We start from the raw sequence: 107,363 nt of genomic DNA, 5'->3' as shown, positions 1-107,363 counted from the left end.
AGTGGGTAAGGCTCCCTATAGACGATGGGGTTGATAGGCCGGAAGTGGAAGCGTAGTAATGCGTGGAGCTGACCGGTACTAATAGGCCGAGGACTTGACCATATTATACTCGCGTTCACTATGTGATCTCAGAGACAGCAACCGGCACACGCCCTTGTGGTGTGGTGTGGTTGTGTGTTTCATGGGGTTACGGCGGTTATAGCGGTGGGGAAACACCCGGTTACATTCCGAACCCGGAAGTTAAGCCTACCAGCGCCGATGGTACTGCACCGGGGACGGTGTGGGAGAGTAGGACGCCGCCGGACAATTTTTTGAGGGGGGTCATCCCGTATGGGATGACCCCCCTTTTTTTTGTGCCCGAGTTTCGCTGCGCCAGGGTGGCCGTGCCGCGTCCCCCTCCTGTGCCTGGCTCGTGCAGCGCTGTCGCGCGGCCGGCCAACCTCACTGGTGCCCGCCGGTGCTCTGAGGGCCTTGCGGTGACGGGCCGGCGGGTGAGGGCCGGACGGGGCTAAGACGGGAAGTTCGGGCCCTCCGGGAACCTGTGGGCGTCTATGTGCCTCTAACTCTTCGTGTGGCAACGTACATCGGCTCCGGGACCGACTCCAGGATCTCCAGCGGCCTTCCGACCGGCCCTGGGCTGCGCGTCCGGCGGTGCGGAGGCCGCGACCACTATCGCAAATATTTTCGAATTTCGAATTCCCGGCCTCCGGGCGGGGCGTCCGCAACGCAATTCGATCATCTTGACCGGCGGTTCGATTCGCGCCTCCGGCACCCGCCCGCGGCGGCTCTACCAGCAAGATCTTATTTCCGGAACCCTTCATCGGCGGCGTACGTTGTGATCTACTGAGGGAACGATGTCCTTCCTGATGTCCGGGAAAAATGTTTGCGAAGTGTTCCGTGGGGTAGGCGGGTTCGAGAGTTACCCTGGAAGGGCTGAAACAGAATTGACGATGAAGACATACGCACTCGGCCTCTACATTATCCAACCAACAACCCTTAAACGGCCGGGCGTGTCGGTGGGGATTCGCTGAATCGTCGATTACGGTCCCGTGTGTCGGGACAAGCCCGGAAAAGGACAAGCCGGAAAAGGACGAGCCGATGGGGGCTGTGCGCAAGGTGGCAAGCTACCTTGGCCTGGGTGGGGCAGAGCAGTACGACGAGGCCTACACCGACGAGGACGAGTACGAGGACGACTGGATGCCGGCGGCCGAGCGCGCCGCCAAGCGTTGGCAGCCCAATGCCGACCCTGCCCACATCGTCATGGTCCGCCCGCACAAGTACGACGACGCCCTGACGATCGGCCGGCACTTCCGCGAGGGCCACACGGTGGTGATGGACGTGGCGGGCATGTCGACCGCGGAGGCCACCCGCATGGTCGACTTCGCCGCAGGCCTCGCCTACGGCTGTGAGGGCCGCATCGAGCGGATCGCGGACAAGGTGTTCCTGATCACCCCCGCGAACGTGGAGGTCTCCAGCGCCTGAACCGGCGCCCCGCACGCGCCTAACAGACTGACGGGCCCTCTCCCATACACCGGGAGAGGGCCCGTGGTTTTTACGGCGGAGCGGCGTCAGGCGGCCCGTGGGCCCCGGCGCAGGAGAGTGGTGATCTCGCTGAGGTCGCGGGCGGCGGCGGAGGCCCGCTCCTCGGACTCCCTGGCGTACTCGTGCAGGGCCCAGACGGCCTTGTCGGCGAGATCACCGAGCTTTCCGGCCCGCGACTGGACGTACCGCACGTCCGAGTGCTCCTGGATGCGGTGCCGCCACAGCAGATGACCGCCCACCGCGGCGATCACCAGGCCGCCGAGGGCCAGCGGCGGGTTGACCACGAAACCCCAGGCGAAGACGGCGGCGGCGAGGACCAGGAGCAGGTACGCCGGCCAGGGCCGGGCACGCTTGGGCACGCACTCCGTGACGAGGCGTTGCTCGGCTGCCGCCATCGACTCCTGGTCCGGGCCCTCGGGCCGGAGCCGTACCGCATAGCCGAGGATCGGCACGTCCAGGGCGTCCGGCGGAGGCTCGCGCACCACGTCGACGAGCGCCTCGGCGGCGGCCCGGACGGCGGGCGCCGCGACATGCAGGGCGAGCGCGGCCAGATGCGGATCGGCGTCGGGGCGCAGGTCCTGCAGCAGATGGCCGGTGAGCGAGCTCAGCGGCCCCTCCGGGCCGCCCTGCCCGATCAGCGTGCGGAGCACGGCCAGCGGCTCGTCGTCGGCCCACACGGTGCCGCGTACGACCTTGGTGACCTCGCCCGGCTGCCGGGTGGAGGTGATCGCGTCGCAGCGCTCACGGAGGCGCTGCAGCGTCACCGACGCCTGCAGGGACCGCTCGATCTCGGCGACCTTCGCCAGTTCGGGGAACGGCTCCAGGGAGGGAGGCACCGACGTCTCCGGCGAACCGGGCACGATGGCCCTCAGCCAGCGGTCGTCGGTGGCCGGCACGTCGACCGCGTCCAGCTTGCGCAGCACGAAGATCTTGCCGACCGGCCCGTACGCCCCCCGCGCCGCGGCCAGCCACAGGGCGCGCTGGCCGGGGGCCACCGGGTGGTCCTCGGCGAGGTCGCCGAAGGCGGTCCCCAGCCAGGACGCGTGGATGCGATCGCCCTGGCCGCAGACGGCGAGGGCGAGGCACAGGAACAGGGCGGTGCGCCGTTCGTCCAGCTGGGAGGCGAGGGCCAGCGGCTCCAGCGCGTCCGCGCCCGACAGGATCAGCACGAGCGTCTCGACCGCCGGCGCGAGCCAGTATCCCGGCACGTCCGTGACGCCCGGCGGCAGCTCGGGCGTGGTCCCGTCGGCCGCCAGGCTGACGAGCAGCGCTTCGGCGTAGCGGTGCAACTCCGTGGCGTCGGCCACGTTTCCGGGGTCCGGACTCGTGGTCAGGTCCATGCTCACGCGGATCGCTCCCCGAGGGATCGGCTGGCACTCCCTTGCCCGCGCCAGACTAGACGCTCGGCGCGCTGACGAGGGGTTAGGCACGCCGGAGCGGGTTCGGGCACGCCGCTCACATCCGCTCGGGCACTTCGATGCCGAGCAGGTCGAGGCCCCGCAGCAGCACGCGCAGCGTGAGCGCCGACAGGGCCAGGCGCGACTGCCGTACGGACTCCTCCTCGGCCTTGAGGACCGGGCAGCCCTCGTAGAACGAGGTGAACGCCTGCGCGAGGTCGAACAGGTAGTTGCAGAGCCGGTGCGGCTCGGACAGCTCGGCGACGGCGGCGACGACCGTGCCGAAGCCGAGCAGTTGCAGTGCCAGCGCCCGCTCGGCCGGGTGGCCCAGCACGATCGGGCCGGTGACCGACTCCGGGTCGATCCCGCCGTTGCGGAAGATCGACCGGATGCGGGCCGTGGCGTACTGGAGGTACGGCCCCGTGTTGCCGGTCAGCGCGAGCATGCGGTCGAAGTCGAAGACGTACTCGCTGTCGTGGCTGACCGACAGGTCGGCGTACTTGACGGCGCCCATGCCGACCTGGCGGGCGATCTGCCGCCGGGCCTCCGGCTCGTACCCGCGTTCGGCGATGACCGCTTCGGCCCGGACGACCGCCTCCTCGAGCAGGTCGGTGAGCTTGACCGACTCGCCGCTGCGGGTCTTGAACATCTTGCCGTCGCTGCCGAGCACACTGCCGATCTGGACGTGCTCCGCCTTCACCTCGTCGTGCAGCCAGCCGGCCATCCGGGCCGCCGCGAAGACCATCTGGAAGTGCAGCGACTGGGTCGCGCCCACGACGTAGAGGACCCGGTCGGCCTTGAGGTCGCGGACCCGGTAGCGGATCGCGGCGAGGTCGGTCGTGGCGTAGCCGTACCCGCCGTCGCTCTTGCGGACGATGAGCGGCAGCGGCTGGTCGTCGCGGCCGGTGAAGCCGGGCGGGAAGACGCACAGCGCGCCCTCGCTCATCTCGGCCACGCCCATGCGCTCAAGCTCGTCGCAGACGTCGGCGAGCATGGGGTTGTACTTGCTCTCGCCCGCGATGTCGTCGTCGGTGAGCGTGACGCCGAGCGCGCGGTACACCTTGTTGAAGTAGCGCTTGGTGTACTCGATGAACTCGTGCCACAGGCGCAGGGTCGGCGGGTCGCCGCCCTGCAGCAGCGGCACCCTGCGGCGGGAGCGCTCCTCGAACGCCTTGTCGGTGTCGAACTTGTGCCGTGCCTCCTGGTAGAAGGCGTTGCCGTCGCCGGCGGCCAGGCGGCCGAGCGCCTGCTCCTCGCCGATGTCGAGGAGGTGCTCGATGAGCATGCCGAACGGCGTGCCCCAGTCGCCGAGGTGGTTCTGCCGGATCACCTGGTTGCCGACGTGCTCGTGGGTACGCGCGAGCGTGTCGCCGACGATCGTGGTGCGCAGGTGACCGACGTGCATCTCCTTGGCGGCGTTCGGCGCCGAGTAGTCGACGACCACGGTCTGCGGAGCCGGCTGCGGCACGCCGAGGCGGTCGTCCAGCAGCCGCTGCCCGGCCTGCTCGGCGATCCAGCCGTCGCGCAGCGTCAGGTTGAGGAACCCGGGCCCGCTGACCTCGACGCTCACGTCGGAGGTGTCGAGGTGGCCCGCGATGGCCTGGGCGACCTCCCGAGGCGCACGTCGGAGCCGCTTGGCCAGGCTGAGCGCGACGTTCGCCTGGTAGTCGGCGAACTGTGAGGGCCTGATCAGCGGATCTTCGGTGGCGTACTCCGGACCGAAGGCGGAGCCCAGCGCCTGCTGGACCCGCTCGGTGAGCACGAGCTGCGGGTCGGTCATGCGTCAAGCTTATCGGCGCGCGACTTCGGCCCGCCTGCCGAAATCGGCGGTCATCCCGCCGTCCGTCCGCCGGTCATCCCGCCGTCCGTCCGGCGGTCGTCCGCATGGTCAGCGGCGGCGGTGCGACCGGTTGCCCGCGGCGATCCGCTCGCCGATCCTGGCGACGACGCCCTGGGCCGACAGGCGGGCCGCGAGCTCGCAGGCGGCGGCGACCCCGCGGGCCCGCGACGAGCCGTGGGCGATCACCACCGTGCCGTTCAGCCCGAGCAGCACGGCCCCGCCGTGCGCCTCGGGGTCGAGCCGGCCGGCCAGCTCGCGTAGCCGGGCCCGCTGCAGCATCCCGCCGAGCCGGGCCAGGCGGCTGTCCGCGATCGCCTCCCTGAACTGGTCGAAGGTGTACCGCACGGTGCCCTCCACCGTCTTCAGCGCGACGTTGCCGGTGAACCCGTCGGTGACGACGACGTCGGCCTTCCCGGTGAGCAGGTCGTGTCCCTCCACGTTGCCGACGAAGTCGATGCCGGGGGTGGCGACGAGCAGTTCGTGCGCGCGTTTGGCGAGCTTGTTGCCCTTCTCGGCCTCGGCTCCGATCGTGAGCAGGCCGACGCGCGGACGCCGCGTGGCGAGCACGGCCTCCGCGTACGCCACCCCGAGGTGGGCGAACTGCACCAGCATCTCGGGCTTGGCGTCCGCCGTGGCCCCCGCGTCGAGCAGCACGGTGGGCTGGGGAAGCGTCGGCAGGCCGACCGCGATGGCGGGCCGTACGACGCCCTGCTGGGCCCGCAGGCGCAGCCGTCCAGTGGCGACGACGCCGGCGGTCGACCCGGCGGACACCACCGCGCAGGCGTCGCCGCGCCGGACGAGATGGCACGCGACGGCGATGCTGGACCGCGGGCGCCGCAGGCTCGCCAGCGCGCCCTCGTTCATCGCCAGGGCCTCCTCGGCGCGGACGATGGGGATCTCGGTGACCGCGTCGTGCCCGGCCAGCTCCTGGTGGAGCACCCGGGGATGGCCGACGAGCACGACGGGCACGCCGCGTTCGCGCACCGCCCGCACGGCTCCCGCGACGATCTCGCCGGGCGCGTGGTCGCCGCCCATGGCGTCCAGGGCCACGGGCAGCGTACGGCCGGTGGGTTGCATGGCCGAATCGTAGGCCGTCAGCGGCGCGTCCCCCGGTACACCACGATCTTGCCGAAGCGCGCGTTGCCGGTGAGCCGGATCAGCGGGCCGTTCTCGGCGCCGTCCCCGCCGCTGATCGCGCGCTTGGAGAACACGGTGCCGCCCTGGTCGATCACCCTGGCGTCCGGGGGGACGGTGATGATGATCTTCCCGCAGAACGAGTTCACCTCAAGCGTCACCTCCCGGCCGGGCAGGACCGCCTCGTCGAGGTCGACGATCAGCGCTCCGAAGACGGCGCTGAGCTCGGTGTGCCGCCCGGCGATCCAGCGTCCGCGCCGTATGATCTTGCTGAACACCGCCGAGATCCGGAGCCGGTCCGTGGGGAGCGCGGACGCCTGGCCGGACACGTCCGGCAGATCCCTGATCAGTGGCACGAGTTCGCCCAGCGTCACGGCGTGGTAGACGGCGTCGAGCCTGTCGGCGTGTTCGAGGCTCGTCAGGCGGCCGGTGGCCAGCGCCTCGCCGAGCACGGCCGCGATCCTGTCGCGGTCGGCGTCGGAGGCGCGCTGCGCGGGATCGTCGCCCGCGTACGGGGTGAGGTAGGTCACCCCGACAGCCTAACTCCTAACGCGATATGTCGCGAAGCGCCGACCGGCAACAGGCGGTCCCAGGGGCCGCGGGCCGGCGCCCGCCGGCTGCGCGTCACGGGCGCCACGCGCGCGTCGCCAAAAGCGAGCGGAAAAATTCACCGCCGCGACCGGGCTCGGTGTTTACCGTAGCTTTCTGCTGCGCGGGGATTGGGGCGACCGTGAAGTGGTCGTCCGATGCTCGATATCCCGATTTTTCCGGCGCGTCGTCCTGCCTGGACCCCCCGCCTCGGTGAGCCTTCCGGCGTGAACCGCGGTGATAGAAATGCCGACGTCTTTGTCGGCGTGCCCGCCGACGCACGGGGGTTCTTGGGTTCGTCATTCCCACTCTCGTGAAAAGGAATATGAACCGGGGGCAAGTCAAATGAAACGACTGGTTAGGACAGCCGTCGTCGCCGTCGCAATCGGCGTCGCCGGCATGCTCGCCGCGCCCGCGCAGGCCGAGGGGTGCGCGGTCAAGTGCACGAACACCCGGGTCGCGGCGGTGGCGAGCCTGCTGGCCGACCTGCGGGCCGGCGTGGTCGCCGACGCGGTGGCCGGCACGACGAGCGGGGCGGCGAGCGGCACGAGCACCGCGGCGAGCGGTGCCGTCGCGCAGGCCGACGCCGCCGCCCAGGTGGCGGTGAACGTGACCGCCGCGCTCCGGGCCGACCTCGTCGCCGTCGCGGACCTCGCAGGCACGACCACGGCCGCTCTCACCGCGACCGCGAACGCGCAGATCAACGCCGCGGCCGTCATCGCGGCCGACATCGCCGCCGACATCACGGCGGACGCCACTGTCGACGCCGCGGCCGCCGCTGCCGCGGACGCGACGATCACCGTCGACGCCGCCGTCATCGCCACCCTGGAGGCGCATCTGCGCGCCGCCCTGCAGGCGGTCGTCGACGCCAGGGCCACCGTGGACGCGGCCGTGCGCGCCAAGGCGAAGGCCGTCGCGGCTCTCACCGCCCAGGTCGGCCGGCCGGTCGTCACGACGTCCGGCCGGGCCGCCGACGCCGTGGACGCCTCGGCGGCGGCCGTCGCCGCCGCGGGCGCCGACGTCAGCGCCGCGCTCGACGTCACCGCCAGGCTCAAGGCGCTGCTCAACCTGAACGGCGCCGCCGCGGCGACCGCCGGCAGCGCGGGCGGCCTGCTGACGCTGGTTCCGTGCGCCGACACGAGCAGCACCCGTACGGTGACCGCCGACGTCGCGGCCCGCGTGAACGCGGACGTCCGCGCGGTCGCCGGTGTCGCCGCGACCACCACGAGCGTGCCGGCGCGGGGAGCCGGTGCGGCCACCGCCGCGACGTCCCGGTTGGCCTCCTCCGCGGCCGTCACCGCCGACGCGGCCCTGTCGGGCGCGGTGTCGTCGGCCCCGGGCCTGGTGTCCGGCGCCGTCCCGACGGGGCGGGTGCGCGGGTACGGCAACTGACCGAGGAATCGAACATTCCGGCTTCGGCCACGACGAACGGCCGGCACCTCGTGAGGGTGCCGGCCGTTCGCGTCCCGGCGAGGGGCGCTAGTTGGGCGACTCGGAGGAGGCGCGCAGGTAGGTGCGCCTGGCGATCTGGGCCTGCAGGCGGGCCATCTGCCAGTGCAGATCGATGAGCTGCTCGGCGATCAGCCCGACGGGCAGCTCCGCGGGGTCTTCGGCGGCGAGACTGTCGATCGCCGACGCGAGGTCGCTCATCCCGGCCCTCCGCTATGTCGAATCTCCGTTCGAATCATAGTGGAACGCCGGGCCCTGTGGCATCAGGTTTCGTACACCGGTGCGATGAAGCCGCGGGCGAGCGTGTTGGCCGTGACGTTGAAGCCGACCACGGCGGGCGGCGCGTCGGTGTCCAGGCCGAGGGACTCCACGCCCAGCGCGTGCACGGCGAAGAGGTAGCGGTGCGGGTGTCCGGGCGGGGGCGCCGCGCCGCCGTACTCCTTCGTGCTGAAGTCGTTGCGGGCGTGCCTGGCCCCCTCGGGCAGTCCCTTGAAGTCGGGGCCGTTGCCCGCGCCCGCCGGCAGCTCGGTGACGGAGGCCGGGATGTCGAACAGCACCCAGTGCCAGAAGCCGCTGCCCGTGGGGGCGTCCGGGTCGTAGCAGGTGACGGCGTAGCTCCGGGTGCCCTCGGGGGCGCCCGACCAGCGCAGGTGCGGGGAGACGTTCTGCCCGCCCATGCCCCAGTCGTCGAACACATGGGCCTCGGGGAGCCTCTCGCCGTCCCGCACGTCGTCGCTCTCGACGGTCAGCGCGGGCACCTCGGGCAGGTGGTCGTACGGGATCGGTGGCGGCGTCGGCACGTTCACCCCTCCGTTTCTCTCAGGCTTTGTTGTACGCCTCCAGGACTTCCTGGGGGTCGCCCTGCATTCTGATCTTCCCCTTGTGCAGCCATATCACGCGGTTGCACGTCTCCTCGATCACGTCGAGGTTGTGGGCGACCAGGAAGACGGTGCCGGCGGACTGGCGCATCTGCTTGATGCGGTCCTGGCTCTTGCGCTTGAACTCGCGGTCGCCGGTCGCGAGCGCCTCGTCGATCAGCAGCACGTCGTGCGTCTTGGCCGACGAGATGGCGAAGCGCAGCCGGGCGCCCATGCCGGACGAGTAGGTCGACATGGGGAACTGGACGAACTCCCCGATGCCGGAGAAGTCCACGATCTCGTCGTACTTCTCGCGCACCTCGGCGGGCGTCATCCCCATGGCGTAACAGCCGAGGATGATGTTGCGCTCGCCGGTCAGCTCCTTCATGAGGGCCGCGTTGACGCCGAGGAGGGAGGGCTGGCCGTTCGTGTAGACGGCGCCCTTGTGCGGCGGCAGGAGACCGGCGATCGCGCGCAGCAGGGTCGACTTGCCCGAGCCGTTGCGGCCGATGATGCCGATGGCGTCGCCGTGGTGGGCCACGAAGCTCACGCCCTTGACGGCGTGGACCTCCTTCATCTGCGGCCGTCCCTGGCGCCGGAGAAGGCGCATGAGCGCGTTGGCCGCGTTGCCCTTCTCGGCGTCGCCGGCCGAGCCGTACACCTTGTAGACGATGTGGAGGTCGTCGACGATGACGGTCGGCGTCCCGGTCGTGGAGTCGGGCGACTCGGGGTCCCGGGTCTCGGAGGGGGTCTGCGTCTTGGGGTCTTGGGGCGCCACCTGGGACAGCTCCTGCTCCTTGGTCAGCTCAGCCACGGCCGTACCTCTCCTCGGCCCGCCAGAAGTACCAGAAGCCGACGATCACCGCGAACACTGCCCAGAATACGCAAGTCACCCACGCCCAGCGCTCCGGGAAACGCTGGTAGATCAGCAGGTCGCGCATGAACTCGATGTAGGCGGCCGCCGGGTTGAACTCCAGCGCCCAGCGGAGGAAGTCGGGGAGCTCCCGGGTCTTGTCGTCGATCGCGTAGAAGACGCCGGAGGCGTACAGCCAGGTGCGGGTGATGAACGGCAGGAGCTGGTTCATGTCCCGCATGAACGCGCCGACGCGGGCCATGAACAGGCCGATGCCGATGTTGAACACGGTCTGCATCGCCAGCGTGACCGGGACCAGCAGCCAGAGCCAGGTGATCGGCTCCCCCGTGACGAGCACCAGCAGGAGCAGCACGCCCATCGAGTAGCCGAGCTGCTGCAGCTCCTGCATCGTGTACGCGAGCGGGAGCGAGGCGCGGGGGAAGTGCAGCGCGCGGATCAGGGACAGGTTCGACGAGATCGACTTGGCCCCGCTGATCACCGTGCGCTGGGTGAAGGTGAACACCATGACCCCGGTGATGAGGAACGCGGGGTAGTTGACGATCGACTTGCTCTGCCCGAGGATCACGCCGAACATCAGCCAGTAGACCGCTGCGTTGAGCAGCGGCGTCAGCACCTGCCAGAGCTGGCCGAGCATCGACTCCGAGTACTTCGAGACGTTGCGCGACGTGGCGTACGTGAGGATGAAGTGCCGCCGGTCCCACAGTTGGCGCAGGTAGGCGGGCATGCTGGGGCGTGCGATGGCGCGTCGCAGTCCGTGACGCTCGGCGAGCGCGGCCAGCGACTCCGGGGCTCGGCCGCCACCCTGGGCCTCCGCGACCGCGGATTCCGGCTGGCTCATGGCAGTGACTCTATTGGATGGAGGTCGGTGGGACGGCTGTCGCACCGGACGTGGCTGCGACTGGTCAACGGTAGCCCAGGACATCGTGATAAGGGGACCGGGGAGGGGGTGCCGCCGACTCCGCCGGTCAAGGGCTCGCACTCTCACGGTGAATGTACGCTAAAGGGGGTTTTAGTGCCTATCTGGGCGTTTAGGGTTGGCACGCGGGACTGCGTGTGTGACGCCCGACTCGCGCACGTGTGACCGAACTGCAACGTGCCGGAGATACCTCTGGTGCGAGAGGTGAGGGATGCTCCGGACGACTGGCAGGACGTCAGCTGGTTTGACGGTGCCCGCAAACCCGGGGTCGCACCAGCGTGAACGCCCATCCTAGAGGGAGGACCAAGATCCACTATGCGTGTGACTAGGGGCGTAAGGATTACCGCCGGAGCAGCGCTGCTGGCGCTCGCCGTGGCCGCCTGTGGCGGTGGTGGAGGGTCCGACAACTCAGGCTCCGGCTCCGGTTCCGCCGCGCAGCCGGTCCGCATCGAGATCGCCGAGCCGCAGAACGACCTGATTCCGGGCAACACCGGCGAGACCAGCGGCGCCGAGGTGCTGAACGCGCTGTTCATCGGTCTCGTCGACTACGACGACCAGAAGAAGCCGGTCAACCGGATCGCGGAGTCCATCGACTCGACCGACCAGACCACCTGGACGATCAAGCTCAAGGACGGCTACACCTGGCACGACGGCACGCCGGTCACCGCCCAGAACTTCGTGGACTCCTGGAACTACACGGCCTACGGGCCGAACCAGCAGCAGTCCAACTACTTCTTCTCGGTGTTCAAGGGCTACGACGCCATGAACCCGCAGGACCCGGACGGCGAGGAGGGCCCGAAGAAGGCCGCCGAGCCCACCGCGACGACGCTGTCGGGCCTCAAGGCGGTCGACGACAAGACCATCTCGGTCGAGCTCACCCACCCCTACTCGGGCTTCCCGACCATGCTGGGCTACACCGCCTTCTACCCCCTGCCGAAGGCCGCCTTCGAGTCCGAGGGCAAGCTGAAGGCCGACTACGGCTCGAACCCGATCGGTGACGGCCCCTTCAAGATGAGCAAGCCGTACAAGCGCGGGACCGACCAGACGGTCGAGATGGTCCGCTTCGACGGCTTCAAGGAGGGCAAGGCCAAGGTCGACGCGCTCCAGTACAAGATCTACACCGACCTGAACACCGCGTACAACGACCTGCGGGCCGGCAACCTGGACATCATGGACCAGCTGCCGCCGGAGCAGATCGGCGGCGCCAAGGCCGAGTTCGGCGACCGCTACATCGAGCAGCCCTCCTCCGGCATCGGCTGGCTCGGGTTCAACATCAAGAGCGGTGACGCGTACGCCAAGAGCCGCGAGCTGCGCACCGCGATCTCGATGTCGATCGACCGGGCGACCATCACCGACAAGGTCTTCTCCGGCACCCGCGTCCCCGCCGACGACAACATCAGCCCGGTCGTCGCCGGTTACCGCAAGGGCGCCTGCGGCGAGGCGTGCACCTTCGACCCCGCGAAGGCCAAGTCGCTCTGGGACTCCAACGGCGGCAAGGACGTCAAGTCCATCGACCTGAGCTACAACGCCGACGGCGCCCACAAGGAGTGGATGGAGGCGGTCGCCAACAACATCCGCACCAACCTCCAGGTCGAGGTCAGCGTCAAGCCGTACGAGAAGTTCGCCGACATCCTCAACGACCTGGGCGACGGCAAGGTCAAGGGCGCCTTCCGGATGGCGTGGATCATGGACTACCCGTCCCCGGAGAACTACCTCCGCCCGATCTTCGGGACCGGCGGCAGCTCCAACTACGTCCAGTACTCCAACAAGGAGTTCGACGAGCTGCTCAACAAGGGTGACTCCGCCGCGTCCCTCGACGAGGGCGTGAAGTTCTACCAGCAGGCCGACGACCTGGCGCTGAAGGAGATGGCGTACGTGCCGATCTACTTCTACACCACGAACGGCGCGTTCTCCTCGAACGTGAAGAACGTCAAGATCGACCCGTTCGAGCGCATCGACGTCTTCAACGTCGAGCGGGCCTGACCGAAGAGCTATTCGGGGGGCGGTCCTTGATCTGCCCCCCGGTAGTCGACCATCCTCAGGGGCAGTCCATGACAGACAGAATGGGCTGCCCCTGTTCATGACCGGGAGACCTCATGGGTCGCTACGTGATCAGACGCCTACTGCAGGCGATCCCTGTACTGGTGGGGACCACGTTCCTGCTCTTCGCCACCGTCTACGCGCTGCCGGGTGATCCCATCGCGGCCCTGGGCGGGGACCGGCGTCTCGACCCCCAGCTTGTGGCGCGCATGCGTGAGCAGTTCCACCTGAACGATCCGCTGCTCGTCCAGTATTGGTACTACATCCGCGACATCGTGTCCGGTGATTTTGGCACCACCTTCCGCGGGGTGCCGGTGTCCTCGCTCTTCCAGGGCAAGTTCCAGGTGACCTTCCAGCTCTCGATCACCGCCCTCGTGTTCGAGGCGGTCATCGGCGTGGGGCTGGGCCTGTGGGCGGCGCTCCGCCGGGGCAGGTGGCAGGACCAGGCGGTGCTCGCCTTCACCCTGCTGCTGGTCTCGATCCCGACGCTGGTGAGCGGGTTCGTCCTGCAGCTCGTGCTCGGCGTGAAGCTGAAGCAGAACACCGGGATCGACTTCTTCCCCGTCGCCGGGATCCAGGACGGCATGCGGAGCTACATCGTGCCCGGCCTGGTGCTGGCCGGGCTCTCGATCGCCTATCTCACCCGGCTCACCCGGACGAGCCTCATGGAGACGCTCCGCGCCGACTACATCCGCACCGCCGTCGCCAAGGGCCTGCCACGACGACGGGTGCTCGGCCGGCACGCGCTGCGCAACTCGCTCATCCCGCTGATCACCTATCTGGGCGCCGACCTGGGCACGCTGATGGGCGGGGCGATCATCACCGAAACGATCTTCAATCTGCCCGGCATCGGCCAGCAGCTCTTCCAGTCCGTCTACCTGCGTGAGAACGCGGTGGTGGTCGGTATCGTGACCGTACTGGTCCTGGTCTACGTCCTGGCCAACCTGATCGTCGACCTGCTGTACGCCGTCCTCGACCCCCGGATCCGCTATGAGTAACGCGACTGTGGCCGAATCGGCCAAGGACAAGGACGCCAAGCCGGAGAAGGCCCGCAGGCCGGCCAGTCTGTGGTCGGACGCCTGGCACGACCTCCGCCGGAACAAGGTCTTCATCCTGGGATCGATCCTCGTGTTGATCCTGATCCTGATGGCGGCCTTCCCGTCGCTGTTCTCGTCCGTCAACGCCTACGACCCCTCCACCTGCGACCTGAGCAACGCGCGGGAGGGCATCACCTCCAAGCACTGGTTCGGCACCGACAACCTCGGCTGCGACACCTACTCCAGGGTCATCTACGGCGCCCGGGTCTCGGTCATCGTCGGCATCGCCACCTCGCTGATCAGCGCCATCGTCGGTGGCGGGCTCGGCCTGCTGGCGGGCTACTACAGCCGCTGGGTCGACGTGCTGCTGTCGCGGATCGCCGAGATCTTCTTCGCGATCCCCTCGGTGCTCGGCGCGCTGCTGTTCCTGTCGGTGGCCGGCCGGGAGAACGCCGGAGCCTGGATCGTGGTCCTCTCGCTCGCCGTGCTGGCCTGGCCGCTGATCCTGCGCATCATGCGGGCCGCGGTCATCTCGGCCAAGAACCAGGACTACGTCACCGCGGCCCGGGCGCTGGGCGCGGGGCCCGGCCGGATCATGGTGCGGCACATCCTGCCCAACGCGATCGCCCCGGTGATCGTGACGGCCACCCTCAACCTGGGTGTCTTCATCGCCGCCGAGGCCGGCCTGTCCTTCCTGGGAGTGGGAGTCCAGCCGCCGGCGATCTCGTGGGGCCTGATGATCGGCGACGCCCGGCGCCGGTTCCTGGAGGCGCCGGAACCGCTCATCTTCCCCGCGCTCTTCCTGAGCATCACCGTGCTGGCGTTCGTCATGCTGGGCGACGCCGTCCGCGACGCGCTCGACCCGAAGCTTCGATAAGAGGGGCGGCAAGTGAAGAACCCATCTGTCGACACGCATCTGCTCCCGGCGGATCGCGCGGGCTACGAACCCCTGCTCGCCGTGGACAACCTGCACGTCGAGTTCCAGACCCGCCAGGGCGTCGTACGGGCCGTGAACGGCGTCTCCTACTCGGTCAACGCCGGAGAGACGCTCGCGGTGCTCGGGGAGTCGGGCTCCGGCAAGTCGGTCACCGCGCAGGCGATCATGGGCATCCTCGACATGCCGCCGGCGCGCATCCCCAAGGGGGAGGTCCGGTTCCACGGCACCGACCTGCTCACGATGCGGGACGAGGACCGCGGCCAGATCCGCGGCCGCCGGATCGCGATGATCTTCCAGGACGCGCTGTCCGCGCTCAACCCGGTGTTCACCGTGGGCTGGCAGATCGGGGAGATGTTCCGCGTCCACCAGGGCATGTCCAAGCGGGACGCCCGCAGGAAGGCCGTGGAGCTCATGGACCGGGTCAGGATCCCGGGCGCCAAGTCCAGGGTCGACGACTTCCCGCACCAGTTCTCCGGCGGCATGCGGCAGCGCATCATGATCGCGATGGCGATCGCGCTGGACCCGGAGATCCTGATCGCCGACGAGCCCACCACCGCCCTGGACGTGACCGTGCAGGCGCAGATCATGGGACTGCTGGCGGAGTTGCAGCAGGAAAGCGACATGGGCCTGATCCTGATCACCCATGACCTCGGCGTCGTCGCCGACGTGGCCGACAAGATCGCGGTCATGTACGGCGGGCGCATCGTCGAGCACGCCTCGGTCTTCGACGGGTACCGCGCTCCCGCCCACCCCTACACCAAGGGCCTGCTGGAGTCGATCCCCCGCGTGGACCTCAAGGGCCAGGAGTTGTACGCGATCAAGGGCATGCCGCCGAACCTGCTCGACATGCCCACCGGCTGCGCCTTCCACCCGCGGTGCCCGTACCGCAAGGAGAACTGCGTGACCGACGTCCCACCGCTGTACACGGTCAGCGACACCCGCGGCAGCGCCTGCCACTACTGGAGGGAGGTTCTCGATGACGGCTCCCGCTGAGCCCATCCTCGAAGTCCGCGACCTGGTGAAGCACTTCCCGCTGAACTACGGCGTGGTCTTCAAGCGGCAGGTCGGCGCGATCAAGGCGGTGGACGGGGTCTCCTTCGACCTGCGCAAGGGCGAGACGCTCGGCGTCGTGGGCGAGTCGGGCTGCGGCAAGTCCACGCTGGCCAAGCTGCTGATGGCGCTGGAGCGGCCCACGTCGGGCTCGGTGCGGATCAACGGCAGGGACATCACCACCGCCAGGGGCGCCGAGCTCAAGCGGATGCGCCGCAACATCCAGATGGTGATGCAGGACCCGTACACCTCGCTGAACCCCCGGATGACGGTCGGCGACATCGTCGGCGAGCCGTTCGAGATCCACTCGGACGTCGCGCCGAAGGGCGGCCGGCGGCAGCGGGTGCAGGAGCTGCTGGAGGTCGTGGGCCTCAACCCCGACCACATCAACCGCTACCCGCACCAGTTCTCCGGCGGCCAGCGTCAGCGCATCGGCATCGCCCGCGGCCTCGCGCTCCAGCCGGAGATCATCATCTGCGACGAGCCGGTCTCCGCCCTCGACGTGTCGATCCAGGCCCAGGTGATGAACCTGCTGGAGCGGCTGCAGAACGAGTTCAACCTCGCCTACATCTTCATCGCGCACGACCTGTCGGTGGTCCGCCACATCTCCGACCGGATCGCGGTGATGTACCTCGGCAAGATCGTCGAGCTCGGGAACGACGCCGAGATCTACGACAGCCCGACCCATCCGTACACGCAGGCGCTGCTTTCGGCGGTGCCGGTGCCCGACCCGGAGGGCCGGGAGACCCGCCAGCGGATCATCCTGCAGGGCGACCCGCCCTCGCCGGCCAACCCGCCGTCGGGCTGCCACTTCCGCACCCGCTGCTGGAAGGCGCAGGACATCTGCGCCGAGCAGGAGCCCGCGCTGGAGGCCCGCCCGGGCAGCGCGCATCCCAGCGCCTGCCACTTCGCGGAGGCCCGCGACGTGGTCAACGCCGAGTAGGAGACCCGCCGCCGGGTCAGCGCCCGGGCGACAGCCGTACGTGCGCGCCCGGGGGCAGGCCCAGGCGGTCGGCGGCGTCCCCGGCGTTGATCGCCATCGCGACCAGGCCGGCGGAGTCGGCGAACGCCACGAGGTCGCCCGGCGGCACGGCGGTGAAGGTCTCCCGGTACGGCACCGCGACCTGGCGGCGCCCCAGCCACACGGCCAGGGTGTCGCCGAGCCGTACGCCGATCTCGGCCAGGTCGTTCGCGGTGATCGAGAACTGGACGTTGCCGTGCCGGTCCACCGACAGCACCTCGCCCTCCGCCGCGCCGTCCCGCAGGCGGCAGGTCGGGGCGGGCAGGGTCACCAGGCGGTCCACCGGCATCGGCGGTCCCACGTCGGCCACCGCCCGGCCGGCGCACAGGTGCGCCGCCACCGGGGCGAACAGGTCGCGGCCCTGGAAGGTCGGCGAGACGTTGGCCAGGAACAGCTCCCTGTTGGTGATCTCGTAGGCCGCGTCGGCGCCGCCGGCGGCCCGGACGGCCCACGACAGGACGCCGTTGTCCGGGCCGACGAACACCCGCCCGCCCGCCTCGACCGCGACCGGGCGGCGGTTGCCGCCGACGGAGGGATCGACGACGGCGAGGTGGACGCCGGCCGGGAGATAGGGCAGGGTCTGCGCCAGGATGGCCGCGCCGCGCCGCACGTCCCCTGCGGGAACGAGATGGCCCACGTCGATGATCCGAGCCTGCGGTGCGATGCCCGCGATCACGCCGTGGCACGCGGCGACGAACCCGTCCTCCAGCCCGTAGTCGGTCAGAAGCGTGATTACAGAGCTCACACCACGTGACACTACGTCGGCCTCTCTCCTCTGCACACCCCGGGTCGTCCAACGTCGTGCGTCCCTTTACCATGAGGGACGGGCTCGCGGCCGATCGAGGAGGAGCGGATGGACACCGAACCGACCGGCGGCGACGGGCTCGACCTCTCCGACCGCGACCGCGAGATGCTCGCGTTCGAGCGTCAGTGGTGGCGGTACGCGGGCGCCAAGGAGCAGGCGATCAGGGAGGCCTTCGGCGTCTCCGCCACCCGGTACTACCAGTTACTCGGGGAGCTGATCGACCGGCCGGAGGCGCTGGAGCACGACCCCATGCTGGTCAAGCGACTGCGCCGGATGAGGGCCGGCCGGCGGCGTGACCGCTCCGCCCGCAGGTTCGGCATGCACCCCTGAGACACCCGCTCACCGTCCCCGCACGGCGCGCCGAAGCGTCCCGACCACTTCTCCGGAACGAGGCCATGACACTGCCCGCGCACCCAGGACTCGACGCGATCGTCGCCGACCCGGCAGGCGCCGTGATCGGGCTCGACTACGACGGCACGCTCTCCCCGATCGTCCCCGACCCCGCCGCCGCCCGCGTGCACCCCGCGGTGCCGGGCGTGCTGGCCGCGCTCGCCCCGCACGTACGCGCCGTGGTCGTCGTCACCGGCCGGCCGCCCCTGACGGCCATCGGCCTGGGGGAGGTCCCCGGCGGGCCGTCGCTCGGAGACGTGCCCGGCCTGGTGATCCTCGGTCACTACGGCCTCGAACGCTGGGAGGACGGCCGCGTGACCGCCCCGCCACCGCCGCCGGGGCTCGACCTCGTACGGACCCGGCTGCCCGTTCTCGTGGCCGGGCTGGAGGGCGCGTGGATCGAGGACAAGGGCCACGCCGTCGCCGTGCACACCCGGCGGTGCGCCGACCCCGCCGCGGCCCTGGAGGAGTTGCGCGGACCGGTCGCGGCGCTGGCCGCGGAGGCCGGGCTCGCGGTCGAGCCGGGCCGCATGGTGCTGGAACTGCGGCCCGGCGGCATGGACAAGGGCCGGGCGCTGTCGGCCTTCCTCGCCGAGCGCGGCGCCCGCTCGGTCATGTTCGCCGGTGACGACCTCGGCGACCTCGCGGCCTTCGCCGCGGTCGAGGAGGCCGGCCTGCCCGGCGTACGGGTGTGCAGCGGGTCCGCCGAGGTGACCGAGCTGGCGGAACGCGCCGACCTCGTGGTGGACGGCCCCGACGGCGTGGTGGCCCTCCTCGGCGACCTGGTGGAATCGCTTGGCAAGCGGTCTGCAAGCGGGCAGGTCTAACGTTTCCGGTCATGAACCGGAAGACCATCCCGGCCGGGCTCGCCGTGCTGACCGCCGCCCTCGCGGCCGCCACCCTGGTGGCTCCCGCGGCGGCGTCCGCGAGCGACCTCGGCGGCACCAGGCAGGTCCACCTGCGCAAGGGCCTCACGCTCACCATCCCCGCCTCGTGGCGGGTCGACGCCGTCAGCAAGGACTGGACCCGCGTCATCACCGGCTCGTGCCCCACGCGCGGCACCGCGGACTACGGCTTCCGCGACTCGGGGTGCCACAGCTTCTGGGTCCTGGGTCCCAAGGCCATCAAGATCGGCCATGAGCTGTTCAACGCGTACACGCCGGACGGGCCGTTCTATCCGGCCACCGACGTCGGGCCCTGCCCGGTGCGGAAGAACCTCTACATCGGCCAGACCAAGCTCGTCGCGAAGGGGCTGCGCCAGGTCGGGCCGGGGCACAAGGCCTACTACCGCGACTGGGCGGGGCCGTGCGTGACGATGACGAAGTTCAAGGTGAAGGCCCACTTCCACCAGCGGGAGTGGTTCCTGCCCACGTCGAAGATCCTGATCGTCGACCAGTGGAACACCCCCGGCCTGGACGGGATCCTCAAGAAGGCCGCCTGGCATTGACCTCTCGCCGACATCGCCCCGCAAGTCGTCTCCAAGTGGCCGGGCCTACCGTAGGAGACATGATCGGAAAGACCATTGCGACCGCGGCCGCCGGGCTGGCCGTGCTGACGGCCACCCTGGCGGCTCCTTCCGCGGCGTCCGCGAGCGGCACCAAGCAGGTCCACCTGCGCAAGGGCCTGACCCTCACCATCCCCGCGTCGTGGAAGGCGGTCCAGGCCGGCACGGACTGGACCCGCGTCGTCACCGGCTCGTGCCCCAGTCTCGGCACCATGGACTTCGGTTTCCGCGACGCGGGGTGCCACGGCTTCTGGGTGCTGGGCCCGAAGGCCCTCAAGATCGGCAATCACACGTTCCAGTCCTACAACCCCAGGTACGGGTTCGATCCCGCGACCGACGTCTCGGTCTGCCCGAGGACCGTCCGCCTGTACAAGGGCACCATGAAGCTCGCCGGCAAGGGGCTGCGGAAGGTCGGGGCGGGTCACCGGGCGGACTACCACGCGTGGGCGGGGACCTGCGTCGACAAGAAGTTCAGGGTGAAGATGCGCTACAGCCAGCGCGAGTGGTATCTGCCCACGTCGAAGATCCTGGTCGTCGACCAGTGGAACACCCCGGGCCTGGACGGGATCCTCAAGAAGGCCACCTGGAACTGAGCGCCGCCGCCGCCGTCACCGGTGCGTCTCAGCGCAGCGCGGCGATCTGGTCGTCGAACCAGCGCCGCGGCGGCAGCGCGGTGGCCGCCTCCCGCAGCCGCAGGCCGCGATCGAGGCGCTCCTCCTCCGGCAGCGTCAGCGCCTCGTGCAGCGCCGCCGCCGTGGCGGTGACGTCGAACGGGTTGACCAGCAGGGAGTCGGCGCCGAGCTCGGCCGCCGCGCCCGCCTCGCGGGACAGCACGAGCGCGCACCGGGGCGACAGGATCGGGCCCTCCTTGGCCACCAGGTTCATGCCGTCCCTGACGGGGTTGACGAGCAGCACGTCGGCCAGCCGGTACGCCGCGAGCGAGCGCGGGTAGTCGTCGTTGACGTTGAGGATCAACGGGTCCCAGTCCTCGGTGGCGTACTCGTCCTCGATCTCCTGGGCGCACCGCTGCACGGCCGCCGTGTACTCGCGGTACTCCGGCAGGTCGTGCCGGGAGGGGTAGGCGAACGCCAGATGGACCACCCGTCCGTGCCACTCGGGATGGCCCTCCAGGAACTCCTGGTAGGCCCGCAGGCCGCGGACGATGTTCTTGGACAGCTCCGTGCGGTCGATCCGCACGATCAGCCTGCGGTCGCCGACATGGTCCCTGATCGCCGCCATGTGCGACTCGACGTCCGGTTCGGCCGCCCGCGCCCGCAGCGCGTCGCCGTCCACCCCGAGCGGGTGCACGCCGATCCGGGTGGTCCTGCCGCCCCAGGTCACCGTACGGGCCGCGTGGTCCACCCGCGCCCCGAGCAGGGCGGCGCAGCAGTCCATGAAGGCGCGCGCCCAGCGGGCGGTGAGGAAGCCGGCGTGGTCGGCGCCGAGGATGCCCGACAGCACCTCCGCCGCGACGTCCTCGGGCAGCAGCGCGAAGTACTCCGGCGGGGCCCAGGGCGTGTGCGAGAAGTGGCCGATGCGCAGGTCGGGCCGCTCGACCCGGAGCATCGCGGGGGTGAGCGTCAGGTGGTAGTCCTGCACCATCACGCGGGCCCGGTGCGTGGCCTCCTCCGCCAGCGCGAGCGCGAACGCGCCATTGTAGGTGCGGTACGACTCCCACTCACGTGCGAACCGGGTGCCGAACTCGGGGGAGAAGGGCGTGTTGTAGAGCAGGTGGTTGACGAACCACAGGGTCGAGTTCGCCACCGCGTTGTAGGCCCGGTGGAAGACCGCGGGCGGGATGTCCAGCATGCGGATGGGCCCCGTCTCGAACGCCCGGTCGAGCCGGCCCCCCGGCGCCTGCCGCACCGCCCCGCGGTCGCCGTCCGACAGCGCCGCGCAGACCCACAGCACGTCGGTGTCCCTGACCACGTCCGACAGCCCGGACACGAGCCCGCCGCCGCCCCTGCGCATGGTCAGGCCGCCGTCCTCCGACAGGGTGAAGGACACCGGGCCCCGGTTGGACGCGATCAGGACGGAGCTGCTCATTGGGGTTTCCCCTCGATCAGAGCGGGCGCGCATGCCGGAAGATTAATAAAAGCGGACCTCCATCAATAGGATGTCAACCGATCGCGGGAGGGCTGGAACGGGATGGCACTGGACGACGTCACCGAGGAGCTGGCCGGATCGGCCGCCCGGGGAGATCACCGCGCCCTCGGTGAGCTGCTGCGGCGCATCGAGCCCGACGTGCTGCGGCACTGCGAGCGGCTACTACCGTACCGGCAGGACGCGGAGGAGGCGGCGCAGGACACGCTGCTCGCCGTGGCCCGCAACATCGCCCGGTTCGAGGGCCGGGCCAAGTTCAGCACCTGGCTGCACATCGTGACCGTGAACTGCGCCAGGACGACCTACCGGTCGCTCAAGCGGCGCTCGTCCGAGCAGGCGGAGGAGCTGCCCGAGCAGCGGCCGGACCCGCGGCGGGTGAGCGTCATCGCGGGGTCGCGGCTCGACCTGCTCGACGCGATGGAGGCGCTGGAGGCCGAGCGGCCAGACCTCGCCCAGGCGCTCGTGCTGCGCGACATCTGCCAGCTCGACTACTCCCAGGTCGCCGACCAGCTCGGCATTCCCCTCGGCACCGTCAAGTCCCGGATACACCAGGCGCGCAAGTACGTGCAGAGCGCGCTCGGCGAGGCCTACGGCTGATACAAACCGTCTCGCCATCCGAGACAGCGGAACGGACACAGGGGACGCCGGGGTACAGTGCTGGAGGACCTTTTTCGAAGGTTCTACAACTGAAGATGCTCATCCAGAGGGGTGGAGGGACCGGCCCTGCGAAGCCCCGGCAACCTCCCCGGTGTCGAACTCGTGCCCACGAGGCCCGGCCGGGACAGGTGCCAATTCCGGCTCGCGGCCAGGGCGGTCGCGAGCGAAGATGAGGGAAAGGCCTCGCTTCATGGCGCACATCAGCACCGCGACCCCCACCACCGCCACCGACTTCGGCCCCGCCACCGGTCTGTCCTGCCGCGAGTGCGGCGCCCACTACGACCTCGGCCCGGTCTTCGCCTGTACGGAGTGTTTCGGCCCCCTTGAGGTGGCGTACGACTTCGGAGAGGTCCGCCGGGAGGACATCGCGGCGGGCCCGGCGAACATCTGGCGGTACCGCTCCCTGCTTCCCGTCCCCGCCGGGGTGGCGGACAAGCCCAACCTGCAGCCCGGCTGGACCAAGCTCGTGCGGGCCGACCGGCTGGCGGCAGAGCTGGGGCTGCGGTCGCTGCACGTCAAGGACGACTCCGGCAACCCGACCCACTCCTTCAAGGACCGGGTCGTCGCGATCGCGGTCGAGGCCGCGCGCGCCTTCGGCTTCCACACCCTGTCGTGCTCGTCCACCGGCAACCTCGCCGGCGCGGTGGGCGCCGCGGCGGCCAGGGCCGGGCTGGACTCCTGCGTGTTCATTCCCGCCGACCTCGAGGCGGCCAAGGTCACCATGGCCGCGGTGTACGGCGGCCGGCTGGTCGGCATCGACGGCACCTACGACGAGGTGAACCGCTTCTGCTCCGAGCTCATCGGCGACGAGCTGGGCGAGAAGTGGGGATTCGTCAACGTCAACCTCCGGCCCTACTACGCCGAGGGTTCCAAGACGCTGGCGTACGAGATCGCCGAGCAGCTCGGCTGGCGGCTGCCCGAGCAGATCGTCGTCCCGGTGGCCTCCGGCTCGCAGCTCACGAAGATCGACAAGGGCTTCCGCGAGCTGATCAAGCTCGGCCTGGTCGAGGAGCGGCCGTACCGGATCTTCGGCGCGCAGGCCGAGGGCTGCTCGCCGGTCTCCCGCGCGTTCAAGGCCGGGCAGGACGTGGTGCAGCCGGTCAAGCCGGACACCATCGCCAAGTCGCTGGCCATCGGCAACCCGGCGGACGGGCCGTACGTGCTCGACATCGCCCGTCGTACGGGCGGCGCGGTGGAGGACGTGAACGACGGCGAGGTGGTCGAGGCGATCCGCCTGCTGGCCCGGACCGAGGGCATCTTCGCCGAGACCGCGGGCGGCGTCACGGTCGGCGTGCTGCGCAAGCTCGTGCACGAGGGCCGCCTCGACCCCGAGGCCGAAACCGTGGTGCTGAACACCGGCGACGGTCTCAAGACACTTGACGCGGTGGCCGAGCAGGCCCGTCCGTCCGCGGTCATCCGCCCCTCCCTCGACGCCTTCCGTGCGGCATTCGCCAACTGAAAGCGTTATCACAGGCCCATCGGCAGCAACGAAAGCGAGTGAACAATGAGCGTTTCCGTGCGGATTCCGACGATTCTGCGGACGTACACCAACGGCGTCGCGGAGGTAAGCGGGGAGGGGGGAACGCTCCGCGAGGTCCTGCAGAAGCTGGATGCGGACTATCCGGGCATCGGAGGTCGAATCCTGGATGAGACGGGCAAGATCCGGCGTTTTGTCAACGTCTATGTCGGAGAAGAGGACGTCCGTTTCGCCGATGGGCTGGACACCGCCACACCGGACGGGGTACAGATTTCGGTCATCCCCGCCGTCGCCGGGGGCTGAGCCGCGACACCGCCGCCGGGCACCTGACATGCACTTCTCTCGCCGGGGAAGTGAGATGTCGCCACAGCGAATGGTGAAGCTCTCAACCTTTCGGTAGAAAAGTGAATAATCGTCTGTACCGCTTTGAGCGAACGCGCCGTAGTAGTTTGCGGATTGACTCTGTTGTTCTACGCCTTGACACGGGTATGGTCGAAGACGATCGACAAAACCGGGGGCTTCTTGGGTGTGGTCCCCAGCCCAGCAAGAGGAGTCGGAAGTGGCGCAGGGCACCGTCAAATGGTTTAACGCGGACAAGGGCTACGGCTTCATCGCGGTAGACGGTGGGAAGGACGTGTTCGTCCATTACTCGGCAATCATGATGGACGGCTACAAGGCCCTCGAGCAGGGTCAGCGGGTTGAGTTCGACATCACGCAGGGGCAGAAGGGCCCGCAGGCGGAGGCCGTACGGGCCGTCTGATCCCGTCAAGCGACCATTGGAGGCCCGGTCCGCGTTCCGCGGGCCGGGCCTTCGGCTCGTCCGGGCTCGTCCGGGTGTTCGGGAACCTCGTCCAAGCTGGTCAGAGTGGCTTCCGCTTGCACTCTCGGGGGTAGAGTGCTAAATACTTGTTTGGCACTCTGAGGTCGAGAGTGACAACAACCGGGATCGGGGCGATGGGGCTCGCGCAGGGATAGCGGGTCCACGCCGTCGCGGGCGTCGGCTCGGTCCGTTGAAGACACCCTGCTACTGGGAGGTCTAGCCTAATGGCAGCCAAGATGATCGCGTTTGACGAGGACGCCCGGCGCGGTCTCGAGCGCGGTATGAACCAGCTCGCCGACGCCGTGAAGGTGACCCTCGGCCCCAAGGGCCGCAACGTCGTGCTGGAGAAGAAGTGGGGCGCCCCCACGATCACCAACGACGGTGTCTCCATCGCCAAGGAGATCGAGCTCGAGGACCCGTGGGAGAAGATCGGCGCCGAGCTGGTCAAGGAAGTCGCGAAGAAGACCGACGACGTCGCCGGTGATGGCACGACGACGGCCACCGTGCTCGCCCAGGCGCTGGTCCGCGAGGGTCTGCGTAACGTCGCCGCCGGCGCCAACCCGATGTCGCTGAAGAAGGGCATCGAGGCCGCCGTCGAGCGCGTCAGCGAGGAGCTGTCGAAGCTCGCCAAGGACGTGGAGACCAAGGAGCAGATCGCCTCCACGGCCTCCATCTCCGCCGCCGACCCGGAGATCGGCGCGCTCATCGCCGAGGCGATGGACAAGGTGGGCAAGGAAGGCGTCATCACCGTCGAGGAGAGCAACACCTTCGGTCTGGAACTGGAGCTCACCGAGGGCATGCGCTTCGACAAGGGCTACGTGTCCGGCTACTTCGTGACCGACCCCGAGCGCATGGAGGCGGTCTTCGAGGACGCCTACATCCTCATCGCCAACCAGAAGATCTCGGCGAACAAGGACCTGCTCCCGCTGCTCGACAAGGTCGTGCAGTCCGGCAAGCCGCTGGTCCTCCTCGCCGAGGACGTCGAGGGCGAGGCCCTGGCGACCCTGGTCGTCAACAAGATCCGTGGCCTGTTCAAGTCCGTGGCCGTCAAGGCCCCCGGCTTCGGCGACCGCCGCAAGGCCATGCTGCAGGACATCGCGATCCTGACCGGCGGCCAGGTCATCTCCGAGGAGGTCGGTCTCAAGCTGGAGAACGCCACCCTCGACCTGCTCGGCCGCGCCCGCAAGATCGTCGTCACCAAGGACGAGACCACGATCGTCGACGGCGCCGGTGACGCCGAGCAGATCTCCGGCCGTGTGAACGAGATCCGCGCCGAGATCGACCGCACCGACTCCGACTACGACCGCGAGAAGCTCCAGGAGCGTCTCGCCAAGCTGGCGGGCGGCGTCGCCGTCATCAAGGCCGGCGCGGCGACCGAGGTCGAGCTCAAGGAGCGCAAGCACCGCATCGAGGACGCCGTCCGCAACGCCAAGGCCGCGGTCGAGGAGGGCATCGTCCCCGGCGGTGGCGTAGCCCTGCTGCAGGCCGGCGCCAACGCGTTCGACAAGCTGGAGGTCAACGGCGACGAGGCGACCGGCGCGGCGATCGTCCGCAAGGCGCTCGAGGAGCCGCTGAAGCAGATCGCCGTCAACGCCGGCCTCGAGGGCGGCGTCGTGGTGGAGAAGGTCCGCAACCTGCCCGCGGGCGAGGGCCTCAACGCCGCGTCCGGCGAGTACGTCAACATGTTCGAGTCGGGCATCATCGACCCGGCCAAGGTCACCCGCTCGGCGCTGCAGAACGCGGCGTCCATCGCGGCCCTGTTCCTCACGACCGAGGCCGTCATCGCCGAGAAGCCCGAGAAGGAGAAGGCCCCCGCCATGCCCGGCGGCGGCGACATGGACTTCTGAGTCCTGCTCTCCCGCTTCACCAGGAAGGGCGGTTCCCCCTCGGGGGAGCCGCCCTTTTCCCTTGCGCCCGGTCTCCCCAAGTGCATGGGCGCCGGGCGGTCAGCCCTGCCGCCACTGTTTCAGGACCTGCCGGAAGGCCTCGCTCACGAGGGCGAGAAGTTCGGCGGAGGACCCGAAGCGGGCGCCCGCCGGGGTCGTGGCCCCGAGAATCTCGGCTCCGCGCTGTGACGCGGCCGCCAGGGCCTCGTTCATCCGCAGAGAGGCGAGGATGGACCGCACCCAGATCTCGTCGTCGATGACATAGCGTTCACGCCGCGCGCCGGGAACCCGCTCCCGCCTGAGCATTCCCTGCTGTTCGAGGAAGGCGACGGCGTGCGAGACCGACGCCGGGCTGACGCGAAGCCGCTCAACCAGGTCGGCGGCGGTGAGAGCGCCGGAATCGGTGACGTACAGGCAGGTCAGCACCCTGGCCTCCATCCGGGGCAGCCCCTGCTCCACGAGGAGGGCGGTGAAGGACTCCGTGAAGTCCCGCACCGCCTGGGGATCACGCCCATGGCCGCCGTCGGGGACCGGCGGCGTCGGAGGCTGTGCCTGCCTGTGGCGGCGCGCACGGTGCCGCGTGGCCTCGTGCGCCCGGTCCGCCCCGTAGTCGCCCGGTCCGCCGTTCCGGGTGACCTCCCGCATGATGGTCGAGGCGGGACGTCCCAGCCGCCGGCCGATCTCCGCGTATCCGAGTCCCTCGGCCAGCCCCGCGGCGATGTGCTGACGGTCCTCGTTGGTGAGTCTGCCTCCGGGCACGGCAATCGTCTCCTGTCTGCCGGCATGCGCGGCTCCGCGCCCGCACACCCGCCGCACAGTATGCATTCACTCTGAGCCCATTGCAAAGCGCGGCTGTCCACCTATTGCATTCAGTGCCACGGTCATTGCAAGAAGGAATAGTAAGCCCATGTCTGGCTGGGCGTACTGCCGAAAAGTTTGTTGACTGATCCGTGAATGCAATGTAGCTTTGCGACCGTTCAGAGATTCGCGAACAATGCTGGATAGGGCGGTTCATGATGCATAACGGCAACGGCGGCTTCTCCGCGGCGGGGCTGCGCAGACTGCACGAGGTGCTGGCACGGCACGTCGACTCGGGACGGATTCCCGGGCTCGTCGCCCTGGTCGGCCGGGGCGAGGAGACGCACGTCGAGGCGATCGGGACGATGTGCCACGACGGCGGTGCGCCGATGCGCCGCGACACGATCTTCCGGATGGCCTCGACGTCCAAGCCGGTCTCCGTCGCGGCGGCGATGGTCCTGCTCGACGAGTGCCGGCTGCGGCTGGACGACCTGGTGGAGCAGTGGCTGCCGGAACTGGCCGACCGGCGGGTGCTGAAGCGGATCGACGGCCCGCTGGACGACACCGTGCCGGCGCGGCGGCCGATCACCGTACGAGACCTGCTCACCTCCACGTTCGGGCTCGGCATGGACATGACGTCGCTCGGCACCCCGATCATGGGCGCGGTCTTCGAGCAGGGGCTCACACCCGACCTGCCGGTGCCGATGCCCGAGCCGGACGAGTGGATCCGCCGTCTCGGCACGCTTCCGCTGATGCACCAGCCCGGAGAGCGCTGGCAGTACCACATCAGCAGCGATCTACTCGGCGTGCTCGTCGCCAGGGTCACGGGCCGGTCGTTCGAGACGTTCCTGCGGGAACGCGTCTTCGAGCCGCTGGGGATGAAGGACACCGGTTTCCACGTGCCCGCCGACAAGATCGACCGGCTGCCGACCCTCTACGCCCCCGACCCCGGGACCGGAGAGTTCACCGTGTGGGACGAGGCCGAGGGGGGCCGATGGAGTCGGCCTCCGGCGTTCCAGGGCGGCGGTGGCGGGCTGGTCTCCACCGTCGACGACTACCACGCCTATTTCCGGATGCTGCTGAACGGCGGGAGGCACCGGGGCGAACGGATCCTGTCCCGGCCCGCCGTCGAGCTGATGACCACCAACCGCCTCACTCCCGAGCAGAACGCCGCCCGCACCGCCATGGCCGCCGACAACGTCCATGTGTCCTTCGGCCAGGGGCAGCACGGCGGCTGGGGCATGGGGATGGCAGTGCGCACCTACCGCGGCGACTACGCGTCCGTCGGCCAGTTCGGCTGGGACGGCGGAAGCGGCACCTCGACCTACGCCGACCCGGACAAGCAGCTCACCGGAATCCTGCTCACCCAGGTCGGGATGTCGACCCCGGACTCGGCGCGGCTCATCCACGACTTCTGGACCACGCTCTACCAGGCGATCGACGACTGACCTCCACGGCTCAGGTGAGGCGCCTGACCCAGCGGGCGCAGTCGGTCTGCATCGTGTATCCCGCCGCCGTCCAGGCGTGGTGCGCCAGGGCGTTGTCGTTGAGGACCATCGCGTCGACCCGGAACGCGCCGTACTTCCGGAACCGCTCCTCGGCGGCCCGGATCAGCTGCGATCCGATGCCCTTGCGCCGCTCGGAGGGGTCGACGGCGAGCCGGTAGAGGCTCGCCCGCCAGCCGTCCCAGCCCGCGATGAGCGTGCCGACCACGCGGCCGCCGATCTCGGCGATCAGCAGCGCCTCGGGATCACGCTCGACCAGCGCCGCGACCTTGGCGGCGTCGTCGTGCCGGTCGGTGTTCTCCGCGGCCTCCAGCCAGAACCGCAGCACGGCGTCGACGTCGCCGGGACCGCCGTACCGCAGGGTGACCTCGCTCATGCCGGCTCCTCACTCATGTCAGCTCCGGGGGTAGATCGTGGGCGTGCAGGATGGTCAGGGACGTCACGGCCCGGGTGAGGACGACGTAGAGGCGGGCGAGCCCCCGGTCCTCGGCGGCCACGATGCCGGCGGGCTCGGTCACGATCACGTGGTCGTACTCCAGGCCCTTCGCGAGCGTGGCCGGCACCAGCAGTACCCGGTCGTCGCCCGTCGCGTCGGGGCCGAGCACCGTGTGCGGCACGCGGGCGGTGTCCAGTGCGGCCGAGAGAGCCGGTACGGCCGCGTCCGCCGCGATCACGCCGATCGAGCCCTCGCGGTCCAGCGTCTCCCGCACGGTCTCCGGAAGGGCCGCGGCGACGTCGGGCACGCGCCGTACGGACAGCGACCCGGCGCCGGGACGCAGGGAGCGTGGCGGGGCGAGATCGGGCGCGACGGAGGGCAGCAGCCGCGCGGCGAAGTCGAGGATCTCGCGGGGCACGCGGAAGCCCAGCGTGAGCTCGGTGACCTCCCCCGAGGGCTGGCCGAGGTGGTCGAGCACGGTCTTCCACGACCGCGCCGACCAGGGCGTGGTGCCCTGCGCGAGGTCGCCGAGCACGGTCGCCGAACCGGTGCGGCAGCGCCGCCCGAGCGCGCGCAACTGCATGGCCGACAGGTCCTGCGCCTCGTCCACCACGAGGTGGCCCTGGGAGGGGGTGCGCTCGATGAGGTCGCCGAGTTCGTCCAGGAGGGCGGCGTCGGCGGCCGTCCACTTCGCCGAGCGGTGCGACTTGTACGGCTTGCGCCACAGCAGCAGTTCCCGCTCCTCCGCGGAGAGGTCCGACCGGGCGGCCTTCGCGAGGAACTCGGCGTCCGACAGCAGGCGGTGCAGCACCTGCTGAGGGGTCAGCCTGGGCCACACGGCGTCGAGGACGGCCCTGACCGGCTTCGAGCGGGCCACCGCGTCCTGCGTACGGTCGTCGGGAGACTCGCCGCGGCGCTCCATCTGGACGAGCACGGCGTGCGCGAGCCGCTGGGCCAGCATCGCGCGGCCCGGGCCGTACCTCGTCGTGCCGCGCAGCGAGGCGACGATCTCCCGGACCTCGTGGTCGGGCACGCGGTAGCGGTTCACGCCCTTGGTGACGAGCACACCCTCGACCGGCTTGACGACGTGCAGCCACAGGGCGCGGCGCAGGACCTCCGCCATCCGGGCGTCGCCCTTCACGGCCGCCACCGCCGCGTCCTCGGGATGCGCGTGCTCTCCGAGGACGCCCGCCACGGTCGTCTGGTCGACCTTCACCTCGCCGAGAGCCGGGAGGACCGAGGAGATGTACGCCAGGAAGGCGCGGTTGGGGCCGACGATCGTCACACCCGACCTCGCCAGCTTCTCGCGGTGCGTGAACAGGAGGTAGGCCGCGCGGTGCAGGCCGACGGCGGTCTTGCCGGTGCCGGGGGCGCCCTGCACGCAGACGGTCACGCCGAGGTCCGCGCGGACGATCTCGTCCTGGTCGGGCTGGATGGTGGCGACGATGTCCCGCATGGGGCCGGTGCGGGGCCGCTCGATCTCCTCGGTGAGGAGCCTGCTCTGCCCGAGCGTCCGGCCGTCCAGCGGTTCGTCCTCGTACGCCGTGAGGTCGCCGCCCTGGTAGCCGAACCGGCGGCGCAACGCGACGCCCATCGGGTCGGACGGGCTCGCCTGGTAGAAGGCGCGGGAGATCGGCGCGCGCCAGTCGATGACGAGGGGCCGGCTGCTGTCGTCGTGGACGTGCCGGCGGCCGACGTGGATGGTGTCCGGCAGGTCGTCGCCGGCCGACCGGTCGAGGCGGCCGAAGAACAGAGGTGTGTCCGGGTGGTCCGCCAGGGCGGCCACGCGCTGGTCGAGCAGGCCCTGGAGCACCTGCTGCGACACCCAGTCGCCGGCGGCGTCCGCGGACAGCGACTGCGCGTGTTCACGCATCGCCCGCAACGCGGCGCGGGAGGCCGCGAGATGGGCGCGCTCGGCTTCGAGCACATTCTCAGGCATGCGAAAACTCCTCCGTACACGACGAGGGCAGGACCGAGGACAGGACTGAAGACGGGCAGCGGACAGGACGGAGGCGGGAAGGACGAGAGGCGGAAGGACAAGAGCTTAGCGACGGGCGCCCTCATGCCGAAACGGTATTTCTCTAGCGTGTCGCCGTCGGCCTGCCTGGGTATCTCTACGCGGGTGACGCGCACCTCGGTTCCTCCCGCGATCCTGGCGGCGGTGAGCCTGTTGCTCGCCACGCTGTGGGGCTTCGCGGTCTTCGGCGGCTGGAGCCGGCCGGCCTTCTGCGCCGGTCTGGAGCCATCGCCGGACTGCGCGGATCGGCTGGCGCCGGTGGCCTCGCTGTCCGAACTGGTCGCGCTCGTCGCGGCGGGGACGATGGGATTCGCCTGGTTCGCCCGTCGCGAGACCCTGTACGGCGTGGCCGTGGCGGCGTGGATCGCGGCGCTGGCGGTCCTGCTCTTCGGCGGCCTGGCCGTCCGCTGAGCCGCCGCACGCGGGACGCCGGGGGCAGGGGCTTCCGGATTCACGGCGTTCCGGCTTGTCCGGTGCCCGGACCGCCGGAGGCTCCGAGGCGCTGCGCCCCGGACGCCTGCCTGGTGCGTCGACGCGCCGGGGCACCCTGTTGCCGAGGGTGCCGGACGCGGTGCTGCTCAAACGCGGTGCTGCTCAATCGCGGTACTGCTCAATCGCGGTACTGCTCAAACGCAGTGCTGATCAGGCGCGGTGCCGTCGGGGTGCTTTATTGCTGTATGTCGCGTTTATTTAGCGCGTTCTGTAGCGACTTGCTCACACACCGAAGAATTGGTAACACTTCCCGCTTTTTACCGACAAACCAGGGACAAGGTGAAAAATGCGCATATTGCGTGATTCGCCGTACTGAGTGGGTATTGCCGCCATCACGGCACCGTGATGTCGGTACAGGCGCGAGGGGGTGATGTGGTGACACGGCCCGCAGGCATTTCCTGGATCTGACAGGCGTCCGTCGATCTTCACCGTGGACGTGCTCCCGGGGAAGCGTGCCCCGGGACACGGCGTCCACTGGTCACCTCGCCGGGTCCTCCTGGCCCACGTCGTCAGCGTCGATGATGTGATAGGCGTACCCCTGCTCGGCCAGGAAGCGCTGCCGGTGCGCGGCGAACTCCTGGTCGACGGTGTCCCGGCTGACGACGGAGTAGAACAGCGCGCCCCCGCCGTCCGCCTTGGGACGCAGCACGCGGCCGAGCCGCTGGGCCTCCTCCTGGCGTGAGCCGAACGTGCCGGAGACCTGGATCGCCACGGCCGCCTCGGGCAGGTCGATGGAGAAGTTGGCGACCTTGGAGACCACCAGCACCTGGATCTCCTTGTCGCGGAACGCCTGGAACAGCCGCTCGCGCTCCTTGACCTTGGTCTCTCCCTTGATGACCGGCGCCTCCAGGTGCTCGCCCAGCTCGTCGAGCTGGTCGATGTACTGCCCGATGACCAGCACCTGCTCGCCCTCGTGCCGCCGCACCAGCGCCTCGGTGACCCGGATCTTGGCGGGGGTGGTGGAGCAGAACCGGTAGCGCTCGTCGCTCTCGGCCATCGCGTAGGCCAGCCGCTCGTCGTCGCGGAGCGTCACCCGGACCTCGACGCACTCGGCCGGGGCGATGTAGCCCTGGTTCTCCATCTCCTTCCAGGGCGCGTCGTACCGCTTGGGCCCGATGAGCGAGAAGACGTCGCCCTCCCGGCCGTCCTCGCGCACCAGCGTGGCGGTCAGCCCGAGACGGCGGCGCGCCTGCAGGTCGGCGGTCATCCGGAAGATCGGCGCGGGCAGCAGGTGGACCTCGTCGTACACGACGAGCCCCCAGTCGCGGGCGTCGAACAGTTCCAGGTGCCGGTACGTGCCCTGCCTCCGGGTGGTCATGACCTGGTAGGTGGCGATGGTGACCGGGCGGATCTCCTTCTTGGTGCCGGTGTACTCCCCGATCTCGTCCTCGGTCAGCGAGGTGCGCCGCAGCAGCTCCTGCTTCCACTGGTGGGCCGAGACCGTGTTGGTGACCAGGATCAGCGTGGTCGCCCGCGCGTGCGCCATCGCGGCCGCGCCCACGATCGTCTTGCCCGCGCCGCAGGGCAGCACGACGACGCCGGAACCGCCGTGCCAGAAGGCGTCCGCCGCCTCCTTCTGGTACGGCCGGAGCTCCCAGCCGTCCTCGCGCAGGTCGATCGGGTGAGCCTCGCCGTCGACGTATCCGGCCAGGTCCTCGGCCGGCCAGCCGAGCTTGAGCAGCGTCTGCTTGATGTTGCCGCGCTCGGAGGGGTGCACGGTCACCGAGTCGGCGCCGAGGCGCTCCCCGACCAGCGGCTGGATCTTCTTGGAGCGCAGCACCTCCTCCAGCACCGCGCGGTCGCTGGTGGTGAGCACCAGGCCGTGCACCGGGTGCTTCTCCAGCCGCAGGCGGCCGTACCGCGCCATGGTCTCCGCGACGTCCACGAGCAGCGCGTGCGGCACGGGGTAGCGGCTGAACCCGATGAGGGCGTCGACGACCTGCTCGGCGTCGTGCCCGGCGGCGCGGGCGTTCCACAGAGCGAGCGGGGTGACCCGGTAGGTGTGGACGTGCTCGGGCGCGCGTTCGAGCTCGGCGAACGGGGCGATGGCCTTGCGGCACTCGCCGGCCCTCGGGTGATCCACCTCCAGCAGCAGCGTCTTGTCCGACTGAACGATCAGCGGCCCGTCACTCAATGCCTGCTCCCTTGTACGGCTGTCCCTTATCCAACAAGAGACCAGGCCTGATGAGTCCCGTTTCACCGAGGCCGGTCGCCCGCCGTGTTGTGAGACGCCCCTCAGTCGACTCCGGCGGCGTGCTCTCCGGGCGTCTGGGACCGCTCGGCGTCGTAGCCCGCGACACCGGTGATGCGGCTGAGGACGAAGCGGTGGACCGTCGCCCGGGTCTCGTCGTACGCCGTGAGGTAGCCGCCCTCCATGCGGGCCGGTTCGAGGATACGGCTGGTGGCGTGCCCCTGCGAGTCGGTGTAGCCGATCCACACCCGCGACCCCTGCCGGATGGCCTCCTCCAGCGCGCTGATCGTGGCGGTGCTGGGGGAGCGGGGCACCTGCCCCTCGGGCGTCTCGGTGGGCCGGCGGCGGGACCGGTGCGCCGCGTCCCCCGCCCGCATCGCCCGTACGGCCGCCGCGGCCGCGTCGGGGTTCGGGCCGGGGTTCGCGGACACGCGGGCGGCGGGCGGGCCCTCGGTCCGCCGGGCGTCGGCCCGAGCGACGACGACGTCGCCCTCCAGCGACTCGGCGACCGGCGCGTATCCCATCGCCCGCAGCGAGTCGACCAGCGCCGCCCGGGACGTCTTGGACGCGAGCACGGTGGGCGCGAGCCGCCGCAGCCGCAGCAGATGGGCCCGCTTGTCGGCGAGCACCTCGTCGAGAAGGGCCGGGTCGTCGCAGCGGACGTAGGACGACGCCACGCCGACCCGGATGCGGCCGTGGCGGCGGGCGACGTCGGTCACCAGGTACGCCAGCGGCTGGGGGACCGGCGTGGCCGAGTGGCGCTCCAGCATCGCGAGCAGGTCGCCGGCGGAGTGCCCGGCGTCGAGCGCCCGGCGGACCGACTGCTCGGAGAAGCGGTAGACGGTCGCGCCGCCCTTGCTCTCGACGTCGGCCGTGAGCGCGAGCCGCCGGCCGAGGTCGGTGGTCAGCGGTCCGGGCGCCACGGCCGTCAGGTCGGCCTGCAGCAGCACGTGGTCGACCGCCTGCGGCAGCAGCGGCGCGAGCAGGTCCGCCGCCCGGCCGTCGCCGCGGGCCGCCGAGCGGCCGTGCGCGGCCGGCACGCCGAGGCCCGTCACGCCGATGTGCTCGGCCTCGCGCAGGGCGAACCGGACGAGCGGGTCGCGCAGCGCGGACCGGCGCCGGGGCTGCTCCCAGGTGAGCCGGGCGAGCACCGACTCGGGCGTCGGTGCCAGGCCGGGCGGTGCCGCCTCCAGCACGGAGAGCGTGCGCGCCCGCGTCTGGGCCGCGCCGGACCGGCGCAGGTCGGGGTGGAGCGCGTTCAGCGGGCGGTCCCGGTCGTCGCGTTCGCCGATCAGGCCCGGCGCGCGGTCCATCGCGGCCCAGGCGGCGGCGAGCACGGCCCACCGGTCCTCGGTCGCCTTGATCCGCCAGCCGTCGTAACCGCCGGTCGGCAGCCACTCACCCTCGCCCGCCGCGATCAGCCCGGCCGCGAGCGCCACCTCCGCGACCAGCCCGGCCGCCCATTCCGGCAGATCGAGGAGCTGGGCCGCGCGCCGCAGGTCCCGTACGGACAGGCCGCCGGCGCGCAGCACGCCGGGCGGGTCGACGCTCCACAGCTCGCACAGCTCCTCCACCATGCGGACGAACATGAACGCCTGCCCGGCGGCCGTCCGGTCGGCCAGCTCCTGGTCGCGTACGGGTCCGTCCAGGGCGGGCGGCCCGGGGGACAGGTCGCGGTGCACCCGGCCGCCGCGCAGGACCAGGGCGACCTCACGGGGCAGCGCGACCGTCTCCTCCCCGGTCGCCCCCAGCAGCCCGCGAGCCAGCAGTTGCTCGATGGGCGACTGCGCGGTCGCGGTGTCCACCTCACGGCGGGCGCTCGGCAGCCGTCCGCTCGGCGGGCCCCAGACGAGCTCGTCCAGCGCCGCCCTCGCCTGCGGCGACACCTCCTCCAGCAGGCGCGCGACGGTCGCGGGGTCGGACAGCAGCGCCGTGAGCCGTTCCCTGGCCGGTCTACCCGCGTCCGCCTGCCCGCCGCCCTCGTACGCGGGGTCGATGTCGTGCAGGAGGACGTCGAGCCGTTCGGGCGGATGGTGGCGGAAGACCTCGGCGGCCGGCGGGCCGAGCGCGGCCGGGGGCTCCAGGGCCGCGGGCACTCCGGGCGCGGGCAGCAGGGCGTCCGGCGGCCCGTAGACCAGGCCGCGGGTGACCAGCGCGTTGAGCGCCGCGTCGAGAGCGGCCCCGATCTCCTCCTCCGTGGACGTGCCGGATGGGCCCGACGTGCCGGACGCGCCGGGCGGGTCGGGGACCGCGCGTACGATCATGGAGAGCAGAGCCGGTCGGGAGGAGGGGCCGTCGCCCAGCGCCAGCGTCTCCAGCACGGCGAGCTGGAAGCGGTCGAGCCGGTCCAGCGCCCGGCCGAGGGCCGAGGGACTGCAGGCGCGGGCGGCGAGGCCGTCGAGGTGGGCGGGGACGGGCGTGACGAGTTCGGGCCGTGCCGTCACGAGCGCTCGCAGGTGCTCGTCGGAACGGCCGCGCAGCCACTCGCTGAAGTCCGTGCCCGTCATCGTCTCCATGGTAGGGCGACGCCTCCTGGGGATCACGGGACCGCCCGCGCGACAGGGGTTGACGGAAGATCGACGGGAATCCGGAGACGCGACGCTTCAGTGGCCCCTTAGTGGGTCCACGGGGCCTGTCTGTGGGCATAACCTACATCCATCACCTTCACGACAGTCTGAACGAGGTCACCCCTGTGCCGAGTGGCAAGGTCAAGTGGTACGACGCCGACAAGGGTTTCGGCTTCCTCACCCGCGACGACGGCGGTGAGGTCTTCGTCCATTCCTCCGCGCTGCCCAAGGGCGTGGAGGCCCTCAAGCCCGGGCAGAAGGTCGAGTTCGGGGTGGCCGAGAGCCGCCGCGGACAGCAGGCGCTCTCGGTGCGGGTGATCGACCAGCCTCCGACGCTGGCCAAGACCGTGAAGCCCAAGGCGAAGCGGAAGAAGCCGGACGAGATGGTCGTCATCGTCGAGGACCTGATCAAGTTGCTCGACGACATCTCGAACTCCTACCAGCGGGGCAAGCATCCCGACGTGTCGCACGCCAAGAAGGTCGCGACCGTGCTGCGCGCGGTCGCCGACGACCTCGACGCGTAGCGTCCGGCGTCCAGACGCGGCGAGGACCCGGGAGGGTCCGGCGGGGCTCAGGCGGTGGCGGCTCCGGTGGCGAGCCTGCGGCGGCGCAGCGCGAGGAGGCGGCCGAGGGACAGCGCGAGGGCCGCGGAAATCACGCCGAGCCCGGCGGGACCGGCCACGAACAGGGACAGCACCAGGCCGAGCAGGCCGCCGGACACCCAGGCGATCTGCAGCAGCGTCTCGGCGACCCCGAAGGCCGACGAGCGCACCTCCTCGCCGATCTCGCGTTGCACGATCGCGTCGAAGGCGAGCTTGCCGAGGCCCTGGGCGAACGCGCCCACGAGGGCGACGGCGGCGGCGGTCCAGATGGTGAAGACGAACGCCGCCGCGACGGTGGCGACCGTCGCGAGCGCGAGCGTGGCCAGCACGGTCAGCTGCGGCGAGCGGGACCGGGTCCAGGAGCCCGCGGCGGCCCCCGCCAGGCCGCCCACGCCCGCGGCGGCCGCCAGCAGCGCCAGCGCCACCGTGGGGCCGGGGCCGCGCAGGTGGCCGTCCTGGACGAGGAACAGCAGGAAGAACACGAGGAAGCCCGACTGGACCCGGATCGCGGCGTTGGCGCCCATGGCCTCGCCCACCGCCGAGCCCACCAGGGAGCCGACGCCCGGCCGCGCGCCCGGGCCCCTGTTCACGCCCGCGTCCCTGTTCACGTCCGGGCCCAGGCCGAGCAGCGCGCGCCAGCGCGGGCGCGGCTCGTCCTCCTCCGGGTCGGGCGCGTCCACGTGCCGCGGCAGCCGTACGGCGAACACCCCGCACAGCAGGAACAGCGGCACGGCGGCGCGCAGCACCCAGTCGGGCCCGGCCGCGGCGGACAGGCCGGTGGCCAGGCCCGCCCCGGCCCCGGCGGACACCAGCGCGAACAGCGCCACCCGCGCGTTGGCCGTCACCAGAGGGATGTCGGCGGGCAGCAGACTCGGCATGATCGCCGCCCGGGAGACGTTGTAGGCCTTCGACAGCACCAGGACGGCGAGGGCGGACGGGAACAGCGTGACGGCGTCGGAGGTGTGGACGGCGCCGGCCATGCCCCAGCACAGCAGGCCCCGCGCGAGCAGGGTGCCCGCCATGATGTAGCGGCGGCCCGAGCGCAGCCGGTCGAGCACGGGCCCGACGAACGGCGCCACGACCGTGAACGGCAGCATCGTGACCAGCAGGTACACCGCGACCTGCCCGCGGGCCTGGCCGACCGGGAGCCGGAACAGCAGCGCCCCCGCGAGGGCGACCGTGACCAGCGCGTCCCCGGCCGAGTGGGCGGCCGTCAGCTCGATCAGGCGGCCGAGCCCGGTGCGGTCCGCTCCCTGGGCGTGCGTGAGCCGGCGGGTCGCCCGCGCGGGCGCGCCCACAACATGCATAACGTTCGCCCAAATGTTCACCATAGGCCCCGAGGGTCCTTCCATGATTTGCCCATCAAGCCGGTGCGGTCCGCTCCCGGCGTGGGTGAAAATGGAGAGTGTGAGTCGTACCCGAATCCGTAGCACTCCAGTCGACCAGGCCTGTGCGGCGGCGGTCGGCCTCGCCCGCGGCGCGGCGGAGGAGATCGCGCGCCCGGGGGAGGTGGGAGAGCACCTGGGCTTCGACAACGAGGGCGACCGGGTCGTCACCCATTACTTCGAGTGCCTCGACCGGGCGTACCTGGGCTGGCGCTGGGCCGTCACCGTCACCCGGGCCTCCCGCGCCCGCGTGGTGACCGTGAGCGAGACCGTGCTCCTGCCCGGAGCCGGCGCGCTGCTCGCCCCCCGCTGGGTGCCGTGGAACGAACGGCTGCTCCCCGGCGACCTCGGGGTGGGCGACCTGCTGCCGGCCGAGGCCGACGACGACCGGCTCGTGCCCGGGTTCGCCTCCCCAGACGAGGAGATCGACGCGCAGGCCGTCTTCGAGCTCGGCCTGGGCCGGGCCCGCGTCCTGTCGGCCCTCGGCCGCGACCTCGCCGCGCACCGCTGGCGGTCCGGCGAGCCCGGGCCGCATGCCCCGATCGCGCACGCCGCGCCCGCGCAATGCTCCACCTGCGGCTTCTACTGGCCGCTCGCCGGGACGCTGGGGCTGGGCTTCGGCGTCTGCGCCAACGAGTACGCGCCGGACGACGGCCGGGTGGTGTCGGCCGACCACGGCTGCGGCGCCCACTCCGAGGCGACCATCGTGCCCTCCATGGTCACGGACGCGGCGCCGCCGATCCTGGACGACCTGGGATACGACCTGATCGAGTCCGGCTCCGCCGACGAGGCGAGCTCCGAACCCCTGGGCCACGCCTGATCATGTTCGACACCGAGCGCCTGCGTGACACGGTTCTCGCGGCCTGGGCGGCCTCGCCCGCCCGCTTCCGCGAGGACGCCAACGCCGAGGAGGACTTCGCCCTCGGCGGCTACCGCGACCGGCTGGTCGTGGAGCTCGCCCAGAACGCCGCCGACGCGGCGCTGCGGGCGGGCGTGCCCGGCCGCCTGCGGCTGACGCTCGCCGACGGCGTGCTGCTCGCCGCCAACACCGGCGCTCCTCTCGACGAGACCGGCGTCGAGGGCCTCAGCACGCTGCGGGTCTCCGGCAAGAAGGACGAGACGGGGGCGGCCGGGCGGTTCGGCGTCGGCTTCGCCGCCGTGGTGTCGGTGACCGACGAGCCCTCGATCGCCTCCCGGCTGCCGTCCGGCGAGATCCGGGGAGTGCGCTGGTCGCGTGCGGAGACCGCCGCGCTGGTCGCCGCGACGCCGGCGCTCGCCGGGGAGCTGAAGGGCCGCGAGGGCCACGTCCCGCTGCTGCGGCTGCCCTTCGGCGACGACGCTTCGGGCGTCCCCGAGGGCTACGACACGCTCGTCCGGCTGCCGCTGCGCGACCAGGCCGCCGAGGAGGCCGTACGGCGGATGCTGGAGGAGGCCGGGCCGGCGCTGCCGCTGTCGATGCCGGCGCTGGAGACCGTCGAGGTCGAGGTCGACGGGCGGAGCCGCACGATCTCGGCCGAGGGCTGGCACGTGGTCGGCGAGGCGGGCACGTTCACCCCCGCACAGGTGGCGGAGCTGTTCGCCGACCGGCCGACCGAGGAGCGGGCCCGGCCCTACTGGGAGGTCCGCTGGGCCGTCCCCACCGGCAGCCCCGCCGGTAGCCCTGCCGGTGGCCGCGACGGCGTCCCCCGGGTCGTCCACGCGCCGACCCCGAGCGACGAGCCGCTCGACCTGCCCGCGCTGCTGATCGCGTCGTTCCCGATGACCACCGACCGGCGGCACGTCGCGCCGGGGCCGCTCACCGACTTCCTGGTCGCCAGGGCCGCCGAGGCGTACGTGCGGCTGCTGAGGGAGCTTCCGGCCACCCCCGCCCTGCTCGGCCTCGTCCCCGGCCTCATGGGCAGCGGCGCGCTCGACGCGGCGATCAGGCGGGAGATCATCGCGGCGCTGCCGGACACGCCGCTGCTGCCGTCGATCTCCCACGACGCCGACGGCGTCGTCTCGGGCGGTCAGGCGCGGGCGGTCGAGGGCCCGGCCGAGTTCCTGGAGAAGATCGCCGGCATCGTCCCCGGGCTGCTGCCCGCCGGATGGGCCTCCCGGCATCCGGCCCTGGCCACGCTCGGCGTACGCCGGGTCGAACTGGCCGACGTCGTGGACATGCTGTCCGGTGAGGCCGTGGAGGACAAGGACCCGGCGTGGTGGCGGTCGCTGTACGAGACGCTGCCCGCCGACGACCCGGAGGCGATCGGGGCGATCCCCGTGCCGCTCGCCGACGGCCGCCTGGTGCGCGGCCCGCGCGGCACCCTGGTGCTGTCACCGGACGGCGCCGCCGCCTCGTCCGGCGGGCCCGGCGTTCCGGGCTCCCTGGACCCCGCCCTGCTGGCCCCGCTCGGGCTGCGGATCGTCCATCCCGACGCCGTCCACCCGCTGCTGCTGCGGCTGGGCGCGGCCGAGGCGACTCCGCGTACGGTGCTGGAGGACCCGCTCACCCACGCGGCCGTGGCCGAGTCGCTGAACAGCGCCGATCCCGAGCCGGTGGCCCAGGCCGTGCTGGCCCTGGTGGACGCGGCCGGCCTGACGGCGGGAGAGGCGCCCTGGCTGGCCGAGCTGGCCCTGCGCGGCGCGGACGGCGAGCGGTACGCGGCGGGTGAGCTGCTGCTGGCCGAGGGCTCGCTGGCCGGACTGATCGACCCGGAGGTGCCGTTCGGCGTCGCCGCGCCCGACCTGGTGGAGAAGTACGGGCCGCACGTGCTCGCGGCGACCGGGGTGCTCGACGGCTTCGCCGTGGTCAACGACTCCGACGTGCTGCTCGACCCCGCCGAGTGCGACCACGACCTCGATCTCGAGGACGAGTGGCTGGAGGCGGTGCTCGACCTGCTACCCGATCTCGACGTGCCCCCGGTGGTCCGGGAGTTCACCGCCGTACGCGATCTGGAGTACGTCGCGGACTGGCCGAACGCGCTCGCGCTGCTGTCGCGGCCGCCGCTGCGCGCCGCGCTGCGGCCGATGCGGGTGCTCGCGGCGGGGGAGACCGTCGAGGTGCCGTCGTACACGGCCTGGTGGCTGTCGCGGCACCCGGTGCTCGGCGGGCGCCGGCCGGTCGAGCTGCGGCTCCCGACGGGCGACCCGCTGCTGTTCGGCCTGTACGCCGAGGCGCCGGCGGGGATCGACGAGGACGCGCTCACGATGATGGGTGTCCGGTCGACCCTGGCCGGGCTGCTGGACTCGCGCGGCGGCCCCGAGGAGCTGCTCGACCTGCTGGCCGACGCGTCCCTGGAGGTGGACCGCGCCCAGCTGCGCTCCTTGTGGATCGCGCTGGCCGCGGTCGACCCGGACCGCGTCGGCCCGCCGGAGGCCGTACGGGCCGTGCGGAAGGGCATGGTCACGGTCGCGGACGTCGAGGACGGCCCGGTCGTGGTGGAGGCGCCCGACCTGCTCCCCCTGGTGGAGGACCGCCCGCTGGTGCTGGCGCCGTTCGACCTCGCCGAGGCGTTGTCGGACGTGCTCGACCTGCCGCTGGCCGGAGAGGCGGTCACCGGCGCGGTCACCTCGCACGGCGCGGAGAAGCCGGTGCCGCCCGAGGTACGCTCGCTGCTGCCCGGCGCCCCCGCGACCTACGTCGAGCACGACGAGCTTCTCGTGGACGGCACCCCCGTGCCGTGGCGGTTCTTCGACGGCGTGGTCCACGCCACCGGCGTGGAGGGGCTGGCCAGAGGCCTGGCCTGGGCGTCCGGCCAGTGGGGCGACCGCCTCGCCGTCGCGGCCCTGCTGCGCGACCCGGCCCGGGTCCCCCTCCTCCTCGCCGAGGCCGACCTCGACCCCGTCACGTCCCTCTGACCCCTCACCGCACAGCCGGGAGGGGGTAGTCGGGCAGGGCGATGTTCCCGGCCTTGGCGAACTGGGCGGCCAGGATGCCGCGCATCGGCCAGCGGGTCATGGACCGCATCGAGGCGGCCCGCAGCCGGATCGCGAGCGCGGTGGACGGCGCGAAGCCGCCGGCGCCGCCGGGCGGCAGTTTCTGCGCCTCCGTCACGTAGGGCCGCATGACGCGTTCGTAGCCGCGCAGCGCGACCCGGTGGTCGTCGGCCGCGGCCAGTTCGCCGGCCAGGACGTACGCCCCGACCAGCGCGAGGCTGGTGCCGAGGCCGGTCAGCGGCGTGGCGCAGTAACCCGCGTCGCCGAGCAGCGCCACCCGGCCGCGCGACCACCGATCGAGACGCACCTGTCCCATGGGGTCGAAGAAGAAGTCGGGCGCGTCGGCCATCGCCGCCAGCAGGCGAGCGGTCTCCCATCCGGCGCCCGCGAAGCGGTCGGCGATGATCTGCTTCTGCGCGGCGACGTCGCGGCGGTCGTAGGCGATCGGCCCTGACCGGAAGCTCAGGCCGGCCTTGATCTCCCCGGGCAGGCGTCCCGGCCGCGCCGAGACGACCAGGCCGCCCGGGGCGTTGTACATCTGGTACCAGCCGCCGAGGTCCATCGGCAGCGTGGTGGTGAACCACGAGGTGTAGAGCCCGAGCGGGCGGACGAACTCCGCCTCCGGGCCGAAGGCCAGCGCGCGCACGGCCGAATGCGGCCCGTCCGCGCCGACGACCAGCCCGAACCGGCGCGGCGGGGACTTCTCGAAGGTGACGGTCACCCCGTCGTCGTCCTGCCGCAGGGCGGTGACGGTGTCGTCGAACAGATACTCGGTGCCGGGGAGGGACGCCTGGTAGAGGAGGTCGGCCAGGTCGCCGCGGAGGATCTCGATCTCGGAGACGATTCCCTCGCCGCCGAAGGCGTCGACCGGGAGGGTGGCGGTGAAGCGGCCCTTCCCGTCGACCAGGGCGACGCCGCGCTGGTCCACGGCGACCTCCCGCGCCCGGTCGAGCAGGCCCATCCGGGCGGCCACGGTGCGGCCCGCGCCGCGCAGGTCCACGGTCTGGCCACCCGGGCGGGGGGCGGGCGCGCGCTCGACGACCGTGACGGAGAAACCCGCCCGGCCCAGCCAGTACGCCAGTGCGGGCCCGGCGACGCCGCCGCCGGAGACGAGGATGTCGGTGTTCTGCATACGTCGAACTGTACGGCGTACGCATAGTGCACGCAAGGCGTTAAGCTCGGTAAACAACAGTGCCGCACTAGTGCATCAGCGCAGGCCTTGAGCAGCGTGGGGCTGTCCTCACAGCGTGCTGGGCTAGAGTGGTGCACTAGTGCGGAGGTGGGCGTGGACGGTTCGGGCGCGGGGCGCTACCAGGAGATCGCCGCCGAGCTGCGGAGGCGGATCGAGACGGGTGAGCTCAGGCCGGGCGACCGGGTGCCGTCCACCCGGGAGATCATCCGGCGGTGGGGCGTCGCGATGGCGACCGCGACGAAGGTGCTCACCGAGCTCCGCCGGGAGGGACTCGTCCGCGCCGTGCCCGGCGTCGGCACGGTCGTCGACACCGGCGTCCGCACCGGGAGCCGGCCGTCCCCCGCCGTTTCGCCGCAGGGGAAGGCCGCCGGCGGCGGTCCGCTTCCCGCCGGGTCGCAGGGTTCCGCCGGGTCGCCGCGTGCCGCCGGTGGCCGGGGTTCCGCCGTGCCCGCACGTGAGGCCGGTGCCGAACCGGGCGTGCCGCCGCGTGCGGCGGGCGCGGGGGAATTCTCCGCCGGGCGGCCGGGCGCGCCGGTCCGTTCCCGGCGCCGGGGTGCCCCGGACGGTGCGCTCACACCGGCGCGCATCACCTCGGCGGCCATCGCGGTCGCCGACGCGGAGGGGCTCGGGGCGGTCTCGATGCGCCGCGTGGCCGCCGAGCTGGGGGTGGCGACGATGTCGCTCTACCGCCATGTCGCGGACAAGGACGCCCTGGTGCTGCGGATGATGGAGGAGATCTTCGCCCGGATGCGGCTCCCCGGCGAACCGCCCCGCGACTGGAGGGGCCGGATCGAACTGGCCGCGCGCCTGCTGTGGGCGACGTTCCGCCGCCATCCGTGGCTCGCGCCGGCCATGTCGGTGACGCGGCCCCAGCCGATCGCCGCCGCGCTGCCCTTCACCGAGTGGATGCTCACCGCTCTCGACGGTCACGGTCTCGACCTGGAGACGGTGTTCACCGCGTACATCACCGTGTTCAACCACGTCCGGGGTACGGCGATCAACCTGGAGGTGGAGGCGGAGGCCGAGGAGCTCACCGGGATGAGCGTCGACGAGTGGATGGACGCTCAGGAGCCCGCCTTCAAGGCGATCATGGCGGGCCGCAGGCTGCCGATGTTCGAATCCCTCAGCGCGAGCGGTTACGACTTCGACATCGACGCGCTGTTCGAGTTCGGCCTGCAGCGCCTCCTCGACGGCATCTCGATGCTCCTCACCGACACCCCCTGAGCGGAGCCGCCGGGTCAGGGACTGTGCGGCTCCGATCCGGACAGGCCGGAGGCGGGGGTGGTGTCACGTACGCGGGCGTCGCGGCGGCGGACGTACAGGAGGCCGAACAGGCCGAGACCGACGCCGGCCACGCAGGTCCAGACGAGCCGCGTGTCGGCCGGCCGTACGACCAGCAGCACCACGACCAGGGCGACCGCCCACAACACCGTTCCGGTCAGGATCGTCAGGGTGTCCCGGGTTCTGAGGGGCGTGGGGTCCGGCCGGCGTTCGCTCACGTGGGCCAGCTTAGAAGGGCATGACGGCGACCGGGTATTTTTATGACAAACCCGTCACGAAAGGACAACGCTGCTCCCCTGGCTCTTCCCGCCGATGCTAGGGGCCTGCGACTCTGCGCGCGTGAAAACGAACCCCATGAATACCCCTAATTTCCTCGATCGATACTTTTCCATCTCAGCCCGTGGTTCCACCGTCGGCCAGGAGGTCCGCGGCGGCTTCGCCACATTCTTCACGATGGCCTACATCGTGGTGCTCAACCCGCTCATCATCGGCACCGTCGCCGACAAGACGGGCCAGTTCCTCGGTGACGGCGCCAACCCCAACATCCCGTTGGTCGCGGCGGCCACCGCGTTCGCGGCGGGCATCCTCACGATCCTGATGGGCGTCTTCGGCCGGGTGCCGTTCGCCCTGGCCACCGGGCTCGGCCTGAACGCCTTCCTCGCCTTCGGCATCGCCAGTCAGATGTCGTGGGAGGACGCGATGGGCCTGGTGGTGCTCGAAGGCGTCGTCATCGCGATCCTCGTGGTGACGGGCTTCAGAGTGGCGGTGTTCCACGCGATCCCGGCGCAGCTCAAGACCGCGATCAGCGTCGGCATCGGGTTGTTCATCGCGCTGATCGGCTTCGTGGACGCCGGGTTCGTCCGGCGGATGCCCGACGCGGGCGGCACCACCGTCCCGGTCAAGCTCGGCGCCCTGGGCAACGGCTCGCTGACCGGATGGCCGACCCTTGTGTTCGTCGTCGGACTGCTCGTGACGGCCTTCCTCGTCGCCCGCAGGGTCAAGGGCGCCATCCTGATCGGCATCATCGGCACCACCGTGCTGGCCATGATCGTGGAGGCGATCGGCAAGATCGGGCCGCAGGTGGCCCCGGGCCAGCCGGCCAACCCCGACGGCTGGTCGCTCAACGTGCCCGCCTGGCCGGCCACGTTCATCGAGGTGCCCGATCTGTCGCTGCTCGGACAGTTCAGCCTGTTCGGCGGCTTCGCCAAGATCGGCGGACTGGCGGCGGTGATGTTCGTCTTCACGCTCATGCTCGCCGACTTCTTCGACACCATGGGCACCATCGTCGGCGTGGGCCGGCAGGCGAACCTCGTCCGGGAGGACGGGACGGTCGAGCGCACCCGGGAGATCCTGCTGGTCGACTCGCTCGCGGCGGCGGCCGGCGGCGCGGCGAGCGTCTCGTCCAACACCACCTACATCGAGTCGGCGGCCGGCGTCGGCGAGGGCGCGCGCACGGGCCTGGCGAGCATCGTCACCGGCGTGCTCTTCCTGCTGGCCATGTTCTTCGCCCCGCTGACGGAGATCGTGCCGTTCGAGGCGGCGACCCCGGCTCTCGTGGTCGTCGGCTTCCTGATGATGACGCAGGTCAAGGAGATCGACTTCAGCGACTTCGAGACCGCGATCCCCGCGTTCCTGACCATCGTGCTCATGCCGTTCACGTACTCGATCACCGCCGGAATCGGCGCGGGTTTCGTGAGCTACATCGTGATCAAGGTCTTCCGCGGCAGGGCGAAGGAGATCCACCCCCTGCTGTGGCTGGTCGGGGCGTTGTTCGTCGTGTACTTCGCGCTGGAGCCCCTCAAGGACCTGCTCGGTCTGAGCTGACCGCCGGTTCGGTCCCCAGAGGCCGCCGCGGCCCTCCGGCCGCGGCGGCCTCTTCGCGTCTCAGAGCGTACGGGCGGCCGCGAACGTGCAGATCGCGGCCGCGAGCATGAGCGCGTGGAGGATCATGTGCTCCAGGTTGGGGCGCGGGCGGTCGCCCCGGCGCGGCAGCACGATGACGGTCTTCGCGTAGGTCCGGGCGTGCAACGCGGCCCAGCTCTCCCCGGTGCCCGCCGTCGCCCAGGGGACCGTCACGGCGGCCAGGTAGGGAAGCCACCACAGCGCGAGGCCGTTGAGGACGGCGAGCAGTTCCAGCGCCCCGCCGACGTACGCCAGGGCGGGCAGCCCGGCGCCGGCCGCCCAGGCGAAAAGCACGGCCGGGAGCGCCATGACCGGTGCATTGATCGCCACCTCGGCGACCTGCTCCGACCGCCTCGCCTCCCGCACGTTGTTGAACGGGAACAGGTCCACGAGCGTGGTGAGAACGAAGTAGGCGTCGGCCAGGACAAGCAGGACGAGCGCGACGGAGACCATGGGGCTTCCTTTCCGTGCGGCCGGGGGGTCAGGCGCCGTAGCGCGCCTCGACTCCCGCGAGGAAGGTCGAGACGGCGATGTCGAACCAGGCGTCGTAGTACGCGGTGGGCGCGGCCGGCGGCTCGGGGGTGTCGCCGAACTCGGCGAGGGCGTGACCGGTCACGAGGATGTAGAGGGACTGCACGAGATACAGCGCCTCCTCGTCGGTCACCCGCAGGCCCGCGTTCATGGCGGCCAGCACCGTCGGGACGGCCCGCTCGAACACCTGCGGAGACGCGTGCCGTACGGCGACGACGGCGGCCGCGCCGGGGTGGGCCCGCAGTGCCCGGCGAAGCCCCTGGGCCACGTCCGTGAGCAGGTCGCGCCACCCGCCGCCCGGAGTGACCGACGCGATCACCTCCGCGGCCACCCTGTCGGCGACCGACTGGAGCAGCGCGGCCTTGTTGGGCACGTGGTAGTAGAGCGATGCCGCCCTGACCTGGAGGCGGGCGGCGAGCGTGCGCATGGAGAGCGCCGCGACGCCCTCCTCGTCGAGGACCTGCAGCGCGGCGCGCAGGACCGCTTCGGTGTCGATACGGGCGGCCGGGCTCACAAGCAGTCCTTTCTAACATCGTTAGGCTGATTCTAACGCTGTTAGAAAGGCGGTGCAAGACGCCGGGGGCGGTAGTGTCGTGACGTGGCGCGCAGAGGAGGCGGGGCGGTGCCGGCGGACCTGGTGCCTCGGCTGCGCCTGGCCCGCGACCGCATCGACCGCGACTACCGGAGCGATCTCGATCTCGACGGACTCGCCGCGGTCGCCGGGATCTCCAAGTTCTACTTCGTCCGCTGTTTCGAGGCGGTGTACGGCGAGACGCCGATGCGTTATCTCACCCGGCGCAGGCTGGAGCGCGCGCAGGACCTGCTGCGCGGGGCCAACCTGACGGTCACCGAGATCTGCATGGCAGTCGGGTTCACCAGTCTCGGGTCGTTCTCGGCCAAGTTCCGGCGGCTGGTGGGGGAGAGCCCGAGCGAGTACCGCGACAGGTGGGCGGCGCGCGGCGGCCCTCACGTCCCCGGCTGCTACCTGTTCATGTCAGGCGTGCTCGACCTCGGAGCGCACCGCGTCTCCGACTCTGCAATTTTGGAGAAGCCCAGGTCAGCAGGGTGGCAGTAGCGTCTACGCATGATTACGAACGTCTCTCTGGTCACCGTCTACTGCAAGGATCAGGACGAGGCCCGCGACTTCTACGTGGACGTCCTCGGCTTCGTCACGAGGACCGACGTCACGCTGGACGGATATCGCTGGCTGACCGTCGGCCTTCCCGATCGTCCGGAGCTGGAGATCACCCTGATGAAGCCGGGGCCTCCGCTGGACGAGGAGGGCGCCGACTTCTATCGCAGGCAACTCGACAAGGGGCAGGCCGGCGGCCTGGGGCTCGCCGTGGACGACTGCCGGAAGACCTACGAGGAGCTCACCGCCAAGGGGGTGACGTTCCTGCAGGAGCCCGCGGAGCGGCCGTACGGGGTCGAGGCCGTCATGCGGGACAACCAGGGCAACTGGCTCGTCCTCGTGGAGTCGAAGCAGTTCACGCCGGAGGACTTCGCCTGACGGCGGCACGGCTCGCGGAGAGGCCCGGTCCCCGATGCGGGGGCCGGGCCTCTCCGTCAGCTGACAGACTGCGTCCTCCCTGGCCGGCTCCGTGATCAACATCGCTCCCGTGCCGGTACGGTCGGTCCACGAGCATCACCCCAGATGGGGACCGTTTGGAGGAATGACGACATGCGGCATATAGTTAGCAAAGGTAATGACTCATGCTAACGAACGCCCAGAACTTGCGCAGCGACGCCGCTCTCGCGTCCGCCCTGCGCGTGTCCCTCGCGCGGCTGACGCGGAGGATGCGCAAGCAGGCCGCGCACCACTCACTGACACCCACACAGCTCGCGACGCTCGTCGCCGTCGAGCGCCACACCGCGATGACCCCCGGCGAGCTCGCGGAGCACGAGAAGGTGCAGCCGCCCTCGATGACCCGCGTGATCGCCAAGCTGGAGGCCCGGGGCCTGCTGGAACGCACCCCGCATCCGACCGACCGCCGGCAGGTGACGGTCAGCGTGACGCCGCAGGGAGCGGCGCTGCTCAAGGAGGAGCGCCGGACGAAGGAAGCCTGGCTGGCGCAGCGGCTCAAGGACCTGACGCCGGAGGAGAGGGCGGCACTGCGGGCGGCGGCGCCGATCCTGGAGAAGCTGTCGACGATGTAGGCGGCATGTTCCGCTCGCTGCGGAACCACAACTACCGGCTGTTCGCCGCCGGTGGGGTCGTCTCCAACGTCGGCACCTGGATGCAGCGCACCGCCCAGGACTGGCTCGTCCTCGACCTCGCCCACAACAGCGGCTCGGCCCTCGGCGTGACCGTCGCGCTGCAGTTCCTGCCCACGATGCTGTTCGGGATGTTCGGCGGCGTGATCGCCGACCGGTATCCCAAGCGCAGGGTGCTCATGGCCGCCCAGACGCTCATGGGCCTGCTCGCGCTCACCATGGGCGTGCTGGTCCTCACCGGAACGGCCCAGGTCTGGCACGTGTACGCCATGGCGTTCACGCTCGGTCTGGTGTCCTGCGTCGAGGTGCCGACGCGGCAGTCGTTCGTGGTCGAGATGGTGGGCAGGCGCGACCTGCCCAACGCGATCGCGCTGAACAGTTCGACCTTCAACCTCGCGCGGGTCGTCGGCCCGGCGCTGGCCGGGCTGCTGATCTACTGGATGGGCACCGGCCCTATCTTCGTGCTGAACGCCGTGTCGTTCGCCGCCGTGATCACCGGGCTCGCGCTGATGCGGTCCTCCGAGCTGCGCTCGCCGGAGCCGGTGCCGCGGGGCAAGGGACAGTTGCGGGAGGGCCTGCGGTACGTCGGCGGCCGGCCCGACCTGTTGCTGCCGCTGCTGATGGTGGCGTTCATGGCGATCTTCGCGCAGAGCTTCTCGACGAGCATCGCGCTGATGGCCAAGCAGGTGTTCGGCGCGGGGGCGTCCTCGTTCGGCATCGCGTCCAGCGCGTTCGCCGTCGGGGCGTTCGGCGGCGCGCTGCTGGCCGCCCGGCGGGTCAAGCCGAGCCGCCGGTTCCTGATCGCCGGCGCGCTGTGCTTCGGACTGTTCCAGATCGCCTCCGGGCTCGCCCCCGGTTATCCGGCCTTCCTGCTGCTGCTGGTCCCGGCGGGAATGGCGATGATCACCGTGAACACGACCGCGAACACGATCGTGCAGCTCGGCGTGTCGCCCGAGATGCGCGGCCGGGTGATGGGCATCTACGTGCTGGTCTTCACCGGGGGAGCCCCGATCGGAGCGCCGCTGGTGGGCTGGCTCGCCGAGGTGACCGGTCCCCGCCTCGCGGTCGCCGCCGCGGGCGCGCTGAGCATGTGCGGGGTCTGCCTGGCCGTGCTGGTCACCCGCATGGTCGCGGCCCGTGTGCAGCGCGGGGAAGAATCGACGCGTGAGCAGATTGTTCGTGGCGCTGCTGCCGCCGCCTGAGGCGCTGGCGGAGATCGCCACGGCGGTCGAGCCCGTACGGGCCGGGTGGCCGGAGCTGCGCTGGGTCGATCCCGCCCTGTGGCACGTGACCGTGGCCTTCCTCGGCGAGGTGCCCGACGAGGTCCTGCCCGAGCTGCGCGTACGGCTGGCCCGGGCGGCGGCCCGGCATCCCGCGCAGACGGTGTCGTTCGGCGGCGCCGGAGCCTTCCCCTCCCCGGCCCGGGGCCGCATCTTCTGGCTGGGCCTCGACGCCGGCCCGGCGCTGACGAGACTGGCCCAGTCGGTGGCGGCCGGCGCGCGGCGGGCCGGGGCGGAGGAGACGGACCGCAAGCGGTTCCATCCCCATCTCACCCTGGCCCGCTCCAGAGCCCGTTCAGGCCACGGCGACGACCTGCGCCCCCTGGTCGGCGGCGCGCTGGGCGCCTTCGGCGGGCGGCGCTGGGAGGCGACGTCGGTCCACCTCGTGCGCAGCCACACCGGCGCGACCGTGCGGTACGAACAGGTCGAGGCGTACGCATTGGCGGTGCGCGGCTAGGCTCCATGACGTGGATCGTCCTCGTCGCTGGCTGCTGCCCACGGTGCTCGCGCTGCTCGTGCTCATCGTGGTCGTCGGCGCGCTGCTCAACAACGCCTGATCACGGGCCCGATCACCAGGCGTACTCCTCCGGGGCGGTCCGGAAACCGGGGAAGATCTCGTCGAGCCGGGCGAGCGCCTTGTCGTCCAGCTTGATCTCCAGCGCCCGCAGCGTCCCGTCGAGCTGCTCGACCGTACGGGGACCGATGATCGGCGCGGTGACCGCCCGCTGGTGCAGCAACCAGGCCAGCCCCACGTTGGCCGGGTCCTCGCCGAGCTCGTCGCAGAACGCCTCGTACGCCTCGATCTTGTCGCGGTGCCTGTCGAGCTGAGCGACGATGCGGTCGTCCGCGGACCGCCCCTTGTCGATCTTGCGGAGGATGCCGCCGAGCAGGCCGCCCGCCAGCGGGCTCCACGGGATCAGGCCGAGGCCGTAGTCCTCGCAGGCCGGGATGACCTCCAGCTCGGGGGCGCGGACGAGCAGGTTGTAGTGGGACTGCTCGCTGACCAGGCCGAGCGAGCCGCGACGGCGGGCCGACTCCTGCGCCTTGGCGATGTGCCAGCCCGCGAAGTTCGACGAGCCGACGTACAGGATCTTGCCCTGCTGCTTGAGGATGTCCATGGCCTCCCAGAACTCCTCGAACGGGGTGTCCCGGTCGATGTGGTGGGCCTGGTAGACGTCGATGTAGTCGGTCTGCATCCGGCGCAGCGAGGCCTCCGCGGCCCGCCGGATGTTCAGCGCCGACAGCTTCTCCTCGTTCGGCCAGTCGCCCATCGAGCCGTACAGCTTGGTGGCGATGACCGTCTTCTCGCGGCGGCCCCCGCCCTGGGCGAACCAGCGGCCGATGATGTTCTCGGTGATCCCCTCGCCCTTCTTCCAGCCGTAGACGTTGGCCGTGTCGAAGAAGTTGATCCCGAGCTCGTGCGCGCGATCCATGATCGCGAAGGAGTCGTCCTCCGTGGTCTGCGGACCGAAGTTCATGGTCCCCAGGCAGAGCTTGCTGACCAGCAGGCCGGTGCGGCCGAGATGTCCGTATTCCATGTCCTCCACCCTAGGAACCTGGAGTGGACTCCAGTCGAGTGCCGGCATGTCCACGCTCGGCGCGGCGGCGGGAATTGTTGCCGGAGCGGGTGGAGGGCCGGCCCTCCGTTGCAGCGGCGGGCCGGCCCCGGCGTCGCGGCGTCCGGACCAGAGGACCTCCGCTGTGACCGATCCCGGCATGACGGGATCGGTCACCAGTGTCGTCGAGCCGTCGTGGAATGTGGTCCGCGCTTTGTTGCGCGGCAGGGAGTGCAACAATTCGCCTCCTCTCTGACCTGCGACGACTCCGGAAGGCGGGCGGCCGTCGCGGCGAGGTGCCGCGCACGGCGGGGACCAGGGGCCCGCCGCGCGGGGAGGCGCCGGCGGACGGGCCCACTGATATTGCGAACCGCCCGCTACATGTTGCTTTTGACGATTTACTGCTCGTGTGCGGTGGCGGCGTGGCCCACTCTTGAGGCAGCCGCCGGGCCCGGCCGGGAGTTGCAGCTCCCGGCCGTCGTACACGTTCCACGGCCCACCGCAGCGCAGTCCGGACCGGAGGAGTTCGTCGTGAGCAAGGCACAGCACAACGACGTACGGGAGTCTGCCGCCGTATCGCCGAACTGGCGGGCGGGCGTGTTCGTCGTGATCCAGGTCGTGGTGGTCGTCCTGCTGGTGGCGGGTTACGACCTGCCGACCACGCTGGCCGTGGTGGTGGGCACCGGCCTCGCCGCCGGGCACGTCATCCGCCAGGTGTTCGGACCCCTGCTTCCGGGCCGGGACGCGCGATGAGTCCGGGGCAGGCCGGCCGGGGGCGTCCGGCCCCCGACCTCGACCCGCACAGGGGTCCGCTCATGGCGCTCGCGTGGGCCCTGTTCGTGCTGCGTCCCCCGCGGGGGCACGACGGCCACCGGACCCTGGAGGAGATCGGCCGCCTCATCAACTACGACAAGAGCAGGGTCTCCAGGCTGACGAACGGGAAGGAACTACCGTCTCTGGGGCCTATGAGGGCATACCTCGCGATTCACGGCGTCGAGGACACCGGGCCGTGGGAGCGGCTGCGCGACCTCGCGGAGAAGTCCGGCGAGGGGGCGGACGAGCTCCGGCGGTTCGCGGAGGCCTTCGTCGAGCTGGGCACCACGAGCCTGCCGGAGCAGTTCGCCGCACAACAGGTGGGGACCGCGCAGGACCTCCTCGCCTCCTGGACCCCTCCCGCCGCCTCCACCGCGGAGGGCGACGACTCCGGCTCCGTACGGCCGGGCGGACAGGGAGAGGGCGGCGCCTCCACCGGGGAAGGCGGCTCCGGGCCGGGCGGATCGGGAACGGGCGGCTCCGGGTCGGGTGGGTCGGGGACGGGTGGGCCGGGGTCCGGAGGGGGTGGCGGATCGCGCGGCGGCCGGGCGGCGCGGATCCGGTGGACGGCGGGTCTCGCGGCCGGGCTGGTCGTGGTGGTGGCCGCCGTCACCGTCATCAGCCTTCGGGCGGACGGCGGCGGCCCCGTGTCGCGGAGCCCCGCGTCTCAGGACTCCGCGCTCGCGGCCTGCCGGCGGCCCACGGCGCAGCTGCGGATCGCCTCCTCGACCGACAAGTCCGCGATCCTCCGCGACCTCGCGCAGCTCTACGGGCCACGCTCCGGCCACGGCGGCTGCGTGACCGTCGTCGTGGACAGCGTCGACTCGGGCATCGCCATGCGGGCGCTGGCCCGAGGGTGGAATCCCGTGACCGACGGCCCGCGCCCGGACGTGTGGGCGCCCGCAGCGCAGGTATGGCTGCAGATCGCCCGTCAGCGGGCCGCCGGGAAGGACGCGCTGAACCTGCTGCCGGAGCGCGCGGGCCCTTCGATCGTCACCAGCCCGCTGACCATCGCCATGCCCGAGCTGATCGCCCGCCGCCAGGGCTGGCCCGGCGAGAGGATCGGCTGGAAGAAGCTGGCCACGATGGCCGAGGACGGCCGGCTGACGCTCGGCAAGACCAACCCCGAATACTCCACCTCGGGCCTGAACGCCACCGTGGCCGCGTTCTACACGCGGACCGGCACCATCGGGGAGCTGGTCCCGAGCGACCTCACCGACCGCGGGAACCAGGAGAAGGTGCGGGCCATCGAGAAAGCCGTGGTCCACTACGGCGACACGACCCTGACCTTCCTCGCCAACCTGCGCCGCGCCGACGACGCCGGGCACTCGACCGACTACATCTCCGCGGTCACCGTCGAGGAGAACAGCGTCGTCGCCTACAACGAGGGTTATCCCTGCGGCAGCCGGTCGGACGAGCCCGGCTGCGCGAAGAGGACCCGGCCGCGTGTCAAGCTCGTCGCCTTCTATCCCACCGACGGCGGCGGCGTCGGCACGATCTACTCCGATCACCCCTACATCCCGCTGAACGGGCTGCCCGACGAGCGGCGCGCCGTCGCCGCCGACTTCCTCCACTTCCTCACCACGTCGAAGCCCGCCCGGGACCGCTTCGCCGAGCTGGGGTTCCGCGGCCCGTCCCACGAGCTCACCGCGAACATCACCCAGGAGAACGGCGCCCTGCCCGACCCCCTGCCCAAGACGCTCAGCGCGCCCCCCGCCGACTTCGTGGACCGGCTCCTGACGGTCTGGCGGCAGCTCAGAAAGCCGGCCAACGTGCTGGTGCTGATCGACACCTCCGGCTCCATGAACTGGAACGCCAAGGACGATCCCAATCGGGCGCCCGGCGAGCCGAGCAAGCTCGACCTGGTCAAGGAGGCGCACGGTCCCCTGCTGGACGGGTTCACCGGCCGCGACCGGGTCGGGCTGTGGCACTTCTCCAGCAGGCGCGTCGTCGACGACGACGTGGTCGAGATGCGGGCCCGGGCCGCCGACGGCAGGACCCACCGCGAGCACCTCGAAGCCGACATCAGGACCCTTCACCCCGAAGCGGCCACCGCGCTGTACCGCACCGTCGGCGACGCCGTGAAGTCACTGCGCGACCACTACGACCGCGACGCCATCAACGCCGTCGTCGTGCTGACGGACGGCCGCAACGAGACCACCGGCGGTCCCACGCTCAAGGAGCTCAAGCGCGACATCGGCGACCCCCGCCGGCCCGTACGCGTGTTCACCATCGCCTACGGCGGAAAGGCCGACACCGGCGCGCTGCGGCAGATCGCCGAGGCCACCCACGCCCGCGCGTACGAGGCGAGCGACCCCGGCTCGATCGCGGGGGTGCTGACCCACGTCATCTCGAACTTCTGAGGCGGCCACCGGGCGCGACCGGCCTCGGCCTCGTCAGATGCGGTAGTCCCAGTCGAGGCGGCCCTCGCCGAGATCGTCGGCGAGGCCGCGGACGAAGTCGAGCTCGGCCGCGATCTGGGCCCGCTGGTACTCGCCCTCCACGAGGAACAGCGGGGCGATGAAGGTCCGGAGGCCCGCGATCTCGGTGTCGAGCGCGGACAGCCGGGCCTCCAGCGAGGCGATCCGCTGCCGCAGCGCCGCCAGCGCCTCCTGGGGCGGTATCACGGGCAGGAAGGCGAGCGCGGCGGGGAACTCGGGGAACTCCCGGGCCGGGGTGGACAGCATGGCGCGCATCCACTGCCGCAGCGTCTCCCGGCCGGTCTCGGTGGCCTCGTAGACGGTGCGTTCCGGCCTGTTCTCCTCGCGCTCCGTCTCGCGTACGGCCAGGAGCCCGTCGCGGAGCAGGCGCTCGATCGTCTGGTAGACGCTGTTGCGCTGCGCGACGTTGACCACGTCGTCCTTGTGCCGCTCCTTGATCAACTGCTGCATCCGGTACGCGTGCATCGGCGCCTCGCAGACCAGCGACAACAGCGCCATGGCCAGTGGAGAGCGGCGCGTGGGCATGGGCTCCATCGTATTCTTGCCGGGTAATAGTCATAGTATGTATAGTCATAACATGACCAAGAAAGCCATCATCATCGGCGGCGGGATCGCGGGTCCCGTCACGGCCATGGCACTGCGGCGCGCGGGCCTCGACGCCGAGGTCTTCGAGGCGTACGACCGGGGGGCCGACGGGGTCGGCGCCTTCCTCACGCTGGCGGTCAACGGACTGGAGGCGCTGCGGGTGCTCGACCTGCACGACCTCGTCTGCGACCTCGGCATGGACTCGCCGGTGATGGAGATGCGCAACGCCCGTGGCAGGCTGCTCGCGACCACGAGCCAGCCGAGCCGTACGGTCCGGCGTGCCGATCTCTACCAGGCGCTGCGGGACGAGGCCGTACGGCGGGGCGTGCGGATCCACTACGGCAGACGCCTCGTCGACGCGTCGGCCACTTCGAACGGGGTGCGTGCGGTCTTCGCGGACGGCAGTGCGGCCGAGGGCGACCTGCTGGTGGGTGCCGACGGGCTGCGTTCGCGCACCCGCGCCCTCATCGATCCCGGCGCCCCGCGCGCCCGGTACGTCGGACTGCTGAACACGGGCGGCTTCGCCGACGGTGTCGAGGTGCCGGGGCGGCCGGGAGTGTCCTACTTCGTCTTCGGCAGGCGGTGCTTCTTCGGCTACCTGATCCATCCGGAGGGGCAGGTGTGGTGGTTCGCCAACCCGCCGAGCCGCCGGGAGCTCTCCCCTGAGGAGCTCGCGGCGATCTCGCCGGAGCAGTGGCGGGTCAGGCTCATGGACCTGTTCGAGGGCGACGCCGGGCCGATGCGGGAGATCGTCGCAGCGACCCCCCGCATCATGCCGGCCTGGAACACCCACGACTTCCCGACCGTGCCGAAGTGGTTCACCGATCGCATGGTGATCGTCGGAGACGCCGCCCACGCCACCTCGCCGTCCTCGGGGCAGGGTGCGTCGATGGCGATCGAGGACGCGGTGGTGCTCGGGAAGTGCCTGCGCGACGTGCCGGACACGCGGGACGCGTTCGCCGCCTTCGAACGGCTGCGGCGCGAGCGGGTCGAGCGGGTCGTGGCGCACGGCAAGCGCAACGGTGACGGCAAGGCGCCGGGCATCGCCGGGGCCTTCGTCCGCGACCTGTTCCTCCCGGTGGTACTGCGGCAGGTCGAGAAGCGCGACGCCCTGGCCTGGCTGCGCGACCACCGCATCGCCTGGGACGACCGCGTCGCGGTTTAATTGACCGATCGTTCTCGAATGGCCTAGGGTCGGGGTCATGGCCAGGACCAAGGAGTTCGACCCCGACACTGTGCTCGAACGGGCGCTCGACCTGTTCTGGCGGCGCGGATACGAGGCCACGTCGATGGCCGACCTCGTCGAGCATCTCGGCATCGGCCGCGCCAGCCTGTACGCCACCTTCGGCGGCAAGCACGACCTCTACCTGAAGGCCCTGGAGCGGTACGTCCAGACCCGCGACCCGAACCTCGTGGAACTGCTGTCCCAGCCCGGTCCCGCTCTGCCGGCCGTACGCGCCCTGGTCGAGCTGTACACCGAGGACGCGATCGGCGACCGCGACCGGCGCGGCTGCATGATCGTGAACGCCGCGGCCGGGCTGCTGCCGGACGACCAGCCCGTCGCCCGGTTCGTCGAGGCCAGCTGGACCGGCCTGGAGACGGCGCTGACCTCGGCGCTGATCCGCGCCCGGGCCCAGGGGGAGATCTCCGCGGAGGCCGACCCCCGGGCGCTGGCGCGGTTCCTGCTCGTCTTCCTGCAGGGGCTGCGGGTGATGGGGAAGGGCCAGGGAGGACCCGCCCGCCTCCGCGACGCCGCCGCCCAGGCGCTCACGCTGCTGCGCTGACCTCCCGGCCGATCCGTCGGCGGGAGGGCTCGCCATACGCCGATTTTTGACCGTTCGTTCCAGTTGAATCGCGGCCGCGATGATCGCCGCCGCGTCGACCGACCAAGGAGTGCGGATGAGGTTCGCGGACAGGGTGGTGCTGGTCACCGGAGCGGGTTCCGGGGCGGGCAGGGCGGTCGCCCGGGGGTTCGCCCGGGAGGGCGCCGTCGTCGTGGCGGCTTCCCGGGGGCGGGAGGCGCTGGAGCAGACCGTCAAGCTCATCGAGGCCGAGGGCGGCCGGGCCGCCGCGATCACGGCCGACGTGACCGACTCGTCCGACGTGGCCGGGCTCGTCCGGGAGATCGTCACCCGGTTCGGCCGGCTCGACGTCGCGGTCAACAACGCCGGGATCTTCGCGGGAGGGGCCGTCGCGGACATGCCGGAGGAGGACTGGGCGCGGGTCCTCCACGTCAACACGACGGGCGTCTTCCTCGCCATGAAGCACGAGATCGCCGCGATGCGCGCGCAGGGATCCGGAGTGATCGTGAACGTCGCCTCCAACATCGGGGCCCACGTCCGTTTCGCCGGTCTCGGCGCGTACGCCGCGTCCAAGGCCGCCGTCAGCGCGCTCACCCGTACGGCGGCTCTGGAGGAGATCCGGGCGGGCATCAGGATCAACGCGGTCAGCCCGGGACCGCTGGACACGGCGATGTCCCTGCGGCCCGGCGAGTCAGCGGCCGACCGGGCGGCCCGGCTGGCGGACGTGCTGCCGATCGGCCGGGTCGGCGGCCTCGACGAGCTCACCGGGACCGTGCTCTGGCTCGCCTCCGACGACGCCGGCTTCGCCGTGGGGCTCGACCTGGTGATCGACGGCGGCGCCTCGGCGTGACCGTCCCGCGACGGCGCGGGCGTACCGGACGGTCAGGGTGCGCAGGTGGTCGACCAGTTCCGGCGGGCCGGTGACCTCGAAGTCGAGGTCGAGCAGGCCGAGGTGGACGGCGAGGGTGTTCGGGGTGTCCGCGCCCGTGACCAGCACGCAGGTGCGGCCGTCGACGTCCTCCACGACGCCGACGGCGGGGTTGATCCGCTGGGCGACCACCTCGGCGGGGGCGTGGACGAGCACCCGGGCGTGGTGCCGCCAGGCCGCCGCCGACACGCCCCGCGCGACGTACGCCGCCGCGCCGCCCTCGGGCGGGTCCCGGGGCGGGAAGCGGGGGCCGGTGGGCGTGCGCGGCGCGATGCGGTCCACCCGGAACGTGCGCCAGTCGTCCCGGCCGGTGTCCCAGGCCACCAGGTACCAGCGGCGGCCCCAGGAGACGAGCCGGTACGGCTCCACGATCCGGACGCCGGAGGAGCCGTCGTGCGCCCGGTAGTCGAAGCGCAGTCGCTCATGGTCGCGGCAGGCCGCCGCCAGGACGCCCAGCACGGCGGGATCGATCGCCGGGCCCGGCCGGTCCGGAGGCACCGGCTCGCTGTGCGTCTGCAGGGCCCCGACCCGGCGGCGCAGGCGCGAGGGCAGCACCTGTTCGAGCTTGGCGGCGGCGCGCTCGGCCGCCTCCTCGACGCCCGCCACGCCGGCGGCGGCCCGGAGCCCGATCGCCGCGGCCACCGCCTCGTCGTCGTCCAGGAGCAGGGGCGGCATGGCGGTCCCGGCGACCAGCCGGTAGCCGCCGTCCGTCCCCCGGGTGGACTCCACCGGATAGCCGAGCTCGCGCAGCCGGTCGACGTCGCGGCGCACCGTCCGCTCGCTCACGCCGAGCCGGTCGGCCAGGGTCGCGCCGGGCCAGTCGCGTCTGGCCTGGAGCAACGACAACAGGCGCAGCAGCCGCGCCGAGGTTTCCAACATGTTCTCAGTCTGGCGGCACTTCCGGACAGAACCTGTCCGGAAGGGTCCGTAACGTCTTCCTCATGAGCGAGAACACGCAGATCACTCCCTTCCGCATCGACGTCCCGCAGGCCGACCTGGACGACCTGAAGGACCGGCTCGCCCGGACCCGCTGGCCCGACGAGATCCCCGGCACGGGATGGGACTACGGCGTGCCGGTCGAGTACGTGAAGCGGCTGGCCGACTATTGGCGCGACGGGTACGACTGGCGGGCCCACGAGGCCGAGATCAACCGGTATCCCCAGTTCACCACCGAGATCGACGGGCAGAACATCCACTTCCTGCACGTGCGGTCGCCGCACGAGAACGCCCTCCCGCTGATCCTCACGCACGGCTGGCCGGGCTCGATCGCGGAGTATCTGAAGGTCGTCGAGCCGCTGACGAACCCCGAGGACCCGGCGCGGGCGTTCCACCTCGTGATCCCCTCGCTGCCCGGCTTCGGCTTCTCCGGCCCGACGAGGGAGAAGGGCTGGAACCGCTACCGTACGGCGCGGGCCTGGGCGGAGCTCATGCGCCGGCTCGGCTACGACCGGTACGGCGCGGCGGGCAACGACGGCGGGTCGTTCGTCTCGCCCGAGGTCGGCCGGGTGGACCCCGGGCACGTCGTCGGCGTCCACGTCACGCAGATCTACTCCTTCCCCTCCGGCGACCCGGCGGAGATGGCGAACCTCACCGACGAGGAGCGGAAGGGCCTGGAGGTGCTGCAGTGGTTCTACGAGAACAAGATGTCGTTCAACATGGTCCACTCGCAGCAGCCGCAGACGTTGTCGTACGGGCTCTTCGACTCGCCGGCCGGGCTGCTCGGCTGGAACGCCCAGCTGTTCGGTGAGGACGTCGACGACGACTTCATCCTGACCAACACGATGCTCTACTGGGCGACCGGCACCGCCACCTCGGCGACCCGGTTCTACTACGAGGACGCGCACGCCGAGCACCCGAAGGAGCCGACGACTGTCCCGCTAGGCCTGGCGATGTTCGAGGGCGACTTCGTGTCCATGCGCACCTTCGCCGAGCGCGACCACAAGAACATCGTCCACTGGAGGTCCTACGGCGAGGGCGGCCACTACGCCGCCCACCTGCGGCCGGACGTGCTCGCCGCCGACCTGCGCGACTTCTACGACGCCCTGCGATGAAGCGGCGCATATCCGGGTTCTTGACCTGATCCGGGGCGTGCGGGGGAATGCCGGTCGCCGCACGCGGAGCGGGCATCGGGAATGATGACCACATGGGGCGAGCAACGGGGCGGACGCGGACGAGATGGATTCCGCGGGCCGTCCTGGCGCTCCTCGCGGCCGCGGGCGTGGCGCTGCCGGGCACCGTGCTGACGGAAACGGCGCTGCCGGGCACGGCGGCGCGGGCCGACGACGGGGAGCGCCTGCTGTTCCGGTTCCGGGACGAGCGCATCACCGAGTCGAGCGGCCTGGCCGTCTCGCCCACCCACAAGGGCATCGTCTACACCCACAACGACAGCGGCCACCTGGCGCAGGTCTTCGCGGTCGGCCCGGACGGCCGCACCCGCGCCACCTTCACGATCGGGAACGCCGAGGCCAGGGACTGGGAGGCCATCGCGGCCTCCGTCGATCCCGCCACCGGCCGCGGGGTGCTGTGGATCGGCGACATCGGGGACAACCTCGCGGACGGCGGGAAGAACGGCTGGCCGGACGTGTCCGTCTACAAGGTCGTCGAGCCCCGGACGATGGCGGACGCGACGCTGCGGGCCGTCCGGTACCGCTTCCGCTACGCCGACGGCCCCCGCAACGCCGAGGGGCTGATGGTCAACCCCCGCACCGGCCGGCTCTACGTCGTCAGCAAGGAGTTCTCCGGGAGCGTCTACGCCGCCCCCGCGAAACTCCGTACCGACCGGGTGAACGTCCTGCGGCGGGTCGGCGACGCGCCCCTCATGGCCACCGACGCGGCGTACGCCCCCGACGGGTCGAGCTTCGTCGTCCGCACGTACTTCTCGGCGTCCGTCTACCGCGCGCCCGGGAAACCGCTCACGCGCGTCGCGATGCCGCCGCTCGATCAGGCGGAGTCGATCGCTTACACCGGCGACGGCATGGCCCTGCTGACCGGGAGCGAGGGCGAGAGGAGCCCGGTCTACCGGGTGGCTCTGCCCGCCGTCGCACGGCCCAGCCCCTCCCCGAGCCGGGTCCGGGCCTCCGCGAGGCCGCGTGCGGTGGCCGCGCGGGGCGAGGAGGCCGAGGGGAACGGCGGGCTGGGCGTGCCGATGCCGGTGTTATGGGCGGCGGTCGCCCTGGGAGCGATCGGGGCCATCGGGTTCCTCGCCTACCGCACGGGCCGCTGAGGCCGTTCCCGCCGACCGAGGGGCCGGGCGCCGTCGGCGCCCGGCCCCTCGGGGGAGCTCCGGCGGATCACGCCCGGCCGCGCGTGGCCCCGGGCGGAACTCGCCGGACTCCCGGCGCCGCGGGCCTCAGCCGTGCGCGTACAGGCGGTGGACGAACTCGGCGAGTTTGCTGTCGGGCAGTTCCTTGGCGAGGTCGGCCTCGCTGATCATCCCGACGATGCGATGGTTGTCGATCACCGGCATCCGCTTGATCTGGTGCTCCTCCATCTTCGCCAGGGCCTCCTCGACGCTGGCGCCGGCGTCCACCCAGACCAGGCCGCGGGCGAGTTCGCTCGCCGTGGTCTGGTCGAGGTCCTTGCCCTCCGCGACGCACTTGATGACGATGTCGCGGTCGGTGATGATGCCCTTGAGCCGGTCGTCGTCCCCGCAGATGGGGAGCGCGCCGACGTTCATGTCCCGCATCATCTCCGCGGCCGTCCGCAGGCTGTCGTGCTCGCCGATGCACTCGGCGCCCTCGTGCATGACCTGGCCCGCGGTCTTGTTCACTCCCTCTGTGGTCATGGCTAACCCCCGATTCTCTCTTCTAGGGTGTTATGCCCCGTTATGTCCGTGATGCTTCACAGTCGGGGCAGGAAGTGCTCCCCGCGCAGCGCGCGCTCCACGAGCGTGATCGACTCGGCCAGCCGTACGAGGCGGGGTCCCTCCCGCCGGTAGGCGTCCAGGACGGAGGCGACCGCGTGCGGCGGCAGGTGCTCCTTGAGATCGACGGCGGCGCCGCGGTATCCCTCCCTGGCCGCCTGGATCGAGGCGCCCACCTGCTGCCGGGCCATCCGGGCGAGCGCGAGCGGATAGCGGCGCAGCACGCCGTACGCGCGGTAGTCCGGCGGCACGGCGTCGAGCAGCCACGACACGGCCGACGTCTCCCAGTCGGGGCTGCCCGGCGGGCGGACCTCCGGCGGCCAGCCGGGTGGCACGTACACCCCGCAAGCATACCGAACAGAGGTTCGATCACGACGTGGCGGCTCCGGTCGCGAGACAATGACCCACATGCTGTCGACAACCTTGGCGTCATGAGAATCGGGATCGTCGGTGCCGGCATCCTCGGCCTGGCCGTGGCGCGGCGGATGGCGCGCGAGGGCGCCGAGGTGACCGTCCTGGAGAAGGAGTCCCGCGTCGCGGCCCACCAGACCGGGCACAACAGCGGGGTCGTACACGCCGGGATCTACTACCAGCCCGGCTCGCTCAAGGCCACGCTCTGCCGGGAGGGCGTCGCGATGCTGCGCGAGTACTGCGCCGAGCACGGTCTGCCGTACGACGAGGTGGGCAAGCTCGTGGTCGCCTCGACCCGGGCCGAACTGCCGGGGCTGCGCCGCATCGCCGAGCGGGCCAGGGAGAACGGCGTGCCCGGCGTCGCCGAACTCGACGCGATCGGCCTGCGGGAGATCGAGCCGTACGCGGCCGGGGTCGCCGCCGTCCACTCGCCGCACACCGCGATCACCGACTTCGCGGCCGTCGCGCGCCGCCTCGCCGCCGACGTGGCCGAGGCCGGCGGGTCCGTACGGCTCTCGCATCCCGTACGCGCGATCCGGCAGACCACGGACGGCGTGCTCGTGGCGGCGGGGCGGCAGAGGTTCGCCTTCGACCGGCTGATCTCCTGCGCCGGTCTCGGCACCGACCGCGTGGCGGATCTGGCGGGGGCCGGCGGCGACGTGCGCATCGTCCCCTTCCGGGGGGAGTACTACCGGCTCGCCGGACCGGCCGCGGGCCTCGTACGCGGGCTGATCTATCCCGTGCCGGACCCCCGCTACCCCTTCCTCGGCGTCCACCTGACCCGCCGGATCGACGGAGAGGTCCTGGCCGGGCCCAACGCGGTCCCGGCGCTCGCCCTGGAGGGCTACTCGTGGGGCCGCGCCTCGCTGCGCGACCTGCGCGGCATCCTGTCCTGGCCGGGCACCGGGAAGATGGCGGCCGAGCACTGGCGGACCGGCGTGCGCGAGGTGTACGGCTCGCTGGTCAAGCGGGCGTTCACCGCCGCCGTCCGGCGGTACGTGCCCGCGCTGACCTCGGCCGATCTCGTCCGCACCGGATCCGGCGTGCGGGCCCAGGCGGTGACCAGGGACGGCCGGCTCCTGGACGACTTCGCGATCGACGTGCGCGGGCGGATCGTGCTGGTGCGCAACGCGCCGTCGCCGGCCGCCACGAGCAGCCTGGCCATCGCGCGGCACATCGCCTTAACGGTTCCCTTAACCTCCTAGGTCTAGAGTTCTGGCGCCATGGTCGCTGAAACTTCCGAAGCCCGGCTGCTGATCGTCGAGGACGAGCCGAACATCCTCGAACTGCTCGCGGCCAGCCTGCGCTACGCCGGGTTCGAGGTCCACACCGCCTCCGACGGCGGCGCGGCGGTCGCCGCGGCCTACCGGCACCGCCCAGACCTGATCGTGCTCGACGTCATGCTGCCCGACATGGACGGGTTCGACATCGTACGGAGGCTCCGCGGCGGCGGCACCCACACTCCCGTCGTCTTCCTCACGGCGCGGGACGCGACCGAGGACAAGATCCGGGGGCTGACGCTCGGCGGCGACGACTACGTGACCAAGCCGTTCAGCCTGGAGGAGGTCGTCGCCCGCATCCGGGCCGTGCTGCGCCGCGCCGCCGGAGACCCGCTGCCGGTCCCGCCGCGGCTGACCTTCGCCGACATCGAACTGGACGAGGAGTCCCACGAGGTCTGGCGCGGTGGCCACGTCGTGTCGCTGTCGCCCACGGAGTTCAAGCTGCTGCGTTACTTCATGGTCAACGCCGGCCGGGTGCTGTCCAAGGCGCAGATCCTCGACCACGTGTGGGACTACGACTTCCGTGGCGACGCCGGAATCGTCGAGTCGTACGTCTCGGTGCTGCGCCGCAAGCTCGACAACGCCGAGTCCAGGGCTCATCCCCGGCTCATCCACACGCTGCGCGGCGTCGGCTACGTCATGCGCACCCCACCCACCCGCCCCTGAGCCGTAGCGGGGGCAACAATTGCCAACGATCAGGCGTGGACCATCGCGCCTTCCGGGCGGTCGTGCGATTATCGCACTATGAAAGAGCCTGGTGAGTGGGCGGACATAGGCGAGCGCGTACGCGAGTGCCGCCTGGCGGCCGACATGTCGCAGGAGCAACTCGCGGCGGCGCTCCGGCTCGACCGGACGATGATCGCAAAAATCGAGCGGGGGGTACGCCGAGTAGACGCGCTCGAACTCGCCAAGCTGTCCTCGGTGCTCAAGGTGCCTTTGACCTATTTCCTCGCTCCGGCACCGCTGGTCGTGTCTCGTCGTGCGGAACTGGCCGACGACACGCTTACGGACGCGACGCGGCAGTCCTACCGCCTGGAAGTGGCGCTTTCCGCATGGCTGGCCGACATCCGTCAAATGATCGATGTAGGAGGCTTCTCTCCTCCGGGGATAGAGCGATATCCGGTCGCGATCCAGGACGCGTCGGACGCTCGGCGAGCGGCGCTGTGGGTGAGGGATCGGCTCGACCTCGGACGTGGGCCCATCGACTCGCTCATGAGCGTGTGCGAGCGGCTGGGGCAACTGGTCGCGGTGGTCGAAGTGCCGGGCGAGGGGGCCTCACTGGTTGAGGACGATCTGGCTGTTGCGGTCGTCAGCAGGCAGGGCGACCCCGGGCGCCGCCGGGCGACCGCGGCTCATGAGCTGGGGCACCTGATCGTCGGGGACGAGTACTCCACCGACATAGGCGTCCACGTTTCCCGTGACGATCGAGAGGCGGTGATCGACGCCTTCGCCGCGGAGCTGTTGATTCCGGTCGAGGCGTTCGCCGCTGTTCGTCGGAGCGAAGTGGTGAGGCGCGAAGACCTGGTGAGCCTCGCCGCGCGCTTCAGAACCTCCTGGTCGTTGACGATCCGCCAGGCCGTCGCATCCGGGGTCATCGACGGGAACGCGGCGAGAGAGATGCGCAGGAGAAATCCGACCCGGGCGGAATTGATGGAAGCGGTCGGGTGGGCTCCACAACCCGACCTCGAAACGATCCGGGTGCCGCCAAGCTACGCGCATGCGGTGGTGGAATCCTTCAAGAGGTCGCTCATCACGGCTTCTCGTGCCGTCGAGCTGATGCGTGGCCAGATCGTCGCAGCCGATCTTCCGCTGCCTGATGACGCGGAACCCGATCTGTGAGCCAGACCCAGCCCGCCCCCGTCTTCGTGTTCGACGCGATGTGTCTCAACCACTTCGCCCGCGCCGAACGCCTGGACGTGTTACGCGATCTCCTGGCCGGTAGCACCTGTCTAACCACTCATGTGGTGCGGGAGGAGATCCGTGCAGGAGTAAAGGATTACCCGGCCCTTCAGGCCGTGCTGGACACGGATTGGCTCAACATCGCGAGGCTGGACTCCTTGGAGGAGATCAGCTGTTTCGCGAAATGGGTGCAACGCATCGGATCCTCGGACCGCAATCTGGGCGAAGCGAGCGCGTTCTCAGCGGCTGAACTGGCTCGCGGCGTCGCCATAACCGACGATCGGGAAGCCGTAAGGGTGGGAAGGGCACATGGCCTGGAAGTCCATGGCACGATCTGGCTTCTCGCTCGTGCCGAAAGGGACGGGAAGCTCAACGAGGTGGCTGCCGGGAACATCGTGGATGCCTTGATCGCGACCGGGATGCGCCTGCCGTGCTCCGGCTCGACGTACGGATCCTATGTTCGCCGCACCATGAACAGGTGAGTCCAGACCGGGCCGCTTAGTTTCATGAACATGGCGCTGGGTCCCCGATGGTTCAGCGGGGGGCGGGGAAGCCTTCGTCGGGGAAGGCGGTGGTCGTCGTGGGGAGGACGACCCGGTCGCCTTCGGAGAGGCCGGTGACGACCTCCACGTAGGTGTCGCCGCGTACGCCGACTCCGACGGTCCGCCGGACCTGGGCGCCGCCGTCGGCCACCGTGACCACCGCCGTGCCGTCGCTCTGGACGCGTACGGCCTGGGAGGGGACGTAGAGCGCGTCGGCCGCCTCGTCGGTGGTCACCCGGACGGTGGCGCTCTGCCCCAGCAGCAGCCGGGCCGGGCGGCTGTCGAGGTCGATGCGTACGCCGTAGCGGACGAGCCGGTCGGAGGTGGTCGCGGTCGGGTCGATGTGGGCGACCGTCCCGCTGAATTCCCGTCCCGGTTGCGTGGGCAGCGTGACGACGGCGGGCTGACCGGTCTTCAGGAAGCGGATGTCCGACTCGGTGAACAGCGCCTGCACCTGGAGGTTGTCGAGATCGCCCAGGGTGACGAAGGCGCCCGAGGTGTAGCGGGAGCCTGTGGTCCCGGCGATCGACAGCACGGTGCCGTCCGCCGGAGCCTTGATCCGGACGCCCGCGAGGGCCTCCTTGGCCTCGGCCAGTTCGGTCGTCGCCTGGCTGACCTGTGCTTCGGCCTGTGCCTCGGTGAGCCGCGCGCCGCCCTGACCCGCCTGTCCGCCTCGGCCGTCCTGCCCGGCCTGACCCGCCTGTCCGCCTCGACCGCCGGGCTGACCGCCGCCGAGGCCCGTACGTCCCTGAGTGCCGCGGCCTTCCTGTCCCTGCCGGTTCTGTCCCTGACCGCCCTGGCCGGGTGCGCAGGTGCCGGAGGGACGGCCGGGGGAGGGGCTCGCCGCGGCGGACGGCTTTCCCGAAGGCTGCCCGGGTGACTGCTCAGGCGGTGCGGTGGGCGGAATCGAGATGCTCACCTCGGGATCGGGCCCGGTCCTGCCGTCGTGTCCGGGGTTCGGGCCGTGCGTCCGCGTCGGATGCGGATGCGGGTGCCGGCTCGGCGAGGACGTTGGCTTGGGTTCGGGCTTGGGTTCGGAACCGCCCCCCTGGTACGACACGAGCATGCTGCTCGCGGTGCCCGTCGTTCCGTTGCCGGCGTAGATCTCAGTGTCCGGGCTGATCGCGAGGACGGTGCTCGTGCCGCCGGTCGGCGCGTACGCCGCGAGCAGGGCCGTGGCGGGCGTGGGCACCCGGGCCACGTCCCAGGAGGAAACGGCCCGCGCCCCGGTGCCGGACGAGGGCCGGGCGGACGGGCGGGCCGTGGGACGCGGGGACGGCTGGGCTGTCGGGTGCGCCGAAGGGTGGGCGGATGGCGTCGGGCAGGTGGCCTGGCCGACGCCGGAACCTCCCCGCCCGGCTGATCCGGTGCCCGCCCCGGTGGTGCCCGCCCCGGTGGTGCCCGCGCCGGTTGCCCCTGCACCGGTGGTGCCCGCCCCGGTTGCCCCTGCGCCGGTCGTGCCCGGGCCCGAGCGACCGCTGGGGGCGCCGGCGTTCGGTCCGGCCGCGCCGGCTCCCGCTCCGCCTCCCGTCCCGGTGCCGGGGGCGGATCCGGCCGCGGCGGTTCCCGCTCCGGCGCCGCCCGAAGACGTGGCGGTCCCGTTCCTGACGTCGTCGAGGGTCTCGCGGGCGGCGGCGAGGGCGGCCTTGGCGGCCTCGTAGTCCTCCCGGGCGATGGTGTCGTCGATCCGGGCGAGGACCCTGCCCCGGCGGACCTTCTCTCCCACCTTGACGTAGACCTTCTCGACCACGCCCTCCGCCCCGAAGGCGAGATCGCGTACCCCCGTGTCGACGGTGTTGCCCGCGGCCGAGACGTACGCCGTGACCGTGCCCCGCCTGACCGAGGCGAGCGACATCCGGCCGGCGTCGGAGGGATCGCCGCCGGTGGCGGAGATCACGGCGACGCTCGCGATGACGATTCCCGCCAGCGCGAGCCCTCCGACGCGGTATGGAGCGCTCGATCTCATGGCGGTCATCCTGCTGGCGCCACGTCACCGATGGCTTGGCCGTACCTGAAAGTTGTCTGTGTATGCGGACTGCCAGCAAACCCTCAGCATCGGCCGAGGTTGCCCGAAGCGGGGTTTGCCAGGGTTCCACGTCGTGAAGCTGTCGACGAAGCGCCGGACGCTGGTCATCAACGGCGTCCTGGTGGTGCTGCTGCTCGGCGGGATCGCCGCGGCCTGGGCGTCACTGGGAGGCGACTCCTCCGCCGGGGCCGCTCCGCTGACGACCCGGGTGACCCGCGGCACCGTGCTCGCGTCGGTGTCGGCGTCCGGTTCCGTCGAGAGCGCCCGGACCCGGGCGCTCTCGTTCGGCACGAACGGTACGGTTGAGGCCGTGCTGGTCGAGACCGGCGACAAGGTCAGGAAGGGCCAGGTGCTCGCCCGTCTCGACGACACGGCGGCCCGGGAGAGCCTGGAGGCGGCCAAGGCGAGCCTGGACGCCGCCGACGACGCCGACACCTCGACGGCCTCGGGCTACTCGCAGTACATCAGCGCGCGGAACGCCTACCGGTCGGCGAAGCGGGCGCTGGCGGGAACGGTGCTCAAGGCGCCGTTCGCGGGGGTCGTCACGGCGGTCAACGGCGCGGAAGGCGGGTCCTCGGGCGGGTCCGGCGCCTCCTCCTCCCAGACCGGGCAGGGGCAGTCCCAGTCTCAGTCACAGGGCGCGTCCGCCGGTTTCGTCGAGATCGCCGACCCCGCGCGGCTGCGGATCGTGGGCGACTTCACCGAGGCCGACGTCACCAGGATCAGGACCGGCCAGACGGCGACGGTGACCTTCGACGCCCTCACCGGGGTGACGGCCGCCGGCAAGGTGTCCGTGATCGACCCGCAGCCGCAGACGAACAACAACGTCGTCCAGTACGCGGTGACGGTCACGCTGACCGGCGTCCCCTCCTCCGTACGGCTCGGGCAGACGGCCACGGTCCAGGTGACGGTGGGCAAGGCGGACGACGTGCTCACGGTGGCGTCCTCGGCGGTCACCACGGCGGGCGGCCAGTCGCTGGTGACCGTGCTGGAGAACGGCAGGCAGGTGGTGAGGCGGGTGGAGGCGGGCCTGAAGGGCGACACGACCACCGAGATCAAGTCGGGGCTCCAGGAGGGCGACCAGGTGGTCCGGCCCCAGGCCACGACCACCGGCGGAGGCGGCGGCATCCAGTTCCCGGGCGGCGGAGGCGGCTTCGGCCGCGGCTTCGGCGGCGGCGCGGGTGGAGGCGCGGGGGGCGCGAACAGGGGCGGTGGCGGCCGATGAACCCCACCCCGCCGCCCGTGCTCGTCCTCGGCCAGGTCACCAAGGTGTACGGCGAGGGCGAGACCGCGGTGCGCGCGCTGCGCGGGGTGTCGCTCACGGTCGAGCGCGGCGACTACGTGGCGATCATGGGAGCCTCGGGGTCCGGCAAGTCGACGCTGATGAACATCATCGGCTGCCTTGACGTGCCGTCCGGCGGCACCTACCACCTGGACGGCACCGACGTCGGCGCCCTCGACGAGCGGCGGCTGGCGATCGTCCGCAACCGGAAGGTGGGGTTCGTCTTCCAGTCGTTCAACCTGATCCCCCGGATGAGCGCGCTCGCCAACGTCGAGCTTCCCCTGGCGTACGGCGGGGTCCACGCCGCGGAGCGGCGCCGCCGGGCGCTCGCCGCGCTCGACCGGGTGGGGCTCGCCGACCGGGTCCACCACCAGCCCAACGAACTGTCCGGCGGCCAGCAGCAGCGGGTGGCGGTGGCCCGCGCGCTCGTCACCGCGCCGACCCTGCTGCTCGCGGACGAACCCACGGGGGCCCTCGACAGCACGTCCAGCGGAGACATCATGAGCATCTTCGACCGGCTCAGCGCGAGCGGCCGGACCCTCGTCCTCATCACGCACGAGGAGGAGGTCGCCGCCCACGCCAAGCGGGTCGTCCGCCTGATGGACGGCCGGATCGTGGACGACGTGCGCACCACCCCGGTGGGCGGCCTGCCTCCGCGGCTCGCCGGGGTGGTCTCGTGAACGCCGCGGAGGTCCTGCGCTTCGCGCTGCGCGGTCTGGCCGCCAACAGGATGCGCAGCGCGCTCACCATGCTCGGCATCCTGATCGGCGTCGCCGCGGTGATCCTGCTGGTCGCGGTGGGCGAGGGGTCCTCCCGGCAGATCCAGCAGAACATCCAGCGGCTCGGGGCGAACTCGCTGACCATCACGCCCTCGACCTCGGGTGGAGGAGGGGGCCCCGGCGGAGGGTTCGCCCGGCTCCTCGGCGGCGGAGGTGGAGGCGGGGGAGGCGGTGGTCAGGGCACACGGCAGAACACCGGCCCCCGGACCCAGGCCAGGGACCTGACCCTGGACGACGCGCGGGCGCTGGCCGACCCGGCGAACGCCCCGTCCGTCAGGAGCGTCTCGCCGGTCGTGACCGCCCAGTCCCAGACCGCGACGTACGAGGGGGCGAGCCACTCGATCGGGCAGCTCGTCGGCACCTATCCGAGCTATTTCGAGGCGTCCAACAAGCCGGTCGTCAAGGGCGCCTACTTCTACAACGACGACGTGCTCGCCGCCCGGAAGGTCGTGGTCATCGGGCACACGGTGGCCGAGGACCTGTTCGGCGCGGTCGATCCGGTCGGCCGGCAGATCACCGTGTCGGGCGTGCCCTTCACGGTCGTGGGCGTGCTGAAGGAGGCCGGCTCGTCGGGGTTCCAGGACGCCGACGACCTGGCGATCGCCCCGCTGCCCGCCGTACAGCAGAGCCTGACGGGGTTCGGGCCGCTGGGACAGATCCTCGTGCAGGCGAAGAGCGCCGAGACGGTGGACGCGGCGCAGAGCGAGGTCGCCGGGGTGCTCGACCAGCGGCACGGGATCACGAACGCGGCGAGCGCCGACTACCGCATCCTCAACCAGGCGACTCTGCAGGAGACCGTCAGCGCGGCGACCGCGACGTTCACGGTCCTGCTCGGCGCGGTGGCGGCGATCAGCCTGCTCGTCGGCGGCATCGGCATCACCAACATCATGCTCGTCACGGTCACCGAGCGGACCCGGGAGATCGGCATCCGGAAGGCGATCGGCGCGCCCAGGGGGGCGATACTGGGACAGTTCCTCGCCGAGGCGACGATGCTCAGCCTGGTCGGCGGCCTGCTGGGCGTGCTGATCGCGGTCATCGGCGCACAGTTCACGATCGCGGGCGTACGGCCGGTCATCGTCCCGGCCTCGATCGCGCTGGCGCTGGGCGTGTCGGTCGCGATCGGCCTGTTCTTCGGCAGCTATCCCGCCAACCGCGCCGCCGGACTGCGGCCGATCGAGGCCCTGCGCTTCGAATGACCCGGACCCGGCCCCCCAGCCGCAAACCCCAGCCGCAAACCCCAGCCGAAAACCCGAGCCGAGAACCCGAGCCGCGGACCCACAGAAGGGAGACGGATGTGAGCAGACACGACACAGAGGAGCTTCTGGAGAGCTCGCCGTTCGGCGACGACCTCCAGGAGGTGCTGGCGGCGCATCCGGCGCGGGCGGGCGCGTCCAGGGTCACCCTGGCCCTGGCCGGAGGCGTCCTGCTGGTGGCCGGGCTGCTCCTCGGCATCCAGGCGCACAAGCTCTTCGGCGGTTCCGCGGCGGGACCGGGCCGCGCCGCCGGAGCGGGAGCGTACGGCGGCGGCCAGGGCCCCGCCGGTGTTCAGGCCGGCCAGGGTGCCGCCGGGGGCGGGTACGCGCGAGGCGGGTCCTTCGGCGGTGCGGGCGGGGGCACGGGCAGGGGCGCCGGAGCTGGAAACGCAGGCGGAGGCGGAGGTGGCGCGGGTGGCATGACCTTCGGCACCGTCAAACTGGTCGACGGCGACAAGATCTACGTCGAGACCATGAGCGGTGGGGTGGTCACGGTCACCACCTCCCGGGACACCCGCGTCCAGGTGACCCGGGCGGGCAAGGTCGCGGACATCGAGCCGGGCAGCTTCGTCACCGTCGCGGGGACCGCCGACGCGGAGGGGCAGGTGGCGGCCACGTCCGTCACCCAGGGCTCGCCCGCCGGCAGGAGGGCGGGCTCGTGACCACCGAGGGTCGTCTGCTGGTCGTCGACGACGAGCCCGACATCAGGGAGCTTCTGTCCGCGAGCCTGCGGTACGCCGGATTCGAGGTGATCACGGCGGCGACGGGGCGTGAGGCGGTGGAGCTCGCCGGACAGGCGCGCCCGGATCTGGTGGTGCTCGACGTCATGCTGCCCGACCTGGATGGTTTCGCCGTCTCCGACCGGCTCCGCCAGACGGGGCGGCGGATCCCCGTGCTGTTCCTCACCGCGAGGGACGCCGCCGAGGACAAGCTCGCCGGTCTCGGCCGCGGCGACGACTACGTGACCAAGCCGTTCAGCCTGGAGGAGGTGCTCGCCCGGATCCGGGCGGTGCTGCGCCGCACCCGTTCGGGCGAGCCGCTCCCCGCCCGGCTGTGCGTCGCCGACCTGGAGCTCGACGAGGAATCGCACCAGGTGTGGCGCCGTGGCGCGCCGGTGCGGCTCTCGCCGACCGAGTTCAAGCTGCTGCACTACTTCATGGCGAACCAGGGCCGGGTGCTGTCGAAGACGCAGATCCTCGACCACGTCTGGCGCTACGACTTCGGCGGGGACCGCAACGTCGTCGAGTCGTACGTCTCCTATCTGCGGCGCAAGGTGGACGCGGTCGAGCCGAAGCTGATCCACACCCTGCGCGGTGTCGGCTATGTCCTTCGTGCGCCGCGTGGGTGAGCGGCTCCGCGCCATGACCGGGGCGGGCCGCACGCTGCGCCTGCTCGGCGTCCGCGAGCTTCGGCGGCGGGCCGCGCGGACCCCGCTGTGGCTGCGGCTCGTCGCGGGGACGCTGCTGCTCGTGACGCTCGCGATCGCGCTGACCGGCGGTTTCGCCGTACAGCTCCTGCGCGGTTATCTGGTGGACCGGGTCGACGCGCAGCTCTCGGCGTTCGCCCGGCGCCCGTCGGAGCCGCCTTCCGTGTCGCGGCCGAGAGACCCGGACACGGAGACGTTCTCACGGCCGCCGAGGCAGTTCGGCTTCTTCTACATCGTCCTGCTCGACAATGACGGCAGGCTGCTGCACACGGTGCAGGAGCCGCCGAACTCCGATCCGCCCGTGCTGCCCAAGCCCAGGGCGGACCGCGGGCAGTGGCTGTTCACGGTGGAGTCCCCCTCGGGGGACCGGTGGCGGGGGATCGTCGTGCGCGAGGAGCGGCGCGCCCGCTTCCGCGTCGCGGCGGTGAGTCTCGCCGACATCGACGGCACGGTCTCCCGGCTCGCGATGATCGTCACCGGGGTGGGCCTCGCCGTGGTCGTCGCGCTCGGGGTCGCCTGCTACTGGCTCGTACGGCACAGCCTGCGCCCCCTCGGGGAGATCGAGCGGACGGCGGAGGCCATCGCGGCGGGCGATCTGTCGCGGCGTGTCCCGCTCCGCCACCGGCGTACCGAGATGGGCAGGCTCGGCCGGTCCATCAACGGGATGCTCACCCAGATCGAGACGGCGTTCCGGGAGCGGGAGGCGTCGCAGGAGCGGATGCGCCGCTTCATGGCCGACGCCTCCCACGAACTGCGTACGCCGCTGACCTCGATCAGGGGCTACGCCGAGCTGTACCGGCAGCAGCGGTCGCAGGATCCCGAGACGCTGCTGCGCCGCATCGAGGACCAGGCCGTACGGATGGGCCTGCTGGTGGACGACCTGCTGCTGCTCGCGCGGCTCGACCAGCAGCGTCCGCTCGAACGCCGCCCGGTCGACGTGCTCAGCCTCGCGGCGGGGGCGGTGCTGGACGCGCAGACCCTGGCGCCGGACCGGGAGATCGACCTGCTCCGGCTGGACGGGTCGGACGGGCCGGTGCGGGTGCTCGGAGACGAGGCGCGGCTGCGGCAGGTCGTCGGCAACCTGGTGAGCAACGTCCTGCGCCACACGCCCGACGGCACCGCCTTCCGCGTCGGCGTGGGCAACCTGCCGGGCCCGTTCGCGGTGATCGAGGTGGCCGACGACGGGCCCGGACTCGCGCCCGGCGACGCCGGCCGCGTCTTCGAGAGGTTCTACCGCGCCGACCCCGCCCGCAGCCGGTCCGACTCCGGCGGAACGGGACTGGGGCTGTCCATCGCCGCCGCCCTCGTGCAGGCGCACGGCGGCACCATCACGGCGGACAGCGAACCCGGGCGCGGCGCGGTGTTCCGCATCCGCATCCCCGCCTGCCCACCCGTCGAGAAAGGCTGACAGATGCCAGGCACTTCGAGATCCGCCTTACGTCGTCCGTACGCCGCGGTGGTCGCGGTGCTCCTCACCGCCACGGTGGCCGGCTGCGGTGGTGGAGACGCCGGCGCCGGTGGCGCGAGTGGCGGCGGCGCGGGTGGCGGCGGTGGTGCGGGCGGTGCCGCGACCGCCGGCTCCCGGGCGGCGTTCGCCGAGTGCATGCGCCAGAACGGCGTCGCGCTGCCGAGCGGCCGCCCCTCCGCGTGGCCCAGCGGCAGGCCCACCGGTAGGCCCACCGACTGGCCCAGCGGGCGGCCCACTGACTGGCCCAGCGGCAGGCCGGGCGGGGGCTTCGGCGGGTTCCGCTCGATGGACCCGGCGACGCGGAAGGCGTTCGAGGCGTGCCGCTCGCTGATGCCGCAGGGCGGCCAGGGCGGGTTCGGCCGGCGCGGTGGAGATCCCCAGGCCCTCCAGGCGTTCCGCACCTGCATGAAGGACAACGGCGCCGAGATCTCCGGCGCGGTCCGCGTCCGTGACCTCGCGACGGCGGACCCCAAGGCCGCCAAGGCGTACGAGAAGTGCAAGGTGCTGCTGCCCACCGCCACGCCCACCCCCACCCCCAGCGCCTGACAACCCGCGCGCTGCCGCAGCTCCCACCCCCGGCCCGGCGCCTGACAACCCGCGCGCTGCCGCCGCTCCGGCCTCGGGCCGCCGACGACCCGGACGCCGTCCGCCGCTCGCGGCCGGGCGCCGGCGAAACGGGCCGGCCGCCGCCCCATACCGGTGCGGGCGGCGGATTCGAGGGCCTTCCCCGGGGAAGGTCGGGTGGTATGGCGGGGAACGACAGGCTGCGAGCGGCCCTGGAGAGCCTGCGGCGTCACCTCGATCAGGACCTGTTCCCTCTGGAGATCGGGGACGCCGCGGCCGACCGGCGTGTGCTGAAGGAACTGCGCGGACAGCTCGACGACTACCTGCTGCCCCGGCTCGCGGCCATCGACGCGCCGCTGCTCGCCGTCGTCGGCGGTTCGACCGGGGCGGGCAAGTCGACGCTGGTCAACTCCCTCGTCGGCACGACCGTGACCGAGCCGGGGGTGCTGCGGCCCACCACGCTCGCGCCGACCCTCGTGTGCAACCCCGCCGACTCTCCCTGGTTCACCTCCCCGGTGATCCTGCCCGGCCTGGCCAGGGTGACGGGCGGCGCGATCGGGGGAGCGTCCGGCGGGGGACGGGGCGAGCCCGGCACCCTCCGGATCGCCCCCGTGGAGGCGCTGCCCCCCGGGCTGGCGCTGCTCGACGCCCCCGACATCGACTCGGTCGTCACCGCCAACCGGGAACTGGCCGCGCAACTGCTCGCCGCCGCCGACCTGTGGCTGTTCGTCACGACCGCCGCGCGGTACGCCGACGAGGTGCCGTGGAGCTTCCTGCGCCTGGCCCGGGAGCGGAGCACGGCACTCGCGGTGATCCTCCAGCGGGTGCCGGACGAGGCACGTGAGCCCGTGGCCGCCGACCTGGCCCGGCTGCTCGCGGACAACGGCCTGGCCGGCACGCCGCTGTTCGCCGTACCGGAGCTGGCGCTGCCCTCGGAACGGGCCCGGCTGCCCGCGGCCGTCGTGCAGCCGATCGCGACCTGGCTCGCCGATCTGTCGGTGGACGCCAAGGCCCGGGCCGAGGTGGTCCGGCGCACCCTCACCGGGGCGCTCGACAGCCTCGCGACCCGGGTGCCCGATCTCGCCGACCGCGTCGAGCGCCAGCGCGCGGGCATCGCCGAGCTGCGCGCCATCGCCGACAAGGCGTACGACGTGGCGATGTCGGCGTTCGACGAGGGCATGCGGGACGGCAGGCTGCTGCGCGGGGAGGTGCTGGCCCGCTGGCAGGACTTCGTCGGGACCGGCGACCTCATGCGGTCGCTGGAGTCGCGGATCGGCTGGCTGCGCGACCGGATCGCGGCGGCGTTCCGCGGCCGTCCCGCCCCCGACCGGGAGCTGCGCGTGGCGCTGGAGAGCGGGGTCGAGTCACTGATCCGGTCCACGGCCGACGGCGCCGCCGAACGGGCCGTCGAGGCGTGGCTGGCCCTGCCCGCCGGGCGCGACGTGCTGGACAGGTCCGGCGTCGCCGTCTCCGGACGTCTCGGCCGCGCCTCCGCCGACCTGCCCCGCCGGGCGGGCGAGGCCGTACGCGCCTGGCAGGGCCACGTGCTCGACCTGGTCAGGTCGGAGGGCGCCGATCGGCGCACACTCGCCCGGGCGGCGTCCTTCGGGGTGAACAGCCTGGGGGTCCTGATCATGCTGGCGGTCTTCTCCACGACGGGCGGGATCACCGGCATAGAGCTGGGCATCGCCGGAGGCACGGGCGTGCTGAGCCAGAAGCTGCTGGAGGCCGTCTTCGGCGACCAGGCCGTACGCACCCTGACCCAGGAGGCCCGGGAGGACCTGCGCCGCCGGGTCCGGGCACTGCTCGACGAGGAACGCGCCCGCTTCTCCTCGCTGGTCGAGGGGCTCGGCCCGGCCACCGAGACGGCAGCCCGGCTGCGGGAGGCGGCCAAGGCCGTACAGGAGAGGGGCGATCTGTGAAGCTCCTGCGCAGGAAGGCGGAGGTGTCGCTGGACGCCCGCCTGGAGGCGCTCGCGGAGGCCGCCGACCTGGCGGAGGGCCGGCTCGGCCACGACACCGTCGAGCGCGCCCGCGCCGTGGTGACCCGGGCCGGCGTACGGCGGGGCCTGTCGGTGGACCACACGGCCGTGGCTCTCGCGGGAGCGACGGGCAGCGGGAAGTCGTCGCTGTTCAACGCGTTGTCCGGGACGCAGCTCGCGACCGTCGGCGTGACCCGCCCGACCACGTCGAAGGCGCAGGCGGCCCTGTGGGGCCCGGACGGCTCCGGCCCGCTGCTCGACTGGCTCGGCGTCCCGGTGCGGCACACCGTCGAAGGGGAGACGTCGGGGCTGATCCTGCTCGACCTGCCCGACCACGACTCGATCGAGCTGTCCCACCGCGAGGAGGTGGACCGTCTCGTCGCCGTGGTCGACCTGCTGGTCTGGGTGCTCGACCCGCAGAAGTACGCCGACGCGGCCGTGCACGAGCGTTACCTGCGGCCGCTCGCCCGGCACCGGGACGTCATGGTCGTCGTGCTCAACCAGGTGGACCGGCTGCCCGAGCACGCCGTCAAGCGCTGCCTGGACGACCTGCGGGGACTGCTGGAGGCCGACGGTCTTGACGACGTGCCGCTCCTCGCCGTGTCCGCCCGCACCGGTGCGGGCGTCCCCGAGCTGCGGGAGCTGCTCGACCGGAAGGTCTCCCGCCGCCGTGCCTGGTCGTCGCGTCTCGCCGCTGACGTGGCCTCGTCCGCCGCGGCGCTCTGGGCCGACACCCGGCCCGCGGTCACGGGCGACGCGCTGGTGGCCGTACGGGCACTCGCCCCCACCCCGGACGCCCGGGCGCTGACGGCGGCCCGCGTGTCCGCTCCGGCGGAGGCGGAGCCCTCCCGCGCGGACGCCCGGACCCCGGACACGGCGTGGCGGGGCCCCGCGCCGGCCGGGACGGCGCACGCGGGGACGACGCCGGTCGGGCAGGATCGGGCGTCGGCGCCGGGGGATGTGGTCGTGCCGGAGGTCACCGTGAGCCGGGCCCTGACACGGGCGCTCGCGCAGGCGGCCGGGGTGCCGGTCGTGGTGGACGCCGTCGCGAAGTCACACCGGCACCGCTCGACCGCCGCGACGGGATGGCCGGTGACGCGCTGGCTGCGGAAGCTGAGGCCCGACCCGCTGCGCCGCCTGCACCTGGCCCGCGGCAGCCGGTCGTCGCTGCCCCCGGCCACCGCCGTGCAGGCGTCCGCCCTCGACACCGCGCTACGAGACGTGGGAGTCGCCGCCTCGGCGGGGGTGCCCGAGCCGTGGGCGACAGCCGTACGGCACGCCGCCCGCTCGCGGTCCGGTGAACTGACCGACACCCTGGACCGGGTGGTCGCGACCGTCTCCGGCGGCGTGTCCCGGGCTCCGCGCTGGTGGCGGGTGGCCGGGACGGCCCAGTGGCTGACCGTGGCCGCCATGGCGGCCGGGGCGATCTGGCTGCTCGTGGTGTTCGGGCTCGACTATCTGATGCTGCCCCGGCCGTTCACCCCGACCCTGGGCCGGGCGCCCTGGCCGACCGTGCTGCTGATCGGCGGCGCGCTGCTGGGCGTGCTGATCGCCCTGGTGTGCCGTGCGGCGGCCTGGCTGGGCGGGCGACGCCGGGCACGCAGGGCCGCCAGAGCCCTGCGCGCCCGGATCGAGCAGGTCGCCGCGGAGTTGATCGTCACCCCTACACGGGATGAGCTGTCCCGCTACGCCCGGTTCGCCGAGTGCGTGACCGTCGCCGCGTCCTGACCGCCCGCCGGAACGCGCCGGGTCAGGGGCGTTCGGCGGGCGGGATGGTGCCCGACGGGTCGGGCGTGACGGCGTGGGCGGGGTCGGGGTTGGCGCCGGCCAGGGTGTCGAGGTCGGGACGGCCGGCTTCGATCCGGCGCGGGCCCATCTCGCTGTCCTCGGCCGCCGCCTTCGCCTCGGCGGCGGCGCGCTCGGCCTCCGCGACCGCCTCGCTGCCCGCCGCGCTCAGCTCACGCCTGCCGCTTTCCGCCGTGGCGGCGGAGGAGGCGGGCAGCGCCTCGGTGAACGCCTTGGACACCGAGTTGAGCGCCGAGGTGACCTCGCTCGGGATCACCCAGAACGTGTTGCCCTGGCCCTGCGCGAGCTGGGGCAGCACCTGGAGGTACTGGTAGGCGAGCAGCTTGGGGTCCGGGTCGTTGCGGTGGACGGCCTGGAACACCTCGTCGATCGCCTGCGACTGGCCCTGGGCCTTCAGGATCTGCGAGGTCCGCTCGCCCTCGGCCCGCAGGATGGCGCTCTGCTTCTCGCCCTCCGCCGTGAGGATCTGCGACTGACGCTGGCCCTCGGCCGTGAGGATCGCCGCGCGCTTGTCCCGCTCGGCGCGCATCTGCTTCTCCATCGCGTCCTTGATGGTCTTCGGCGGGTCGATCGCCTTGATCTCGACCCGGTTGACCCGGATGCCCCACTTGCCGGTGGCCTCGTCGAGCACGCCGCGCAGCTGGCTGTTGATCACGTCGCGGGAGGTGAGCGTCTTCTCCAGGTCCATGCCGCCGACCACGTTGCGCAGGGTCGTCACGGTGAGCTGCTCGACGCCCTGGATGAAGTTGGCGATCTCGTACTCCGCCGCCCGGGGATCGGTGACCTGGAAGTACAGCACGGTGTCGATGTCCACCACCAGGTTGTCCTCGGTGATGACGGGCTGCGGCTGGAACGACACCACCTGCTCGCGCAGGTCCAGGAGCGGACGGACCCGGTCGATGTACGGGATCACGAAGTTCAGGCCGGGACCGAGCGTGCGGTAGTACCTGCCCAGGCGTTCGACGTTGCCGGCCCGGGCCTGCGGCACGATGCGGACCGACCGTAGGACTGTGAAGACCACGACCAGGGCGATGACGATTCCGGCGATTACTGCTCCGTCCATGCTCACTACTCCCGGGGGTACACGAGGGCGGTGGCGCCCTCGATCTCTATGACGTCGACCGTGGCCCCCGCCGGGATCACGAGCGTCTCGTCGTATGCGCGGGCCGACCACTCCTCGCCGCCGATACGTACCCGGCCGTCCCTGCCGGTGACCTCGGCGGTCACGTACGCGGGCTTGCCGATCAGCGCGGACACCCCGAAGCGGCGCGGCGGAGGCTGCTTGATGTGCCGCAACGCGAGGGGCCGTACTCCGGCGAGGCCGGCCGCGGAGGCGATGACGAACACGGCGAGCTGGAGAGCGGGCGGCAGCCCGACGAGCGCGACCACCGTCGTGAGAAGAGCCGCGATCGACAACAGTCCCAGCGCAGCGGTCAGCGTGAAGATCTCCGCGACGCCCAGCACCGCCGCCAGGATGAGCCATACGATCCAGGAGTCCATTGCCGCCTCCATAGCAATGAACGAATGTCATCACCGTCTGGTTCCTCCCTCAAACCTAACGTGCCGGGGAAACGGCCGTACCGGCGCGTCGCGGGCGGGGGCGTGGCGGTTCAGCTTCTCGTGACGTCCGGCGCGGACGGCGCGGACGGCGCTGATGGAGCGCCCGGCAGCCGTGACCCGGCGGGCAGCAGCGGTGCGCACGCGTCCACCGCCGCTCCGTAGATCCGCGACGAGCCGTCGACCTTTTCACCTCTGATATCCAGGTTGACCAGGCCGTCCGACGAGAAGGTGACGTCGGGGAAGCCGGGCAGGCCGTGCGCGCGCATGCAGGCCGTGAAGGCGGCGCCGCTCCGCGTGCCGCCGACGGTTGTGGGCGTGGTGGCGATCACGGCCACGGCCGCCACGGCACCCAGCACGATCGCCGGGCCTGCGACGGCACGCGACATCCGCCTGATCGTCGGTCGCGTCATCTCGGCTGCTCCTCGGAGAGTAGGGATGTGTCGATGCGTCCGAGCCAAGCGGGGCACCGGTTACGGGGACGGAACCGGAACGGTTACCCCGCTGTAACCGGTGGACGCGGCATGCTGAAGATCGTGAGGGTGCTGCTGGTCGAGGACCACGAGGAGCTGGCCGGGACGGTCGCCACGGGCCTGCGCCGTGAGGGCATGGCGGTCGACGTTGTGCTGGACGGCCACGCCGCGCTCGTCAACGCCGCGGTGAACGGCTACGACGTGATCGTCCTCGACCGGGACCTGCCCGGCCTGCACGGCGACGAGGTGTGCAGGTCGCTGGTCGAATCGGGGCACCCGGCGCGGGTGCTGATGCTGACAGCCGCCGGCACGATCGACGACAGGGTGACCGGCCTCGGCATCGGCGCCGACGACTACCTGCCCAAACCGTTCGCCTATGCCGAACTGGTGGCCCGGATCCGGGCGCTGGCCAGGCGGTCGCAACGGGCCCTGCGGCCGGTGCTCGTCCACGGCGACCTTCGTCTCGATCCGGCCGCGCGGACCGCCACCCGTGCCGGGCGCCGCCTGCTGCTGAGTCCCAAGGAGTTCGCCGTCCTGGAACTGCTGCTGGCGGCCGAGGGCGCCGTGGTCTCCGCCGAGGAACTGCTGGAACACGCCTGGGACGAGTTCGCCGACCCCTTCACCCAGACGGTGAAGGTGACGGTCAGCCGGCTGCGCCGCAAGCTGGGCGATCCGCCGCTGATCGAGACCGTTCCGCAGGCCGGATACCGCGTCTGAGCCGCTCCCGTCGCGGCCGCCCCGGCCCGCGGGGCTCCCATCGCCACACCGATCACAGACGACCGCCGGTCTGGAGGGTTCCGTGAGGACCGTACGGCTGCGCCTGACCCTGCTCTACACGGGCCTGTTCCTGGTGGCCGGGGCGCTGCTGGTCGCCCTCGTCTACGTCCTGGCCCGCTTCTCGCCGTTCCCCGGCCCGGCACCCGCGCCCACGGCTCCCGGAGGTGGCGGACCGCCCGCCGGGACACTCGGACCCGATCACGTCGAGCAGGCCGCGAACCTGCACCGTCTGCTGGTGAACTCCCTGGTCGCGTTCGCGGTGGCGGCCTTCGCGGCGATGGTCCTGGGCTGGTTCGCGGCGGGGCGCGCCCTGCGGCTCCTGGGGGCGATGACCGCGACGGTCCGGCGCATCACCGCCGAGCGGCTCGACCGGCGGCTGCCCGTCTCCGGGCCGGACGACGAGCTCAGGCGGCTGGCCGTCACCTTCAACGACCTGCTCGACCGGCTGGAGGGGGCGTTCACCGCGCAGCGGAGGTTCGTCGCCAACGCCTCCCATGAGCTGCGCACTCCGCTGACACTGCAACGGGCCACGGCCGAGATCGCGCTCGCCGATCCGGAGGCCGACGCCGAGTCGTTGCGGGCCGTGCTGGGACGCATGCTGGCGGCCGGGGAACACCAGGAACGGCTCATCGAGGCGCTGCTCACCCTGGCCCGCAGCCAGGAGGGCCTGCACCGGCGGGAGCGGCTCGACCTCGCGGCCGTCACCGCGCAGGCACTCCGGCACGGGGACGACCCGGGCCCTCGGATCGAGGCGTCGCTTCACCCGGCGCCCGCCTTCGCCGATCCCGCTCTGATCGAACGTCTGGTGGCGAACCTTCTCGACAACGCGCGGAGGTACAACGTGCCGGGCGGGTGGATCACGGCGTGGACCGGCGTGACGGGCGGCCGCCCCACGCTCAGGATCCGCAACAGCGGCCCGCCGATCCCGGCGGAGCGCGTCCCCCTGCTGCTTCAGCCCTTCCAGCGGCTGGAGAGCGGCAGGAAGGCGGGCCGGGACGGGCTCGGGCTCGGACTGTCGATCGTGGCCGCGATCGCCGAGGCCCACCACGGCACGCTCGAGGTCCGCCCCCTCTCTGAGGGAGGGCTCGACGTGACCGTCGCCCTGCCCGGTCCCGTCCTGGAGGAAGGCCAGGCCTGACCGTCGCGCTGCGGAGGTGCGTCAGGGGGGAGCGGCGCGGGCGGGGCGCGGGGCGCCGCCGGCGAGCCATTGGGGCCAGGAGAGCTGCCAGTAGCCCCAGCCGTTGTCCCACTCCAGCCTGCGGGAGGTGCCGGTGACGACGACGGGGTCGCCGCGGAGGGCGTGGTCGTAGAACCATCGGGCCTGGTCGGGGCGGACATTGACGCAGCCGTGGCTGACGTTCACCCTGCCCTGCGCCCACGTGTTGTCCATCGCGTGGACGTACTCGCCGCTGTTGGAGATCCGTACGGCGTAGCCGATGAGCTTGTCGTAGTAGCCGGGGTCGCCCTCGCGGCGGCCCGGCGACACCATGCGGACGGGGTTGCCCTTGTCCATCGTGAGATGGGTGCCGCTCGAAGTGGTGTACTCCCTGGTGGTCGCCATGCCGGCGCTGATCCGCATTTGCCGCGTCACCACCCCGTCCTGCCGTACCACCATCTGGTGGGCCCGGGTGTCGACGGTGCTGACCATCGCCCGGCCCACGGTGAAGGCCACGCTCCGGTCGGCGGAGCCGTACGTGGCGGGGCCGGCGCGGACCCCGGTCAGGTGGGCGGTGAAGCGCACTCTCGTGTTCGCCGGCCACATCCTGCGGGGACGGTAGACGACCTGGGCGGGCCCCGGCCAGCGCCAGGCGCCCTCGACGGGCCCCCGCACCTCCAGCGCGCGCTCGACGGCCGCGCGGTCCTCCACCGGCCGGGTGAACGTCACGACGATCGGCATGCCGATCCCCACCGTCTCCCCGTCGTACGGCGCGACCGAGGCGACGGCCACCTCACGGCGCGGGCGGAGGGTGCGGAAGCTCGCGGCGGCCTGGCCGGTCACGCCCTCGGCTCCGGTGGCGACCGCGTCGACCACGTACTGCGTGCCGGGACGCAGCGTCCAGGAGGACCGCCACACGGTGCGGGACGCATCGAACGCGCCGGGCACCGGATCACGCCCCGCGAACGCCAGCACGGTGGTGAGCCTGCCGCCCTCCGCTCTGACGACGAGGCCCGCGTCGGGCGGCGCCTCCGCCGTGCCCGACGCCGGGGCGATCGTGATGCGCGGCGCGGGCGGCACGCGTACGGCGCAGCCGGCGGAGAGCACCGCGCACCATGTGAGCAGCACCGCGAGCACCAAGCGGCTCACAGGCGGCGCTGCGAACCGGCCGTCGGGCGCGTGCCGGTCCGGCCGGCCGGGCCGGATGCCTCGCTGGGGACGCTTGGGTGACTCCACGGGCCCCAAAGATAGCGAGGGGTGACGACAGAAACACGCTAAGTCGCCGGAAGGATCGTCCCCGACACCTCGCCGAGGCTCATCCCGTGCGAGGTCCAGGCCGTGATCGTCACGGTGTCGCCGTCCTCCAGGAACGTGCGGGTCTCGTCCGGCAGCTTCACCGGCTCGGCGCCGTTCCAGGTCAGCTCGATGAGCGAGCCCGGCTGCCCGGCCGACGAGACGGTCCCGCTCGCGAACAGGTCGCCGGTGCGGAGACCCGCGCCGTTCACGGTCAGGTGGGCGAGCATCTGGTCGGGAGTCCAGTACATGTCGCGGTACGAAGGCGTGGAGACCGTCTCGCCGTTCAGGTCGATCCGCAGGGTGAGGTCGAGGCCCCAGGGCGTCTGCCTGGTCAGGTACGGAAGGGGCTCCGGGTCCTGCGACCGGCCCTCGACCCTGGCCTCCTCCAGCGCCTCCAGCGGGGTGATCCACGCCGACATGGAGGTGGCGAACGACTTGCCCAGGAAGGGACCGAGCGGGACGTACTCCCACGCCTGGATGTCCCGGGCGCTCCAGTCGTTGACGAGCGCGACCCCGAAGACGTGGTCCTCGAACGCGCCGGCGCGCCCGCCGAGCGGCGCCGGCACGCCGACGACGAAGCCGAGTTCCGCCTCGATGTCCAGCCTGGCCGAGGGCCCGAAGGACGGCCGCTGCCCGCACGGCCGCCTGATCGGCGTCCCGGACACCACGACGCTGCCCGCCCGGCCGTGGTAGCCGACGGGCAGGTGCCGCCAGTTCGGCTTCAGCGGCTCCTCGCCCGGCCGCAGGATGCGCCCGAGATTGGACGCGTGCTCCAGTGAGGCGTAGAAATCCACGTAGTCGGCCACCTCGACCGGCAGGTGCAGGGTGACCTCCGTCAGCGGGATCAGGTGGTCGCCCGCGGCCGCGGCCTCGCGCGCCCGTCCCCGCGCCTCCTGCCAGGCCGTGCGGCCGAGGGCGAGGAACGGGTTGAGGCTGGGCGCGGCGAAGACGTCCCTGCCCAGGGCGGCCGCCAGGTCGAGGACGTGGTCCCCGACCCGGACGCCGACCCTGCGCGGCTCCCCGGCCCGGGAGAACACGCCGTACGGCAGGTTGCCGAGGCCGAAGCTCATCGCCGCGCCGCCCACGTCCACGCGTAGCCGGTGTCCTCGCACGCGAGGGCGGCCTGCCCGAGGTCGAGCGGGCGGAACGTGTCGATCATCACGGCCATCTCGGTCGTCTCGGTGTGTCCCTGGCGCACGGCCTCGACGGCGGCCTCCACCGCGCCCGGCTGGGGGCCGTGCGTGAAGCCCGCGGGATGCAGCGAGATCGAGCCGACGTCGATGCCCGATCCCTTCCTGGCCGTGTAGTCGCCGCCCACGTAGAACATGAACTCGTCGGAGTCCACGTTGTGGTGGTTGTACGGGATCGGCACCGCCTCCGGGTGGAAGTCCAGTGGCCGGGGGCAGAACGAGCAGACGACGAAGCCGGGCCCCTCGAACGTCTGGTGGACCGGCGGCGGCGCGTGGGTCCGCTTCACGATCGGTTCGAAGTCGCGGATGTTGAACGCGTACGGATAGAGGCAGCCGTCCCAGCCGACCACGTCGAAGGGGTGGTTGGCGTAGGTCAGCCTGGTCAGCCCGCCCCGCGTCCTGACCAGGACCGGCACCTCCTCGCCGTCCACGAGCAGCGGCTCGGCCGGCGCCCGCAGGTCCCGCTCGCAGTACGGCGCGTGCTCCAGGAACTGGCCGTACTGGGACAGGTAGCGTTTCGGCGGCCTGATGTGCCCGGCCGCCTCGATCACCAGCGCGGTCACCGGTCCCTCGGGCACCCAGCGGTGGACGGTCCCGGTCGGGACGACCACGTAGTCGCCCTCGGTCACGTCCAGCGCGCCGTACGCCGACTCGAACCTGGCCCGGCCGCTCGCGACGTACACGCACTCGTCGCCCATCGAGTCGCGATACAGCTCACTCGGGGCGTCGCACGCGGCGTACGAGATGCGGACGTCGGAGTTGCCCGCGAGCGGCAGGCGCCCGGAGACCAGGTCGCCGCCGGGCTTCAGGTCCTGGGTGCGGAAGTGCCGGGGGGAGAGCGGCAGGTTCGGCGTGAGAGCGGGCGTTCCCGCGTCCACGGCCTCGGCCTTGACGATCGCCGTCGGCGCGTGGCGGTGGTAGAGCAGCGAGGAGTCGGAGGAGAAGCCCTCCTCTCCCATGAGCTCCTCCTTGTACAGTCCGCCGCCGGGCGCGCGGAACTGCACATGGCGCTTGCGCGGGACCTCCCCGACCACCCGGTAGTACGGCATGACGCCTCCATGTGTCCGGCTATCGGACGAGCATGTCCTATATATGTACGACGATTCGCCATGCCCGCCCCGATGTCAAGCGTGCGGCCAGGCGCGACCGGAACACGGCCTTCGCCGGGCCGCGGCCGGTGCGGGGCGACCGTCAGCGTGGAGGTTCGGTCAAGGCGGTCGTGAGCCGGGCCGCCGCGTCCAGGACGAGCGGGCCCACCTTCTCGGCGTCCAGGTCGGCGAAGCTGATCACCCCGACCGACGCCTCCAGCCAGGGAAGACCCCGGATCGGGGCGGCGATGCCCTGCGCCCCCTCCTGGAGCTGCCCCCTGCTCGTGTACAGCGGCGGCTCCGCGAGGCCCTCCCTCAGCGCGAGCAGCGCCCGCCCGCCCGCGCCGCGCGTCAGGGGGTGGCGCGATCCCTCGCGGTAGGCGACGTGGAGATCGGTCCACGAGGGCTCGACCACTGCGACCGCGAGCCCTTCGTCGCCCTCGGCCACGGTCAGGTGGGCGGTCGCCCCCGCGTGCTCGGCGAGCGCGCGCAGCTCCGGCAGGGCCGCCGCCCGCAGCAGCGGATGCACGGCCTGGGCCAGGACCAGCACGCCGAAGCCCAGATGCACCCGGCCGTTCGCGTCCCGCCGGGCGAACCCCTCCGCCTGCAGCGTCGTCAGCAGCCGGTAGACGATCGGCCGGCTGAGGCCCAGCTCCTGGGCCAGCTCGGTGGGCGTCCGCCCCCGGTTGGCGTCGGCGAGCAGCCGCAACAGCCGTAAGCCCCGTTCGAGCGTCTGCGCCGACTCGGCCGCCATCATGACTCGATTATCGCCGCCCCGGCACCCTGGAGCGGCGCGCTTCGCGGCTCTTCAGGGGTGCGCCGCCGCCCGGGTGTCCTCCCGGCGCCGGCTCAGCGTCCGCTGAGCCAGGTGGCGAACTCGTCGAGGTCGATCAGGCCGTCGCCGTCCGCGTCGACCTTGTTGATCGCCCCCTGTGCGCCCTCGGGCGTGAGCGGCTGCCCGAGCACCTCCATCAGGCGGACGAGTTCCGCGGCCGAGATCCGTCCGTCCTGGTCGGTGTCGATCAGGTTGAAAGTCGCCGCGTATTCGCTCATGCCGTCCTCCTCGGGATCGCGATCAGCACCCTAACCGAAAGCACGCACTGCCCACAGGGATCGCGGCCAACACTTTTCGTCGGTGGCGTCTGGCAGCATGACGACCCATGACGGGAAGCCTGGAGGGGAAGGTCGCTCTGGTCGCCGGGGCGACCCGCGGTGCGGGCCGCGGCATCGCGGTGGAGCTGGGCGCGGCGGGTGCGACGGTGTACGTGACCGGCCGCACCACGCGTGAGCGGCGTTCGGAGATGAACCGCCCGGAGACGATCGAGGAGACGGCCGAGCTGGTCACCGCCGCCGGAGGGCGGGGGATCGCGGTGCCGGTCGACCATCTCGACCACGACCAGGTGCAGGCCCTGGTGAAGCGGATCGACGCCGAGCAGGGCGGGCTCGACGTGCTGGTCAACGACATCTGGGGCGGGGAGCTGCTGTTCAGCTGGAGCGACCGGCTCTGGGAGCACTCCCTCGACGACGGCCTGCGCATCCTGCGGCTCGCCGTCGACACGCACATCGTCACCAGTCACTACGCGCTGCCCCTGCTGATCCGCAGGCCGGGCGGGCTGGTCGTGGAGGTGACCGACGGCACGGCGGAGTACAACGCCGCCAACTACCGCGTCTCGTTCTTCTACGACCTCGCGAAGACCTCGGTGCTCCGCATGGCGTTCGTGCAGGCCAAGGAGCTGGCGCCGTACGGCGCGGCGGCGGTGTCGCTCACGCCCGGCTGGCTGCGCTCGGAGATCATGCTGGAGCACTTCGGCGTGACGGAGGCGACCTGGCGGGACGCGCTGGTTCGCGAGCCGCACTTCGCCATCTCCGAGACCCCGGCCTTCGTGGGGCGCGCGGTCGCGGCCCTGGCCGCCGACCCCGAGGTGAGCCGCTGGAACGGGCAGTCGTTGTCCAGCGGAGGGCTAGCCCAGGTGTACGGCTTCACCGACGTGGACGGCAGCCGCCCGGACGCCTGGCGCTACATGGTCGAGGTGCAGGACGCCGGCCGCCCCGCCGACGTCACCGGATATCGGTAGCGGCGGAGCCGCCGAGGGTGGCGGTGACCAGGGTCCAGTCGACGTGGGCGACGGCGGCGTTGCCGCCCGCCGTGCCCGCGACCCAATGCGTGACCTGCGGCGCCTCCCTGCTGTCCGGCACGACCCAGGCCGCCCCGGTGTCGACGCCGTCGCGGGACAGCCGGGCCACTCCCGCGCTGTCCACGGCGACCCTCCAGGTGGCCGGCCGCCCGGCGCCGGTGAGCGAGACGACCTTCTCCCAGGTGCCGGAGCCCTTCTTCATCGTCCACACACCGCTCCGCTGCACCGTCAGCATGAGCCGCCGGGCGCCGTTGGCGACCTTGCAGCCGAGAGCGACCCCCTGTCCGGTGCGGGGATCCAGGGCGCTGTCGTCGATCACCCGGCCGTGGAACTCCAGAGTGAAGTCGCAGGCCGTGGTCACGTCGAGCGGCAGCGTGGCCGCCGCGACCCGGCTCGTGGTGCTGCGCAGGCGCAGGCCGCCGTCCAGGAGCGACGCTCCGCCCGCCGGGTCGAGCCGCCAGCCCTGCCAGGACCCGCCGGCCACATGGTCGGTGACCTCCAGCAGGTCGAGCACGGCCTCTCCGTCGCTCCGGACCGACACGCTCCTCGGGCCGGACGACGCGGGGAGGGCCCACCGGGAGGCCGTGGGGGAGGCGGAGGGGAGGGACTGCGCGACCACGGTGCCCGTGGCGTCGACGATCAACCGCCACCGGTCGTCCGCGCCGGGGACGGGCACCGGCCCCTGCGCGGTCAGCACCTGCGGCCCGCCGGGACGGACAACGGCGGTAAGGAGTCGCGTGCCCGTGTTCACCTCGATCCTCAGGCCCTCGCCCGAGGCGGGGAATCGGGTCACCCTGCCGTGGAAGGTCAGGACGAAACCGCCCGGCGGTCCGTACGGACGGCTGATCCGCCCGGCGGCGAGGCGCAGCGCGCCCGCGGGGTCCGGCACCGTCACGCCGCCGCTCCGGGTCCACCCGATCCACCCGGGGGCGATCCCGGTGAAGACCTCCGGCAGGTCGAGCCGGGCGGCCCTGATCTCGATCTGGTTGTGCTCCCAGACGACGAAGAACCGGCCCGGCTCGTACTCGTCGGCCGAGGCGTAGACGTCCCAGCCGCGGGCCGCCCCCGAGGTCAGTCGCCTGCCGTCGGCGAAGAGCCGTCCCGGGCCCCACGGCGTGCCCGGCAGTTTGACCTTGTAGTGGAGTACCTCGCGGTACTGGTCGGGCTTGCCGGACGCCGGGCCGGTGAACGGCCCGGCCAGCGTGTTGTAGATCGTCAGGTAGCGGCCGTCGGAGTCCCCGGTGAAGAACGTCTTGACGTAGTAGTTCGGCAGTTCCGGGTCCACGGTGAAGGCGGACCAGGTCAGCCCGCCGTCCACGCTCGTCGCGGTCGCGGCGTACGCCGCGTGCGAGCGGTAGTACGCGTCCTTGTCCGCCGCGGTGCCGCCGCGGATCGTGCGGGCGACCATGAGCAGCGTGCCCGGGTCGTCCTGGGCCACCACGACCTGGGGTTCCTCCACCGACAGGCCGGGCGGGTTGGCCGCGAGGGCGCCGGGCGTCCAGGTGACCAGGTCCGCCGAACGCAGCACGCCGGCCCTGGTGGTGCCCCCCGCCGCCTGCCAGTACGGCACCAGCCACAGGCCGTCGTGCCTCAGCGGTTTGCCGGCCACCACGACCCCTCTGGTGTTGGCGGGCACGGCCACCGACACGGGGAAGCCGGTCCACGTGCGGCCGCCGTCGGTGCTCTTCTTCGCGACCATCGTGACGGGGAAGCCGTCGACGTTCCCGGCGGCGTCGCGGTCGGCGCCGATGGTGATCCGGCCGAGGAGCGCGAGCAGCGTCCCGCCGTCCTTGAGGAACATGACGTAGTGGTAGCGGTGCTCGGACGTGTCGGCCGCGAGCGTGCCGATGGTCCAGGTGCGGCCCGCGTCGCCGGAGCGGCCGTACATGATCGCGCCCTGGTCGGTGGGGGAGGGGTCGTGCGCGTCGGCCACTCCGGCACGCCAGGCCACCACGAGACGGCGGGCGTCGAGCGCGGCGATGTCGGGCACCCGGTTGCCCTCGTGCGGAAGCTCGCCCGGCGCCGGGCCCTCGACGCGGCCGTCCACCCGGCCGTCAACGGTGACGGGGTTGCGGACGGCGGCGCCGACCACGTCGATATCGGGCCATGACCGGTCAGACTGCGCCATCGTCCCAGGGAACACGTTTGTCGGCCGGTGGGCAGGGCTGGTCGCGGGGTTTTAAGTTCGTGTGCATCTGCCGGTAACGTCCCCCGCCCGGCTCGCTCCCGGAGGACCGGCCGTCCGCCTGGGGCCGTGCCGCCGCCGTTCGCGCGCGTCCCCCGGGGCCCGCTCGGGGCACCGGGGGACGCCGGGGGACGCGCGCCTGCCGGGCGGGCCGCCGCGCCGTGACCGGCCGGGCCCGGTGGAGGTCAGGGGATGGCCACGCAGCCCGGAGCGGGAGCGGAGTTGACGCCGTTCCAGGAGGCGAGGAAGCCCAGGGTGGTGGTGGCGCCCGCGGCGAGGGAGCCGTTCCAGCTCACGTTCTTCGCCGTCACGTTCGCCCCGCTCTGGGTGACTGTGCCGTTCCACGCCTGGGACACCTGCTGGCCGTTCGCGAAGGTCCAGGTCACGGTCCAGCCGCTGATGGGGGCCGTGCCGGTGTTCTTCACCGTGACTTCGGCCTGGAAGCCGCCGCCCCACTGGTTGGTGACCACATAGGAGGCGGCGCAGCCTGAGGAACTGGGCCGGGCCGACGGCGACTGGGACGGCGACTGCGACGGCGATGCGGACGGTGACGGCGAGGGAGAGGGCGAACGTGAGGGCGACGCGGACGGCGAGGGAGAAGGCGAAGGCGAAGGCGACGCGGAGGGCGACGGCTGTCCGCCGCCGAGCAGCGCCGCCAGGGCCGGGTACCACCTGTCGGCCATCTTCTGGTCGCCGCTCGCGTTGGGGTGGACGCCGTCGTAGGTGTCCGCGCTCGTGCTGAAGCCGGTCCACTGGTCGACCACCTGGATCGGGGACGCCGCGGTGGTCTTGGCGGCGGCCCAGCCGGGGATGGCGTTGTTCAGGTCGACCACCCGCTGCCCGCACTCGGGGCAGGTGCCCGGGTTCATCGGAATGATCTTGGCGACCAGCACCCGCATGTTCGGGTTGCCGGCCCGCATCTGGTCCACGAGCTTGCCGTACGCCGCGAGGACGGTCGCGGTGGGCTTGTTGCTCCACACGTCGTTGGTGCCGAAGTGCATCAGCACGATGTCGGGACGGGTCGCCGAGAGCCATCCGGGCAGCTGGTTCTGGTCGGCCACGTTGGTGACCAGCGCGCCGCCGTGACCCTCGTTGTCGCCGTCGTAGGCGACCGAGCAGCCCTGGGGAGGCAGCGTTCCCACCATGTCAATGTTGGTGAAGCCGTTGCTCTGCAACCTGTTCCAGAGCAGGGCCCGCCAGCAGCCGGGCGATCCGGTGATCGAGTCGCCCAGCGTCATGATCCGCACCGGGGCCGCCTGCGCGGGCCGGGTGACGAGCAGCCCGAGCACCACGAGCAGGGCCGCCAGGGCCGCGCTTCTCTTCGACATACCGCTCTCCCTCGTGCCGTCCGGCGCGATGGTAGGGAGCGGTGACCCGTCCGGCCCAGGGACGGCCCCGGGAGAACGGGCCTACCTGGGACGTTTCATGTACGTTTCAGTTTTGATCTTGCATCCGGATCCTGCGCGGGACCTTGAACGGGGCCCGGCCGGGACGGGTGCCGCGACCGGCCCGCACCCGCCGTCGCCTGGGGCGATGCGGGTTCCGCCGGGGCGGCGGGACCGAATATGCTGCAGGTCCGTTCGCTTTTTCGCACGTCACCGAGAGGATTCGGTCCCCATGTACAAGGAGTTCCTCGGCGAGGTCGTGGTGTGGCTGATCCCCATCGTCATCCTCGTGGGCATCGCGCTGCTGGTGACCAGCCACGGCTGACGCCGAGCCGTGAGGGCCGGACCGCTATGGTCCGGCCCTTTTTCGTTGTGCCTGGTTGCGGTGGTTTCGGCGTTCCCGAACCACGCCAAGGGGTCCCCGATGGTCTATCTGGTAATGAATCCCTACAAAAGTATCACTAGGCCAGAATCTTGATCAAAACTTCCTCGGCGTGTGATACTCCGCCAGTGACGATCGGTGTGGTCACTGGACGAGGCCCAGGCGAGGGGCGTCCGGCCACATGCCTACCGCGAGAGGGAGACGGCCGTGACTTCCGAGGCGATCGACATCAGGCCACCGGCGAGATCCTTATCCCTGCCATTGCGCCGTACCGTCCGTCCCCTGCTTCGTGACCCGGTAAACACGCTCGCCGGATTGGCCCGGCAGGCGCGCGGCGAGGTCGTCCGGCTCAACCTGGGTCCGTTCCGCCCCTACCTCGTAAGTCATCCGGACCACGTACAGCACGTCCTGCGCGGCGACTGGGAGAACCACCCGCGGGAGGGCGTCTTCTGGAAGCCGGTGGAGCGGCTGGCCGGCCGGAGCATCCTCACCGAGGGCCCCGACTGGGAGTCCAGCCGGAGAATCCTGCAGCCCCTCTTCACCGCCAGGTACGTCGCGAGCCTGGCCCAGGACATGGCCGAGACGATCGACAAGGAGCTCACGGCCTGGGAGGCGTACGCCCGGGAGGGGCGCTGGATCGACATCTGCGAGGAGCTGGCCCGCCTGGTGAGCCGGATCGTCATCCGGGTCCTGTTCGGCGACAAGATCTCCGTCGCGGACGCCGAGCGGCTGGCCCCGGCGTACGCGATCGCCGCGACCTCGTTCACCTCCCGGTTGCTGGTGCCCTTCGCGCCCGAGTGGTTCCCGATGCCCGGAGACCGGGCTTTCAGGCGAGCGGTCGAGGTGATCGACGACGTGGTGCTGCCGCTGGTCAGGCAGGCCCGCAGGGATCCCGGCGACGGCAACGACATCATCTCGGCGCTCGCCCGCGCCCGTGCCGACGAGGACGGCCCGGCCGCCGAACGGCGGATCCGCGACGACCTCGTCAGCATCTACGGCGCGTCGGGCGAGACCACGGCGGTGGCGCTGACCTGGCTGTGGCCGCTCCTCCACGATCACCCAGAGGTCGCCGCGCGTCTGTACGAAGAGGTGGAGATCGTCGTCGGGCGCGGCCCGGTGGACGCGTCCTGCCTGCCCCGGCTGACCTACCTGAAGTCGGTGTTCCAGGAGATGCTCCGGCTGTATCCGCCGGGCTGGATGATGCCGCGTATGGCGCTGCGGGCCAACCTCCTCGGCGACGTGCCGATCGAGCCCGGTTCCACCCTGCTCATCAGCCCTTACGTGACCCAGCGGCTGGAGGAGTTCTGGGACCGTCCGGACGAGTTCGACCCCGAGCGGTTCGCGGTGGACAGGCGTGAGCGGCGGCACCGGTACGCCTACTTCCCCTTCGGCGGAGGCCCCCATCTCTGCATCGGCCAGCACCTCTTCTACATGGAGGCGCCGCTGATCGTGGCCGGCATCCTGGCGCGGTTCCGGCCGCAGGTGCGCGCCCCCCGGCCGCTCACGCCGTTCCCGGGCGCGTCGATGCGGCCCAGGGAAACGGTCGAGGTGCGCCTTGAGCCCGTCGCCGGAGGCGCCGGGGCATGAGCACGGCACCACGTCCCGACGCCGGGCAGCCGGCGTCGGTGGCGGCAAGTGGCAGGACCTGCGCCCTCGCGGCGCGCTGTCAGCGAGACCTCCAGGAGTGCGCCGCCGCGTTCCCCGAGCTGTTCGCGGCCAGGCCGTTCGACGCGACGCTGTACGCGTCGGTGTCCCTGGCCAACGCGTTCGGGTCTCCGGACGCGACCGCCGAGCGGCTGAGGATCGCCAACCGCACATCCCTGTGGATCTTCGCGGCCGACTGGTTGATCGATCACGAGGCCACCTCGCGGACGGAGATCGACGACATCGTGCGCGGGGCGCTCGCGGTCGCGGACGACCGCGCGCCCGATCCGGACACGCCGCTCACGCGGTTCCTCGCCGTCATCCGCGACGAGCTCGCCGGGTCCCCGCTCTTCCCACCGCTGCGCGCGGCCTGGCGGGACGAGCTCGAACGGATGCTCACGGCAATGGCGCGCGAGTGGGATTGGAAGCACCAGGTCTCCGGCGGGGACTCGATGCCCTCCTTCGAGCAGTATCTCGGGAACGCCGGGAATTTCGGATCGACGTTCGTCAACGTCTCGCACTGGATCCACGCAGGAGACCCCGGCGTCGTTCCCCGCCTGGACGAGCTGACCGAGGCGAGTGACGCGGTGCAGCGCGTGCTGCGTCTGCTGAACGACCTCGCCACCTACGAGCGCGACGTCACCTGGGGTGATCTCAACGCCCTCCTGCTCGGCGTGACCAGGGACGAGGTGGTCGCGCACATCGGGATCCTCACGAAGGAGTGCCGGGAGCGGCTCCGGTCGCTGCGGAGCGGCCGCCCGGACGAGTCGGCCTATCTCGAACGGCAGATCGGTTACAGCACGGGCTTCTACGGGCTCGCGGACTACTGGGGCGAACTTTGAAAGTGAACGACCTTGCCCCGCCGCCGGCGACCGACGTCGTGGGCGCGGCCCAGGACCTGGTGCTCGGGCTGATGTCGATGCCGTGGGGACAGGTATCCCCGTCCGTCTACGAGACCGGCCGCCTGGTGACCCTGGCCCCCTGGCTCACCGGGCACGGCGAGCGCGTGCGCTGGCTGCTGGGCAACCAGCGCCCGGACGGAGGATGGGGAGCCCCGGACGGTTACGGGCTGGTGCCCTCCCTCAGCGCGACCGAGGCTCTCCTTTCGGTGCTGGGCCGGGGCGAGGACACCGGCGTACTGGTGGAGGCGCTGCGGGAGGCCGCCGCGCGGGGCCTGCGGCGGCTGTCCCGTTGCCTCGGCGACCCGCGCCTGTCGCTGCCCGACATGCCGGCCATCGAGCTGATCGTCCCGTCGCTGGTCGCGCGCATCAACGACCATCTCGCCGCGAACGGGATGAGCGCCGCCCTCGCGCTGCCCGCCGGGATGAGCGAGGCCCCGCTGGCGGCGGTCCGCAGGTGGGTGGCGTCGGAGGAGGAGATCCCCCAGAAGCTCCTGCACGCGCTGGAGATCGCCGGGGACGCGGCCCACGGCGCGGCCGCGGTCCACGTGACCGAGATCGGCACGGTCGGGGCGTCGCCCGCCGCGAGTGCGGCATGGCTGGGTGACAGAGGACCCAGTGAGCCCGGGCATCCCGTCCGCTGGCACCTCGAGGCGGTGGTGCGGCGGCACGGCGGCCCGGTGCCGGTGGGCCTGCCGATCACCGTCTTCGAGCGCGGATGGGTGCTGAGCTCGCTGGCGCGGGCCGGCATATCGTTCGAGGTCCCTCCGGAGATGCTGGTGGACCTCAGGACGGCGATCGGTCCGGCGGGCACGCCGGCGGGCGCGGGGCTGCCGCCCGACGCCGACACCACCTCCGTCGCCCTGTACGCGTTGACGCTGCTCGGCCTGCCCCAGGATCCCGGCAGCCTGTGGGCGTTCGAGACGCCGACGCATTTCTGCACCTGGCAGGGAGAAGAGGGCGCGTCCGTCAGTGTCAACGCTCACGTGCTCGACGCCTTCGGGCGGTACGCCGCGGTACGGCCGGAGGCCGCCCCGGCGTACGCGCCGGCCATCCGCAAGCTGTCCGGATGGCTCCGCGAACAGCAGCGGCAGGACGGGAGCTGGGACGACCGGTGGCACGCGTCGCCGTACTACGGCACCGCGTCCTGCGGCCTCGCGCTGCACGAGTTCGGCGGAGTGGAGGCGGCGGACGCGGTGCGGGCCGGTGTCGAGTGGGTGCTGGACACCCAGCGCGACGACGGCGGATGGGGCCGCTGGGCCGGTACGGTGGAGGAGACCGCCTACGCCCTGCAACTCCTCCTGTTCGCCGGCAGCGGGCGGCGGGTGACGGAGGCGGCGGCGCGGGGGTACGCCTACCTGCTGCGGTCGGCCGACGTGTCCGAGGGACCGCCGCTGTGGCACGACAAGGATCTCTATCGGCCGCTGGCGGTCGTGCGGGCGGCCGTTCTGGCGGCGATGCACCTCGCACAGTCTCGATCACTTGTTGTGAGGCTCGCTGGTCAAGTATGATCAACGCTCGGGAAATCCGTCATTTTCGGAAAAGTGGACATTATTGACCACATTGCTCCGGCTTGAGGGGTTTTCTTGGCATTTGCTAAGGTGTCCGAGATGTAGCGCGGGTTTTTGGGTGAGCAGCGCGTGCGACCCCTTGACGTCGGGCGATGTTAATCGCCGCGAAACGCTCGCGTATCGCCGATTTCGCAGGGTGGTCTCATGCGCTTCCGTAATTCCAGCGTGCGGACCAAGGTGACGGCTTTGCTGTTGTCCCTTGTCGCGCTGTGGGCGTTCGCCGCGTGGGTGACGCTACGGGAGGGCCTCAACCTGGTCTGGGTCGCCGTCTACGACAGTGGTGTGGCGCAGCCGAGCGAGACGCTCCTGGTCGAGCTCCAGCGGGAACGGCGGCTCACCGTCGTCGCCATGGGGAACCCCTCGGCCGACCGCGGCAACCTGCGCGCGCAGCGGGCGCGGACGGACGCGGCGGCCGACGAGTTCCGCCGCCTGGCCAAGGGCGGAAACGTGCAGTTCGCCGCCGACGCGGTGCTGAAGCGGCGTATCGACGAAATGATCCGCCAGCTCGACGGGCTGCCGAAGAACCGCAGTCTCGTCGACGGCGGACAGTCCGACCGCAGCAGGGCGTACGACTCCTACACGACTGTCGTCGACTCCGTCTACCGCACCTACGACGCGCTGGCCACCCTGGACGACAAGGACGTCGCGCACGACACGCGTACGCTCATCGACCTGAGCCGGGCACGGGAACTGCTCTCGGAGGAGGACGCGCTGCTCGCCGGAGCCCTCGCCTCCGGGCGGCTGACCGTGTCGGAACGCGCGAGGTTCACGGAGATCGTCGGCGTTCAGCGCTTCCACAAGGCCGAGGCCGTCATCGCGCTGCCCGACTCCGACCGCGCCATCTTCGAACGCCTGGAGCGGGGACAGAGCTTCACCCGCCTGCGTGCGCTCGAAGAGAACGTCATGCAGAGCTCGCGGCCGGGCGGCCTTCCGCCGATCGGCGCGGAGCAGTGGCGGGCCGCGACGGAGCCCGCTCTGGCGGAGCTGCAGAGCGCGATCCTGGAGGCCGGTGACCGCCTGGTCGAGCGGACCACTCCCGTCGCCGCCGCCGTCATCGCCCGGCTCCTGCTGGCCGGTGTGCTCGGCCTGGTGGCGGTCGTCGCGTCGATCGTCCTGTCGGTCACGACGGCCAGGGCGCTGGTCCGCCAGCTGGAGAAGCTGCGGGAGGCCGCGCTCGAGCTGGCCAACGAACGGCTGCCCGGAGTGGTCTCCCGCCTCGCCCAGGGCGAGAAGGTCGACATCCGCGCGGAGGCGCCGCCGCTGGACTTCGGCCCGGACGTCATCGGCCAGGTGGGCGCGGCGTTCAACACCGTGCAGGAGACCGCGATCCGCACCGCGGTCGAGGAGGCGCAGCTCAGGCAGAGCATCCGCGACATCCTGCTGAGCCTCGCCCGGCGTACGCAGTCGCTGGTCCACCGCCAGCTGACCCTGCTCGACGTGATGGAGCGGCGTGAGTCGGACCCCGCGGAGCTGAAGGACCTGTTCCGCATCGACCACCTCGCCACCCGCATGCGGCGCAACGCCGAGAACCTCATCGTCCTGTCCGGGGCGTCCCCCGCCCGTGCCTGGCGGCGCTCGGTGCCCATGGTCGACGTCGTGCGCGGCGCCCTGGCCGAGGTCGAGGACTACACCCGGGTCACCGTGCTGCCCATGGGGCAGACAGCGCTCAACGGACGCGCGGTCGGCGACGTCATCCACCTGCTCGCGGAGCTGATCGAGAACGCGGTGTCGTTCTCCCCGCCGTACACGATGGTGCAGGTGGGCGGTCAGGTGGTGGCCAGCGGGTACGCCCTGGAGATCGAGGACCGGGGTCTCGGGATGAGCCCCGACGACCTGGAGACGGCCAACCAGCGGATCGCCGATCCGCCCGAGTTCAACCTGTCCAGCACCGCGAGGCTGGGCCTGTACGTGGTCAGCCGTCTCGCCGAGCGGCACGGCATCAGGGTGTCGCTCAAGGCGTCGCCGTACGGCGGCACGACCGCGGTCGTCCTGCTGCCGCGCGAGCTCGTCATGGAGAGCGGCGACGAACACCCCGAGCAGGAGACCCGTCCTCGTCTCGACCGACGGGAACGCGGGGCGCGCGAGATCGCGCTGGTGGGCGCGCCCGACGCGGACCCGCTACCAGTCCAGGAGGTGGTTCCCGTGCCGAGGGCAGCAGAGACGCCCAGGCCCGCGCCGATCGCCGCCGAGCCGGCCGGGCCCGAGCCCCCGGCCGCGTTCACCCCGTCCGGGCTGCCGTTCCGGGTGCCCCAGGCGAGCCTCGCTCCGGCGCTCGCCGAGGAGCCGAAGGGCGGCGCGGAACCGGAGGACGAGGAGGACCGCTCGCCGGAGGACGTCCGCAAGATCATGGGCTCGTTCCAGTCGGGGACCAGGCGCGGCAGATCCGAGGCCGCCAAGCTGCTAGGTGAAGGGGAGGACAACCTGTGACACAGAAGACCGGCGCGTCCGCGGACCTCGCGTGGCTGCTCGACGACCTCGTCGCGCGGGTCCGCGAGGTGGAGCACGGCATCGTGTTGTCCACGGACGGTCTGCTGCTGGCGACCTCCCAGGGCCTGCGCCTGGAGGACGCCGAGCATCTCTCCGCCGTGGCGTCCGGGCTGCAGAGCCTCGCCCGCGGTGTCGGCGAGCGCTTCAAGGGCGGCCAGGTACGGCAGACCATCGTGGAGATGAAGTCCGCGTTCCTGATGGTGACGGTGGCGGGGCAGGGCGCCTGCCTGGCCGTGCTCTGCACCGGCGACGCCGACGTGGGCCTGGTGGCGTACGAGATGGCGATGCTCGTCGCGCGTGTCGGGCAGTACCTGACCTCGCCCGCGCGGACGACGATCGACCGGGCCACGGGCAGGGAGGTCCGCCTGTGAACCTTGACTGGAGCCCGGACGAGGAACGCTTACTCGACGCGCCGACGATCCGCCCGTACGTCATCGCGCGCGGCCGTACGGAGGCGCAGGACCGCTTCGACCTCATCTCGCTCGCGGTGACGATCCGCCCCACCACCGGAGCCGAGATCGGGCTCGACCCCGAGCACCAGGCGATCGTACGGCTGTGCCGCCGGGCGATGTCGGTGGCGGAGATCGCCGCTCACCTGGACCTGCCGGCCGGGATCGTCCGGGTCCTCCTCGGCGACCTGTTCGACCGGGGGTTCGTGGCCGTGCAGCAGCCCCAACCGGAGATGGACGTGCTCGACGAGCGGATGTACAAGGCGGTGCTCGATGGTCTCCGGGCGCTCTGACACCCTGAAGATGCCCAAGGCGATCAAACTGCTGATCGCCGGCGGCTTCGGGGTCGGCAAGACGACGATGGTCGGCGCGGTCTCGGAGATCCGCCCCCTGCGCACCGAGGAGACGCTGACGAACCTCAGCGTCGGTGTGGACGACCTGTCCGGGGTCGAGGCGAAGGCGACCACCACCGTGGCCATGGATTTCGGCCGCATCAGCATCGGGCAGGACTTCGTCCTCTATCTCTTCGGCACCCCGGGCCAGGAGCGGTTCTGGTTCGTGTGGGACGAGCTGGCCCGGGGAGCGCTCGGCGCGGTGGTGCTGGCCGACACCCGCAGGCTGGCCGACTGCTTCCCCTCCGTCGACTACTTCGAGCGGCGCGGCACCCCCTTCGTCGTCGCGGTGAACTGCTTCGACGGCGCACCGGTCTTCGACCTGGACGAGGTCAAGCTCGCGCTGAACCTCGGCCAGGACGTGCCGATCCTGCTGTGCGACGCGCGCAAGCGGGAGTCGGGCAAGGAGGTCCTGATCGCGCTCGTCAAGCACGCGTACGGCCGGCGGCCGACCGCCGCCGCGCACTGACGCGTCCCGCGTCTTCAGGAGGCCGTGTCCCCACACGGCCTCCTTCCGTTTTCAAGTGACTTGAGAGGTTCGTGCACTAAGGACTGATTTATTCCTTTATAACCCTTTTGTGATTAGAGCGGCGAACATGCCTTTCTTTCGCCTCCGGCGGCTCGTAACAGCTGCACAACAGCCGTTGATATGAGCGTGAGCCCGCTGTAGCCTCTGCCCCATCGCAGAAACTATCGGTCTGAATTCCGAAAGTTTCGGTTGGAATCCAGAAGGGAAACCACCGTGAATTTAAGTCGTCGGAGTGCGGCGCTGCTGGCGGCGTCCGCGCTTGTCCTCGGGGGATGCGGTAGTACCGGGAACGATGCCGGCGAGAGCAAGAGCTCAGCCGAGGGCAAGGTGACGGTCGAGTGGTGGAACATCTGGACCACCGAGCCATTGAAGAGCTACGGCGCTCAGGCGATCAAGGATTTCCAGGCCAAGCACCCGAACATCACCATCAAGAGCGTTCCCTATGAGAACGAGGCGTTCAAGGCGAAGCTGACGACGCTCACGCAGTCCGGCAAGGCGCCGGACGTCTTCCAGACCTGGGGCGGTGGCGTGCTCGGCCAGCAGGTCGACGCGGGCCTGGTCAAGGACCTCTCCGGCGACGCCGGTTCCTGGCTCGGCACGTTCACCGACGCGGCGCTGTCGGCGTACCAGATCGAGGGCAAGACGTACGCGATACCGGACGACATCGGCATGGTCGGCTTCTGGTACAACAAGGCCCTGTTCAAGAAGGCCGGGATCGCCGAGCCGCCGGGGACCTGGTCGGAGCTCATCGACGACGTCAAGAAGCTCAAGTCGGCCGGCGTCACCCCGATCGCCCTGGGCGGCAAGGACAAGTGGCCGGGCCACTACTACTGGGCCTACCTCGCCATGCGGATCGGCGGCCTCGACGCGCTGAAGCAGGCGGGTGCGAGCAAGGACTTCACGGGCGCGCCTTTCGTGCAGGCGGGGCAGAAGCTCAAGGAGCTCGCGGACCTCCAGCCGTTCCAGAAGGGCTTCCTCGGCGCGACCTACGGCGACCCGGGCGGCCAGGCCGCGACCATGGGCGACGGCAAGGCCGCGATGGAGCTGATGGGCCAGTGGGCGCCCGCGGTCGAGAAGGACGCCGGCAAGGGACTCGGCGACGACCTCGGCTTCTTCCCCTTCCCGGCCGTCGACGGCGGCGCCGGCGCGGTCACCGACGCCTTCGGCGGCGGTGGCGGCTTCGCGATCGGCTCCGAGGCGCCGGCCGAGGCGATCGAGTGGGTGAAGTTCCTCACCGAGAGCAACGAGCACCGCAAGGCCGTCGCGACCGGCGGCGTGCTCCCGGTGCTGAAGGGCGAGGAGGACGCGGTCACCGACCCGAACCTGAGCGTGGTCGCCAAGAACCTCGCCGGGGCGACCGGGTTCCAGCTCTACCTCGACCAGGCGTACCCGCCGGCCGTGGGCCAGGAGGTCAACGACAGCGTGGCCCAGCTGATCGGTGGAACCAAGACGCCGGAGCAGGTGGCTCAGGCCATCACGGAAACGGCGAAGTCGGAGTAACTGCCGCGTGAAGACGACGAGACCCCGGAGCCGCCGGCTCCGGGGGTTCACCACGATCCTCCTGTTCCTGCTGCCCGCGCTCGTGCTCTTCTTCGGGCTTGTGGTGGCGCCGATCCTGCTCGCCTTCTACGCGAGCGTCTTCAAGTGGAACGGCATGCGCGGCCTGCCCACCGACTTCGTCGGGCTGGCGAACTTCACCCGCCTGCTGGCGGACGAGGTCTTCCTGGGCGACCTGTGGCGCGGCCTGTTGCTGATCATCCTGTCGCTGGTGGTGCAGCTTCCCCTCTCGCTGGGCATCGCCATGCTGCTCAACCAGAGGATCCGCGGCCGGGCCTTCTTCCGCCTGCTGTTCTTCGCCCCGTACATGCTGTCAGAGGCGATCACCGCGGTCCTGTTCATGATGATCCTTTCGCCGACGGACGGCCTGGCCAACGTCGTCCTGGGCTGGTTCGGGGTCGACCCCCTCGACTGGTTCGCCGACCCGTCGTCGGTGATGATGTCGGTGTTCATCGTCATGACCTGGAAGTACTTCGGCTTCCACATGATCTTGTACATCGCCGGGCGCCAGGGCATCCCGCGGGAGCTCACCGAGGCCGCCCAGATCGACGGCGCGACCGGCTGGAAGGTCTTCCGCTACGTCACGCTGCCGCTGCTCGGCCCCACCATCCGCATCAGCGTGTTCCTGTCGGTCATCGGTGCGATCCAGCTGTTCGACCTGGTCTGGATCATCACCGGCGGAGGCCCGTCGCACTCCTCCGAGACCATGGCCGTGACGATGTTCCAGTTCGGTTTCAAGCGCTTCCAGGTCGGCTACGCGAGTGCGATCAGCGTGGTGATGTTCTTCATCAGCCTCGTGTTCGCGCTCTTCTACCAGAGATACGTCATGCGGCGTGACCTCCAAGGAGCCTCCACCGTGCTGCGAGAACAGCGATGAGCACCAACCGCCACAAGCAGTCGCCGGCGTCGGGCGGTCTCCTGCGCAGCCTGTCCCTGCACACGATCGTCGTGATCACGGCGTTGTTCGTCGCTGTCCCGCTGGTGTACGCCGTGCTCGGCGGCTTCAAGACCACCCGGCAGCTCTCCAGCAACCCGATCGGCCTGCCCGACCCCTGGATGCCGGAGAACTACGGGGGCATTCTCGCCTCGGGGTCGTTCTGGCACATGCTCTGGAACAGCACCTACATCGCGGTGCTGACCACGCTCGTGGTCGTCGCGGTCTCGGCGCTGGCGGCCTTCGTGTTCGCCCGGTTCGCCTTCCGTGGCCGCGAGGCGCTGTTCACGATGTTCGCCGCCGGGCTCATGTTCCCGTTCGCGGTGGCGATCCTGCCGCTGTTCGTGCTGCTGCGGATGTTCGGGCTGCTCGACAACCCGCTCGGCGTGATCCTTCCGCAGGCCGCCTTCGGCATGCCGATGACGATCATCATCCTGCGCGGCTTCTTCCGGGCCATCCCGGGAGAGATCGAGGAGGCGGCGATCCTCGACGGGTGCACCCCGTTCGGCTTCTTCTGGCGGATCCTGCTCCCGATGGCCCGGCCCGCGATCGCCACGGTGTCCGTGCTGGCGGTCGTCAACAGCTGGAACCAGTTCATGCTGCCGCTGGTGGTGTTCAGCGACGACGGTTTGTTCACGATCCCGCTGGGCGTCCAGCAGTTCCAGGGCCAGTACGCGACGGACGTCGCCCGGGTCATGGCCTACATCGTGGTCGCGATGCTGCCCGCCCTCGGTTTCTACGCAGTGGCCGAGCGGCAGCTCGTCAGCGGCCTCACCGCGGGGGCCGTCAAGGGCTGAGCCGCGTGTACAGCCGTACGGTGTAGCCGAGAACCCGGAAGGCCCGCTCCTTCCGGTAGCCCTCCCGCAGCAGGTCCCGCTTGGCCGTGTCCCGCGCGGACGCCAGGTCGGCGGGCGCGGGATGCGGGCGGCTCACCACCCACACCCGGGGCGCCGCGCCCAGCGCGGCGACGAGGTCGCCCGCGGGCAGTTCCCGGCCGGCCAGCGTGCCCGACTCCGCGCCGCCGGCCCTGATCGCCGCGTCGCGGACCCCGTCGAACGAGGCGGGGTACGCCTCGGCGACCAGGCGGCGGATCGAGGGCAGGAAGAGCACGGCGTCTCCGGGCCGCCGTCCCGACCCGACGACCCGGGCCGCGGCGGCCGGGTCGTCCGGGCGGCTGTCGATCCGCCGGACGGCGGCCTGGTCCGGCAGGGACGCCGCCAGCAGCAACACCGGCAGCGCCACCGCGGCGGCTGCCCGCGGCGCGATCCGCCACCAACCCCGCCACCCACCCGGCGACCGGCCTGGCGACTGTCTTGGCGACTGGCTCGGCGACCGTTCCGGCGCCCGTCCGGGCACGAGCTTTACGGCCCGGGCCAGCCCCGCGCCCGTCAGCAGCGCGAGCCCCGCCATCGAGAACAGGACGTAGCGGTCCTGGTAGAAGGGGTGGATCCGCGAGACGGCGATCAGCAGGGCGGGCGGCAGCACGGCGAGCGGCACGGCAACCGCCACGAGCCCCACGGCGTTGGCGCGTCGGTCGCCCAGCCCCGGTGTCAGTCCCGGTGTCAGTCCCGGTGTCAGCCCCGGTACGAGTCCCAGTGTCAGTCCCAGCAGGACGAGCACGACGGTCGCCGCGAGCGAGAGGCCGGACCCGGCGAACCGCGCCACGAGAGCGCGCACCTCGGGCCAGCCGGGCCGCTCCAGCCATGAGACCTGGTCGCGCTGCCCGAACGCGATCCACGCGAGGGGCAGGACGGCGAGCAGGGCGCACGCGCTCGCTCCGGCCCACTGGAGCGGCACACCCCACCGCCGCGGCCCGTCAGGGACACCGGCGTTCTCGCCCGGCACCTCGTCTCCCGCGGTCCGCCCGCGGGCGCCGATCGAAACCGTGGCCGCGTGCGCCACGAGTGCCAGGGCGGCGAAGAGGTTGAGCAGGCACGCCACCGCCACCGCGACGGCGTACCAGATCCATCTCCTCGTGCGCGCCGGGTCCTCCAGCGCCCGCGTGAGCAGGCGCGTGGCCTCCACCACAGCGGCCCCGACCAGCGCGTACGACCGGCCCTCCTGGCCGTAGGCGACGACGGCGGGGGCCGTGCCGTACACGAGGCCCGCGTAGAGGCCGGCCGGGGCGGAGACCAGCCGCCGTCCGATCGCCGCGACGCCGGACGCCGCGACGGCCGTGGCGAGGACGGAGGGAATCCGGATCGCGACCTCCGCCGGGACGGCGTCGCCCACGAGCCCGAGAAGAGGATGGAGCAGCAGGTAGTAGCAGCCGTGCACCGCGTCGACGTTCCCCAGCGTGCGCCAGAGGTCGGGCAGCGGCCTTCCCGCGACGACGTACGTCGTCGCCTCGTCCTGCCACATCGACCCACGCCGGATGCCCCACAGACAGGCGAGCAGCGCGGCCAGGGCCGGGACGGCCGGCAGGGCCGCGTCGCGAGCGCTCCGCCCGGGGCGGGCGCCGGCGTGGTGCCTGATCCTCACACGTCCTCCGTGTCGTCTGGCTGGTTCGCGTCCCACCCGATGCCCCGAAGGGCAACGGGAAGGGGAACGGGGCCTAAGGTGAACCGAACGTGAGGAAAACTCGTAGGGAGAGACACCGATGACGGAGTCCGTCGTCGTCCGTACCGCGACAGAGGCAGACGTTCCCGGACTGCGCGCCGTCGCGAACCACTTCCGGCTTCTCGGCCGGTGGCCGGTGCGGCCGGACTTCCTGGACGCGGAGCGCGACTTCGGCGCCGTGGTCGTCGGCGAGGTGAACGGCACGATCGCGGGCTTCGGCGCGACCCTGCCCCGGGGGAAGATCACGCACCTCGGAGATCTGTTCGTCCTGCCGGACCGCCAGTCGTCGGGAGCGGGCCGGATGATCCTGGCGCGGCTGCTGCCGTCCGGCGCCCCCATGATGACGTTCGCCTCGGCCGACCTCAGGGCGCTCGCCCTGTACGTCCGGTTCGGCATGCGACCCCGATGCCCCCTGCTCTACCTCAGCCGCCCGGGGAGCGGACGCGGGAGCGCACGCCCGTCACAGAGCCGCCCCTCACAGAACGGACGGGCGGCACGGGCGGGGAGCGAGGCTCCCATGGGGGCCGCCCTCGCGGGCCCGGAGAGCGACCGGTTCGCGCCGGGAGCCCGCGACGTGGACGCGGCGGTGGCTCTGGACGCCCGGATCTCCGGCGGGGAGCGGGCCGCGACCCTCGGCTGGTTCGCGGGCCTGCCCGGCGTGACGGTGCGGGCCGCCGCCTCGGGGTACGCGTTCGTGCGGGTGGCCGGTGACAAGGCCGTCATCGGGCCCGCCGGAGGCGACACCCCCCAGGACTGCGTCGAAGCGGTGCTGGAGGCGGCCGACGCCTGCTCGGGCGCGGACTCCGTCGAGATCGCGGTGCCGGGCACACATCCGCTGCTGCCCCTGCTGCTCGACGCCGGATGGCGCATCGACGACCAGGACACGCTGATGACCAGCGAGGACTTTCTCCGTCTCGACTGCTACGTCCCGCACCCCGACCTCGGCTGACCAGCCTGAGCGGCACCGCGATCGGTTCGGAACGGGCGTGGGCGTCCTGCCCCGGCGGCGAGCCGGGGGCGGGACACCCGGCCTTGGGGCGACGCTTGGGACGGGTGGGGATGCCTCCCGTCCCCGGCCAGGGGGACACCGGGGACGGGACGGCGGAGGCGGCCCCTGCGGGAAGGACGTCCAGCGCGCCGGGCCTGCCGGTACACGGTCGCCGGAACCACCCCGACCACGGAGACCACGGAGACCACGGAGACCACGGAGACCACGGAGACCACGGAGACCACGGAGACCACGGAGACCACGGAGACCACGGAGACCACGGAGACCACGGAGGCGGCGGTGGCGGCGCGGCGACGGACCGTCGCACTCCCTACGGGATCTTCCGCAGATAGCGGGCCGAGGCCCAGCCGGGGATGCCGTCGGCGGTGTCCACGGC

Annotated in this window: 99 protein-coding genes, 2 rRNA genes, 1 pseudogene and 1 riboswitch (1 of these 103 running past the window's edge); of the genes and pseudogenes, 64 read left to right on the top strand and 38 right to left on the bottom strand. The window is 71.6% G+C overall.

Annotated elements, in window-relative coordinates; genetic code table 11:
• The 3 genes from FED44_RS22625 to FED44_RS22615 form a co-directional block, all read left to right on the top strand.
• Positions 1-102, top strand: a 23S ribosomal RNA gene (locus FED44_RS22625); the annotation flags it as partial.
• A gap of 86 nt (positions 103-188) precedes the next feature.
• Positions 189-305 (top strand): 5S ribosomal RNA (rrf, locus tag FED44_RS22620).
• 793 nt (positions 306-1,098) lie between these two features.
• Positions 1,099-1,482, top strand: coding sequence for a cell division protein SepF (locus tag FED44_RS22615; RefSeq protein ID WP_117409990.1), 384 nt, complete (start codon positions 1,099-1,101; stop codon positions 1,480-1,482).
• Positions 1,483-1,568: 86 nt separating this feature from the next.
• Here the strand turns inward: FED44_RS22615 and FED44_RS35940 are convergent, their stop codons facing one another.
• The 4 genes from FED44_RS35940 to FED44_RS22595 form a co-directional block, all read right to left on the bottom strand.
• Positions 1,569-2,882 carry a hypothetical protein gene (locus FED44_RS35940; protein ID WP_117409991.1) on the bottom strand — a complete coding sequence of 438 codons (1,314 nt, stop codon included), beginning with the start codon at positions 2,880-2,882 and terminating at the stop codon, positions 1,569-1,571.
• 115 nt (positions 2,883-2,997) lie between these two features.
• A complete protein-coding gene (argS, locus tag FED44_RS22605; protein ID WP_138461939.1) occupies positions 2,998-4,719 on the bottom strand; it encodes an arginine--tRNA ligase in 1,722 nt (573 codons plus the stop codon).
• A gap of 108 nt (positions 4,720-4,827) precedes the next feature.
• Complete coding sequence (gene plsX, locus FED44_RS22600; RefSeq protein WP_117409993.1) at positions 4,828-5,856, bottom strand: phosphate acyltransferase PlsX; 1,029 nt, start codon at positions 5,854-5,856, stop codon at positions 4,828-4,830.
• A 17-nt stretch (positions 5,857-5,873) separates the two neighbouring features.
• Positions 5,874-6,443 carry a DUF1707 SHOCT-like domain-containing protein gene (locus FED44_RS22595; protein WP_138461938.1) on the bottom strand — a complete coding sequence of 190 codons (570 nt, stop codon included), beginning with the start codon at positions 6,441-6,443 and terminating at the stop codon, positions 5,874-5,876.
• A 403-nt stretch (positions 6,444-6,846) separates the two neighbouring features.
• On the opposite strand from FED44_RS22595, the gene FED44_RS22590 reads away from it, so the two are divergent.
• Positions 6,847-7,893, top strand: a complete 1,047-nt coding sequence (locus tag FED44_RS22590) for a hypothetical protein (protein WP_138461937.1) — start codon at positions 6,847-6,849, stop codon at positions 7,891-7,893.
• Between the two features lie 87 nt (positions 7,894-7,980).
• On the opposite strand, the gene FED44_RS35935 is transcribed toward FED44_RS22590, so the two are convergent.
• From FED44_RS35935 to FED44_RS22575, 4 genes are all read right to left on the bottom strand, one after another.
• Positions 7,981-8,151, bottom strand: a complete 171-nt coding sequence (locus FED44_RS35935; RefSeq protein ID WP_165900891.1) for a hypothetical protein — start codon at positions 8,149-8,151, stop codon at positions 7,981-7,983.
• Positions 8,152-8,213: 62 nt separating this feature from the next.
• On the bottom strand, positions 8,214-8,750 hold the full coding sequence (locus FED44_RS22585) for a YbhB/YbcL family Raf kinase inhibitor-like protein (RefSeq protein WP_117410026.1): 537 nt from the start codon (positions 8,748-8,750) through the stop codon (positions 8,214-8,216).
• Positions 8,751-8,769: 19 nt separating this feature from the next.
• Positions 8,770-9,612, bottom strand: coding sequence for an ABC transporter ATP-binding protein (locus FED44_RS22580; RefSeq protein WP_259403106.1), 843 nt, complete (start codon positions 9,610-9,612; stop codon positions 8,770-8,772).
• Between the two features lies 1 nt (position 9,613).
• Complete coding sequence (locus FED44_RS22575; RefSeq protein WP_117409997.1) at positions 9,614-10,519, bottom strand: ABC transporter permease; 906 nt, start codon at positions 10,517-10,519, stop codon at positions 9,614-9,616.
• A 393-nt stretch (positions 10,520-10,912) separates the two neighbouring features.
• On the opposite strand from FED44_RS22575, the gene FED44_RS22570 reads away from it, so the two are divergent.
• The 5 genes from FED44_RS22570 (at position 10,913) to FED44_RS22550 (ending at position 16,604) form a co-directional block, all read left to right on the top strand.
• Complete coding sequence (locus tag FED44_RS22570) at positions 10,913-12,580, top strand: peptide ABC transporter substrate-binding protein (protein WP_138461936.1); 1,668 nt, start codon at positions 10,913-10,915, stop codon at positions 12,578-12,580.
• A gap of 113 nt (positions 12,581-12,693) precedes the next feature.
• Entirely contained in the window at positions 12,694-13,635 is a 942-nt protein-coding gene (locus FED44_RS22565; protein WP_117409999.1) for an ABC transporter permease, read from the top strand.
• Positions 13,628-14,551, top strand: coding sequence for an ABC transporter permease (locus tag FED44_RS22560; RefSeq protein WP_117410000.1), 924 nt, complete (start codon positions 13,628-13,630; stop codon positions 14,549-14,551). Before FED44_RS22565 ends, FED44_RS22560 begins: the two co-directional genes overlap by 8 nt.
• A gap of 12 nt (positions 14,552-14,563) precedes the next feature.
• Positions 14,564-15,604, top strand: a complete 1,041-nt coding sequence (locus FED44_RS22555) for an ABC transporter ATP-binding protein (protein WP_138461935.1) — start codon at positions 14,564-14,566, stop codon at positions 15,602-15,604.
• Positions 15,588-16,604 (top strand): ABC transporter ATP-binding protein, encoded by a 1,017-nt coding sequence (locus FED44_RS22550; protein WP_117410002.1) that lies wholly within the window; start codon positions 15,588-15,590, stop codon positions 16,602-16,604. The genes FED44_RS22555 and FED44_RS22550 overlap by 17 nt, the downstream gene beginning before the upstream one ends.
• Before the next feature lie 16 nt (positions 16,605-16,620).
• Here FED44_RS22550 and FED44_RS22545 read toward each other — a convergent pair whose 3' ends face one another.
• Positions 16,621-17,427 carry an SAM hydrolase/SAM-dependent halogenase family protein gene (locus FED44_RS22545; RefSeq protein ID WP_117410003.1) on the bottom strand — a complete coding sequence of 269 codons (807 nt, stop codon included), beginning with the start codon at positions 17,425-17,427 and terminating at the stop codon, positions 16,621-16,623.
• A gap of 108 nt (positions 17,428-17,535) precedes the next feature.
• Between FED44_RS22545 and FED44_RS22540 the strand changes: the two genes are divergently transcribed.
• From FED44_RS22540 to FED44_RS22525, 4 genes are all read left to right on the top strand, one after another.
• Entirely contained in the window at positions 17,536-17,817 is a 282-nt protein-coding gene (locus tag FED44_RS22540) for a DUF3263 domain-containing protein (RefSeq protein ID WP_117410004.1), read from the top strand.
• Positions 17,818-17,882: 65 nt separating this feature from the next.
• A complete protein-coding gene (otsB, locus tag FED44_RS22535) occupies positions 17,883-18,704 on the top strand; it encodes a trehalose-phosphatase (protein WP_138461934.1) in 822 nt (273 codons plus the stop codon).
• A gap of 11 nt (positions 18,705-18,715) precedes the next feature.
• Positions 18,716-19,324 carry a hypothetical protein gene (locus FED44_RS22530; RefSeq protein ID WP_138461933.1) on the top strand — a complete coding sequence of 203 codons (609 nt, stop codon included), beginning with the start codon at positions 18,716-18,718 and terminating at the stop codon, positions 19,322-19,324.
• 59 nt (positions 19,325-19,383) lie between these two features.
• Entirely contained in the window at positions 19,384-19,974 is a 591-nt protein-coding gene (locus FED44_RS22525; RefSeq protein WP_138461932.1) for a hypothetical protein, read from the top strand.
• Positions 19,975-20,002: 28 nt separating this feature from the next.
• Here the strand turns inward: FED44_RS22525 and FED44_RS22520 are convergent, their stop codons facing one another.
• Positions 20,003-21,427, bottom strand: coding sequence for an alpha,alpha-trehalose-phosphate synthase (UDP-forming) (locus tag FED44_RS22520; RefSeq protein WP_138461931.1), 1,425 nt, complete (start codon positions 21,425-21,427; stop codon positions 20,003-20,005).
• Positions 21,428-21,529: 102 nt separating this feature from the next.
• Here FED44_RS22520 and FED44_RS22515 point away from each other — a divergent pair, with 102 nt between their 5' ends.
• The 5 genes from FED44_RS22515 (at position 21,530) to groL (ending at position 26,285) form a co-directional block, all read left to right on the top strand.
• Positions 21,530-22,081: an RNA polymerase sigma factor gene (locus FED44_RS22515; RefSeq protein WP_117410009.1), complete on the top strand. Its 552-nt coding sequence runs from the start codon at positions 21,530-21,532 to the stop codon at positions 22,079-22,081.
• Positions 22,082-22,177: 96 nt separating this feature from the next.
• A riboswitch (SAM riboswitch) is annotated at positions 22,178-22,317 on the top strand.
• A gap of 14 nt (positions 22,318-22,331) precedes the next feature.
• A complete protein-coding gene (thrC, locus tag FED44_RS22510; RefSeq protein WP_138461930.1) occupies positions 22,332-23,600 on the top strand; it encodes a threonine synthase in 1,269 nt (422 codons plus the stop codon).
• A gap of 45 nt (positions 23,601-23,645) precedes the next feature.
• A complete protein-coding gene (locus FED44_RS22505; protein WP_138461929.1) occupies positions 23,646-23,921 on the top strand; it encodes a MoaD/ThiS family protein in 276 nt (91 codons plus the stop codon).
• A 256-nt stretch (positions 23,922-24,177) separates the two neighbouring features.
• Positions 24,178-24,378: a cold-shock protein gene (locus tag FED44_RS22500; protein ID WP_030509192.1), complete on the top strand. Its 201-nt coding sequence runs from the start codon at positions 24,178-24,180 to the stop codon at positions 24,376-24,378.
• Positions 24,379-24,662: 284 nt separating this feature from the next.
• The gene (gene groL, locus FED44_RS22495; RefSeq protein ID WP_117410012.1) at positions 24,663-26,285 is read left to right on the top strand and encodes a chaperonin GroEL; all 1,623 of its coding nucleotides are present in this window, start codon (positions 24,663-24,665) and stop codon (positions 26,283-26,285) included.
• A gap of 99 nt (positions 26,286-26,384) precedes the next feature.
• On the opposite strand, the gene FED44_RS22490 is transcribed toward groL, so the two are convergent.
• On the bottom strand, positions 26,385-27,083 hold the full coding sequence (locus tag FED44_RS22490) for a GbsR/MarR family transcriptional regulator (RefSeq protein ID WP_138461928.1): 699 nt from the start codon (positions 27,081-27,083) through the stop codon (positions 26,385-26,387).
• Between the two features lie 257 nt (positions 27,084-27,340).
• Here FED44_RS22490 and FED44_RS22485 point away from each other — a divergent pair, with 257 nt between their 5' ends.
• The gene (locus FED44_RS22485) at positions 27,341-28,570 is read left to right on the top strand and encodes a serine hydrolase domain-containing protein (RefSeq protein ID WP_117410027.1); all 1,230 of its coding nucleotides are present in this window, start codon (positions 27,341-27,343) and stop codon (positions 28,568-28,570) included.
• A gap of 10 nt (positions 28,571-28,580) precedes the next feature.
• Here FED44_RS22485 and FED44_RS22480 read toward each other — a convergent pair whose 3' ends face one another.
• Together FED44_RS22480 and FED44_RS22475 are read right to left on the bottom strand one after the other, a co-directional pair.
• On the bottom strand, positions 28,581-29,003 hold the full coding sequence (locus FED44_RS22480) for a GNAT family N-acetyltransferase (protein WP_117410014.1): 423 nt from the start codon (positions 29,001-29,003) through the stop codon (positions 28,581-28,583).
• A gap of 13 nt (positions 29,004-29,016) precedes the next feature.
• Positions 29,017-31,002 carry a HelD family protein gene (locus FED44_RS22475; RefSeq protein WP_117410015.1) on the bottom strand — a complete coding sequence of 662 codons (1,986 nt, stop codon included), beginning with the start codon at positions 31,000-31,002 and terminating at the stop codon, positions 29,017-29,019.
• Positions 31,003-31,185: 183 nt separating this feature from the next.
• Here FED44_RS22475 and FED44_RS22470 point away from each other — a divergent pair, with 183 nt between their 5' ends.
• The gene (locus FED44_RS22470) at positions 31,186-31,491 is read left to right on the top strand and encodes a hypothetical protein (RefSeq protein ID WP_138461927.1); all 306 of its coding nucleotides are present in this window, start codon (positions 31,186-31,188) and stop codon (positions 31,489-31,491) included.
• Positions 31,492-32,050: 559 nt separating this feature from the next.
• Here the strand turns inward: FED44_RS22470 and FED44_RS22465 are convergent.
• Both FED44_RS22465 and FED44_RS22460 read right to left on the bottom strand, forming a co-directional pair.
• Positions 32,051-33,706: a DNA repair helicase XPB gene (locus tag FED44_RS22465; RefSeq protein WP_117410017.1), complete on the bottom strand. Its 1,656-nt coding sequence runs from the start codon at positions 33,704-33,706 to the stop codon at positions 32,051-32,053.
• A gap of 101 nt (positions 33,707-33,807) precedes the next feature.
• Entirely contained in the window at positions 33,808-36,270 is a 2,463-nt protein-coding gene (locus FED44_RS22460; protein WP_138461926.1) for a helicase-associated domain-containing protein, read from the bottom strand.
• 185 nt (positions 36,271-36,455) lie between these two features.
• On the opposite strand from FED44_RS22460, the gene FED44_RS22455 reads away from it, so the two are divergent.
• Complete coding sequence (locus tag FED44_RS22455) at positions 36,456-36,854, top strand: cold-shock protein (protein WP_117410018.1); 399 nt, start codon at positions 36,456-36,458, stop codon at positions 36,852-36,854.
• Between the two features lie 47 nt (positions 36,855-36,901).
• Here FED44_RS22455 and FED44_RS22450 read toward each other — a convergent pair whose 3' ends face one another.
• Positions 36,902-38,239, bottom strand: coding sequence for an MFS transporter (locus FED44_RS22450; RefSeq protein WP_244302148.1), 1,338 nt, complete (start codon positions 38,237-38,239; stop codon positions 36,902-36,904).
• Positions 38,240-38,339: 100 nt separating this feature from the next.
• On the opposite strand from FED44_RS22450, the gene FED44_RS22445 reads away from it, so the two are divergent.
• Positions 38,340-39,137: a DUF3027 domain-containing protein gene (locus tag FED44_RS22445; protein WP_117410020.1), complete on the top strand. Its 798-nt coding sequence runs from the start codon at positions 38,340-38,342 to the stop codon at positions 39,135-39,137.
• A gap of 2 nt (positions 39,138-39,139) precedes the next feature.
• The gene (locus FED44_RS22440; RefSeq protein WP_138461924.1) at positions 39,140-42,151 is read left to right on the top strand and encodes a sacsin N-terminal ATP-binding-like domain-containing protein; all 3,012 of its coding nucleotides are present in this window, start codon (positions 39,140-39,142) and stop codon (positions 42,149-42,151) included.
• 4 nt (positions 42,152-42,155) lie between these two features.
• On the opposite strand, the gene FED44_RS22435 is transcribed toward FED44_RS22440, so the two are convergent.
• Positions 42,156-43,361, bottom strand: coding sequence for an FAD-dependent monooxygenase (locus FED44_RS22435; protein ID WP_138461923.1), 1,206 nt, complete (start codon positions 43,359-43,361; stop codon positions 42,156-42,158).
• Between the two features lie 153 nt (positions 43,362-43,514).
• On the opposite strand from FED44_RS22435, the gene FED44_RS22430 reads away from it, so the two are divergent.
• Complete coding sequence (locus tag FED44_RS22430; RefSeq protein ID WP_138461922.1) at positions 43,515-44,645, top strand: TetR/AcrR family transcriptional regulator C-terminal domain-containing protein; 1,131 nt, start codon at positions 43,515-43,517, stop codon at positions 44,643-44,645.
• 14 nt (positions 44,646-44,659) lie between these two features.
• Here the strand turns inward: FED44_RS22430 and FED44_RS22425 are convergent, their stop codons facing one another.
• Complete coding sequence (locus FED44_RS22425; protein WP_244302147.1) at positions 44,660-44,920, bottom strand: DUF2530 domain-containing protein; 261 nt, start codon at positions 44,918-44,920, stop codon at positions 44,660-44,662.
• A gap of 94 nt (positions 44,921-45,014) precedes the next feature.
• On the opposite strand from FED44_RS22425, the gene FED44_RS22420 reads away from it, so the two are divergent.
• The gene (locus FED44_RS22420; RefSeq protein ID WP_117410025.1) at positions 45,015-46,526 is read left to right on the top strand and encodes an NCS2 family permease; all 1,512 of its coding nucleotides are present in this window, start codon (positions 45,015-45,017) and stop codon (positions 46,524-46,526) included.
• 60 nt (positions 46,527-46,586) lie between these two features.
• On the opposite strand, the gene FED44_RS22415 is transcribed toward FED44_RS22420, so the two are convergent.
• Entirely contained in the window at positions 46,587-47,057 is a 471-nt protein-coding gene (locus tag FED44_RS22415; protein WP_138461921.1) for a hypothetical protein, read from the bottom strand.
• 28 nt (positions 47,058-47,085) lie between these two features.
• A complete protein-coding gene (locus FED44_RS22410; RefSeq protein WP_111697526.1) occupies positions 47,086-47,649 on the bottom strand; it encodes a TetR family transcriptional regulator in 564 nt (187 codons plus the stop codon).
• A gap of 84 nt (positions 47,650-47,733) precedes the next feature.
• Here FED44_RS22410 and FED44_RS22405 point away from each other — a divergent pair, with 84 nt between their 5' ends.
• The 5 genes from FED44_RS22405 to thpR all read left to right on the top strand — a co-directional run bounded on the left by FED44_RS22405 (position 47,734) and on the right by thpR (position 51,086).
• Positions 47,734-48,210 (top strand): helix-turn-helix transcriptional regulator, encoded by a 477-nt coding sequence (locus FED44_RS22405; protein ID WP_244302145.1) that lies wholly within the window; start codon positions 47,734-47,736, stop codon positions 48,208-48,210.
• A gap of 9 nt (positions 48,211-48,219) precedes the next feature.
• Positions 48,220-48,645, top strand: coding sequence for a VOC family protein (locus tag FED44_RS22400; protein ID WP_111697528.1), 426 nt, complete (start codon positions 48,220-48,222; stop codon positions 48,643-48,645).
• A 203-nt stretch (positions 48,646-48,848) separates the two neighbouring features.
• Positions 48,849-49,292: a MarR family winged helix-turn-helix transcriptional regulator gene (locus tag FED44_RS22395; protein ID WP_111697529.1), complete on the top strand. Its 444-nt coding sequence runs from the start codon at positions 48,849-48,851 to the stop codon at positions 49,290-49,292.
• 5 nt (positions 49,293-49,297) lie between these two features.
• Positions 49,298-50,551 (top strand): MFS transporter, encoded by a 1,254-nt coding sequence (locus FED44_RS22390; RefSeq protein ID WP_138461920.1) that lies wholly within the window; start codon positions 49,298-49,300, stop codon positions 50,549-50,551.
• Positions 50,514-51,086, top strand: coding sequence for an RNA 2',3'-cyclic phosphodiesterase (thpR, locus tag FED44_RS22385; RefSeq protein ID WP_111697531.1), 573 nt, complete (start codon positions 50,514-50,516; stop codon positions 51,084-51,086). Before FED44_RS22390 ends, thpR begins: the two co-directional genes overlap by 38 nt.
• A 112-nt stretch (positions 51,087-51,198) precedes the next feature.
• Here thpR and FED44_RS22380 read toward each other — a convergent pair whose 3' ends face one another.
• Positions 51,199-52,167 (bottom strand): aldo/keto reductase, encoded by a 969-nt coding sequence (locus FED44_RS22380; protein WP_111697532.1) that lies wholly within the window; start codon positions 52,165-52,167, stop codon positions 51,199-51,201.
• 549 nt (positions 52,168-52,716) lie between these two features.
• Between FED44_RS22380 and FED44_RS22375 the strand changes: the two genes are divergently transcribed.
• Entirely contained in the window at positions 52,717-52,938 is a 222-nt protein-coding gene (locus FED44_RS22375; protein ID WP_111697533.1) for a hypothetical protein, read from the top strand.
• The gene (locus FED44_RS22370; RefSeq protein ID WP_138461919.1) at positions 52,935-55,361 is read left to right on the top strand and encodes a vWA domain-containing protein; all 2,427 of its coding nucleotides are present in this window, start codon (positions 52,935-52,937) and stop codon (positions 55,359-55,361) included. Before FED44_RS22375 ends, FED44_RS22370 begins: the two co-directional genes overlap by 4 nt.
• Positions 55,362-55,394: 33 nt before the next feature.
• Here FED44_RS22370 and FED44_RS22365 read toward each other — a convergent pair whose 3' ends face one another.
• Positions 55,395-55,964, bottom strand: coding sequence for a PadR family transcriptional regulator (locus FED44_RS22365; RefSeq protein WP_244302144.1), 570 nt, complete (start codon positions 55,962-55,964; stop codon positions 55,395-55,397).
• Positions 55,965-56,016: 52 nt separating this feature from the next.
• Between FED44_RS22365 and FED44_RS22360 the strand changes: the two genes are divergently transcribed.
• The 3 genes and pseudogenes from FED44_RS22360 to FED44_RS22350 form a co-directional block, all read left to right on the top strand.
• A complete protein-coding gene (locus tag FED44_RS22360; RefSeq protein WP_138461918.1) occupies positions 56,017-57,189 on the top strand; it encodes an FAD-dependent monooxygenase in 1,173 nt (390 codons plus the stop codon).
• Positions 57,190-57,226: 37 nt separating this feature from the next.
• Entirely contained in the window at positions 57,227-57,808 is a 582-nt protein-coding gene (locus tag FED44_RS22355; protein WP_111697537.1) for a TetR/AcrR family transcriptional regulator, read from the top strand.
• A 79-nt stretch (positions 57,809-57,887) separates the two neighbouring features.
• Positions 57,888-58,607, top strand: a pseudogene (locus tag FED44_RS22350) (SDR family NAD(P)-dependent oxidoreductase); the annotation flags it as partial.
• Here the strand turns inward: FED44_RS22350 and FED44_RS22345 are convergent.
• A complete protein-coding gene (locus FED44_RS22345; RefSeq protein WP_463674801.1) occupies positions 58,518-59,633 on the bottom strand; it encodes a helix-turn-helix transcriptional regulator in 1,116 nt (371 codons plus the stop codon). The pseudogene FED44_RS22350 and the gene FED44_RS22345 overlap by 90 nt on opposite strands.
• A gap of 62 nt (positions 59,634-59,695) precedes the next feature.
• Here FED44_RS22345 and FED44_RS22340 point away from each other — a divergent pair, with 62 nt between their 5' ends.
• Together FED44_RS22340 and FED44_RS22335 are read left to right on the top strand one after the other, a co-directional pair.
• Positions 59,696-60,805 (top strand): epoxide hydrolase family protein, encoded by a 1,110-nt coding sequence (locus tag FED44_RS22340; RefSeq protein WP_138461916.1) that lies wholly within the window; start codon positions 59,696-59,698, stop codon positions 60,803-60,805.
• Positions 60,806-60,897: 92 nt separating this feature from the next.
• Positions 60,898-61,977: a hypothetical protein gene (locus FED44_RS22335; RefSeq protein WP_244302142.1), complete on the top strand. Its 1,080-nt coding sequence runs from the start codon at positions 60,898-60,900 to the stop codon at positions 61,975-61,977.
• 126 nt (positions 61,978-62,103) lie between these two features.
• Here the strand turns inward: FED44_RS22335 and FED44_RS22330 are convergent, their stop codons facing one another.
• Positions 62,104-62,538 (bottom strand): CBS domain-containing protein, encoded by a 435-nt coding sequence (locus FED44_RS22330; RefSeq protein WP_138461915.1) that lies wholly within the window; start codon positions 62,536-62,538, stop codon positions 62,104-62,106.
• A 56-nt stretch (positions 62,539-62,594) separates the two neighbouring features.
• On the bottom strand, positions 62,595-62,957 hold the full coding sequence (locus FED44_RS22325) for a hypothetical protein (protein WP_117408357.1): 363 nt from the start codon (positions 62,955-62,957) through the stop codon (positions 62,595-62,597).
• A 90-nt stretch (positions 62,958-63,047) separates the two neighbouring features.
• Between FED44_RS22325 and lhgO the strand changes: the two genes are divergently transcribed.
• The 4 genes from lhgO to FED44_RS22305 all read left to right on the top strand — a co-directional run bounded on the left by lhgO (position 63,048) and on the right by FED44_RS22305 (position 66,688).
• Positions 63,048-64,232, top strand: a complete 1,185-nt coding sequence (lhgO, locus tag FED44_RS22320) for an L-2-hydroxyglutarate oxidase (protein WP_117408356.1) — start codon at positions 63,048-63,050, stop codon at positions 64,230-64,232.
• A gap of 18 nt (positions 64,233-64,250) precedes the next feature.
• Positions 64,251-64,973, top strand: coding sequence for a response regulator transcription factor (locus tag FED44_RS22315; protein WP_117408355.1), 723 nt, complete (start codon positions 64,251-64,253; stop codon positions 64,971-64,973).
• Between the two features lie 78 nt (positions 64,974-65,051).
• On the top strand, positions 65,052-66,146 hold the full coding sequence (locus tag FED44_RS22310) for a helix-turn-helix domain-containing protein (protein WP_138461914.1): 1,095 nt from the start codon (positions 65,052-65,054) through the stop codon (positions 66,144-66,146).
• Complete coding sequence (locus FED44_RS22305) at positions 66,143-66,688, top strand: PIN domain-containing protein (RefSeq protein WP_138461913.1); 546 nt, start codon at positions 66,143-66,145, stop codon at positions 66,686-66,688. The genes FED44_RS22310 and FED44_RS22305 overlap by 4 nt, the downstream gene beginning before the upstream one ends.
• A gap of 52 nt (positions 66,689-66,740) precedes the next feature.
• On the opposite strand, the gene FED44_RS38175 is transcribed toward FED44_RS22305, so the two are convergent.
• Positions 66,741-68,714, bottom strand: coding sequence for an efflux RND transporter periplasmic adaptor subunit (locus tag FED44_RS38175; RefSeq protein ID WP_167521559.1), 1,974 nt, complete (start codon positions 68,712-68,714; stop codon positions 66,741-66,743).
• A 133-nt stretch (positions 68,715-68,847) separates the two neighbouring features.
• Here FED44_RS38175 and FED44_RS22285 point away from each other — a divergent pair, with 133 nt between their 5' ends.
• From FED44_RS22285 to FED44_RS22240, 9 genes are all read left to right on the top strand, one after another.
• A complete protein-coding gene (locus FED44_RS22285; protein WP_138461911.1) occupies positions 68,848-69,999 on the top strand; it encodes an efflux RND transporter periplasmic adaptor subunit in 1,152 nt (383 codons plus the stop codon).
• A complete protein-coding gene (locus FED44_RS22280; RefSeq protein ID WP_117408349.1) occupies positions 69,996-70,736 on the top strand; it encodes an ABC transporter ATP-binding protein in 741 nt (246 codons plus the stop codon). The genes FED44_RS22285 and FED44_RS22280 overlap by 4 nt, the downstream gene beginning before the upstream one ends.
• Positions 70,733-72,031 carry an ABC transporter permease gene (locus FED44_RS22275; RefSeq protein ID WP_138461910.1) on the top strand — a complete coding sequence of 433 codons (1,299 nt, stop codon included), beginning with the start codon at positions 70,733-70,735 and terminating at the stop codon, positions 72,029-72,031. The genes FED44_RS22280 and FED44_RS22275 overlap by 4 nt, the downstream gene beginning before the upstream one ends.
• 98 nt (positions 72,032-72,129) lie before the next feature.
• Positions 72,130-72,750, top strand: a complete 621-nt coding sequence (locus FED44_RS22270; protein ID WP_138461909.1) for a hypothetical protein — start codon at positions 72,130-72,132, stop codon at positions 72,748-72,750.
• Entirely contained in the window at positions 72,747-73,436 is a 690-nt protein-coding gene (locus FED44_RS22265; RefSeq protein ID WP_117408346.1) for a response regulator transcription factor, read from the top strand. Before FED44_RS22270 ends, FED44_RS22265 begins: the two co-directional genes overlap by 4 nt.
• Entirely contained in the window at positions 73,411-74,922 is a 1,512-nt protein-coding gene (locus FED44_RS22260; protein ID WP_244302141.1) for a sensor histidine kinase, read from the top strand. The genes FED44_RS22265 and FED44_RS22260 overlap by 26 nt, the downstream gene beginning before the upstream one ends.
• Positions 74,923-74,925: 3 nt before the next feature.
• Positions 74,926-75,528, top strand: coding sequence for a PT domain-containing protein (locus FED44_RS22250; protein ID WP_167521558.1), 603 nt, complete (start codon positions 74,926-74,928; stop codon positions 75,526-75,528).
• Positions 75,529-75,728: 200 nt separating this feature from the next.
• Positions 75,729-77,468 carry a P-loop NTPase family protein gene (locus FED44_RS22245; RefSeq protein ID WP_138461907.1) on the top strand — a complete coding sequence of 580 codons (1,740 nt, stop codon included), beginning with the start codon at positions 75,729-75,731 and terminating at the stop codon, positions 77,466-77,468.
• Entirely contained in the window at positions 77,465-79,255 is a 1,791-nt protein-coding gene (locus FED44_RS22240; protein WP_138461906.1) for a YfjP family GTPase, read from the top strand. Before FED44_RS22245 ends, FED44_RS22240 begins: the two co-directional genes overlap by 4 nt.
• 22 nt (positions 79,256-79,277) lie before the next feature.
• Here the strand turns inward: FED44_RS22240 and FED44_RS22235 are convergent, their stop codons facing one another.
• The 3 genes from FED44_RS22235 to FED44_RS22225 form a co-directional block, all read right to left on the bottom strand.
• A complete protein-coding gene (locus FED44_RS22235) occupies positions 79,278-80,396 on the bottom strand; it encodes an SPFH domain-containing protein (RefSeq protein WP_165900949.1) in 1,119 nt (372 codons plus the stop codon).
• 5 nt (positions 80,397-80,401) lie between these two features.
• Entirely contained in the window at positions 80,402-80,833 is a 432-nt protein-coding gene (locus tag FED44_RS22230) for an NfeD family protein (protein WP_117410474.1), read from the bottom strand.
• 110 nt (positions 80,834-80,943) lie between these two features.
• Positions 80,944-81,303, bottom strand: a complete 360-nt coding sequence (locus FED44_RS22225) for a hypothetical protein (protein ID WP_117410475.1) — start codon at positions 81,301-81,303, stop codon at positions 80,944-80,946.
• A 123-nt stretch (positions 81,304-81,426) separates the two neighbouring features.
• Here FED44_RS22225 and FED44_RS22220 point away from each other — a divergent pair, with 123 nt between their 5' ends.
• Together FED44_RS22220 and FED44_RS22215 are read left to right on the top strand one after the other, a co-directional pair.
• Positions 81,427-82,080 (top strand): response regulator transcription factor, encoded by a 654-nt coding sequence (locus tag FED44_RS22220; protein WP_117410482.1) that lies wholly within the window; start codon positions 81,427-81,429, stop codon positions 82,078-82,080.
• An 82-nt stretch (positions 82,081-82,162) separates the two neighbouring features.
• The gene (locus tag FED44_RS22215) at positions 82,163-83,278 is read left to right on the top strand and encodes a sensor histidine kinase (RefSeq protein ID WP_208759120.1); all 1,116 of its coding nucleotides are present in this window, start codon (positions 82,163-82,165) and stop codon (positions 83,276-83,278) included.
• Between the two features lie 21 nt (positions 83,279-83,299).
• On the opposite strand, the gene FED44_RS22210 is transcribed toward FED44_RS22215, so the two are convergent.
• From FED44_RS22210 to FED44_RS22190, 5 genes are all read right to left on the bottom strand, one after another.
• Positions 83,300-84,424, bottom strand: coding sequence for a L,D-transpeptidase (locus FED44_RS22210; RefSeq protein ID WP_244302140.1), 1,125 nt, complete (start codon positions 84,422-84,424; stop codon positions 83,300-83,302).
• Between the two features lie 146 nt (positions 84,425-84,570).
• Positions 84,571-85,662 carry a fumarylacetoacetase gene (fahA, locus tag FED44_RS22205; protein WP_138461967.1) on the bottom strand — a complete coding sequence of 364 codons (1,092 nt, stop codon included), beginning with the start codon at positions 85,660-85,662 and terminating at the stop codon, positions 84,571-84,573.
• Complete coding sequence (locus FED44_RS22200) at positions 85,659-86,831, bottom strand: homogentisate 1,2-dioxygenase (RefSeq protein WP_117410477.1); 1,173 nt, start codon at positions 86,829-86,831, stop codon at positions 85,659-85,661. The genes fahA and FED44_RS22200 overlap by 4 nt, the downstream gene beginning before the upstream one ends.
• 142 nt (positions 86,832-86,973) lie before the next feature.
• Entirely contained in the window at positions 86,974-87,627 is a 654-nt protein-coding gene (locus FED44_RS22195) for an IclR family transcriptional regulator (RefSeq protein ID WP_244302139.1), read from the bottom strand.
• 92 nt (positions 87,628-87,719) lie between these two features.
• A complete protein-coding gene (locus tag FED44_RS22190; protein WP_117410479.1) occupies positions 87,720-87,923 on the bottom strand; it encodes an EF-hand domain-containing protein in 204 nt (67 codons plus the stop codon).
• A gap of 107 nt (positions 87,924-88,030) precedes the next feature.
• Between FED44_RS22190 and FED44_RS22185 the strand changes: the two genes are divergently transcribed.
• Entirely contained in the window at positions 88,031-88,945 is a 915-nt protein-coding gene (locus FED44_RS22185; RefSeq protein WP_138461904.1) for an SDR family oxidoreductase, read from the top strand.
• Here the strand turns inward: FED44_RS22185 and FED44_RS22180 are convergent.
• Both FED44_RS22180 and FED44_RS22175 read right to left on the bottom strand, forming a co-directional pair.
• Positions 88,929-91,133, bottom strand: coding sequence for a sialidase family protein (locus FED44_RS22180; RefSeq protein ID WP_138461903.1), 2,205 nt, complete (start codon positions 91,131-91,133; stop codon positions 88,929-88,931). The two genes, FED44_RS22185 and FED44_RS22180, sit on opposite strands and share 17 nt — an antisense overlap.
• Positions 91,134-91,375: 242 nt before the next feature.
• Positions 91,376-92,518: a cellulose binding domain-containing protein gene (locus tag FED44_RS22175; RefSeq protein WP_138461902.1), complete on the bottom strand. Its 1,143-nt coding sequence runs from the start codon at positions 92,516-92,518 to the stop codon at positions 91,376-91,378.
• A 754-nt stretch (positions 92,519-93,272) separates the two neighbouring features.
• On the opposite strand from FED44_RS22175, the gene FED44_RS22170 reads away from it, so the two are divergent.
• The 10 genes from FED44_RS22170 (at position 93,273) to FED44_RS22125 (ending at position 104,216) form a co-directional block, all read left to right on the top strand.
• Positions 93,273-94,544: a cytochrome P450 gene (locus FED44_RS22170; RefSeq protein WP_208759119.1), complete on the top strand. Its 1,272-nt coding sequence runs from the start codon at positions 93,273-93,275 to the stop codon at positions 94,542-94,544.
• Complete coding sequence (locus FED44_RS22165) at positions 94,541-95,443, top strand: terpene synthase family protein (RefSeq protein ID WP_138461901.1); 903 nt, start codon at positions 94,541-94,543, stop codon at positions 95,441-95,443. Before FED44_RS22170 ends, FED44_RS22165 begins: the two co-directional genes overlap by 4 nt.
• A 2-nt stretch (positions 95,444-95,445) precedes the next feature.
• Entirely contained in the window at positions 95,446-97,011 is a 1,566-nt protein-coding gene (locus FED44_RS22160) for a prenyltransferase/squalene oxidase repeat-containing protein (RefSeq protein WP_244302138.1), read from the top strand.
• Between the two features lie 204 nt (positions 97,012-97,215).
• Positions 97,216-99,498: a sensor histidine kinase gene (locus tag FED44_RS22155; RefSeq protein WP_117409734.1), complete on the top strand. Its 2,283-nt coding sequence runs from the start codon at positions 97,216-97,218 to the stop codon at positions 99,496-99,498.
• The gene (locus FED44_RS22150; protein WP_117409735.1) at positions 99,495-99,929 is read left to right on the top strand and encodes a roadblock/LC7 domain-containing protein; all 435 of its coding nucleotides are present in this window, start codon (positions 99,495-99,497) and stop codon (positions 99,927-99,929) included. Before FED44_RS22155 ends, FED44_RS22150 begins: the two co-directional genes overlap by 4 nt.
• Positions 99,926-100,300 (top strand): DUF742 domain-containing protein, encoded by a 375-nt coding sequence (locus FED44_RS22145; protein ID WP_117409736.1) that lies wholly within the window; start codon positions 99,926-99,928, stop codon positions 100,298-100,300. Before FED44_RS22150 ends, FED44_RS22145 begins: the two co-directional genes overlap by 4 nt.
• A complete protein-coding gene (locus FED44_RS22140; protein WP_117409737.1) occupies positions 100,281-100,868 on the top strand; it encodes a GTP-binding protein in 588 nt (195 codons plus the stop codon). Before FED44_RS22145 ends, FED44_RS22140 begins: the two co-directional genes overlap by 20 nt.
• Positions 100,869-101,141: 273 nt before the next feature.
• The gene (locus tag FED44_RS22135) at positions 101,142-102,428 is read left to right on the top strand and encodes an extracellular solute-binding protein (protein WP_117409738.1); all 1,287 of its coding nucleotides are present in this window, start codon (positions 101,142-101,144) and stop codon (positions 102,426-102,428) included.
• Positions 102,429-102,435: 7 nt separating this feature from the next.
• Entirely contained in the window at positions 102,436-103,362 is a 927-nt protein-coding gene (locus FED44_RS22130; protein ID WP_117409739.1) for a carbohydrate ABC transporter permease, read from the top strand.
• On the top strand, positions 103,359-104,216 hold the full coding sequence (locus FED44_RS22125; RefSeq protein ID WP_117409740.1) for a carbohydrate ABC transporter permease: 858 nt from the start codon (positions 103,359-103,361) through the stop codon (positions 104,214-104,216). Before FED44_RS22130 ends, FED44_RS22125 begins: the two co-directional genes overlap by 4 nt.
• On the opposite strand, the gene FED44_RS22120 is transcribed toward FED44_RS22125, so the two are convergent.
• Positions 104,206-105,900, bottom strand: a complete 1,695-nt coding sequence (locus FED44_RS22120) for a glycosyltransferase family 39 protein (RefSeq protein ID WP_138461900.1) — start codon at positions 105,898-105,900, stop codon at positions 104,206-104,208. The genes FED44_RS22125 and FED44_RS22120 overlap by 11 nt on opposite strands.
• A gap of 118 nt (positions 105,901-106,018) precedes the next feature.
• On the opposite strand from FED44_RS22120, the gene FED44_RS22115 reads away from it, so the two are divergent.
• Positions 106,019-106,927 carry a GNAT family N-acetyltransferase gene (locus FED44_RS22115; RefSeq protein ID WP_138461899.1) on the top strand — a complete coding sequence of 303 codons (909 nt, stop codon included), beginning with the start codon at positions 106,019-106,021 and terminating at the stop codon, positions 106,925-106,927.
• Positions 106,928-107,297: 370 nt separating this feature from the next.
• Here FED44_RS22115 and FED44_RS22105 read toward each other — a convergent pair whose 3' ends face one another.
• Positions 107,298-107,363: the final stretch of an SH3 domain-containing protein gene (locus FED44_RS22105; protein ID WP_138461897.1), read on the bottom strand. 621 nt of this gene lie beyond the right edge of the window; the window shows 66 of its 687 coding nt (coding positions 622-687); its start codon lies off the right edge, out of view; it ends in the stop codon at positions 107,298-107,300.

Source organism: Microbispora triticiradicis, from assembly GCF_005864065.1.
Taxonomy (GTDB): domain Bacteria; phylum Actinomycetota; class Actinomycetes; order Streptosporangiales; family Streptosporangiaceae; genus Microbispora; species Microbispora triticiradicis.
This window is presented reverse-complemented; position numbering and strand designations above follow the sequence as displayed.

Excerpts from the sequence above, each read along its gene's own strand:
- FED44_RS22615 (WP_117409990.1), top strand. The coding sequence starts at position 1,099 with ATGGGGGCTGTGCGCAAGGTGGCAAGCTACCTTGGCCTGGGTGGGGCA.
- FED44_RS35940 (WP_117409991.1), bottom strand. The coding sequence starts at position 2,882 with ATGGACCTGACCACGAGTCCGGACCCCGGAAACGTGGCCGACGCCACG.
- argS (WP_138461939.1), bottom strand. The coding sequence starts at position 4,719 with ATGACCGACCCGCAGCTCGTGCTCACCGAGCGGGTCCAGCAGGCGCTG.
- plsX (WP_117409993.1), bottom strand. The coding sequence starts at position 5,856 with ATGCAACCCACCGGCCGTACGCTGCCCGTGGCCCTGGACGCCATGGGC.
- FED44_RS22590 (WP_138461937.1), top strand. The coding sequence starts at position 6,847 with ATGAAACGACTGGTTAGGACAGCCGTCGTCGCCGTCGCAATCGGCGTC.
- FED44_RS35935 (WP_165900891.1), bottom strand. The coding sequence starts at position 8,151 with ATGAGCGACCTCGCGTCGGCGATCGACAGTCTCGCCGCCGAAGACCCC.
- FED44_RS22575 (WP_117409997.1), bottom strand. The coding sequence starts at position 10,519 with ATGAGCCAGCCGGAATCCGCGGTCGCGGAGGCCCAGGGTGGCGGCCGA.
- FED44_RS22570 (WP_138461936.1), top strand. The coding sequence starts at position 10,913 with ATGCGTGTGACTAGGGGCGTAAGGATTACCGCCGGAGCAGCGCTGCTG.
- FED44_RS22565 (WP_117409999.1), top strand. The coding sequence starts at position 12,694 with ATGGGTCGCTACGTGATCAGACGCCTACTGCAGGCGATCCCTGTACTG.
- FED44_RS22560 (WP_117410000.1), top strand. The coding sequence starts at position 13,628 with ATGAGTAACGCGACTGTGGCCGAATCGGCCAAGGACAAGGACGCCAAG.
- FED44_RS22550 (WP_117410002.1), top strand. The coding sequence starts at position 15,588 with ATGACGGCTCCCGCTGAGCCCATCCTCGAAGTCCGCGACCTGGTGAAG.
- FED44_RS22540 (WP_117410004.1), top strand. The coding sequence starts at position 17,536 with ATGGACACCGAACCGACCGGCGGCGACGGGCTCGACCTCTCCGACCGC.
- otsB (WP_138461934.1), top strand. The coding sequence starts at position 17,883 with ATGACACTGCCCGCGCACCCAGGACTCGACGCGATCGTCGCCGACCCG.
- FED44_RS22530 (WP_138461933.1), top strand. The coding sequence starts at position 18,716 with ATGAACCGGAAGACCATCCCGGCCGGGCTCGCCGTGCTGACCGCCGCC.
- FED44_RS22525 (WP_138461932.1), top strand. The coding sequence starts at position 19,384 with ATGATCGGAAAGACCATTGCGACCGCGGCCGCCGGGCTGGCCGTGCTG.
- FED44_RS22520 (WP_138461931.1), bottom strand. The coding sequence starts at position 21,427 with ATGAGCAGCTCCGTCCTGATCGCGTCCAACCGGGGCCCGGTGTCCTTC.
- FED44_RS22515 (WP_117410009.1), top strand. The coding sequence starts at position 21,530 with ATGGCACTGGACGACGTCACCGAGGAGCTGGCCGGATCGGCCGCCCGG.
- thrC (WP_138461930.1), top strand. The coding sequence starts at position 22,332 with ATGGCGCACATCAGCACCGCGACCCCCACCACCGCCACCGACTTCGGC.
- FED44_RS22505 (WP_138461929.1), top strand. The coding sequence starts at position 23,646 with ATGAGCGTTTCCGTGCGGATTCCGACGATTCTGCGGACGTACACCAAC.
- groL (WP_117410012.1), top strand. The coding sequence starts at position 24,663 with ATGGCAGCCAAGATGATCGCGTTTGACGAGGACGCCCGGCGCGGTCTC.
- FED44_RS22485 (WP_117410027.1), top strand. The coding sequence starts at position 27,341 with ATGCATAACGGCAACGGCGGCTTCTCCGCGGCGGGGCTGCGCAGACTG.
- FED44_RS22480 (WP_117410014.1), bottom strand. The coding sequence starts at position 29,003 with ATGAGCGAGGTCACCCTGCGGTACGGCGGTCCCGGCGACGTCGACGCC.
- FED44_RS22475 (WP_117410015.1), bottom strand. The coding sequence starts at position 31,002 with ATGCCTGAGAATGTGCTCGAAGCCGAGCGCGCCCATCTCGCGGCCTCC.
- FED44_RS22460 (WP_138461926.1), bottom strand. The coding sequence starts at position 36,270 with ATGACGGGCACGGACTTCAGCGAGTGGCTGCGCGGCCGTTCCGACGAG.
- FED44_RS22450 (WP_244302148.1), bottom strand. The coding sequence starts at position 38,239 with ATGCATGTTGTGGGCGCGCCCGCGCGGGCGACCCGCCGGCTCACGCAC.
- FED44_RS22440 (WP_138461924.1), top strand. The coding sequence starts at position 39,140 with ATGTTCGACACCGAGCGCCTGCGTGACACGGTTCTCGCGGCCTGGGCG.
- FED44_RS22435 (WP_138461923.1), bottom strand. The coding sequence starts at position 43,361 with ATGCAGAACACCGACATCCTCGTCTCCGGCGGCGGCGTCGCCGGGCCC.
- FED44_RS22420 (WP_117410025.1), top strand. The coding sequence starts at position 45,015 with ATGCTAGGGGCCTGCGACTCTGCGCGCGTGAAAACGAACCCCATGAAT.
- FED44_RS22415 (WP_138461921.1), bottom strand. The coding sequence starts at position 47,057 with ATGGTCTCCGTCGCGCTCGTCCTGCTTGTCCTGGCCGACGCCTACTTC.
- FED44_RS22400 (WP_111697528.1), top strand. The coding sequence starts at position 48,220 with ATGATTACGAACGTCTCTCTGGTCACCGTCTACTGCAAGGATCAGGAC.
- FED44_RS22395 (WP_111697529.1), top strand. The coding sequence starts at position 48,849 with ATGCTAACGAACGCCCAGAACTTGCGCAGCGACGCCGCTCTCGCGTCC.
- FED44_RS22390 (WP_138461920.1), top strand. The coding sequence starts at position 49,298 with ATGTTCCGCTCGCTGCGGAACCACAACTACCGGCTGTTCGCCGCCGGT.
- FED44_RS22380 (WP_111697532.1), bottom strand. The coding sequence starts at position 52,167 with ATGGAATACGGACATCTCGGCCGCACCGGCCTGCTGGTCAGCAAGCTC.
- FED44_RS22370 (WP_138461919.1), top strand. The coding sequence starts at position 52,935 with ATGAGTCCGGGGCAGGCCGGCCGGGGGCGTCCGGCCCCCGACCTCGAC.
- FED44_RS22365 (WP_244302144.1), bottom strand. The coding sequence starts at position 55,964 with ATGCCCACGCGCCGCTCTCCACTGGCCATGGCGCTGTTGTCGCTGGTC.
- FED44_RS22360 (WP_138461918.1), top strand. The coding sequence starts at position 56,017 with ATGACCAAGAAAGCCATCATCATCGGCGGCGGGATCGCGGGTCCCGTC.
- FED44_RS22355 (WP_111697537.1), top strand. The coding sequence starts at position 57,227 with ATGGCCAGGACCAAGGAGTTCGACCCCGACACTGTGCTCGAACGGGCG.
- FED44_RS22345 (WP_463674801.1), bottom strand. The coding sequence starts at position 59,633 with ATGTTGGAAACCTCGGCGCGGCTGCTGCGCCTGTTGTCGTTGCTCCAG.
- FED44_RS22340 (WP_138461916.1), top strand. The coding sequence starts at position 59,696 with ATGAGCGAGAACACGCAGATCACTCCCTTCCGCATCGACGTCCCGCAG.
- FED44_RS22335 (WP_244302142.1), top strand. The coding sequence starts at position 60,898 with ATGGGGCGAGCAACGGGGCGGACGCGGACGAGATGGATTCCGCGGGCC.
- FED44_RS22330 (WP_138461915.1), bottom strand. The coding sequence starts at position 62,538 with ATGACCACAGAGGGAGTGAACAAGACCGCGGGCCAGGTCATGCACGAG.
- lhgO (WP_117408356.1), top strand. The coding sequence starts at position 63,048 with ATGAGAATCGGGATCGTCGGTGCCGGCATCCTCGGCCTGGCCGTGGCG.
- FED44_RS22315 (WP_117408355.1), top strand. The coding sequence starts at position 64,251 with ATGGTCGCTGAAACTTCCGAAGCCCGGCTGCTGATCGTCGAGGACGAG.
- FED44_RS22310 (WP_138461914.1), top strand. The coding sequence starts at position 65,052 with ATGAAAGAGCCTGGTGAGTGGGCGGACATAGGCGAGCGCGTACGCGAG.
- FED44_RS38175 (WP_167521559.1), bottom strand. The coding sequence starts at position 68,714 with ATGAGATCGAGCGCTCCATACCGCGTCGGAGGGCTCGCGCTGGCGGGA.
- FED44_RS22280 (WP_117408349.1), top strand. The coding sequence starts at position 69,996 with ATGAACCCCACCCCGCCGCCCGTGCTCGTCCTCGGCCAGGTCACCAAG.
- FED44_RS22260 (WP_244302141.1), top strand. The coding sequence starts at position 73,411 with ATGTCCTTCGTGCGCCGCGTGGGTGAGCGGCTCCGCGCCATGACCGGG.
- FED44_RS22250 (WP_167521558.1), top strand. The coding sequence starts at position 74,926 with ATGCCAGGCACTTCGAGATCCGCCTTACGTCGTCCGTACGCCGCGGTG.
- FED44_RS22245 (WP_138461907.1), top strand. The coding sequence starts at position 75,729 with ATGGCGGGGAACGACAGGCTGCGAGCGGCCCTGGAGAGCCTGCGGCGT.
- FED44_RS22235 (WP_165900949.1), bottom strand. The coding sequence starts at position 80,396 with ATGGACGGAGCAGTAATCGCCGGAATCGTCATCGCCCTGGTCGTGGTC.
- FED44_RS22230 (WP_117410474.1), bottom strand. The coding sequence starts at position 80,833 with ATGGACTCCTGGATCGTATGGCTCATCCTGGCGGCGGTGCTGGGCGTC.
- FED44_RS22225 (WP_117410475.1), bottom strand. The coding sequence starts at position 81,303 with ATGACGCGACCGACGATCAGGCGGATGTCGCGTGCCGTCGCAGGCCCG.
- fahA (WP_138461967.1), bottom strand. The coding sequence starts at position 85,662 with ATGAGCTTCGGCCTCGGCAACCTGCCGTACGGCGTGTTCTCCCGGGCC.
- FED44_RS22200 (WP_117410477.1), bottom strand. The coding sequence starts at position 86,831 with ATGCCGTACTACCGGGTGGTCGGGGAGGTCCCGCGCAAGCGCCATGTG.
- FED44_RS22195 (WP_244302139.1), bottom strand. The coding sequence starts at position 87,627 with ATGATGGCGGCCGAGTCGGCGCAGACGCTCGAACGGGGCTTACGGCTG.
- FED44_RS22190 (WP_117410479.1), bottom strand. The coding sequence starts at position 87,923 with ATGAGCGAATACGCGGCGACTTTCAACCTGATCGACACCGACCAGGAC.
- FED44_RS22185 (WP_138461904.1), top strand. The coding sequence starts at position 88,031 with ATGACGGGAAGCCTGGAGGGGAAGGTCGCTCTGGTCGCCGGGGCGACC.
- FED44_RS22180 (WP_138461903.1), bottom strand. The coding sequence starts at position 91,133 with ATGGCGCAGTCTGACCGGTCATGGCCCGATATCGACGTGGTCGGCGCC.
- FED44_RS22175 (WP_138461902.1), bottom strand. The coding sequence starts at position 92,518 with ATGTCGAAGAGAAGCGCGGCCCTGGCGGCCCTGCTCGTGGTGCTCGGG.
- FED44_RS22165 (WP_138461901.1), top strand. The coding sequence starts at position 94,541 with ATGAGCACGGCACCACGTCCCGACGCCGGGCAGCCGGCGTCGGTGGCG.
- FED44_RS22155 (WP_117409734.1), top strand. The coding sequence starts at position 97,216 with ATGCGCTTCCGTAATTCCAGCGTGCGGACCAAGGTGACGGCTTTGCTG.
- FED44_RS22140 (WP_117409737.1), top strand. The coding sequence starts at position 100,281 with ATGGTCTCCGGGCGCTCTGACACCCTGAAGATGCCCAAGGCGATCAAA.
- FED44_RS22125 (WP_117409740.1), top strand. The coding sequence starts at position 103,359 with ATGAGCACCAACCGCCACAAGCAGTCGCCGGCGTCGGGCGGTCTCCTG.
- FED44_RS22115 (WP_138461899.1), top strand. The coding sequence starts at position 106,019 with ATGACGGAGTCCGTCGTCGTCCGTACCGCGACAGAGGCAGACGTTCCC.